The organism is Nocardia sp. NPDC060259 (assembly GCF_042728775.1).
GTDB lineage: Bacteria > Actinomycetota > Actinomycetes > Mycobacteriales > Mycobacteriaceae > Nocardia.
In genome coordinates this window covers 1-96,358 of record NZ_JBHXAY010000014.1, presented here as the reverse complement: position 1 = coordinate 96,358, position 96,358 = coordinate 1, and the positions used below count along the sequence as shown (strand labels likewise).

The window sequence follows — 96,358 nt, the reverse complement described above, 5'->3', positions numbered from 1 at the left end:
CAACTGCCGCTGATCGGCGGGACACAAGGGGCCGCGACCTCGAGCGCGCCAGCGCTCCAAGAACAGAGCTAGACTCGGCCGCGTGCGTCCCGCCGTCGACACGGTCGGCGCCGTCGGGGTGGGAACCGATCCGGCTCGAGCGCCTGCGCCGACGCCGTCAATTCCGCCGACGGTTCCGGTCCGGCCCCTGCGTTTCCGCGAATTGCTCGACGAGCCGTTCGCCCTGATCCAGGCCCATATCCGGGCGTTCGCGGCGCTCGGTGGCGCCGCGCTGGTGCTGACGCTGCTCGGGGTGCTCGGTGTCACCGGATTGGTCTCGCACCTGACCGACGGCTCCGACGACGGCACCGCGTGGGCCGCGATCCTGGCGACCGCGGCCGGGGTGTGGCTGCTGCGGCTCGTGCTGCGCGGCACGACCGTCGCCATCGCGCTCGCCGACTTCGGCGGAGTCCGCTGCGGCGCGCGCGCCGGGTTGCGGGCTGCCGGGCGACGGGCGGGACCGCTGGTTCTCGCGCAGATCATGTTCACGCTCACCGGAATCGGGGTGCTGCTGATCGGCAGCCTGCTGATCCTGACCTATCCCCTGGCGTTGATCTGGCTGTCCTACGTGCGAGCGCGCCGGTTCGTCGTCGAACCGGTGATACTCGGTGAACAGGCGGGATTCCGTGTCGCCGTTGCCCGCTCGAAGGAACTGGTGCAGGGCGCGGACTGGTCAGTCGCGGGCCTGTGGCTCACGCAGCGGCTCATCTTCACAGTACTCGCGGTGCCCGCGTTCGGTATTCCTTTCTTCCTGTCCGACTTCTCCGGCACGCACCGCTGGGCTTTCATCACGCTGCTGGTCGGCGGGCTGCTGCTGGTGGTGACGGTCAGCGAGATCATCGAGGCGGCCAGCCGGGCAGTCTGCTACATCGACCGCCGCTGCGCCCGCGAGGGCATGGACATCCGGATACCAGGTGAGACCCGGTGACCGACAACAACTTCCCCCGCCCCGAACGCGATGCCGGACCGCCACCGCCCCGCGTCAACGCACCGCACGCCGACGCTCCACCGCAACCCCACCTCGAAGCGCCGCACACCGACAACCCACTGCGGCCACAGCTCGAAGTGCCGCACACCAACGACCCGCTGCGGCCACACCTCGAAGCGCCCCAAACCAGCGCCCCACCACAACCGCGCCTAGGCGCCGCCGCCGACCATCGCGCCGCCGCAGAGCAGGCCGCGGGCCGCCGCGACTACGACCGCGCACTGCGCGAACGCTTCCGCGCCGTCCTGCGCGCCCTCGAACAGGGCGGCACCCTCCCGGTCCGCCGATCCCGCACCGCGCAGGAGACCGCCGACGACGCGACCACGGCCCTGCCGCTGGAACAGTCCACCGAATTGCACCCGGCGGCACGCAGTTTCGACGAGGTTGTCTACGGCGGCCGCGCCGCGACCGAGGACGAATACCGCAGGCTCGAATACGCCGACCGGTACTCGCAGTCGGCGCCCCCACCGGTCGACGAGCCGGTCGAACTCGAGATCGTCGAACGGGAACCCAAGCGCCGCAGGCAACTTCCGCCGCTGCCAGGGCTGCTCCGCAATCCCCGCTTCTGGGCGGCGCTGGCCGCCGGACTGGTACTGGCCCTGCTCCTGTACGCCACCTTGCAGTCGTGCGGTGCGCCCGACGCGCCAGACCCGCCCGCACCGCCGGACCCGCCCGATCGACCAGAGGACGACTTCGACCCCGATTTCGGCGAGGGCAAGGACTCGATCTTCACCCGGCTCCCCGGCTGGCTGGCCTTCGGCGGCCTGCAGTTCCTGATCGCCTTCGTCGCGCTGATGTGGTGGCGCGGGCGCAGACGCGGCGCGCTCGTCGGCGAACCGCGACCGGTCGAAGTCGCCGCGAACGAACTGCTCGCGGGCCAGGCGGGTCTGTACCGTCGCTCCGGCGACGTCGCCCACGTCGCGCAGACCCTGCGCACGGCGACCCTGCGCCGGATCCGCCCGCGCCTCGGCGCGCGCGAACTCACCGACGATCAGCTCGTCGAAACCGCCGCCACCCGCCTCGGCGTGCCCGCCCAGCAGATCGGCACGGTCCTGTTCGGCCCGGTGCCGGACGAGACGACCCTGTATTACGTCGCCGCACACCTCGAATGGATCGAGACGGAACTCTGATGAACGACAACACTGTCCTGCAGAAAACGCCGAGCGCCGCGGAGGCCGGTGCGGCACTGGCCGCCCTGCGCACCGAGATCGGCAAGGCCGTGGTCGGCAACGACCAGGCCGTGCTGTATCTGGTGCTCGCGCTGCTGTGCCGCGGCCACGTGCTGCTCGAGGGCGTGCCGGGCGTGGCGAAGACGCTGCTGGTCCGCGCGCTGGCCACCTCGCTGGCGCTCGACCACGCCCGGGTGCAGTTCACGCCCGATCTGATGCCCGGCGACATCACCGGTTCGCAGATCTACGACCCGCATTCGGCCGAGTTCACCTTCCGGCACGGGCCGGTGTTCACCAACCTGCTGCTGGCCGACGAGATCAACCGCACCCCGCCCAAGACGCAGTCCTCGCTGCTGGAGTCGATGGAGGAGCGCCAGGTCTCGGTGGACGGTCAGCCCAAGCCGCTGCCCGATCCGTTCGTCGTCGTCGCCACCCAGAATCCGATCGAGCAGGAGGGCACCTACCCGCTGCCCGAGGCCCAGCTCGACCGGTTCCTGTTCAAGGTCGACATCCGGCTGCCCGAGCGCGACGACGAGTTCCGCATCCTGCAACGGCACGCGAACGGTTTCGATCCGCGTGATCTCGGCGCCGCCGGGCTGCGTCCGGTGGCCGGTCCCGAGCACATCGCCGCCGCCCGCGCCGCGATCGCGCAGGTGACGATGAGTCCCGAGGTCCTCGCCTACATCGTCGACCTGTGCCGCGCCACGCGCAGCTCGCCCGCCGTCGCGCACGGCGCGTCGACCCGTGGCGCGACCGCGCTGCTGGCGGCCGCGCGCGCCTTCGCCTGGCTGAACGGGCGCGCCTACGTGACGCCCGACGACGTGAAGACCGTGGCCGTGGCCGTGCTGCGGCACCGGCTGCAACTGCGGCCGGAGGCCGAGCTGGACGGGGTGAGCACCGAGGGTGTGCTCTCGTCGTTGCTGGTCTCGGTGCCGGTTCCGGTGTAGCGGCGTGGTCGTCACAGGCCGGTTCGCGCTGTTCGCCACGATCGCGGCGGCGCTGGTGATGTTTCTCGCGCCGTCATGGGTCGGCGTGCTCGGCGCGTGTGTCGCGCTGCTGGCGGTCGGGCTGTTCGATGTCGCGCTCACCGCGCGCGCAGACTCGCTCACCCTGACCCGCGACCCGCTGACCATCGTGCGGCTGGGCCGGAGCACCGAGATCGAACTCGTGGTGACCAACACCGGCACGGCGATGGTGCGCGGGATGCTGTGGGACGCCTGGCCCGACAGCGCACGCGCCGATCACCGCACGCATCATCTCGCGCTGGCGCCACGCACCCGGATCCGGTTGCGCACCAGCCTCACCCCCACCTATCGCGGCGACCGGGTCGCGGGCCCGGTGACGGTGCGGCTGCTCGGGCCGCTGGGGCTGGCCGGTCGCCAGACCCGCGTCGACGTTCCGGCCAGGGTGCGCGCGCTGCCCGCGTTCCGCAGCGAACGGCTGCTGCGGTCGAAGGTGAAGCGGCTGCATCATCTCGAGGGCCGCAATGTCGCGAACACCCGCGGGCAGGGCACCGAGTTCGATTCGTTCCGCGAGTACGTGGCGGGCGACGACGTCCGCAGCATCGACTGGCGGGCCACCGCCCGTGCCGCCGACGTCCTCGTGCGCACCTGGCGGCCGGAACGCAACCGGCACGTGCTGATGGTGCTCGACACCGGGCGGGCCAGCGCGGGACGGGTCGGCGAAGGCACCCGGCTGGATTCCTCGATCGAAGCGGCCCTGCTGCTCGGTGGGCTGGCCGCGGCCGCGGGCGACACCGTCGACCTGCTGGCCTACGACCGCCGCGTGCGCGCCGAGGCGACCGGCGCGAGCGGACATCAGCTCCCTCTCAAACTTATGCACACCCTCGCCGGCGTGACGCCACAGCTTGTGGATACCGACACGACTGGGCTGGTCCGGACCGTGATCTCCCGGGTGCGCAGGCGTGCGCTCATCGTCTGGTTCACCAGCCTGGACGGGCCGACGGTCACCGAGCATCTGCTCCCCGCGTTGCCGACGCTCACCCGGCGGCACCGGGTGTTGATCGTCTCGGTCACCGACCCGGATATCGCCGCGGCCGCCCGTGACCGGTCTACCGCCGACGCGGTCTACACCGCGGCGGCGGCCGAGACCGTGCTGGCCGAGCGCGCTCTGGTGCAGGAATCACTGCGTCGCCGTGGGGTGCAGGTGGTCGCCGCCGCGCCGGACCAGCTGCCGGAGGCTCTGGCCGACGAGTACCTGGAATTGAAGCAGTCGGGTTCCCTGTGAGTGATGGACAGCCGAAGTTGTCCACCGTCACTCACAGTCCATCCACCGCCTCACCAACATGTTGTGCACAGGGCGAGTTCATCCACAGGGCTCAGCCGCGCGAAAGCTGCTGTCGCCGAGCCAGAACCGCACCGAGGACGTGGTACGGCGGGTACTCCGTCGGCGCCGGGCGGCCCACAGCGGCACACACCGCCGCAACGAGCTGGGTACCGAGGTGGTGCTGCGCGGCCGGTGTCAACGTGCGCAACCTGGTCAGATACTGACGCACCGCCCCGGCCAGCTCGTCGGACATCCCGCTCGGATCGAGCTGGGCGGCCCAGCCGGTCAGCCACGGTGGCGCGACGGCCAGCGCGGGCATCGGCAGGCTCTGCCGGGTGTGCACAACCACGGTCCCGGCGAGCACGTCACCCACCCGCTTGCCGTCGCGTGAGCACAGCGAGCTGATCACCGCGACCGCGCCGAACGCGCCGAGCATCCAGAAATCCACAATCGCGCCTGCCAGCCCGCGGGTGAGCGCGTGCCGGAAGTCGATCGGCCCGGCATCCGCGCGCACGACGCGCAGCCCGAACGCCAGCTTCCCCAGCGAGCGCCCGCGCGAGACGGTTTCGCTGGTCACCGGGTACGCGACAAGCACGGTCACCAGCGTGACCACGGAGGTGACACTCCACCACGCCGAATCGGCCTCGGCCGCGAGCAACAGCATCAGCCCGCCGTAGGCGAGGGTGGCCGCCAGCCCCAGCTGGATGAGCAGGTCGAGCAGAAAGGCGCCCGCACGGCTGGGGATGCGCGCGATCGGGAGTTCGAGCGCCACCGCTTCGCCGGTGGTGAATTCGGCCATGTGGCTAGCATTCCCGATATGGACACCGATGCCTACAGCTGGGCGCATCAACGGTCGTGGTATCGGTTGGATCAGCTGGTCCGCCAGCGCAAACTCTCCGGGGCCGAGGCCGACGAACTGGTCCGGCTGTACCGGGCCGCGTCGCAGCAGCTGGCGAAGCTGCAAGGCCACCACCCCGATCCGGAGCTGGTGTCCGGGCTCAGTGCCCTGCTGGCCAGGGCACGGGGACGGGTGCTGGCCGCGCGCTCGCAGCCGTGGCGCGAAGCAGGCCGGTTCTTCACCCGGCACTTCCCCGCGGCGGTGTATCGCGCCTGGCCGTGGTGGGTCGCGGTGACCGCGATCTTCCTCGCCGTGTCCACCGTGATCGCCGTCCTTGTGGACAACTCGGCGGCGACGCGAAAAGCATTGGGGATACCCGAGGGTGACACCTCGATCATCACCGGACCGGGTGGCGCGTTCGAGACCTACTACTCGGAGCATCCCAACGACGCCTTCGCCGCCCAGGTGTGGACACACAACTCGTGGGTCTCGGCGATCGCACTGTTCACCGGTGTGCTGATCCTGCCCGCTGTGTATGCGCTGTTCATGAACGCGCTGAATCTGGGGATAACCGGTGGATTGATGTCCGACGCGGGACGGCTGGAGTCGTTCTTCGGATTCATCCTGCCGCACGGCACGCTGGAGCTGACGGCGCTGTTCGTCGCGGGCGGGGTTGGACTGAAACTGGGCTGGACGCTGGTGGACCCGGGTCGGCGCAGCAGGGCGGCCGCGGTCGCCCGCCAGGGCAGGGTGACCGCGACGGTGGCGCTCGGCCTGGTCGTTGTTCTGCTGGTGTGCGGTCTGATCGAAGGCTTCGTGACCCCGAGTCCGTTACCGGCCCCGGTGCGCATCGCTGTCGGGTTCGCCGCCGAGACGTTGTTCCTCTTCTATGTTTTCGGCCTCGGCCGCCGGGTGGCCGAGGAGCAGGACGCCACGGCCGCCACGCCCGCGGCCCTGCCGGACCCGGCGGATCGCTGGCTGCCTTCCGCGCAAAAGTCGCTGGACCGGGCCTGAACTCGCAGATGCAAGTGCATTTGCGCAGCAGGCAACTCCGAGCACACCCTCGCCGAGACAGCTCCGGACAATCGGCAGCTACGCGAGGTAACGAGAAGGTTTCGAACTCCCCCATTTGAGTTCCGCTGGCCGCAGCGAGTCGGGCTCGAGCTGCGGCCAGCGTTACCGTCAACTGTACACAATCGTTATGCCCATGCAACCCCCAACGCGCAGGTCCGGCGTACTGATTGCGAACCGGCAAACATCTGTCGATCCACCGATTTTCACCGCCACAGCTAACTTCCGGCGGCTCGCGCGACGGGTCCTCGCCGACACCGGAAATTCACCTGCGGCAAACCTTCGACAACGAGTCACCCGGGCGCCGGCGAGCTCGCGCGGGAATGTTCCCGCTGATTGCCCGAAGGTGAACGGGACCCCGCACATAGCCGGTCACCTGGGGATTCGGCAACAGAATTTCGGTTTGCCGGACTCTAAACGCCTTAAAAGAGACTTCAAGTTTGTTTACAACGCTGCAAACAAGATCAGCACCTAGCAATCGGGCCGTAGCACCTGTCACGAGGCCTTCATTGGGCCGAATTACTGGTTGCGAACCGTCCGCCGAACGGCTCGAAATCGGCAGCGGAACGCCCGGAATACAGCCCGTACCGCGCGGTGTGATCTTCGCCTCACCAGCGACTTTCGAGCGCCTGCGACGGGTAAGTCAGCCGATATGGATGACCCAGGTCACAGTGCCTTGCGCCGATCGGGGACCGCCTACGATTGCCGTATGCCCGGGGTCAAGGATCGCCTGCTCACGACCATCGCCGATCAGCTCGGTAATCCGCACGGAATGCTCGGCAAGGCAGTGGCTTTCGTTCTCAATCGCGGTAACAGGCGTGCCATCGCCGCGGCGGTCGACGCGGCGGCGCCGAGCGCGGGCGCGACGGTCGCCGACATCGGCTTCGGTGGCGGTGTCGGGTTGACGCTGCTGCTCGACCGAGTCGGTCCCGCCGGCCTGGTGCACGGCGTCGAACCATCGCCCGACATGCTCGCGCGCGCTCGCTCCGGTTTCGCCATGGAGGTCGCGGCCGGTCGCGTCGTCCTTGCCGACGGCACCCTGACCGCGCTCCCGCTCCCCGACGCGAGCCTGGACGCGGCGATCACCGTCAACACCATCTACTTCCTCGACGACCTGCCCGCCGCCTGCGCCGAGCTGGCTCGCGTCCTGCGCCAGGGCGGCACCGCGGTGATCGGCATCGGCGACCCCGAGGCGATGGCGAAGATGCCGTTCACTCCTTATGGCTTCACCTTGCGTCCGGCCGAGGACGTGATCGCGGCCCTGTCCGGCGCCGGCCTGACCGTCGAGCAGCGCACGCTGGCGAACCCGCCGATCCCGCACCACCTGCTGATCGCCCGTAAGAGCTGACCCAGAAACGACTAGAGGCTCGATCCGGATGGATCGAGCCTCTAGCCTTTGTGGGCGAAGGGGGACTTGAACCCCCACGTCCTTACGGACACTGGCACCTGAAGCCAGCGCGTCTGCCATTCCGCCACTCGCCCGAGCGACTGGAAAAATCTAACATGCCCCGCGGCCGAAAATAAAATCGGGTCTCTGACCTGCGGTGATGCGAGCGTATTCGGCTCGGGAACCGGGGCGCTTCGCCGGGAGTTACAGGGTTGGAGGATCGTGGATATCATGCAAGGAACGTGGTCGGGTCCGGACACGCCGTAACCAGCGTGTCGACCTGGTCGGACACGCGCACCGAAGGGAGGGCTGTGATGGGCATCGTGTCGAGATTCGAGCGACGCCTGCAGGGCGCTGTCGGTGACGTGTTCGCGAGGGTGTTCGGCGGCAGTGTCGTTCCCCAGGAGGTGGAGGCCGCGCTGCAGCGCGAAGCCGCAGATCAGGTGCAAGATCTCGGCGGCGGGCACAAGCTCGCGCCGAACAGTTACGTGATCACGATCAACGAATCCGATCACGGAAAGCTCGACGCCGATCACGACCTCACGACGAAGGCGTTCGCCAAACATCTGCAGGATTACATCCGCGAGCAGGGCTGGCAGACCTACGGCGAAGTACACGTGGCGTTCGAGGCATCACCTACGCTGCACACCGGAATGTTCAGAGCGAGCGGCCGCGTCGACCCCGACGCCGGACGCGGGACCGCCCCACCTCGCCCCGAACCGCCACAACGACCCGCACACCCGCAACCAGGAGCTGGCCCCATGACGCACAACTCAGGCTACGAGCCAAGCCGAGAGCCCGCGGAGTCCGATCCACGCAACCGCGGGTACGCACCGCCGCCCGCCGGACGTGGTGCCGCTCCCGGCGCCTACCCCGACGAGTACGGCCAGCAGGGCGGCTACGGCGCCCAGCCCGGCTACGGCGATGCCGCGTACGGCCAGCAGGGTGGCGAATACCAGAACGGGTACGACCAGCAGGGCGGCGCGCAGCCCGGCTACGGCCAGCAGGGCGGCTACGGCGCCCAGCCCGGCTACGGCGAGCAGGGTTACGACCAGCAGGGTGGCTACGGACAGCAGGCCTACAGCCAGCAGGGTGGCTACGGCGGCCAGCAGGGCTACGCCGAACCCGGCTACGACCAGCAGGGCGGCTACGGCCAGCAGGGTTACGCCGAGCAGCAGCAGGGTTACGGCCAGCAGGCTGGTTACGGACAGCAGGGCTACGCCGAACCCGGCTACGACCAGCAGAGCGGCTACGGCCAGAGCGGCTACGCCGACCAGGGTTACGGCCAGCAGGCCGGTTACGGACAGCAGGGCTACGCCGAACCGGGCTACGGCCAGGAGGAGCAGGCGGGCTACGGCCAGCAGGGTGGCTACGGTGCCCAGCAGGGCTACGGTCAGGCCGCGGCCGCCGGTGCCGGGTACGGCGCCGCGCAGTCCAGCTACTCGGCCACGCTGCAGCTCGACGACGGCAGCGGCCGCACCTACCAGCTCCGCGAAGGCAGCAACATCATCGGCCGCGGCCAGGACGCGCACTTCCGGCTGCCCGACACCGGTGTGTCGCGCCGCCACATCGAGGTGCGCTGGGACGGTCAGACCGCGATGCTCTCCGACCTGGGCTCCACCAACGGAACCCTGGTCAACGGCTCGCCCGTGCAGGATTGGCAGCTCGCCGACGGCGACGTCATCCGGGCCGGACATTCCGAGATCCTGATCCGGATCGTCTGATCCCGTAAGCTGCGCGGTGCACGTCACGAGTCGACGCTGTCGGCCCTATGATGCTGCCATCACACGCACGGCCCCGACCTCGGGGCCCGCAAGCCAGCACGCTGGTGGGGGTAATTCGCCCCGCACCTGCCGTACCGACGTACCCGGGCGAACAGGAGGTGGAACGCCGTGCAGGGATTGATCCTGCAATTGACCCGCGCGGGGTTCCTGCTGCTGCTCTGGTTGTTCGTCTGGGCCGTCCTGCGGACCTTGCGCAGCGATATCTACGCGGCATCCGGCATCCGGATACAGCCCAGGGCCGCACGCGGTTCCGCGGTGCTGCCTTCCTTCAGCCGAGGCCAGAAGGGCGCCAAGTATCTAGTGGTGACTCATGGTTCACTCGCCGGCACTCGAATCACCCTCGGCACGCAGCCGGTCCTCATCGGCCGCGCCGACGATTCGACGCTGGTACTCACCGACGACTATGCCTCGACCAGGCACGCGCGACTCTCTCAGCGTGGTGACGACTGGTACGTGGAGGACCTCGGCTCCACCAACGGCACTTATCTAGACCGCGCGAAAGTCACCACCGCCGTCCGCGTTCCGCTCGGTACTCCTGTCCGGGTCGGCAAAACTGTGATCGAGCTGCGATCGTGACACTTGTTCTGCGCTACACCGCGCGAAGCGACCGGGGCCTCGTCCGAGGCAACAACGAGGATTCGGTCTACGCGGGCGCGCGCCTGCTGGCCCTCGCCGACGGCATGGGTGGCCACGCCGCCGGAGAAGTCGCCTCCCAGTTGATGATCGCCGCGCTGGCGCATCTGGACGATGACGAGCCGGGCCAGGACATCCTCGGCAAGCTCGACCGGGCGACCCGCTCCGGCAACGCCGCCATCGCCGATCACGTCGAGGCCGAACCCGAACTCGACGGCATGGGCACCACGCTCACCGCCATCCTGTTCGCCGGCGGCAAGCTCGGCATGGTGCACATCGGCGACTCGCGCGCCTACCTGCTGCGCGACGGCGAACTCGCCCAGATCACCCGCGACGACACGTTCGTGCAGTCGCTGGTCGACGAGGGCCGGATCACGCCGGAGCAGGCGCACACCCATCCGCAGCGGTCGCTGATCATGCGCGCCCTCACCGGCAACGAGATCGAGCCGACGCTGATCATGCGCGAAGCACGCGCCGGTGACCGGTATCTGCTGTGCTCCGACGGCCTTTCGGACGTGGTGAGCGACGAGACCATCGGCAACACCATGCGCGAGGGCAACACCGACGAGTGCGCCGACCGCCTCATCGAGCTGGCGCTGCGCAGCGGCGGGCCCGACAACGTCACCGTCGTCGTCGCCGACGTGATCGATCTCGACTACGGCCAGAGCCACCCGATCGTCGCGGGCGCCGCCTCCACCGAGGAGGAGGAAGATTCCCCGCCGCCGAACACCGCGGCCGGCCGGGCCGCCGCGATGCGCCCGCCGCGCGCGCAACCGCGCCGGGCCGCCGCCGCACCGCCGCCGCCGGAGCCCAAGTCGCACAAGCTGCGCTGGCTGCTGCTCTCGCTGGCGCTGATCGCCGCGGTCGTGGTCGGACTCGTGGTCGGCTACAAGATGATTCGCAGCAACTACTACGTGGGCGCCGACAACGACGGGGTGGTCGTGATGCGCGGGCTGCCCGGTTCGATCCTCGGCTACTCGATCCACGATGTCGAGCTCACCGGCTGCGTCAACAGCAAGGGCGAGCTGACGCTGATCGAGGCGGACAAGACGGCGCCGGCCGGCTGCAAGAAGCTGATGGTCAGCGATCTCAAGCAGACCGGCCGCGACCAGGTCCAGAAGGGCCTGCCGCCGGACTCGCTGGACAAGGCGCGCGACAGCATGAAGATGCTGGCGCGCAACGAACTGCTGCCGCCCTGCCCGAAGAAGGAATCGGTGCCGCAGCCGGGCGTGCTGCCTACCGAGCAGCCGCCTGCGATCCCCGGTGGCGCACCGACCCCCGGCCCTGATCAGCCCGCGACGCCGACCCCGACCACCCTGGCCCCGACGACAACCGTCCCCACGACAACTCCGCAGATCTCAGGGGAGAACTGCCGGGTGACGGACTGATGTCCGCACCGGCACCGCCGTCGGCTGGGGCTTTCCCCAGCCCCCCTGGCGGATTCGCGCCAGCACCACCCCCGTCGACGCGACGCAACCAGGAGTTGCTGTTGCTGGCGGGGGCGGCGGGGATCACGACGGTGGCGCTGTTCATCGTGGAGGCGAGCCAGGAACAATCGGTCACCTGGGACATCGTCAAGTACGGGCTGGCGTTCCTCGCGCTGTTCGGGATCGCGCACCTGGCCGTGCGGCGGTTCGCGCCGTTCGCCGACCCACTGCTGCTGCCGATCATCGCGCTGCTCAACGGTTTGGGCCTGGTGCTGATCCACCGGCTCGACCTCGCGGACGCGCAGAAGGCCGTGTACGACTCGAGCCCGATCCCCTCCCCCGACGCCAACCAGCAGATCATGTGGACCGGCCTGGGCATCGTGGTGTTCATCACCCTGCTCATCGTCTTGCGGGACTACCGCACGCTCGCGCGCTACACCTACACCCTAGGCCTGGTCGGCCTGGTCGCGCTGGCGATTCCGGCACTGCTGCCCAGCCGGTTCTCCGAAGTCAACGGCGCCAAGATCTGGATCCGGCTGCCCGGATTCAGCGTGCAGCCGGGCGAATTCGCCAAGATCCTGCTGATCGTCTTCTTCGCGGGCGTGCTCGTTGCCAAGCGTGATCTGTTCACCGCGGCGGGCAAGCACTTCCTCGGCATGGAGTTCCCGCGGCCGCGTGACATGGGCCCGATCCTGATCGTGTGGGTCGTCTGCATCGGCGTGCTGGTCCTCGAAAAGGACCTCGGCACTTCGCTGCTCATCTTCGGCACCGTGCTGGTGATGATCTACATCGCCACCGAGCGGGTGGGCTGGCTGGTCATCGGCGGCGGGCTGCTCGCGCTCGGATTCGTCTTCGCCTACCAGCTTTTCGGGCACGTGCGCGTGCGCGTGGACACCTGGCTGCATCCGTTCGACGACTACCACAACACCGGGTACCAGATCTCGCAGTCGCTGTTCGGTTTCGCGACCGGCGGCCTGGCCGGCACCGGGCTGGGCAGCGGACGCCCGCAACAGGTGCCCTTCGCCAAGACCGACTTCATCGTCACCACCATCGGTGAGGAGCTCGGCCTGATCGGGCTCACCGCGGTGCTGATGCTGTTCCTGATCTTCATCGTGCGTGGGCTGCGGACCGCGCTTGCCGTGCGCGACAGCTTCGGCAAGCTGCTCGCGGCAGGCCTGTCGTTCACCATCGCGATCCAGATCTTCGTCGTCGTCGGCGGCGTCACCAAACTGATCCCGCTCACCGGCCTGACCACGCCGTTCATCTCCTACGGCGGTTCGTCGCTGCTGGCGAACTACGCGCTGCTCGGGCTGCTGATCAAGATCTCCGATGCCGCCCGCGCGCCCGCACCGGCGCGCAAGCGCGGCCCGGCGCCGATCGCCGAAGCGCCGACCGAGATGTTCCGCAGGTCGGAAGGCAGGGCGAGCGAATGAACACTCCGCTACGTCGCGTCGCCGTCGCCGTGATGGTGATGGTGGTCGCGTTGCTCGTGAACGCGACCTACCTGCAGGTGGTCAAGGCCGACGATCTGCGCAGCGATCCGCGCAATGTGCGCGTGCTGCTCGACGAGTACGCACGCCAGCGCGGTCAGATCTCCGCGGGCGGCACCGTGCTCGCGAGCTCGGTCGCCACCGACGACCGGTACAAGTACCTGCGCCAATACCCGAGCACCCCGCCCGCGTTCGCGCCGGTCACCGGCTTCTACTCGATGCAGTACGGCAAGACCGGCCTCGAGCTGGCCGCGGACCCGCTGCTCTCGGGCAACGACTCGAGCCTGTTCGGCCGCAGGCTCATCGACATGTTCGCGGGCCGTGACCCGCGCGGCGCCAACGTGCTCACCACGATCAACCCGCTGATGCAGCAGGTCGCCTACGAGCAGATGACCGCCAAGGGCTACACCGGCGCCGTCGTCGCGATCGAGCCGAGCACCGGCAAGATCCTGACGATGGTCTCGACCCCCAGCTACGACCCCAACGAGCTGTCGGGCCACGACGGCGCCGCGGGCCGGGCCGCGTGGGAACGGCTCAGCACCGATCAGAGCCAGCCGATGCTCAACCGCGCCGTCTCGCAGACCTACCCGCCCGGGTCGACCTTCAAGACCATCGTGACCGCGGCCGCGCTCTCCAACGGCGTCGCCGGTCCCGACGACCAGTTCACCGCGGCGCCCAACATCACCCTGCCCGGCACCAGCACCACGCTGGAGAACTACAACGGCAGCACCTGTGGTGACGGGCCGACCGCCAGCCTCTACGAGGCGTTCCGGCGCTCCTGCAACACCGCGTTCGTCGAACTCGGTGTGAAGGTCGGCGCGAGCGCGCTCAAGGACGAGGCCGCCGCGTTCGGCATCGGCCCGCACCGCGGTGTACCGATTCCGGTCGCCGAGTCGACCGTCGGCCCGATTCCCGACAACGCCGCCCTCGGCCAGTCGAGCATCGGCCAGCGCGATGTCGCGGTCACCCCGCTCGACGTCGCGGTGGTCGCCGCGACCATCGCCAACGGTGGGACCAGGATGCAGCCGTACCTGGTAGACCAGACCCAGGCGCCGGACCTGTCCGAGCTCAGCAAGACCAAGGCGGTCTCGGTCGGACAAGCCGTGAGCCCCCAGGTAGCGTCGACCCTGACGAATCTGATGGTCGCCTCGGAGGCCAATACCGCCGGCGGTGGCCGGTCGCCGTACCAGATCGCCTCCAAGACCGGCACGGCCGAACATGGCAGCAATCCGCGTAACACCCCGCCGCATGCGTGGTATATGGCGTTCGCGCCCGCGCAGAACCCGAAGATCGCCATCGCGGTGATCGTCGAGAACGGCGGCGACCGGGCGCTGGCGGCCACCGGTGGTTCGGTGGCCGCTCCGATCGCCAGGTCGGTGCTGGATGCCGGCCTGGCAGGGGGCTGAACGAAATGAGTGTGCGAGTGACAACACGGGGGCCCCGATGCTGAACAACGGCGCCATGATCGCCGACCGCTACCGCCTGCAGCGGCTCATCGCCACCGGCGGTATGGGCCAGGTGTGGGAAGCGATGGACACCCGTCTCGACCGGCGGGTCGCGGTCAAGGTCCTCAAGACCGAGTTCTCCGCCGACCCGACGTTCCGTCAGCGGTTCCGGACCGAGGCGCGCACCACCGCGCAGCTCAACCACCCCGGGATCGCGGGCATCTACGACTACGGCGAGACCACCGACCCGTCCGGCGGCGAGACCGCCTACCTGGTGATGGAGCTCGTGCAGGGCGAACCGCTCAACGCGGTGCTGAACCGGATGGGCAGGCTCTCGGTCGTCCAGGGTCTGGACATGCTCGAGCAGACCGGCCGCGCACTCGAGGTCGCGCACGCCGCCGGCGTCGTGCACCGTGACGTGAAGCCGGGAAACATCCTGGTGACTCCGACCGGCCAGGTGAAGATCACCGACTTCGGCATCGCCAAGGCGGTCGACGCCTCGCCGGTGACCAAGACCGGCATGGTGATGGGCACCGCCCAGTACATCGCGCCCGAGCAGGCCGTCGGCGAGGACGCCACCGCGGCCAGCGACGTGTACTCCCTCGGCATCGTCGGCTACGAGGCGCTGGCAGGAGTGCGCCCGTTCACCGGTGACGGCGCCATCACCGTCGCGATGAAGCACGTGCGCGACGCGCCGCCGCCGATGCCCGCCGATCTGCCGGCCAATGTGCACGAGCTGATCGCGATCACGATGGCCAAGGATCCGAGCCAGCGCTACAGCAGCGGCGGCGAGTTCGCCGACGCGGTCGCGGCGGTTCGGGCCGGTCACATGCCACCCCCGCCCGCGGGTGTCGGCCCGTCGATGACCGGGGCGACCCGTGTCCTGCCGCCCGGCCCGACCACGGTGATCCCGGCCGCCGCGGACTACGACGGCGCGACCATGCGCTTCGGCCACCAGGCGCCGCAGCCGATCACGCCCGGCGGCGGTTACACCGGCCCGGCGACGCAGGCCGCGGCTGCGGCCGCCGTCACGCCCGAGACCAGGAACAACAACCAGAAGTGGCTGATCGCGCTCGGCATCGGCGCGCTGGTGCTCGGTGGCGGTGTGCTGTGGCTGCTGTTCGGCGGTGAGCCGAATCGCGGCACCGGCACGACGACCACCACGGTGCAGACCACCAAACCGCTGCCCACGCCGGTGACCACCACCAAGCAGCTGCCGCCGGTGATCGAGCCGCCCAGCGAGGCGCCGACGACCACGCAGCCGCCGCGCCCGACGACCACCACCGAGGAGCCGCAGCCCACCACGACGGAACCGCCGGTCACGACGACGCAGCCGCCGACCAAGACGACCAAGCCCGAGCCGACCACCACGGCCAAGACCACCAAGCCGACCACCACCAAGCCGGCGGAGGGTACGACGACGGTCAACGGACGTCCGCGGCTGCCCACGCTCGACCTGCCGTTCCCCGACGCGCCGAACGCGCTCGGCCCGAAGATCACCGTCGACAACACTCCGTCACAAGGACAACCATGACCACCCCGAAGAATCTCTCCTCGCGGTACGAGCTGGGCGAGATCATCGGGTTCGGCGGCATGTCGGAGGTGCACAGGGCACGCGACGTGCGGCTCTCGCGCGACGTCGCGATCAAGGTGCTGCGGGCCGATCTGGCCCGCGATCCCACGTTCTACCTGCGGTTCAAGCGGGAGGCGCAGAACGCGGCCGCGCTGAACCATCCGGCCATCGTCGCGGTGTACGACACCGGCGAGGCCACCGTCGACGGCGGGCCGCTGCCCTACATCGTCATGGAGTACGTCGAGGGCGACACCCTGCGTGACATCGTCCGCGGCAAGGGCCCGCTGGCGCCGCGCAAGGCGATGGAAGTCGTGGCCGACGTGTGCGCCGCGCTCGATTTCAGTCACAAGGCCGGGATCGTGCACCGCGACATGAAGCCGGCCAACATCATGATCAACCGCGCCGGTGCGGTGAAGGTGATGGACTTCGGTATCGCCCGCGCGATCGCCGACAGCTCCAACCCGATGACCCAGACCGCCGCGGTGATCGGCACCGCCCAGTACCTCTCGCCGGAACAGGCGCGCGGCGAGACCGTCGACGCCCGATCCGATGTGTACTCGGTCGGCTGTGTGCTGTTCGAGATCCTCACCGGGCAGCCGCCGTTCACCGGCGATTCGCCGGTCGCGGTCGCGTATCAGCACGTCAAGGAGGATCCGCCGCTGCCGTCGTCGGTCAATCCCGGCGTGCCGCGCGAACTGGATTCGGTGATCCTCAAGGCGATGGCCAAGAACCCGGCCAACCGGTACCAGACGGCCGCGGAGATGCGCGCCGACCTGATCCGGGTGCTCGGCGGGCAGAAGCCGATCGCGCCGATGGTGATGAACGACGAAGATCGCACCACCATCATGGATTACGACGACGAGCCTTCCCCGCGGACGTTCCGTGATCGCCGCGACGACACCTCCGAGCAGGCCGCGCTCGCGCCGCCCGCCGAGGGCCGTAATCGCACCGGTCTGATCGCGCTCGGTGTCGCCGCCGCGCTCGCGGTGGCCTTCGGATTGTTCTGGGTGCTGGTCGGGCCGGGTAGCAAGCCCGGCCAGGTCGCCGTGCCCGATGTGTCGGGTCAGCCCTCCCAGCAGGCGCAGACCGCGTTGCAGAACGCCGGGTTCAAGGTCGCCGTGCTGCAGAAGCCGGACGGCAAGGTGACGCCGGGCAATGTCATCGCGACCCAGCCGCTCGGCGGTTCCCGGATCGACGAGGGCAGCACCGTCACCCTGCAGGTCTCGACCGGTCCCTCGCAGGTCCAGGTGCCGCGGCTGGCCGGTCTCACGCAGGCCGAGGCCGAGCAGAAGCTGAATTCGATCGGGCTGCAGCTGAACCCGAACGTGGCGCGCAAGGCGTCGAGCACCGCCGAGACCGACAAGGTGATCTCGCAGGAGCCGAGCGCGGGGGTGCGGGTCGACATCGATCAGCCGATCGTCGTCACCATCGGTTCGGGACCGGAGCAGATCAGGGTGCCGACGGTGGTCGGCCAGGACATCGCTGTCGCCCAGCCGAATCTGGTCGACAGCGCGGGGTTCAAGGTCGAGATCCAGGAGGTGAAGTCGACCGCGCCGAGGGGGCAGGTGCTCTCCACCAACCCGGCCGGCGGCAGCACCGCGGAGAAGGGCTCGACCATCACCGTGCAGGTCTCGGCCGGTGACCGGATCATCGTCCCCGATCTGAGCGGGCTCACCCCGACCCAGGCGCAGGAACAGCTGCGCGCGGTCGGCTGGACGGGTCAGCTCAGCCAGACCACGGTGATCACGCTCGACGGCAGTGCGTCGGGCAAGGTCGTCGGGCAGAGTCCGGCGGCGGGGTCCTCGGTCACCATGACCAGCAATGTCGTGCTGCAGGTAGGTGCTTCACCGATTCCGCGCTGAGGTCTCGATTGCGTGGAGAACCTACCCGCCGCGGCGCGGCGGGCGCAGAATGAGGCTGCTTCATCCCAACCAGCAACGCTGAACGAGGAGGTAGCCCTATGACCACGGCCAGGGACATCATGAAGCCCGGTGCGCAGTGGATCACCCGCGGCGACACCGTATCGACCGCCGCGACGGCGATGGCCGATCTCGGCGTCGGATCGCTCGTCGTCGCCGATGACGACGAACGCATGTGCGGCATCATCACCGACCGCGACATCGTCGTGAAGTGCATCGCGCTCGGTTTGTCCCCCGAAACGACGACCGCGGCCGAACTGTGCGAGTCGACTCCGCGCTGGGTCAGCGCGGACGCGGATGTGGAAGACGTGCTCGACCAGATGGAGAGTCATCGGGTCAAGCGGATGCCGGTGATCGAGAACAAGCGGCTGGTCGGCATGATCAGCGAGGCCGATCTGGCCAGGCACCTCGACGACAATCAGCTCGGCGAGTTCGTGACCGCCATCTACGGGCGGCCCTGAGCCTCAGCTCAGATCGAGGTGCGTGTTCATCGACATGGCCTCCTCGGCCAGGTCGGTGAGCTCCACTACGCGCACACCGTGCTTGCGGAGTTTGTCCACACCCTCGCACGCGGCGACGAACAGGCTCGGCTCGCGCCAGGCGATGACGACGGTCGGGATACCGGCGGCCAGGATCCGGTCGGTACACGGCGGTCGGCTCGCCGTGGCGCGGGTCGAGCACGGTTCGAGCGTGCTGTAGATCGTCGCCCTGGTCAGCCGTGGGTCGCCGGGGTCGAGCTTGTTCAGCGCCGATTCCTCCGCGTGCACCTTCTCGTCGGTCTCGCGCGACCAGCCGGTCGCGATCTCCACCCCGTCGGCGACGATCACCGCGCCCACCGAGTAGGCCGTTGTGCTGGGCGGACAGTTCCTGGCCAGGTCGATCGCCCTGTGCATGAATCGGTGGTCGGTGCTCTCGGCACTGTCTGCGCTCATCGAATTCCCCTGCTGGTCGGGAGTTATCCACAACTGTCGCATGATGTGGAGTCGGTCATGTTCAGGTGTGCAGCGATTCGTTCGACAAACTGTGGACAGTGATATTTCCGCAGGTCGGTCCCATGATTTCGAACACAGGACCGGTTAGCGAACTCACTCGTCCGCGTCGCCGACCAGGTACTTCAGCACAGCGACATCCCCAAGTTGTTCCACACCCGCCAAGCGCAGCCGGCGTTGTGCACCGCCGGGGAACTCGGCGGGGCCGACGAACCGCGGCGCTGCGGGGTCGCCGACCAGGATCGGCGCGATCGCGAGCCGGATCTCGTCGACCAGGTCGGCGGCGAGGAACCCGGTGTGCATCCCGGTGCCGCCCTCGACCATCAGCCTGTGGATACCGCGCTCGCCGAGATCGTCGAGCAGCGCGGACAGCGCGAGTTCGGGGCCGAGCGCGACGACTTCGGCCAGTCGAGCCAGCCGGTCACCCAGCGTCGCCGCGCCCGCGTCGGAGGTATAGACGAGTTTGTCGCCGCCTGAATGCCAGAAGCGCAGCTCGGGATCGAGCTCACCGGAGGCGGTGACGGTGATCTTGACCGGATACTCCGGCTTACCCGCCGACACCCGGTCGGCCCTGCGTTCGGCGCTGTTGACCAGCAGCCGGGGATTGTCGGCGCGCAGCGTCTGCGCGCCGATCAGGATCGCGTCGGACTCGGCCCGCACCTGGTCGACCCGGTCGAAATCCGCGCTGTTGGACAGCAGCAGCCGCTGGGCGCTCGTGTCGTCGATATAGCCGTCCAGGCTGGCAGCCACCGACAGCAGTACATATGGCCTCACTGGGTCACCAGCGCGGCGACCTCCGCTTCGAGCGCCGACACCAGTGCCTCGGCGGGGCGCTGCCCACACACCTCGAGCCAGTTGGCCAGCATCCGGTGCCCGCCCTGGGTGAGCACCGACTCGGGATGGAACTGCACGCCGTGGATCGGCAGCGTGCGGTGGCGCATGGCCATCACGATCCCGCTTTCGGTGTGGCCGACGACCTCCAGCTCGTCCGGGATCGTCTCGGGCAGGACGGTCAGCGAGTGGTAGCGAGTGGCGGTGAACGGGTCGGGCAGGCCGGCCAACACGCCCGAGCCGAGGTGGAACACCTGGCTGGTCTTGCCGTGCAGCAGCTCCGGCGCCCGGTCGACCGTGCCGCCGAAGGCCTCGCCGATGGCCTGGTGCCCGAGGCACACGCCGAGCAACGGCACCTGATGCTTGGCCGCCGCGTGCACCAGCGGGATGCTGGCGCCCGCCCGGTCGGGGCTGCCCGGCCCCGGGCTGACGAGCACGCCGTCGAAGGTCCCGCCCTCGTCGCCGCGGGTGAGCAGGGTGTCCAGGTCGGCGAGGCGCTGGTCGTCGTTGCGCCAGACCACGGCCTCGGCACCAAGCTGGCCGAGGTACTGCACCAGGTTGAACACGAAGCTGTCGTAGTTGTCGACGACCAGAACACGCATGCGTCGAGAGTACGTGGCGACCCCGTAGGTCGTCGCATCCAATACCTGGTGGGATAGCCTAGTAGTTACCTGTATTCCGAATTCGAGGACGTCATGCCCAAGTCCAAGGTCCGTAAGAAGGCCGACTACACCCCGAGCCCTGCCAGCCGCACCCCGGTGAAGGTGAAGGCGGGCCCGTCGCCGGCTTGGTACGTCGCGATCATGCTTGGTTTCATGCTGGCAGGCCTCGTCTGGCTGCTGGTGTACTACCTGGCCGCCGAGCAGATCGGCTGGATGAACGATCTCAACGCGTGGAACTTCCTGATCGGGTTCGGCCTGATGGTCATCGGCCTGATCATGACCATGCGATGGCGCTGACCAGCAGGTACGCGCCGGATTACACCGGTGTTATTCATGCACACCTGTGGATGAAGCTGTGGACAACTCGAGGAGCAATGGGGGACGAGGCCGCGTGAACGCTGTGGATTCCGCAGGCGGCACCTCGTGGACAACTCCCACCGCTGGTCTGGTCGCCGTCTCCGGCGGTGGCCTGATCCTGGTCGTGGCCGCCGTGCTCGCCCAGGACGGACCGAGCAGGCTGCTCGTCGGCCTGGCCGCGGTCGCCGTCCTGGGGATGGCCGTGCTCGGTTTCCGGCAGCGCCCCCGGTTGACCATGGTGTCCGGCCCCGCGCCGCGCCTGGTGGTCGGCACGCTCACCGGGCCGAAGGAGTACCCGCTCGACCGCATCGACCGGATCCGGATGGTCTCCTACCGCCGCCTCGGCCGGAAGTCGGCGATGCTCGAGATCGACGTCCAGCACGAGGGCTCGGAGCGGCTGCTGATCTTCGGCCGCTGGGATCTCGGCACCAATCCGCACGATGTCTACGACGCGCTGGTCGTCAACGGCTTCGCCGCGGTGGCCGACTGAGCCCGCAACGTTTCACGTGAAGCAAAGAACTCCCCGTCGCGCAGTGCGCGGCGGGGAGTTCTGCTGTGTACTGCTCGATCAGCCGATGCTGATCGAGGAGATCACGACCGGCTCCTCCGGGCGATCGTTGCGATCGGTCTTCACCGCGGCGATCGCGTCGACGACTTTGCGCGAATCGGGATCGACCACCTCACCGAAGATGGTGTGCTTGCGATTCAGGTGCGGCTGCGCGCTGACGGTGATGAAGAACTGCGAACCGTTGGTGCTCGGCCCCGCATTGGCCATGGCCAGCAGGTAGCCGCGGTCGAAGCGCAATTCGGGGTGGAACTCGTCGCCGAATTCGTAGCCGGGCCCACCGCGGCCGGTGCCGGTCGGGTCGCCGCCCTGGATCATGAACCCCGGCATCACCCGGTGGAAGACGGCGCCGTCGTAGAACGGGCCAGCCTCGGTACCACCGGCGTTCTCGGTGGTGTAGGGCGCGCTGCCGTCGGCGAGACCGACGAAATTGCGCACCGTCTTCGGAGCGTGGTTACCGAAAAGCGCGATCTTGATATCGCCGTGGTTCGTGTGCAGCGTCGCCACGGCCGTCTGATGGGGTGAGGTCACGCGAATATGGTGCCACGGGCCCAGTGTGACGCCGGGAACCTGATGGGAGCGTCTCGTAGAGTGGTCGTATGAAGCTTCGTAACCCGCTCATCGCGTCCCTCGCGATCGCCGGGGCAGGCGCCCTGGCCCTGCTGGCCCGCAGCAAGCGTCCGCAACTTCCCGAGCCCGCTGCCGAACCGCCGCGCCTCGGCTACTCCCGCAACGGTGCCGCGCCGGCCCCCGTCTCGGAGACCGGCGCGCACTGAACCGTCAGCGGCTGACGGACTTCTTGTACTGCACCTGAGCCAGCGGCACGAACACGATCAGGATCACCACGATCCACATCAGCGTCGTGGCCACCGGGTGCTGCATCGGCCAGGCATCCGAGGGCGGACCCAACGGGTTGGTGTTGCCGAACAGGTCGCGCACGGCCTGGGTGAGCGCGGAGACCGGGTTCCATTCGGCGAAGACGCGCAGCGGCCCCGGCAGGCTTTCCAGCGGCACGAACGCGTTCGAGATGAACGTCAGCGGGAAGATCACCATGAAGCTGGCGTTGTTGAACACCTCGGGCGCGCGCACAAGCAGTCCGACGACCGCCATGATCCACGACAGCGCGTAGGCGAACAGCAGCATCAGCGCGTAGGCGAGCACCGCGTCCAGGAACGACCCGCGGATCCGCCAGCCGACGATCAGGCCGGTCAGCGACATGACGACCAGGCTGACGATATTGATCACCACGTCGCTGATCGTGCGGCCGACCAGCACCGCCGACGGCGCCATCGGCAGTGACCGGAACCGGTCGATGATGCCCTTCTGCATGTCCTCGGCCAGGCCCGCGCCCGTGAAGGTGGCGCCGAAGACCACGGTCTGCGCGAAGATGCCCGCGATCAGGAATTCGCGATAGCCGCCCGCGACGCCCTCGATCTGGATCGCCGAGCCGAAGATGTAGGCGAACAGCAGCACGAACATGATCGGCGACAGCGTCGTGAAGACCAGCACGTCGGGCACGCGCTTGATCTTGATGACATTGCGCTTGGCGATGGTGACGCTGTCGCTGACGACCATCGAGAGCCGTTCACCGAGCCCGGGGCCCCGCACGTCCACCGCCTTGTTCAGCGTGGTGCTCATCGGTTCAGTCCTTCCTCGGCTCCGACGGTCTGCGCCGCGGCATCGCCGTTGACCAGTTCCTCTGCCTCGTGCCCGGTGAGGGTGAGGAAGACGTCGTCGAGCGACGGTCTGCGCAGCGCGACGTCGTTGATCTGCACCTTCTGCTCGGTGAGCCTGCCGATCGCGGTGACCAGGTCCTGCGAGCCGTTGGCCACCGGGACGGTGACCCGGCGCAGGCCCGGTTCGAGGTGGATCTCGCCGTCGGCCAGCCCGGCCAGCGCCTGCTGGGCAGGCCCGAGCTGATCGGCGGTGGCGACGGTGAGTTCGATGCGGTCGCCGCCGACGATGGCCTTGAGTTCGTCGGCGGTGCCGCGGGCGATCACCTTGCCGTGGTCGATGACGGCGATCGAGTCGGCCAGCCGATCGGCCTCGTCCATGTATTGGGTGGTGAGCAGCAGCGTGGTGCCGCCCGCCACGAGCTCCTCGATGACGTCCCACAGGTCGAGCCGGGCACGCGGGTCCAGACCGGTGGTCGGCTCGTCGAGGAACAGCACCGGCGGGTTGGCCACCAGCGCGCCCGCCAGGTCGAGGCGCCTGCGCATACCGCCGGAATAGCCCTTCACCGGCCGGTCGGCGGCGTCGGAGAGGCGGAAACGGTCGAGCAGTTCGCGCGCGCGTTCCTTACTGCGCTGCGTGCCGAGGTGATAGAGCCTGCCCACCATTTCGAGATTCTCGAATCCGGTGAGGTATTCGTCGACGGCTGCGTACTGCCCGGATGCGCCGATCCGGGAACGCAGGGCCTGGGGATTGCGGAGCACGTCGATCCCCGCGACGGTGGCACTGCCCTCGTCGGGGATGAGCAAAGTGGTGAGAACGCGGACAGTCGTGGTCTTTCCCGCGCCATTGGGGCCGAGAAGTGCGGTGACGGTACCTTCCGGAACGGCCAGATCCAGCCCGTCCAGGGCGACGAGCTGCCCGTACCGTTTGACCAGACCCTCGGCGACGATTGCGTCGGGCATGATTCTCCTGATGTCGTGGTTCAACGCTGTTGCCCCAGTATTGCGGTACCCACCGACAAGTCGCATCCCCTTTTGCCCGCCGTCGGGTACCCCGATGTACAGATTTGTTCGACATGCCGAGCTGTTGCGACACGCGACGAATCGGACGGATTTTCCGGCCGTGCCGTGAAAGGCAAGCCCCCGGTATCCGGGGCACGGACACAGGTACGACGAGAACCTGTTCACCGGCATTTTTTCGTAAAACGTTGCGTACCAGCCTTTTCCACGCGACGTAAGACAACTGTCGGGTGCTCGACCAGCGGAACCGCCGCCCCCAGCGCCTGATGCGGACACCCACTCCGCCCATGGTCGCCGAAAATTTTCGGAAACTGGTTCGTTGCGCGTACACGAATTCCGCCCGCATCGCGTAGGATCGTTCACGTCGGCCCCTCCCCCCCGGGCCGACCCTACGCGGGCCTCGGCTAACTCCCCCCCTTCGCCGAGGCCCGCTCCCCATTTTCCGGCAAGGTGCAGCTCGAGCTACCGGTGCGTACACCCGGTAGCAGATCGTCACAGTCCAGCCACGTTCCCGCGATCAACCCGCAACCAGGTCTATCGTCTGCCCATGGTGCCTGCCAAGGGTGCGATCGCGGCGCTCGTCGTTTCGATGGCTGTCGTTGTCGGCTGCAGCGGAGAAGCCGGCGACGAGCACACCGTCGCGACCACCACCGAGCAGCTGCCACCGAACCAGGTCGCCGCGGTCGCGCTCCCCGACGACGCGGTCGACAAGGCGGTGGCGAAGCTCGACGAGCTGGCCACCTCGCTCATGGACAGCAGCCGCATCCCCGGCATGGCCGTCGCCGTCGTGCACGGTGGGAAGACCGTGTATGCCAAGGGCTTCGGCGTCCGCGAGGCAGGCGGCCAGGACAAGGTCGACGCCGACACCGTCTTCCAGCTGGCCTCGGTGTCGAAATCGGTGGCGGCCACCGTCGTCGCCCACCAGGTCGGCAAGGGCACGGTCGAGTGGGAAACACCCGTGGTGTCGAAGCTGTCGTCGTTCGCGCTGGCCGACCCGGCCACCACCGCCCAGCTCACCATCGGCGACCTGTTCGCGCACCGCAGCGGCCTGCCCGACCACGCGGGTGACCGGCTGGAGGACCTCGGCTACGACCAGGCCGCGATCCTCGACAAGCTCCGCCTCGAGCCGCTCGACCCGTTCCGGATCACCTACCACTACACCAACTTCGGTCTCACGGCAGGCGCCGAGGCCGTCGCCGCCGCGGCGGGCACCGCCTGGGACCGGCTCAGCGCCGACACCCTGTACACCCCGCTCGGCATGTCCGCCACCAGTTCCCGCTTCGTCGACTTCCAGTCGCGCCCGAACCGCGCCGTCGGCCACGTGAACGTCGACGGCAACTGGGTCGCCGGACAGGTCCGCAACCCCGACCCGCAGTCCCCCGCGGGCGGTGTCAGCTCCTCGGTGAACGACATGGCCCGCTGGCTGGCGATGGTGCTCGGCAACGGCGCGTCCAACGGCACGACCATCGCCGAGCCGGACGCGCTGCTGCCCGCGATCAGCCCGCAGGTGATCTCCTCCCCCGCGTCATCGCCGGAAGCACGGGCTGGCTTCTACGGGTTCGGCTTCAACTCTTCGACGTCGTCCGCAGGCCGCACGGCCTACAGCCACTCCGGTGCGTTCGCGCTCGGCGCCGCGACCAACTTCCTGGCGATCCCGTCCGCCGACGTCGCGATCGTCGCGCTCACCAATGCCGCGCCGATCGGCGTGCCGGAGGCGCTGACCGCCGAGTTCGGCGATCTCGTTCAGTTCGGCGAGATCCGCGAGGACTGGCGCGGCATCTACCAGGCCGCGATCGCTCCCATCAACGATCCGGTCGGCGACCTGTCCGGCAAGTCCGCGCCGGCGAATCCGGCCGCGGCCAAGCCGCTACCGAGCTACGCGGGCACCTACGCCAACGAGTACTGGGGCCCGGCCACGATCGCCGAGGACGACGGCGCCCTGGTCCTCACCCTCGGCCCGGCCCAGCGCCGATACCCGCTGCGGCACTGGGACGGCGACACCTTCGCCTTCGAGCTGAGCGGCGAGAACGCACCGCCCGGCAGCGTCTCCTCGGCGATCTTCGACAACGGCACGCTCACCCTCGACTACTTCGACGAGAACGGCCTCGGGAAATTCACCCGGTGACCTCGACCGCGCGCCACGCCGCGGCGAGCCGCAGCGCCCTGACCTTGCCTGCGACCCCGAGCAGGGGTTCGTCGCGCTCCCACCGGCTCCTGGTCTCGGGGTCGACCAGCTCCCACAGCGGCGCGAGCTCGGCACGCAGACGCGTCAGCCGCTCGAAGACGCCACCCAGCGCGATGTGCACGCCTGCCGAACCCGGGTCCTCGGTACTCACGCCACGCACGGCCGCAAACAGGGCCAGCAGCTGTTCTACGGCCTCGGCGGGCCATGGTGCTTGCCGGGCAACCCGGACGAGCTGTCCGAGCACAGCGGCGACCACATGCAGATCTTCGACGGTGCGGAACGGCTTGAGGTAGTCGGCGTAGCCGTCACCGGGCAGCAGCTCGCCGGGCGCGGCGTCGAAAGTGACGGTGGCGTGCGGGATCTCCGGGGCGAACGGCAGCGCGGGCAGCGGCGTCACCACGGTGCCGGGTCCGGCCTGCACGAGCACCGCCCGCAACTCGGCGCGGCCGTCGGCCTGCTCGCCCGAACGGGCGATCACCAGGAAGCTGGTGGCGAACTCGCCGAGCGTGGCGAAGGATTTCGTGCCGGTGACAGCGCCGTCGGCGGTCACGGTGGTAGTCATCGACGACGGCTTGGCGCCGTTCGCCTCGGTCGCGCACATGGAGGTCAGCCCCGCGAAACCGAGCGTGGGAACCAGCGCGTGCAGCGCTTCCTGATAGCCGCCGAGAAAGGCCGTACCTGTTCCGGCACTGTCGAATCCGGCGACGGCCGCGCGATCGATCGAACTCGCGAAGGCGGCGCTGCGGGCGCGATGCTGTGCCGCGATCGCGGCGATATCGGTCGAGGTCGACTCGACGGGAGCTGCGGTGAGCAGAAAATCGAAAACCGAGGAATTCACAGAAGTGGAGCCTAGGGGAATCGAACCCCTAACCCCTGCCTTGCAAAGGCAGTGCTCTGCCAATTGAGCTAAGGCCCCTTGCTGGCTTGGTGAAACCAGTTGGCAACCCGAATCAGCGGGTGGTGACCTCGCGCCAGAGGTCTGCGTCATCGCGCTTGCGGAATTTGGTGATACCGATGAGAACCGCGATCACGACACCGACCGTGAGGACAATCTTCATGATTCCCACCCTACTGTGATGTACGGGAGTGGGCCTAGGAGGACTTGAACCTCCGACCTCTTCGTTATCAGCGAAGCGCTCTAACCGCCTGAGCTATAGGCCCGTACTCGTTTTCGGCCCCCTGCCGGAGCAGTGAACCGCAACGAGGAACGAGGTTACCCTACCCGGCCGCTGTTAGCCAAAACGGCCGGTCAGGCCCCTTTTTGCGGGGCTGACCGGCCGTCGGGGCAGGACCGATTTCTAGTCCGGATCGGCCAGGGTCACCTGGATGCCACCGACCAGATCGCAGCACTGGTTGTAGATGAACACACCGACCGTCGCCAGCGCGGTGAACAGCACCACGTTGATCAGGCCGATGACGCCGGCGTAGCCGAATACCGTGCCCGCGTCGATCAGGTTCGTCGAGCCGCCCTCCTGGTTGAACATCTCGCCCAGCGAGCTGTCCAGGTTGTCCCACACGCCCATGCCGGCGAGCACGATGTAGAGCAGGCCGACGGCCAGCATCCACACGAAGAACAGCGCGATGCTGATCACCAGGGTGATCTTCAACGTCGACCACGGATCGATCCGGCGGATCTGCACCGTCGCGCGTAGCGGCTCACCCGACGCGGCCGCGGCGATGGCCACCGGCACCGCCGGCGAGACCGACGCGGGAGCGGCGGCCCTGGCACCCGGACCAGGCTGCGGCGGAATATGAGCCATCGGCAAGCCGGGCGGAGCAGGCGGCGCGTCGGGCGTCGGATGCCGCACCTCGGACAGATCGGGCATGTCCTTGACCAGTTCCGGACGGGCGATGCTGCGGGTCGGCCCGTCGATGCCGACGGACTTCACCATCGCCGCTTCCTTGCGGGCCGCCTTGGCCGCCAGGTCGGCCGTGGTGCGGGCGTTGGACGAGCCACTGCCCTTCAGCCCACCCGCCGGCGCGGGCGCCCCGGTCGACGGACGGCCCTGGCTCGGCGCCTCGCCCGGCCGGTACAGGTTCGACTGCGGCTCGCGCTGCGGCAGCTGCGCCCACCCGTCCTGGTAGGGCGACGATTTGCCCTTCCCGTTGCCCGCGGGAGGCCCGTTACCAGCGGGCGGCGTGGGTTCGGTACCCATCCGCACGGTCGACTGGTCGAACGATTCGCCCCCCGCGGCACCGGATTCCGGCGCCGCGCCCTCGGCCGGACCGCCCTGGCGAGGGATCGGCCGCGGCTGGATCGGAGACGAGGCAATCCGCTCGGTGACGCCGTTGGTCTGGTTCCGATCGTCATTCGACTGATTCGGTGTGGTCAATGGAATCCTCAGATCCGTTCGTTGCCGCCGCTGATTGGGTTATTGCTCCGAAGCCGCGTCGCCGGTGAGCTGATCGGGATCGGGCTCGTCGGCGTTGCGCGCGATCGCTAGCAAGGTATCGCCATCCGCGAGGTTCATCAATCGCACGCCCTTTGTCTGGCGTCCGGCTTTACGAACTTGCTTGGCTGCGGTGCGGATGACGCCACCACTGGAAGTGATCGCGTACAACTCGTCCTCGTCGTCGACGATGAGCGCACCGACCAGGCTGCCACGCTTCGGGTCGTACTGAATTGTCAATACGCCTTTTCCGCCACGACCCTGCGCGGTGTACTCCTCGATCGCGGTGCGCTTGGCGTAGCCGCCCGCGGTCGCCACCAGCAGATAGGTGTCCTCGCGAACCACGTTGAGCGAGAGCAGTTCGTCGTCGGCGTTGAAGCGCATGCCCTGCACACCGGAGGTGGCGCGGCCCATCGGGCGCAGCGCCTCGTCGGTCGCGGAGAACCGGATCGACTGGCCGTGCGCCGAGACGAGCAGCAGATCGTCGTCGGAGGAGCACAGCACCGCGCCGACCAGTTCGTCGTCGTCGCGCAGGTTCACCGCGACGATGCCGCCGGAGCGGTTGGAGTCGAAATCGGTGAGCTTGGACTTCTTCACCAGGCCCGCGCGTGTCGCGAGGACCAGGTACGGCGCGTCCTCGTAGGTCTTGAGCTGGATGATCTGGGCGATCTTCTCGTCCGGCTGGAACGCGAGCAGGTTGGCCACGTGCTGGCCGCGCGCGGTCCGGTTGGCCTCGGGCAGCTCGTAGGCCTTGGCCCGGTAGACCCGGCCCTTGTTGGTGAAGAACAGCAGCCAGTCGTGGGTCGACGACACGAAGAAGTGCTTGACGATGTCGTCCTGCTTGAGGCCCGCGCCCTGCACGCCCTTGCCGCCGCGCTTCTGCGACCGGTACAGATCGGTCTTGGTGCGCTTGGCGTAGCCGGTCTCGGTGATCGTGACGACCACGTCCTCGCGGGCGATCAGGTCCTCGTCGGCGACGTCACCGTCGCTGGCGATGATCCTGGTCCTGCGGTCGTCGCCGTACTTCTCGACGATCTCGGCCAGCTCGTCGCGCACGATCGCGCGCTGGCGCTCCGGCTTCTCCAGGATGTCCTTGTAGTCGGCGATCTCGAGCTCGATCTTGGCCAGATCGTCGATGATGCGCTGACGCTCCAGTGCCGAGAGGCGGCGCAGCTGCATGTCCAGGATCGCGGTCGACTGGATCTCGTCGATGTCGAGCAGCTGCATCAGGCCGGTGCGCGCGGTGTCGGTGTTGGCCGAGCGGCGGATCAGCGCGATGACCTCGTCGAGCAGGTCGAGCGCCTTGACCAGGCCGCGCAGGATGTGGGCCCGCTCCTCGGCCTTGCGCAGCAGGTAGCGGGTGCGCCGGACGATGACTTCCAGCTGGTGGTCGACGTAGTACCGGATCATCTGATCCAGGCGCAGCGTGCGCGGCACGCCGTCGACGATCGAGAGCATGTTCGCGCCGAAGCTGGTCTGCAGCTGGGTGTGCTTGTACAGGTTGTTCAGCACGACCTTGGCGACCGCGTCGCGCTTGACCGTCACCACGATGCGCATGCCGACACGGTCGGAGGACTCGTCGTGGATATCGGAGATACCCGCGATCTTGCCGTCCTTGACCTGCTCGGCGATCGAGTTGATGAAGTTGTCGGTGTTGACCTGGTACGGCAGCTCGGTGATGACGATCTGGGTCTGACCGCGGCTGCCCTCCTCGATCTCCACCACACCGCGCATGCGGATCGAACCGCGGCCGGTGGTGTAGGCGTCGTGGATGCCCTGGCTGCCGACGATCAGGCCGTGGGTCGGGAAGTCCGGGCCCTTGACCCGTTCCATGCACGCGGCGAGGGTGGTTTCCTCGTCGGCGTCGTAGTTCTCCAGCGCCCAGTAGATGGCCTCGGCCAGCTCGTTGAGGTTGTGCGGCGGGATGTTGGTCGCCATGCCGACCGCGATGCCGTTGCTGCCGTTCATCAGCAGGGCGGGCACGCGGGCGGGCAGCACAGTCGGCTCCTGCGAGCGACCGTCGTAGTTGGGGACGAAATCGACGGTCTCGCTGTCGATGTCGCGCAGCATCTCCATCGCCAGCGGCGTCAGGCGGCACTCGGTGTATCGCATTGCGGCCGCGCCGTCGTTGCCGCGGGAGCCGAAGTTGCCCTGGCCGTCGACGAGCGGATAGCGCAGCGACCAGGGCTGGGCCATGCGCACGAGGGTGTCGTAGATCGACGCGTCGCCGTGCGGGTGGTAGTTACCCATGGTCTCGGCGACCGGACGGGCCGACTTCACGTAACCGCGGTCGGGGCGGTAGCCGTTGTCGTACATCGCGTAGAGCACGCGCCGGTGCACCGGCTTGAGGCCGTCGCGCACATCGGGCAGCGCGCGGCCGACGATCACGCTCATCGCGTAATCGATGTAGCTGCTCTGCATTTCGTTCTGGATGTCGACCGGTTCGATCCGGTCGCCCGCACCACCGGAGGGCGGCAGCGTGGTCTCAGTCATCAAATCTCCTTCGAGGGCCTGACATGCTTCACGGGCGCGCGCTTACGGCGCTGCACCGGTTACACGTCGAGGAAGCGGACGTCCTTGGCATTGCGGGTGATGAAGCTGCGACGTGCCTCCACGTCTTCGCCCATGAGCACGGAGAACAGCTCGTCGGCCGCGGCCGCGTCGTCGAGCGTCACCTGACGAAGCACCCGCACCGAGGGATCCATGGTGGTTTCCCACAGCTCCTTGGCGTTCATCTCGCCCAGACCCTTGTAGCGCTGGACGCCGTCGTCCTTGTTGATCTTCTTGCCCGCGGCCAGGCCTGCCTCGATCAGCGCGTCGCGCTCGCGGTCGGAGTAGGCGAACTCGGGATCCGAACGCATCCACTTGAGCTTGTACAGCGGCGGCTGGGCCAGGTACACGTGACCGTGCTCGACCAGCGGGCGCATGAACCGGAACAGCAGCGTGAGCAGCAGCGTCGCGATGTGCTGGCCGTCGACGTCGGCGTCGGCCATCAGGACGATCTTGTGGTAGCGCAGCTTCGCGATGTCGAACTCGTCGTGGATACCGGTGCCGAACGCGGTGATGATCGACTGGACCTCGTTGTTCTTGAGGACGCGGTCGATGCGGGCCTTCTCGACGTTGATGATCTTGCCGCGCAGCGGCAGGATCGCCTGGTACATCGAGTCGCGGCCGGACTTGGCCGAGCCGCCTGCGGAGTCACCCTCGACGATGTAGATCTCGCACTTGCCCGGATCCTTGGAGCGGCAGTCGGCCAGCTTGCCTGGCAGCCCGCCCAGATCGGTGGCCGACTTGCGGCGCACCAGCTCACGCGCCTTACGGGCGGCCATGCGTGCCTGCGCCGAGGACACCGCCTTCTGCACGATGGTCTTCGCGTCGGCCGGGTTGGCCTCGAACCAGTGCTGCAGGTGTTCGTTGCAGGCGCGCTGCACGAACGACTTGACCTCGGTGTTGCCCAGCTTGGTCTTGGTCTGGCCCTCGAACTGCGGCTCGCCGACCTTGACGCTCACGATGGCGGCCAGGCCCTCGCGGATGTCGTCGCCGGTGAGGTTGCCGTCCTTCTCCTTGAGGAGCTTCTTCTCCTTGGCGTACTTGTTGACCACCGTGGTCAGCGCCGCGCGGAAGCCCTCTTCATGGGTGCCGCCCTCATGGGTGTTGATCGTGTTGGCGAAGGTGTGGACCGACTCGGAGTAGCCCGAGTTCCACTGCATCGCGACCTCGAGCTCGTGGCCGGTGCCCTTGCCGGTGAAGCCGACGACCGAGTTGTGGATGGCCGACTTGGTGCGGTTGATGTGGCGGACGAAGTCCACCAGGCCGCCCGGATAGTGGTAGGTGCGGGTCTTGACCTTGTGCTCGACCGGCGCCTGGACACCGTCCTCGACGTGCTTGGGCGCCTCGGCGGTATCGCTGACGATCTCGTCGATGACGTCGGAGTCGGTGACCCGCTGGTCGGTCAGCGTGATGGTCAGGCCCTTGTTGAGGAAGGCCATCTCCTGCAGGCGGCGCGCCACCGTCTCGAAGTTGTAGGTGGTGGTTTCGAAGATCTCCGGGTCGGCCCAGAACCGGATCGTCGTGCCGGTGCGCTGAGTCGGCTCGCCCTGGATCAGCTTGCCCGGCTTCGCGTCCTTGTACACCTGGGTCCAGTGGTAGCCGTCGTTGTCGATCTCGGCTTCCAGCTTGCTCGACAGCGCGTTGACCACCGAGATACCGACGCCGTGCAGACCACCGGAGACAGCGTAGGAGTCGGAGTCGAACTTGCCGCCCGCGTGCAGCTGCGTCATGACGACCTCGACGGTCGGGATGCCCTGCGCGTGCATGCCGGTGGGGATGCCACGACCGTCGTCGACGACCTCGACACCGCCGTCCTCCAGCAGCGTGACGTCGACCCGGGTCGCGTAGCCGGCCATCGCCTCGTCGACCGAGTTGTCCACAACCTCCCAGATCAGGTGGTGCAGACCGCGTTCACCGGTGGAACCGATGTACATGCCAGGGCGCTTGCGCACCGCTTCCAGGCCCTCGAGGACCGTGATGGAGGAGGCACCGTAGCCCTGCTTGTTGCCCGATGCGTTGGAGTCGTTGGCAGCCACTTGTCGGTAGCTCTCCTTACTTGCTGATCCCTGTCGCAGCGATCGGGCAGCACGCGGACTGCACAGCACGCGTCGAGGGTTCGCCGCTGGTTACGTCACCATCCTACTGGTAAGCCCAACTTACAGTGCACCTACGACACCCCTGACGCCGCCGTGAATGCGAGAAATCGGCCTACCGCGACAAGCGTCCGCCTTCCGGAGATTTCCGCCCGCCAGAACTGGCGTGAGACTTGCGTTCGGCGGTTCCACGTGAAACGCGGTCGACGGCTTTCGCCTCCGGTTCGAGTTATCCACAGGTTTTGTCCACATGTACAAAACTCCGTGGCCTGAGAGCGGCGCCGCCGCAAGGCAACTCACCCTGGTCACCGTCCGGCTACCCGTAGGTATCGCGCGGACCGCGTCCTTTGACGTGCCGCTCGCCCTTGCGCCAGCTCGGCGCGGCGGGGCCGGTGATCCGCAACTGAGTGACGACGCCCTGGCCGACCGCGGCATTGATCTTGGCGAGGATCTGCCCCTGGAGCATGCGCAGCTGGGTCGCCCACGCGGTGGACTCGGCCGCGATCTTGAGCACACCGCCCTCCAGCGTCACCGGCGTTGCGTGCGAGGCGATGTCCTCACCGACCACGCTCGCCCAGCGACCGAACACCATGCCCTCGGCAACCTTGCCCGACCAGCCACGACTCTTCGCGATCGAGCCGGTCAGAGCCGACAACAGCTGGGGATCACGGGGATCGGGACCCGCACCGGACCAGCCCGTGCGCCTGCGTCCACCCGCGCGCAACTTGCGCACCGGTGACGCCCGGCCCTGGCCGACCGACTTACCGCTGGCCTTGGCCGCGGCCCGTGCCTCCTCCAGTGCGCGCCGGGCGAGGTCGATCCCGCGCAGCTGCTGTTCCGGCTCTTCGGTCACCTCGGTTCCGCCTTCCGGTGTCGATACTGGCCGAGTGCGGAGGAGAGTCTACGCCGGGGCGCCGACAGTCCCGCCGAGACCGATCCGGCATATGTCCAGCATGTTGCCGGTTTTCCACAGGCGCTGTTGATAACTATCGCTATCTGTGCATATCTTCGGATTGTTCGGCCGGTTCGGTGACGATCATCGAGGTACGCCGGTCGGCTTCGCCGGTTGTTTGCACACGCAGCGGTTCGGCGGCGAGTTCGGCGGGCACGTCCTCGGCCACCGCGGCGGTGATGAGCACCTGCTCCGCCCCGGCGGCGACCTCGGCCAGCGCGGTACGCCTGCGCCGATCCAGCTCGGCGAACACGTCGTCGAGCAGCAGCACCGGCTCGGTGCCCGCACTGCGCAGCAGCTCGAACGAGGCCAGCCGCAGTGCCAGCGCGAACGACCAGGACTCGCCGTGACTGGCGAATCCCTTGGCGGGTGCGCTGCCGAGCAGCAGGTCGAGGTCGTCGCGGTGCGGGCCGACCAGGCACACCCCGCGCTCCAACTCCCTGTTCCTGGCTGTGGACAACTCACGCAACACGATCTCGTGCAGCTGCTCGGCATCGTCGGCCGCGGGCTCCCTGGCCGGGTCGAGCAGCTCCGGCGGCAGGTACCCCGACCGGTAAGCGATTGCCGCAGGACGTGATTCGGGCGCGATCGACCGATAAGCCTGTGCGAGATACGGATACAGGTCGTGGACCAGCCGTAATCGCTGCGCGAGCAGCACCGACGCGTGCTCGGCCAGATGCCCGTCCCACACGTCGAGTGTGCTCAGATCGGCACGCGAACGCACATGGCGCCCAGCGGTTTTCAACAGGGCAGAGCGTTGCCGCAGCACCTTGTCGTAGTCGGCGCGCACGCCGGCGAGCCTGGGCAGCCGGGCTGTGCACAACTCGTCGAGGAACCGTCTGCGCTCCCCCGGGTCGCCGCGCACCAGCGCCAGATCCTCCGGCGCGAACAGCACGGTCTGCAGAATCCCCAGGATCTCCCGCGACCGGCGCACCGGTGAACGGTTGATCTGGGCACGATTGGCGCTGCCCTGTTTGAGCTCGACGTCGACGCGCAGTTCGCGGCCCAGATTGACCACGGTCGCGCCGATCCTGGCCTGCGTCGCGCCCATCCGGATCAGCGGCGCGTCGGCGGAGACCCGGTGCGAGCCGAGGGTCGCCAGATAGCCGATCGCCTCGAGCAGGTTGGTCTTGCCGTTGCCATTGGCCCCCAACAGCACCGTGCGCCCTGGGGACAACTCGAGCTCGGCGTGTTCCCACGACCGGAAATCACGGACCGACAGCGCACGAATGAACATGCCGGATTACGCGTGCGGGGTTCAGCCGGGCAGCCGGACCGGCATCAACAGGTAGATGTACTGGCTCTCCAGCGCCGCGAACGCACCGGACTCCAGCACCTTGGGCTCCTCGTCGGAGGCGGGCAGCAGGACGGCGGGACGGCTGGGCGTGGTGAAGCCGAAGGTGACCCGGTCGGTGTGCAGCGCCGAAAGGCCTTCGGTCAGGTAGCCGGGGTTGAACGCGATGGTCAGCGGCTCACCGCGGAAATCGGCTTCCAGCCACTCCTCGGCGCGGCCCGCGTCGTCCCCACCCGCGGACAGCAGCACGCCGTCGGTGGAGAACTCCAGGCGCACCTGGGCGCCGCGCTCGGCCACCAGGGCGACACGCTTGATCGCCTCGGACAGCGCGGCGACGGGCAGCGTGGCGATGGAGGTGTGCTCCTTGGGGAGCAACTGGCGGAACTTGGGGAATTCGGCGTCGAGCAGGCGGGTGGTGGTGCGGCGGCCCGCGTTGACGATGCCGAGCAGGCCGTCGGCCCCGCCCCCGGTGCCGAGCGAGAGCTGCACCGGCGCGTCGGTGGCGCCGAGGGTCTTGGCGGCTTCGGACAGCGTGCGCGCGGGGATGAGCACCGCGGTCTCGATGTCGGAGCGGGTGGGCTGCCACTGCAGGTGACGCACGGCGAGGCGGAAGCGGTCGGTGGCGGCGAGCACCACGTCGTTGCCCTCGATCTCGACGCGGATGCCGGTGAGCATGGGGAGCGTGTCGTCGCGGCCCGCGGCGACGGCGACCTGGCCGACCGCCTCGGCGAACACGTCGACACCGAGCTCACCGGTCTGCTGCGGCACCTCGGGAAGCTGGGGATAGTCCTCGACCGGCATGGTGGGCAGGGAGAACTTGGCGCTACCGCAGGCGATGAGGACGCGGGTGCCGTCGACGGAGACATCGACCGGCTTGTTCGACAGCGCCTTGGTGATGTCGGCGAGCAGCCGGCCCGAGACCAGCACCTGGCCGGGACCGGCGACCTCGGCGGCCACCCGCATCTGCGCGGAGACCTCGTAGTCGAACCCGGAGACCGTCAGGCCGTTCTCGTCGGCCACCAGCAGCACACCGCCCAGGACAGGCACAGGAGGACGGGACGGCAGACTGCGCGCCACCCAGGCCACCGACTCGGCGAAATCCTCTCGGGCGACCCGAAACTTCATGCTCGCAAGCTCCATCGCCCGATTTGTCCTCTCCGAGTTTCGAATCCGTGTGCGGGTGTGTTCAGCGGAGTTGAGGTGCTGCGTCGGCCGCGCACTGAGTCTCGCACAACAAGCCGACAACCAAACGGTACCCGGGCATCGCGGGAAGTCCGCATCGACCCTCCCTGCCGATCGAGCGCTGCCGGCCCATCCCCTCTTCTCCTTGCCGCTTGTGAGTGGAGCACCGACCGAGCCGAGCCTGTCCGACCGACTTTCCACACACCTTGTTTTGAAGAGATCTCTTCAAGAAATAGAACTGAAGTAGTAGTAGGCACTGTGGAATCTGTGGACTTCGACCGAATCCGCAGGTCAGCGCGCACGTCGGCGTGGGGATGGCCGTGGGGTGACTCGAGGATGAACCGGGAGCGTCTGTGGACGCCCGAAGTTGTCCCAATTCCATCCTCGAGTAGTCCTCGAGTTGTTCCACCGGATTCACCCTGTTGTTCACACGCGGGGGCAGGGTGGTGGCAACTAGGTGGATTCCTCGAGGACTCCACAGGGATTCCTCGAGGAATCCACAGGGCAAAAAAGAACACCGCCCCAGGTCAGGGCGGTGTTCGAGGGTGTGGATGAAATCAGCGGGAGCGCTGTTTGATCCGGGCTGTGAGTTCTTGCACCTGGTCGTAGACGCGGCGCCGCTCGGTCATCTCCTTGCGCACCTTCTTCTCCGCGTACATCACCGTGGTGTGGTCGCGACCGAACGCCTGCCCGATCTTGGGCAGCGACAGATCGGTCAGCTCACGGCACAGGTACATGGCGATCTGGCGGGCCTGCGCGAGCGGCCTGGCCTTGCCCGGCCCGGTCAGTTCCTCGAGCGTCGTATTGAAGTACTCGGCGGTGACGGCCATGATCGTCGCCGCGTTGATCTCGAGCGCCGCGGTGTCGGGCATCAGATCCCGCAGCACCACCTCGGCCAGCGACAGATCCAGCGGCTGACCGTTGAGCGAGGCGAAGGCCGTCACCCGGATGAGCGCTCCCTCGAGCTCACGGATATTGCGCTCCACCCGGCTGGCGATCAGCTCGAGCACGTCGTGCGGCACATCGAGCCGGTCCATCCGCGCCTTCTTGCGGAGGATCGCGATGCGGGTCTCCAGTTCGGGCGGCTGTACATCGGTGATCAGGCCCCACTCGAAGCGGGTGCGCAGCCGCTCCTCCAGCGTCGCCAGCTGCTTGGGCGGGCGGTCGGAGGAGACGACGATCTGCTTGTTCGCGTTGTGCAGGGTGTTGAAGGTGTGGAAGAACTCCTCCTGGATGCCTTCCTTGCCCTCGATGAACTGGATGTCGTCGACCAGCAGGATGTCGGTCTCGCGGTAGCGCCGCTTGAACGCGACCTTGCGGTCGTCGCGCAGGCTGTTGATGAAGTCGTTGGTGAATTCCTCGGTGGACACGTACTTCACCCGCATGCCGGGGAACAGCCGTTGCGCGTAGTGCCCGGCCGCGTGCAGCAGGTGCGTCTTGCCCAAACCCGAAGCGCCCCAGACGAACAGCGGGTTGTAGGCGCGGGCAGGCGCCTCCGCGATGGCGACCGCCGCGGCGTGCGCGAACCGGTTGGACGCGCCGATGACGAACGTCTCGAAGGTGTACTTGGCGTTCAAGCTCGCCGAGGACGACGGCTGCGGCGGCGCCTCGGGCGACTTGTTGAAATACGTCGGCCAGTTGTTGCGGGCGTCGACCACCGGCTCGTCGTCGGCGGGCTCGGCACCCGGCGTCCCCGGCCGCAGCGGTTCCGGCGCCGCCTCGATGGTGGGTTCCTCGGCCCGCGCGGCGATCGGCTCGTCCTGCTGCGGCCCCCGGCCCCGGCTCGGCGCGCGCTGCGGCGGCGGATCAGGGGTGAACAGCGACTCCTGACCCGGCGGGATGTGCTCGCGTCGGGGCGAACCGGAGGGCTCCCGGCGGGCGGGTGGGGCGGCATCGGCCGGGCGCTGGTCAGGGCGCGCGCCACGGAACTCGCCACGACCGCCGAACTCGCCGCCGTTGAAGTCGGGTACCGGGTACGCCGCCGTCGGCTCGAAGTCGGTGCCGGGGAACTCGGCTCGGTCGGGCTGGAACTCCGGTGCCTGCCCGTACTCCGATGCCTGTGCGTACTCGGGCTGCTGCTGATACTCCGGCGGCTGCTGCTGATACTCGGGCTGCTGGTATTCCGGTTCGGCTTGCCGGTATTCCGGTTCGGGCTGGTACTCCCGATGACCGGCGTAGTCGGGGCGCTCGCCGTACTCGCCCGCCTGCACGGGGTACTCGCGGCCGCCGTAGCTGTTGCCGTAGTCACCGGCGGGCGGATATTCCTGCCCGCCCTGGTACTCGTTGCCGTACTCGCCATTGCCCGCGGGGTACTCGCCCGCGCCGTAGCGGGGGCGGCCGTACTCACCGCGCGCGACGTAGTCGGGAACACTGAAATCGGGACCGGGATAGCCGGTCGGCGGGCGCACCTGCTCGCGCGGGCGCTCCGGTCGGCTCGTCATCCTGGCGTGCCGCGGCGAACTGCCCGCCCGCTCCCCCGCGGCCGGGCTCGGCGCGGCGATGCGCACGCCCAATCCTTCGACCTGCGGCCCGAGCCGGCGACCCAGCGAGCGCAGGATGGGTTCGCGCAGATCACGCTCGATCGCCTCCTGCGCGAGCGACGACGGAACCGACAGCAACGCGAAGCCCTGGGCGACGGTGAGCGGTTTGACCAGCTTCAGCCAGGCCTGCTGCGCGCGGCTGACCGCGGGAATGGCGCCGTCGGCCGAGCCGGTGGTGAGCTCGGCAACCACCTCTGGCCATACTGTGGCCAGCACATTCTGCTCGTCGTCCATGCAGCGTCCTCCCCGGACCGGTTGTTGGGGCCCACGGCCGGGAGCACGCGAGCAAAACCACCTGTGAACAGGTGGAATCCAGTAATCCTGCGTACAACCGAAGCCGGTTCGAACGCCGTGCGGTCCCAGAATCTCCGAGTGCGGCGCGGGCACCGTCGGCCCTACGAATATGCCACTCCGGCCGTCTTTCCACACAATTATCCACAGATGTGGACAAACCTGGGGATAGAGGGAATCTGCCAGCGTGTGGCAGTGAACGGGGCTGGACCTGCGGTTCTTCAGCAATCCCCCGGCTACAGAGGTTAGCCGTCCCCGCCGCAGAAGGCCAGAGGTGTGGAGGAACTCACGAAAACTGCCCCGATGCGTCAGTGCGTCCCGGGCGTGTCGGCCCAGGTCGGCCCGCTCCCTGGCGGCTATCCGGGGTCCGGTAATCTGGACATCGTGCCTAGCGCACGTGCCTGGGGGCCGAGTTTGACCCTGCGTAGCGGTATCAGTACCCTCGTACAGTCACCCCTTGGCGCGGTGGCGGCTGTGTGCTGCACGTCGATCGCCAAGGCTTTCTGCGTGTAGACCGCGGTCCGCTGCGCAGACATCCGAATCATTGAACAGAACTTCGGGCGCCGAACGGTGCCCACCAACTCGAGGAGTGTTGACCGTGGCCAAGGGCAAGCGGACGTTCCAGCCGAACAACCGTCGTCGGGCGCGCGTGCACGGCTTCCGCCTCCGGATGCGTACCCGTGCGGGTCGCGCCATCGTTTCGGCGCGTCGCCGTAAGGGCCGTTCCGAACTGACTGCCTGATCGCGCGTAGTCGGACGCTCGGGTGTTGCCTGAGCCGTATCGGTTGCACCACCGTGCCGAATTCTCCCGCACGGTGCGCCGCGGTCAGCGAATCGGGAGGCGAGATCTCGTCGTACACGCGCTTACGCACACGTACGACGATGTCGCCGATGTCGATTCCCTGATCCGGGTAGGCGGTCCGCGGTTCGGGCTGATTGTGAGCAAGGCGGTGGGAAACGCGGTGGTTCGCCACCGGGTGGCCCGCCGCCTGCGTCATATGTGCGCCCAGGTCGTCGACGAACTGCCCGCCGGTACCGATGTCGTGATCCGGGCGCTGCCCGGCGCGGCTACCGCCGACTCCGCCGAGTTGCTGCGCCAGCTGCGCTCCGGCCTACGCAAGCTCGGTTTGCGTACTGCACCGGAGCCCGCGCTCGGTCGCACCCCGGCCGGTGAGCGGCGATGAGGACTCTCACCCGGCTCCCCGCGAACGCGCTGATCTTCCTGATCGAGCTGTACCGGACCTATGTCTCCCCCACCCGGATGCCGATCTGCCGGTTCACCCCCACCTGCAGTGAGTACGCGGTGACCGCCCTGCGCACCCGCGGGCTGCTCGTCGGGTCGGCACTGACGGCCGTGCGCCTCGCCAAATGCGCACCCTGGCACCCTGGAGGGTGGGATCCCGTGCCAGAGCGCGGGTCGAATGCCTGCACAAAGTCATCGCCCGCGCTGATCGGCGATACGAACGACGGGAGTACCTAGAGCCGTGCTCGACATCATCTATTGGCCGGTATCCGCAATTCTGTGGTTCTGGCACAAGGCCTTCGGCTTTGTGTTCGGAGCTGACAGCGGGCTCGCCTGGAGCCTCGCGATCGTCTTCCTGGTCTTCACGCTGCGGCTCGTGCTGTACAAGCCCTTCGTCAAGCAGGTGCGTACCACCAAGCAGATGCAGGAACTGCAGCCCCAGATCAAGGAGCTGCAGAAGAAGTACAAGAACGACCGCGAGACCATGGCGCGGGAGATGCAGAAGCTGCAGAAGGAACACGGCTTCAACCCGCTGATGGGATGCCTGCCGGTCCTGGTGCAGGTGCCGGTGTTCCTCGGTCTCTTCCACGTGCTGCGCTCGTTCAACCGCACCGGTCACGGCTTCGGTCAGCTGGGTATGTCCGCGTACGACAACGCGCACACGCCGAACTACATCTTCAGCGCGACCGACGTGCAGTCGTTCCTGAGCGCCCGCATCTTCGGTGCGCCGATCGCTGCCTTCATCACCGCGCCGCAGAGCGAGCTGGAAGCCTTCGCCGAGTGGGGCGGCACACCGACCAGACTGAGCATCGCGCTCGTCGCGATTCCGCTGATGGTGATCGCCGGTGTGGCGACCCACTTCAACGCCCGCGCTTCGGTGCAGCGGCAGACGCCGGAAGCCGCCGCGAACCCGCAGGCCGCCATCATGAACAAGCTGTCGCTGTGGGTCTTCCCGCTCGGCGTGATGGTCGGTGGCCCCTTCCTGATGATCGGCATCCTGATCTACTGGGTGGCCAACAACATCTGGACCTACGGTCAGCAGCACCTGGTGTTCGGCCGCATGGAGAAGGAAGAGGAAGAGAAGAAGGCGAAGAAGCTGGAGCTGCGCGCGCAGAACGCGCCGAAGCCCGGCGCCAAGCCGGTCGACGTCCGCAAGAAACAGGACGCCCCGGCCGAGGACACACAGTCGACCAACGGCACCGCCGCGTCCAACGGCACCGCCAAGCAGACCGCCAAGCAGGGTGGCGGTAAGCGCAGGCCCGGTGGGCAGCAGCGGCCGGGTAACCGTGGCCGAGCGAACCAGAAGCGTAAGCGCTGAGTGGCGATCAGATAGAGGAATCCAATGACTGTTGAGACCGAGACCGACGGAGGGGACGCCACTGTGGCGACGACTGTTGACGTCGTGAACGACGCCGAAGAAGCGTTGATCGAAGAGGGCGAGATCGCGGGCGACTACCTCGAGCAGCTGCTGGACGTGCTCGACTTCGACGGCGATATCGACCTCGATGTCGAGGGCGACCGCGCCGTCGTGAGCATCGACGGTGGCCGCGATCTGACCAAGCTCGTCGGACGCAACGGTGAAGTCCTCGACGCGCTGCAGGAGCTGACCCGGCTGGCCGTGCAGCAGGCGACCGGCGTACGCAGCCGCCTGATGCTGGATGTGGCCGGCTGGCGCGCGCAGCGTCGCGCCGATCTGAGCGAGCTCGGCGTCGCCGCCGCAAAGCGGGTGCTCGAGTCGGGCAAGCCCGAGGCGCTGTCCGCGATGACTCCGTTCGAGCGCAAGATCGTGCACGACGCCGTCGCCGATATCGAGGGCGTGGCCAGCGAGAGTGAAGGTGTCGAGCCGAATCGCCATGTGGTGGTAGTGCCCGAGTAGGCTGACACCGCCGCGACCATGAAAGGGCCTCCGGTCTCGGACCGGGGGCCTTATTCATGTCCTCTTGCGATCGACCACCACTCGGAAGGATGTTTCACGTGGAACGAGAACTGGGTGCGCTGTCCGCCGAGCTGGAACCGCCTGCCGCCGCCGCGCGGGTGTTCGGCGACCGCCTGGACCTCGCCCGCCGCTACTGCGCGGCGCTGGCCACCGCCGGCGTGGAACGCGGCCTCATCGGCCCGCGTGAAGTCCCCCGCCTCTGGGAGCGTCACATCCTCAACTGCGCCGTGGTCGGCGAGTTGATCGAGGAGGGCGCGGCCGTGGTCGACATCGGCAGTGGCGCCGGACTCCCCGGCATTCCGCTGGCCATCGCACGGCCGGATCTCCGCATCACTCTCGTGGAACCGCTGTTGCGTCGCACAATCTTTCTGAGCGAGTTCATCGACGAGATCGGACTGAAGAACGTCACCGTCGTTCGTGGCCGCGCCGAGCAGTCCGGTGTCATCAAGGAGGCAGGCGGCGCGGATGTCGTCACCTCGCGGGCGGTCGCCCCGCTCGCCAAGCTCGCGCACTGGTCGCTCCCCCTGCTCCGCGACCACGGCCGGATGCTCGCACTCAAGGGAACGAGTGCCGCCGAGGAACTCGAACGTGATGGCGCCGAACTGATTCGCGACGGAGCCACCGATCTCCGGGTAGTCGGCTGCGGCGCCGGGATCGTCGAGGTCCCGACTCTCGTGATCAGCGCCGAACTGCTCCCCCGCGCCGAGCGTCCGACCCGTCGCGCGGGCCGGAAGGCAGTCAGCGCGGAGAAGAAGCGCCGTGGTAGCGGCAATCCTCTTTCGTAACGTGACGAAAGAGGCCGAGGGTATTTACCTACGGCCGAATCCGACCGAATTCCGATAGTTCCGGAGGGGTGCTGCAATCCGCTCCTCCTGGCATGTTTCACGTGGAACGCGAGCGAGGCGAGGTTCCACGATTTCACCTGCTCGGGTTGTCCAGTTGTGCTGACGGTTTCGCACGCACATGCCGGTGCATCCCTGGTGTCGCCGCGATGGCTCACGGTGACCGGAGCGGATGCTGGTCGGAGAGTTCGGCTTCGCCGACCGACGCCGGTTCCGGCGGATGGTGTCATGGGTTGAGGGCCGGGTCGGAAGGCTTGATCGCCCGTCCGATTTCGCCGCGAACGCTCCCCGGTGTTTCCCGTGAAACATCGCTCCTGGCACCGATTTGCGCGACTTTGGGTGTGTCCTTACCGGCGTGCCGCGATTCAGCTTTCCTAACTGTCGCGGGGCTGGCAAGCTGTTCACAGTCGGGCGTGCGCGCCGGGAGCCACCGCGGATGTGGCCGGACGCCCCCGAACTTGTTTGTGATGACACGGCGCCGACGCTCGGTCGGGAGTACGTGATCGAAGTTTCTCGGGTTAGGAGCAGTCTATGTCGAGCGGTCCGGCGAATGTTTCACGGGAAACAGCGTCGCGGGTCCCGGGGATGCTGGATTCCAGCAACTTCGACGCGGAGACGTTCGGGAACACTCCTTTCGGGAATATCTCCCCGGCCGAGACCCCGATCGCGGCGGAAGCGCAACGCGCCAGCCAGATTCTGCATCCAGGAAAGGTCACTGTGCCGAAACCCCGCGAGCAACGGATCATCACCATCGCCAATCAGAAGGGCGGCGTCGGTAAAACGACGACGACGGTCAATCTCGCTGCGGCACTAGCGCACCAGGGCATGACGGTGCTTGTCGTCGATCTCGATCCGCAGGGCAATGCGAGTACGGCGCTGGGCGTCGCGCATCACTCCGGGGTCCCCTCCAGCTACGAGCTGTTGATCGGCGAAGTCGCCGTCAAGGACGCGATTCAGCAGAGCCCGCACAGCGAACGGCTGCTGTGTGTTCCGGCGACGATCGACCTCGCCGGCGCCGAGATCGAACTGGTCTCGATGGTCGCCCGCGAGGGACGCCTGAAGACCGCGATCCACGAGGCGGCCATCGCCGGCTACGACATCGATTACGTGCTGATCGACTGCCCGCCCTCCCTCGGTCTGCTCACCGTCAACGCGCTCGTGGCGGCCAAGGAAGTGCTGATCCCGATCCAGTGCGAGTACTACGCATTGGAGGGCGTCGGCCAGCTGCTCCGCAATATCGGGCTGGTGCAGGCGCACCTCAATCCCGAACTCCACGTTTCGACCGTGCTGCTGACGATGTACGACGGCCGCACCAAACTGGCCGACCAGGTGGCCGAGGAAGTGCGCAACCACTTCGGCGACGTCGTCCTCAAGTCGATGATCCCGCGCAGCGTGAAGGTCTCGGAGGCACCGGGCTACGGCATGACCGTGCTCGATTATGATCCAGGCTCCCGCGGCGCGATGAGCTACCTGGACGCGGGGCGCGAGCTCGCCGCCCGCGCCCAGCTCCGCCAGGACGCGTCGTAGTGAGTTGGAACGAGGAAGGGATCGGTAGCCGATGAGTCAGGCGAAAAAGGGCGGTCTCGGGCGCGGCTTGGCCGCACTGATCCCGACGGGTCCGGCAGCGACGGCGCCGGGTCTCAGCAGTGCCGCGGCGAGCGTGATCGGGATCAACCCGATCGGCCCGCAGCCGGCCGAGGCGTTCCTGCATCGCGTTCCGGATGCCGAACCCGAACCCGAGGAAGACCTCGTCTCCCCCGGCGGCGCGGTCTACCGCGAGGTGCCCGCCGAGCAGATCGAGCCGAACCCGAAGCAGCCGCGCCAGGTTTTCGAGGAAGAGGCGCTGGCGGAGCTGGTGCACTCGATCCGCGAGTTCGGTCTGATGCAGCCGATCGTGGTGCGTCGCGTCGAACCGGGCGTCGACAAGTTCCAGTTGGTCATGGGCGAGCGCCGCTGGCGCGCATGCCAGGAAGCCGGACTGGCGACCATCCCCGCGATCATCCGCGACACCGACGACGGCGCGATGCTGCGCGACGCGCTGTTGGAGAACATCCACCGCGTGCAGTTGAACCCGCTCGAAGAGGCGGCCGCCTATCAGCAGCTGCTCGAGGAATTCGACGTCACCCACGAGGAATTGGCCACGCGGATCGGTCGCTCCCGGCCGGTGGTGACGAATATGATCCGACTGCTGAAGCTGCCGATTCCGGTGCAGCGTCGGGTGGCCGCCGGGGTGCTCTCGGCCGGCCACGCCAGGGCGCTGCTCGGTTTGGATGCCGGTGCCGATGCGCAGGAAGTGCTGGCGGCGCGAATCGTCGCCGAGGGACTGTCGGTCCGGGCCACCGAGGAAGCGGTGACGCTCGCGAACCGCAATCCGTCGGAGGTCGCTCCCCCGGCGCCGAAACGTAAGCCGATCCACATGCCGGGTCTGCAGGAAGTGGCCGAACGGTTGTCGGGTTCCTACGACACCCGGGTCACGGTCAGCCTCGGAAAGCGTAAAGGCAAGATCGTTGTCGAGTTCGGTTCCGTCGAAGATCTCGAGCGCATTGTGGCGCTGATGGAACAATCCGGCCCTGAAACGTCACTGTGACGGGGCACTCCCAGTCTTTCTACATAATTGAAAGAGGCGGCATTACTGTGGATAGTGATGTGGCGTGAGCGTGGATGAATCGGACAGCTGGAGGCTGAGCAGAGCGGTGTCGACCAGCGTCACGGCCTTGACTCTCGATCGACTCGATCAGCTCCCGGCGCACACCCGGCGGTGTGTGTTCTGGGAGCTCGATCCTGCCGTTGCTGCCGACTCCCACGCCTTCAGCGATCCGGTCTTCGAGAAGGAAGCCTGGCTCTCGACCGTGATGCTCGAATGGGGCTCGTGCGGTCAGCTGGCGCATGTCGACAACAACATCGCCGGCTGCGCGCTGTACTCGCCCCCGAGCGCCGTGCCGCGGTCGACCCTGTTCCCCACCTCCCCCGTGAGCCCGGACGCGGTCCTGCTGACCACGCTGCAGGCCGAATTCCCCTACGAGGAGGCCGATGTAGCCCATCGGCTGATTCAGGCCGTTGTGGCCGATCTGGTGCGTCGCGGCGTGCGCGCGATCGAGGCGTTCGGCATTCGCAACGGTCCGGCGAGCAGCTCGCTGGCCGATCGCGGTCTCGGATCCTCGATGCGGTTGATGGAACGGATCGCGGCACCGCTACGGGATCCGGCCGCCGCGACCCACTGCACTCCCGAAACCTGCATGATCGACGCCGATTTCCTCACCGAGGTCGGTTTCGAAGTGGTGGCCCCGCATCACCGCTTCCCCCGGCTGCGCCTGGAACTGGATTCCGACCACGGCTGGAAGGAAGACGTCGAGCGCGCCCTCGACCAGTTGCTTGCCGCAGCGTCGATGGCACCGCCGACCCGCGTCGGCGTGCTCTGAGGAACGCAACACACGACAATGGCCCCGCGGAAACCGCGGGGCCATTGTTCGTTTCGGGGGTCTGCTAGACGCGCGGCACGGTCACGTTGCCGGACTCGGCAGCGGCCAGTTCCTCGGCGAGCAACTCGGCGAAGGTGTACGTGCCGGTGGGCTGGTCGTCCTGGCCGAGCAGATACAGCCGCTTGACCGAGATGAGGATGGCTTCGGCGATCACGTCGCGCATGCGCGGGTTGGTGAGCACCGAGGCGTCGTATTCGTTGGTGAGGTAGCCGAGATCGACCTGGACCGTCGGCATCTTGGTGAGCCGCAGCAGATCCCAGGTGCGCTGATGAGTCCGGCAGTCCTGCACCGAGGTACGGGCGACCACCTCGCGCTGGATGAAGCCGGCCAGCACCTGCCCGATCATCGAGACCGAGCCGTGCGAGTTGCCGAAGTAGAAGCCGGCGACGCCCTTGGCGGACGGGTTGTCGCTGGTGGCGCAGCGCAGCGAGATCATCAGGTCGGCGTCGAAGGCGTTGGAGGTGTCCGCGCGTTCGGCATCGGTGGGGTTGGCGCCCCACGGCCGGGACAGGAACGTTTCCATGCCGGTGGCGGCCATCCGGCCCTCGAGCCGGGAAGCCAGATCCCAGAGGATCTCCGACTCGTAGACGTCACCGAACTCGGTGGGCACCGCGAAACCCTTGTCGGCGCCGCCGAATCCGGGATCGATGACGATCCGCTTGCCGGTGAGCTGCGGACCCGCCCGGTGCACCACCTCTTCCTCTGCGATGCGGTGCGGGTTGCCGCCGGTGACGCGCGCGCCGAGCAGATCCAGCGAACGCAAGGTGTCGGGACCGCAGATGCCGTCGGCGGACAGGCCGATCTCGCGCTGGAAGGCGCTGAGCCCGTCGTGGGTGTGCGGGCCGAAGTAGCCGTCGACCCGGTGCACGTAGAAGCCGAGGTCCTGCAGCTTGCGCTGCAGGGTGGCCACGTCGTCACCGTAGAGCGGCGCGGACAGCTGGTAGATCAGCGTGCGGGCACCCAGGCGGTAGGAGGCTTCCTTCAGCGCGCGATAGGTCGCCGGACCGACGACCCCGTCGACGAGCAGACCGCGCTGTTGCTGGAACGCGCGTACCGCCGAGTCGAGCGGGCGGTCGAACTCCGCGTCGGTGTCCTTCCAGTAGTCGCCGTGCTGGGGATGCAGGAAGCCGAGGCTTGCGAGGGTGCTCCGAACCTCTGCGACGGCTGGTCCTGAATCGCCGTGACGAAGTCGGTGCATGCGTGAGAGCCCTTTCTTCGACCGGAGCGTCGCCTCGATTGTCTCAGACCCGGGGCGCTTTGCGGGAATCCCCGGGTCCAGGCATCCTACGGCGCGTCGGCCGGTCGGACGTGCTTTTGTCAGATCAAGCCGTCGAGTTCACGCAGCAGCGCGGCCTTGCCCTTGGCGCCGACGATCTGCTTCACGGGCTTGCCGCCCTGGAACAGGATCATCGTCGGCAGGGACAGGATCTGGTAATCGCGGGCGGTGCCGGGGTTGGCCTCGGTGTCGAGCTTGGCGATCGTCAGCTTGTCGGCGTGGGTGCCCGCGATCTCCTCCAGCACGGGGGCGACCATCTTGCACGGACCGCACCAGTCTGCCCAGAAGTCGACCAGCACCGGCTTCTCGCTGAGCAGGACGTCATCGGCGAAGGACTTGTCGGTGACGGTGATGGTGTTGGCGCTCTCGGCCATGGGTGTACTCCTTGCTGGGGTGGAACTCGACGTGCTCGAAATCAGTTGGTGGACACTGCTGCCGGGCCGTCGGCGTTGTCGAGGGTGTTCGCGGTGATGTCGCCCTGCTCGGCGAGCCAGCGCTCGGCGTCGATCGCGGCGCGGCAGCCGGTGCCCGCGGCGGTGATCGCCTGCCGGTAGGTGTGATCGACCAGGTCGCCCGCGGCGAACACGCCTGCCACGTCGGTGGCGGTGCCCGGCTCGGTCACCTGCACATAGCCCTCGCTGTCGAGCGCGACCTGGCCCTTGACCAGTTCGCTGCGCGGGTCGTGGCCGATGGCGACGAACAGGCCGGTCGCGGCGAGCTCGGACTCCTCGCCGGTGCGGGTGTCGCGCAGGGTGAGGCTGGACACGCTGTTCTCGCCGTTGACCTTCACCACTTCGGCGTTGAGCCGGAACTTGATCTTCTCGTTGGCCTTGGCGCGCTCGAGCATGATCCGCGAGGCGCGGAACTCCTCGCGACGGTGCACGACGGTGACGCTGGCCGCGAACTTGGTGAGGAAGGTCGCTTCCTCCATGGCCGAGTCGCCGCCGCCGACCACCACGATGTCCTGGCCCTTGAAGAAGAAGCCGTCGCAGGTGGCGCACGCGCTCACGCCGCGGCCGAGCAGCTCCTGCTCACCCGGCACGTGCAGGTAGCGGGCGGCCGAGCCCATGGCCAGGACGATGGCGTAGGCCTCGAAGGTCTCGTCGCCGACGGTCACCTTCTTGATCGGGCCGGACAGGTCGATCGCGTCGACGTCCTCGGTGCGCAGGTCGGCACCGAAACGCTTGGCCTGCTCGCGCATCTGCTCCATCAGGTCGGGACCCATGATGCCTTCGCGGAAGCCGGGGAAGTTCTCCACCTCGGTGGTGGTCATCAGGGCGCCACCGAACTGGGTGCCCTCGAAGACGAGGGGCTGTAGTTCCGCGCGAGCGGCGTAGACGGCTGCCGTATAGCCGGCGGGTCCTGAGCCGACGATGATCAGGTCGCGAACTGGCGTGCTCATGGGGCCCTTCCGAAAGACAAGCTGGGGACGTGTCGGTCAACAACAGCCTAAACGGTGTTGTTCCCGGTGCTACGGCGCTGTCCGCCGAAGCTGCCGCGTCAGCCGATATCGCGTAGCGCTAGCTGTTCGGGGGCGCCGACGGTGCAGCCCACGCCGACGACCAGCGCGGTGATGGTCGGCGGCTCCGGCCCGACGACGAGCACCAGGACCGCGTCGGAGCCGCGGAAGGTGATACTCGACGCACCGAGGACAGCGCGGTCGATGCCGTTGGCCTGGACGCAGCGGGTCAGTGCCGCGTCGTCGGCCAGCGGACCGCGGACCTCGCGCTTGCCCAGTGCGCTGAGCGCGGCCGCGGTGGTGAGTTCGTCGCCCGGGGTGGCCGGTTCGGTGAACTGCGCCGCGGTCGGCGTGCCGTCGGTGGTGTCGAGCGTGCTGACGACCGCGCCCGCGCCGGCCAGGACGGCCACCGTGGCGGCGGCCGCGGCCAGCAGGCCCATCCGGCGACGGGATCGGTACCGCGCCAGGGAAACCGGCGGTTCGGCCGGTAGCTCCGCGGACAGCGGCGTGACTCGTTCGGTAGGACCGTCGCCCGCGTCCAGTTCGGCGACGAAACGGAACATGCGGTCGGCCACGTCGTCGGGCATGCGGTGCATGACCCGCTCGTCGTCGCCGAGCCTGCGGAGGTGAGAGTTCACCTCGTCGAGCTGATTCAGGTAACGCAGCGCGTCTGGGTCGGTGCTGACGGTCGGCCACAGTTGCTCGCGCAGTTCCGGCGCGAGGTTGTCGGCATGGAGATCGGCCAGCAGTTCCGACGGGAACGGAGGCTGCGGCACGGATCGAGACACCCTCGCACCTCCCCTGTTCTGTCGATATCGGATCGCAGGACTTACATCGCTGACTTGTTCGTCACTGTTAATGACGCATCCGGGCTAGATCCGGTTCCCTGGATCCCGGAAAAATTCCAAACGTTCTTGCAAACGTACGCGCGCTCGGGAGCAACGGCTCTTGATAGTGCCCTCCGCCACGCCGAGCAAGGCGGCCGTTTCGGACACGCTGCGCCCCTCCATTTCGACCATGACCAGGGCAAGCCGCTGGTCCTCCGGCAGTGTGAACAGGGCCTCCTCGACCACGGTCGACAGTTCGAACTCGGCGAACTCGTCGCGCGAGTCGACCGCCTCGGGCATGACGTCGGGAGTGATCGATATCGCGCGGCGGGTCTTGTTGCGGCGGATCCGGTCCAGGCAGGCGTTGACGACGATGGCGTGCAGCCAGCTGCGCACCTCGGCCTCGGCCCGGAACGACTTCGCGGTGCGGTGCGCGGACAGCAGGGCGTCCTGCAGCGAGTCGGCGGCGTCCTCGCGGCTGTAGGAGGTGCGCAGGGCGGTCTGCCACAGATGGTCCTTGTGCCTGCGCAGTAGTTCGGCGAACGCGTGCGGCTCGCCACGGACATGCGCGGCCAGCAGTTGCTTGTCGCTGCCGTTCTCCAGGAGGAACGAGCGGTCGCGGTATGCGGCGACCTGCCGCGTTCTCCCCCCGCGGACCTGCTCGTTGACTTCCGGCGACACCTTACCCCTTGGACAGCGCTCATTACGGCGACTTCACGTCGGCGAACGAGGCCGATCCATCACCTGACTACTACGCGGCGTCCAGGACCGACGTCGACAGACCCTGGGTAGCTCCCAGCCGAGAGCGCGGGGCGATCATACCGTCGATAACAATTGCGCACCAACCGGACCGCGGTTCGATGACGGTCGGCATCCGGCCCGGAAGTAGGCGGCCACCTGCGCTGATTGCGGTGGGAGAAGGAGAGTCGCCGACTAGGGCGCCGCGTCGAAACGGACGTCGGCGATCTCGGTCTGGAACTGACCGCCCGAGTTCGCCAGTCCGGTGATCCAGACGAGCACGAAACGCGCGGCCTGGTCGGTCTGCACGGCGATGTCGGTGACCCCGTCACCGAGCTTGGCCGACCCGATCAGCTGGGTCTGGTCGAGCGTGGGTGCCTCGGTGGGCGAGGTGCGGATCTCGACGGTGCTGCCCGCGCTGGGCGAGGTGATCGAGACATTGGTCAGCTTGGCGGGCGTCGGCAGCGTCGCCAGCAGGCCGACGCCCTTCTTGAGGGCGGGGAACTGCTGGAAGTACTGATCGGTGTGCCACACCGTCGCGGTGTTCTGGTCGAGCACCGCGCCCGCCGTGGCCGCACCGTCCGGGGTGCCCTCCGGGGAGAACACCGCTGCCCCGGTGACCGGCACCGGGAAGCTGGTCGGCGGCGCGGCCGGGGTCTGGCCCGCTGGTGGCGCGGCGGCAGGCGGCGCGACACTCGACGTGAGCCCGATGTTGATCTGCTCGTCCAGCGGCTTGTCCGAGGCGCCGGGCGCGAAGATGCTGACCATCCACCAGATCAAGATGCCGACGACCAGCGCGGCGAGCACGCCGAGGCCGACCATGATCCACATCATCCGCTTGGAGCGGTCCCGCTCGGCGGCGAGCAGCTCCGGATCGGCGAGCGAATCCGGTCCACTCGCCACGGCCCGCTGACCCAGCCGCAGGACCGGGATGAAGTCGGTCTTCTGGTCGACGACCGAGGCCTGCTCGAGCACGTGCTGCACGGTGGCGGCGGTGCGCACACCCTTGTTCGACTCGAGCGAGCGGACCGCGACAGCCGAGATCTCGAACGGGACCTCCGGCCGGATCTGCCGCGGTTCCACCGGCGTGCCGTCCGGCCCGAAGTCGGCGAGGTGCAGGCCGCCGATGGTGGCCGCGGTCCCGGTGACACCGCCGACCCGGATCGGCCAGCGGGCGGTGATCAGGGCGTAGAGCATCGCGCCGAGGCCGCGCACGTCGGCCTGGGCGTCCGAATCACCGAGGGTGCCGGGGAAGGCGAGCACGGCGTCACCGGAGGCGCTGATCCGGATCCGGTCGGGGTGGTCGATCGAGAGCGAGCCACCGCCGCGGTGGGCCAGTTCGGCCGCCGAGGCGAGCGCCCTGATGGCCCTGGCCGCGCCGATCGGCGACGGCACCGTCTCGGCCATCTCGCGGAGCGAACGACCCGGCGTCCACTCGGCGACGACGATGCCGCCGGAGCTGCCGCGGACCACGTCGAGGACCCTGGCCAGGCCGGGCGAGTTGATCCGGCCGAGGCGCAGCGTGCGCGACAGGATCGCCTGCGGGCCGTCGTGGCCGGAGTTCTCCCCCGACTTCTGATCGGCGTCGACGAAGGTCAGCGCGACCTCGCGGTCGAGCTTGATGTCGAGCGCCTGCCAGAACCTCAGCCCGCGCGCACCGCCGTGATCGGCCAGCAACCGGTACCGGCCACCAGCGACGGACGCGCCGGGCATCAGCTTCGGGCCACGCTGCGCACGGTTCGCCGACGGCTGGACCTGCGGCGGGATCGGCAACATGCCGGTGTCGTAGGTCGGATCGTGTGGCATTTCCCGTGGCTCGTCCGCCGGATGTCGCTCGTTGTCTGCCGGGCCGCTCTGTGGCGATTCGGCCTCGTCGGGCGTGTCGGCGTGCTCGGATCCTGTCGCGCGGGTCGCGGCAGGATCGACATCGGTGGACATTCCTCCTGCTTTGCGCGCCGCAGAATCAGCGGCCGGGACGCCGCCCACCGCGTCATCGCTCACCCTCGGTCCTCCTTCGCCCTGATCTCGCGGATCCTTCCGCGTGTTCACGACATCACTACCCATGTCGGTCTGCCGAACAGCGTACGGGAACTGTGCTTGGCCGGTGAGGTCAACAGCGCCCGGCCGGATCACCGGCAGGATCATCGTCTGGGTGTCCATCGACGGCCCATACGACGGGAACCCGTAGGTGTCGGGTCTGCGCAGTACCGTGGTCGCGTAGATGTCGTCGGCGGGGCTCTCGTCGAGGCCGAGATCCGGCGCGGGCGGGGTGATGCCCAGCTTGCGCGACACCGCGACCGTGATCGCCACGACCTCGGGAATTCCGGCCAGGCGCATCAGACCGAACGCCACCGAGAACATCACCAGCGCGCCGACGATGACGCGCAGCAGCGACGCCGGACCGCCCGTGAGCTGATCCATCCTGGTGATCGTGTCGACGATGAGCATCACCGCACCGCCCGCCACCGAGGCGAGCAGCACGCGGGTGACGGTGCGGCCGACATTGGACATGCGCAGATCGCCGAGACTGCGGTGCAGCAGGATGCCGCCGATCACCGCGCCCGCGGTGAAACCGAGGCCGGTCGCGACGCCGAGGATGATCACCACGTCGTCGCTGTCGCGGGCCAGCACCGGCGCCAGCGCGGAGCACAGGATCTTGATGGTGGTGATGCCGAGGATGATCCAGGTCGGGGTCCACGCCTGTTCCCTGGCGTAGAACACCCGCAGATGGATCAGCACCAGCGAGTACGGGATGAGCGAGAACGCCGACCAGCTGACCGCACTGCCGAGGCGTTCGGCATCGCCGGCGAACTGGGCGTATCCGTAGAGCGCCTGGCCGATCTCCGGACCGGCCAGGGTCAGGAAGGTGACGACCGGGATCAGCGCGATCATGGTGAGCCGGGTGGCCACGGACAGGTCGTCGACCACGGCCGGGGTGTCGTCGGCGGCGGCGTTGCGGCTGAGCCTCGGCATGATCGCGGTGAGCAGCGTGACACCGAGGACGCCGTAGGGCAGCTGCAGCAGCGCCCAGGCATTGGCGAAGATCGCGGGACCGGCCTCGTCGGCGGCGGAGGCGATGTTGTTCGCGACGACCAGGCCGATCTGGCTGATCAGCACGTACAGGATGATCGCTGCGCCCATCTTGCCGAACTGCTTGAGGCGCGCGTCGACGCCCCACAGCGGGCGCAGATCGATGCCGTGCCGCCGGATCGCGGGCAGCAGACTCAGCGCCTGCGTGGCCACACCCGCGGTGACGCCGATGCCGAGAACCAGCAGTTTCGGGTCGCTTATCCGCACCGGATCCAGCGTGATCTCGCCCGGCGTCAGCGCGTAGGCGGCCAGTACCACCAGCACGACGATGTTGTTCAGGACCGGGGCCCACGCGCCTGGTTTGAACGCCTGCCTGGTGTTGAGGATGGCGGTGAACAGCGCCGACATGCCGTAGAACAGGATCGCGGGCGCCAGCAGGTAGGTCAGCGCCGTGGTCAGGTGGGTGTTCACCTTGCCGCCGGAGTCGACGAGCACATGGCCGGCCAGGATCGGGGTCGCGGCCAGCGTCAGTACCGTCGCGACGAACAGCACCGTGAAGGCCGCCGTCACCAACCGGCGCACGAACGCGGCGCCGTTGTCGGCGTCCTCGTGTTCGGCGCGGACCAGCGTCGGCACGACGATCGCCGTCAGCACGGCGCCGAGCACCAGCTCGGCGATCATGTTCGGGATCAGGTTCGCCGAGATGAAAGCACTGGCGATGGCGGGACCGAGGACCGTCAGCAGCAGCAGCTGCTTGGCGAACCCGGTGATGCGGCTGATCAGCGTCGCGACGGCGATCGAACCGGAGTCCTTGAGCAGTTTCGCGTTGGCGCTCTGCGGGGTGTCGGGCTTGTCGGCCGTCACCCGCTTGGGGCGCGCGATCCTCTGGGTCTTGGCGGCGGCCTGGTCGTCGACGGCGGTGCGCCGACCACTCGCCGAGCCACGCGCGGCCTCCGCGTGCGCGCCGACCGGCGTGCCCGGCATCCCGGGATAGGAGGGGCGTTGCGGGGCGTCGCGGCGCTCCGGGCGTCGCCCAGCGGACTGACCGCCGCCAGGCTGGTTGGGCTGTTCCCCGAACCGCTGTTCCGGACGGCCCTGCCGGGGGATGGCACCGGACTGCGGACCGCGCGGGGGAAAGTCGCCGGCGCGCGTACCGGAACCGGGCGCGGGGCGCGCACCTTCCTGCGGCCGCTGGGGACGTACCCCGGCATCGATATCAGGACGCGCCTGCCGTGGAATCGCACCGGAAGCCGACCCGTGCGGCGGCGCGGGCCGCTGCTGCTGGGGGAACTCACCTGACCGCGGGGCCGTCCCGGGTCGCTGCGAGAACTCCCCCGGGCGCACGCCGGGGTTCGGTGCCTGGTCGGGCGGGAACTCCCCCGGGCGTGCGCCCGAACCCGGACGGGGTGGCTGACCAGGACGTGCACCCTGGGCGGGGTGCGGAGGCTGGGGCTGACGCGACGGCGGAAAGTCCCCCTGGCGCGCGCCGGGACCTGGACGCGGCGGTTGCGGCTGACCCGGACGCTGTGCCTGCGGGAACTCGCCCGAACGACCGGCGGCACCGGGTTGCTGCGGCGGAACGCCGGAACGGCCGATCTGGCCGGGCCGCTGCTGCTGCGGGAACTCGCCGGAACGATCAGCCGGGCCGGGTTGCTGTGGCGGAACGCCGGAACGGCCGATCTGGCCGGGCCGCTGCTGCTGTGGAAATTCACCGGACTGACCCGGCATCTGCACGCGCGGCAGTTCACCGGATCGACCGGCTTGGGGCGGTGGCTGACGATTGTCGCCGTGCGGACCGCGTGGCTGATCCGGCGCACGGTATCCCGCGGGCGGCGCGCCGCGATGATCGGGCGATACGGGCCGAAACCCGGCCGGCTGTTCGCCGGGACGGAACTCGGAAGGCTGATATCCAGGCTGACCCGGCGGCATGCCGGGCCGGGGTCCGGCGCCTGGCTGAGGTCCAGGCTGCCGACGCACGCCCTGCTGGTCGAAGCCGGGTTCGCCGGCCCGGTATGGCGGCTGCGGTCGACGCCCGGGCTCACCAGGACGCGGCGCGGCGACGTTTCCCTCGTGCTCCCCGGCCGTCATCCCACGCTCCCACGGCGCGGCGGGCGTCTGGCGCTGTGCCGGTCCGTCGCGACGATCCTCGTGGTCGTGCCGATGAGCGGAATCATCGTCGCCCATCATGCCTCCTGTACCCGGCGTAACCCGCGAATCCCGCCGGTCCGATGAGCGTTTCGCTCACCCGTGCCACTCTCGTCCTTGTCTGCCATGTTCCCCCGCCCGCGTGTCAGGCGCGGGCGATCAGTGCCGTTCGAACCCCTCGTCGGCGGGATCGGGCTGCCCGCGGAACCGGCGCCACAACCGGCGCCCGGCCAACAGCAACAGCAGTATTCCGGCACATGCCGTAATTATGGCCAAGGCCTGTCCGTAGGCGTTCGACCGCACCGAGACCGAGGTCGGCTCGCCTAGCGCGACGCCGTCGGGCGTGGTAAGGGAAATCGGAATCACCAGCTTACGGCTGTCGCTCACCTCGGTCGGAATCTGGAACGAGCGGGTGCCGGACGGCGGAAGCAGCTGTTCGCCGATATCGGTGATGTTCGTCTCGGCGGGCGCCTCGATCCGGAATTGCACCCGGATGGCGACCGGCAGTTCATTGCGGGCAACCAGCAGCAGCGGGCTCTGTTCCGAGGCCAGCGTGTACACCCCGCCCGGCGGCAGCACCGATACCGAAGCGAACATGTCGTCGAGTTCGCGGGTGGCCTGATCGATGCGGCGCTGGGCGTGCAGATCGGCCTGGGTGTCGTCGTCGGTCCTGCGGTCGGACAGGCTCAGCGCGCGCAGCAGGTCTTCCCTGGCCGGGGTCATGAAGGCGTGCGGGGTGAGTTCGGATTCCGGCAGCTCGACCAGCGCTCGCATCAGCTCGGTGATTCGCGCGCCCTGGGCGTGGATCGGCGGCACGAACCGCTCCGGCGCCGCGTCCTGGGCGGCGCGCGGCAGGTATTCGAGCGTGAACGGGCGCGGGTCGGGCGCCTGGGCGACGAGGTCGGCGAAACTGCGCGGGCTCGCGAGATTGTTGCGGGTCAGCAGTTCGACCTGCTTGAGCAGCGCGATGCCCTCTTCCCGATTGGCGCCCCACTGCTGCGGCGGCATGAGCAGCTGCGAGCGCGGCCGGTCAGCGGCCGGGTTCAGCGCCGTCCAGGCCATCGCGCCGAGCGCGTCCTGCAACCGGGCCGCGCGCGAGTCGTTGGTGACGTCGAAACGCACCTTCGACGGCGTGAACGACGGGGTCGGCGGGTTCGAGCCGACGGCGGCCAGCGCGGTCGCCGACCAGATGTCGAAAGTCGTCACCCGCAGCGCGGGGTCGGTCGTCGCGGGCGCGGCCGCAGGCGGGGCGATGCTCACCCCGGGTACCCGGACGACGTCCGGCGCCGCCTGTTCCCCACCGACGACGACGCCCGGTTCGAGCGTCACCGGCGCGGAGGTGAGGGCGTTCTCGGTATCGCTGGGAGCATCGTCGCTGGTCACGGCCGTGCTCGCCAGTACAGCCGTCCCGTACCCGTGACCGCGCAGCAGCTGCCCGGCCGGATCGTCGATGCTGCCGGAATCGGGCAGGCTGATCCCGCGCAGCGACTGGGTGCCGAGGATCGCGTCCACCACGTCGGCCGGTGCCAGCAGCGCCCGCGCGGACAGCCCTGGATCGTTCACCGCGGCCAGCGCCGACACGTCGACCTGCGCGAACGGCAACGCCACCGTGCACATCGACCCGGCCAGCGCGCGCAACCGGTCGAGCCAGGCCTGCGCGCTCGCCGCCCCGGTCCCCTCCCTGGTCGCGCCTTCGGGATCGGACGGGCTGGCCAGCACCCGGTAGCCGCGCGTCATCGTCTGCACGGTCGACACCAGGTCGGGGTCGATCGCGATGCACACCGAACTCGCCACGCCGCGCTCGCGACCGGGCCCCGGGGCGACCGATTCCAGCGCGGCCACCAGCTGTTCGAGCCGTCCGCCCTTGCCGACCGATACGGCCAGCTCGTCGTCGAGCAGTTCGGCCTGCCCGTTGGCCGACCCCGGCCTGCCCGCGACCATGCGCGGGCGGTCGGCGAGCGGCCAGATCAGCGTGGTCGCCACCGGCGTCGCGTCGGCGGGCGCCGGCACCGGTGCGGCGCCGCCTTCCTCACTGCCGGTGCCGGGCAGCCCGAGCACCGGCAACAGGAAGCGGGCGTCGTCGAGCCTGGCCTGGGTGCCGTAGGCCGGTTCCCCGTTGACGTTGAGCAGGAGCGGATACACCCCGGGATCGGTCAGCCCGAGCGAGGCGCCCTCGCCGCCCGGCCGCAGCGCGATGCGCACCGAGAACTGTTTGCGCTGACCGGGACTCAACCGCTCGGCCACATCCTGGAACGGCCCGGTGACCTCGTAGTTCACCTGATCGAGCCGCAGCGAACTGCGCAGCCCGCTCGGCGAGTCCACCGGCGCGGCACGCTGGATCCGCACGGCCACATCGTCGACGACCCGGTCGCCGATATTGGTGACGGTGCCCGACACCGTCAGCATCGGGTCGCTGCTCGTCGTGACCGTGCCCGGCGCGATGGCGTCCAGGGTCAGCTTGAGGAATTTCGGTGCCGACGCGCCCGACCCGTTCGGTTGCGCGTGCCCGACCGCCGGCAGGAGCGTCACCGAACCCAAGATGGTCAGGACCGCCGTGATCAGCCGGAACAGTCCACCCGTCATCGCTTGCCGGTCTCCATCCGGTCGATCATTCGATTCGCCACTTCGGCCAGCCGCCGTTCGTCGGCATAGGCCAATCGGGAATCCAACTCGCTCAACGGAACCCACGCAACCTGGGTGACTTCCACGTCGGCGTCGGACAGTTCACCGCCGAGTGAGCGCAGCAGGAAATGGTGCACAGTCTTGTGTACCCGCCTGCCCTCGGTCACGAACCAGTAATCGATGCTGCCCAGCTCGGCGACCACTTCGCCGCTGATGCCGGTCTCCTCGGCGACCTCGCGAATCGCGGTCTGCTCGGAGGTCTCCCCCGCTTCGATATGCCCTTTGGGCAGCGACCAGAGCAGTCGTCCCCGGCGATCGGTACGCCCGATCAGCGCGGCGGAGCGGTGCTCACTCGGACCGTCGAGGCCGTCGACGACGAGACCGCCCGCCGAGGTCTCGCGCACGGTCCGCATCCGCGGCTTACCGGCATTGCTCGCCGAACCCCGCCGCCGCGGCTGGCGGCGTCGACTGTTCGCGCGATCGGCCGGAGGAGACACCCCGCCAGCTTATAGGTCGAGTGCAACCCACTGATCACGCGAGAACATGGGTAACTCCCCTGCCACCTCCCAGCCGCAACAAACCTGACGCGATCCCGATCGCCAACGGTCGATTTCCCGGACGGCCCGCTGAATTCTCGGAGAGGCGGGACTGTGGGCTGATACCTGCTGGATGGGTGGGCGGGTGGCCCAGTAGGCTGGTCGTTCGTGGTGTCCCCGAACGTTGTCCCTGATGCTGTGGCGGATCGTCGAGCTCGGCTGCTGGCCGCGGCGGCGGTGACGCTGGGGCAGTTGTCGGATGTGCTGACACCGTTGGGTGAGATGTTCGCCGAGCGCGGGCATTCCCTTTATCTTGTCGGCGGCAGTGTGCGCGACGCGGTGCTTGGCAGGCTTGGCACCGATCTGGATTTCACCACCGATGCCAGGCCGGACGTGGTGCAGGAGATGATGCGCGGCTGGGCTGACCATCTCTGGGACACCGGTGGCCTTGCCTTCGGCACCGTGAGCGCGGCCAAGGACGATCAGCAGCTCGAGATCACCACCTTCCGCGCCGACACCTACGACCGGGTCTCGCGCAATCCCGAGGTCACCTTCGGTGACACGCTCGAGGGCGACCTGGTCCGCCGCGATTTCACGGTCAACGCGATGGCGGTGAAGATCGCCGCCGACGGCTCGCTCGAGTTCGTCGATCCGCTCGACGGTCTCGACGCCCTGCTCGACGGTGTCCTCGATACCCCTGCCGCGCCGCAGGATTCGTTCGACGACGACCCGCTGCGGATGCTGCGCGCTGCCCGCTTCGTCGCCCAGCTCGGTTTCGACGTGGCGCCGCGGGTGCGGGCAGCGATCGAGGAGATGGCCGAGCAGATCGACCGGATCACCGCAGAGCGGGTGCGCACCGAACTCGACAAGCTGATCGGCGCCGATCACCCGATCGACGGCATCAACCTCATGTGCGACACCGGCCTGGCGCAGCGGGTACTGCCGGAGGTGCCCGCGATGAAGCTCGAGATCGACGAGCACCACCAGCACAAGGACGTCTACCAGCATTCGCTGACCGTGCTCTCCCAGGCGATCGACCAGGAGGAGGGCGACCCTGACCTGGTGCTGCGCTGGGCGGCGCTGCTGCACGACATCGGCAAGCCCGACACCAAGCGCAACGAGCCCGGCGGCGGCGTGAGCTTCCACCACCACGAGGTGGTCGGCGCGAAGATGGTGCGCAAGCGCATGCGCGCGTTGAAGTATCCGAAGGCGTTCACCGAAGAGGTCGCGCGCCTGGTGTTCCTGCACCTGCGCTTCCACGGCTACGGCAAGGGCCAGTGGACCGATTCGGCGGTGCGCCGCTATGTCACCGACGCCGACGACCTGCTCGACCGCCTGCACAAGCTGGTCCGCGCCGACTGCACGACCCGCAACAAGCGCCGCGCCGCCGCCTTGCGCGCCACCTACGACGAGCTGGAGGAGCGCATCGCCGCGCTGCGCGCGCAGGAGGATCTGGCCCGGGTACGGCCCGATCTGGACGGCAATTCGATCATGGAGCTGCTCGGCCTCGCGCCGGGCCCGCAGGTCGGCAAGGCGTGGAAATACCTCAAGGACCTGCGCCTCGACCGCGGCCCGATGACCCGCGAGGAAGCCGAGGCTGCGCTGCTCGAGTGGTGGGCCGCCGAGAACGCCTGATCAGAAGACGATCAGCGTGGTGCCCGCGACGATGGCCGAGCGGATCTGCGCCAGGTCGAACGAGCCGGTCGTCTCGGGCAGTTCGATCCGGAAGCGCACCTTGTCACCGCGGCGGTGGGCGTAGGTGATGCTCGCCCGGTTGGGCAGGTCGTCGAGCAGCAGCGCGGGTGCGGGTACCGCGCGCTTGGGCAGCCGGATGCCGTGCCAGCTGGCCCTGCGGATGTCGATGCTGAGCAGGTTGTCGTAGACCTGCGCCTCGACCAGCGCCCGCATCTTGCGGGTGCGATGCGTCGCGAGGATGCGGCCGCGCTCGTCGAGACGCACCCGCCAGTCCAGGTTCTGCGCGTCCACCCATTCCACGAGCGCCCCGATGCCGATGGTGCCCTCGATGTCGAGCTGCTGCACGCGGATCTTGGTCGGCACGCCGGGGATGAGCCGGACGCCGTGCGCGATGACGGTGACGTTGTCGAACGGATGCGAGTCCCAGACCAGGTCCGACAGCACCGTCTTGCTCTGGAAGTGGGCGCCGCGCCTGCGCACCTTGAACACGTCGAGGGTGGCGGTGAGGTCGTGACCGAGCAGGGTGGCGCTGACTTCCTGCCCGCCGAACCGGCTGAGGATTCCCTCGCTGAGCACGGTCATCAGCACATCGGGCATGAGCGCGGTGACGGTGCCGGAGCCAAGGTCGGCGACGGGGTCGGCCCAGGACGTGGTGAAGCCGAGCCACTGGTCGATCCACGACGGGTCGAGCAGGCGTCTGCCCAGGTCGACAGCGCCCGACAGTGACCAGGACTTCGGATCGAAATACGTGGCCATGATGGTCCGAGCGTACTGGGCCGCCGCCCCGGCGGCCATGCTCAACGGCGTGTTGTGCGCGCGGCTCGGCCGGATGGTGCGGGTATCCGCGCCCCGGTGGTGACGGCGCGAACGGAGTCGTTCATGCTCGAATCACCACCTGGGAGTGCCGCGCGAACACCGGAGGGCATCGCATGCCGCTGGACCTGAACAGTGATCTGGGCGAAGGCTTCGGCCCGTGGCGCATGGGTGACGATGCCGCGATGCTCGACATCGTCACCAGCGCCAACATCGCCTGCGGTTTCCACGCAGGCGACCCGTCCATCATGCGCCGGACCTGCGAACTCGCGGTCGCCAAGGGCGTGCGGATCGGCGCCCACGTCGGCTACCGCGACCTGGTTGGCTTCGGCCGCCGCGATATCGCCATCGCCCCGGCCGACCTGCGCGACGAGATGCTGTACCAGATCGGGGCCCTCGCGGCGTTCGCGCGCGCGGCGGGCGATCGGGTGCGCTACGTCAAGCCCCACGGCGCGCTCTACCACGCGGCCGCCCGCGATCGCCTGCTCGCCGACGCCGTGCTGGCCGCGGTGGCCGAGGCCGAACCTGGACTGGCCCTGCTCGGACCGGCCGGAACGGAGCTCGAGCGAGCCGCGGGCAGACTGGGCGTCCGGTTTGTCGGCGAGGGCTTCGCCGATCGCGCCTATACCGCGACGGGCGCCCTCGCCCCGCGCGGAGTTGCCGGCGCGGTGCTGCCGCCCGACACGGCCGTCGCCCAGGCTGTTTCCCTTGCGGTGTCAGGCACCGCGCGTACCGTAGACGGTCCCGGTACGGTCGCCGTGACCGTGGCCAGTGTGTGCGTCCACGGCGATTCCCCTGCCGCCGTGGAGATGGCCCGCCGAGTTCGGCAGGCGCTCGACGAGGCAGGCGTACCGGTGGAGCCGTTCGGCTGAGGGTGGGAGGCAGGATGGACGAGGCAGGACCGAGGGACACGGACAACGATTGGAACTCGCGGATCCGGCCCGCGGGTGACCGCGCCATGCTCATCACGCTCGACGATCCGCGGCCGGTGCAACGGCTCGCCTCGGCCCTGCGCGTGCACGCGATCGCCGGCGTGCAGGACGTGCTGCCCGCGGCGGAAACCGTTCTGGTGACCATGCATTCGGTGAGCTACGGCGTCCAGGTCCGCCGCGAGCTCGTCGCGCTGCTCGACCGGCTGGATCAGGAACCCCCGCAAGCGGATTCGCCGGATGTTTCCCGTGGAACACTGCCCGACAGCGAGATTCCCGACGATGTGGTGGAGATTCCGGTCCGCTACGACGGCGCGGATCTGCCCGCGGTCGCCAGGCTGCTCGGCCTGTCGGTGCCGGAGGTGATCGCCGCGCACACCGGCACCGTCTGGCGGTGCGCGTTCGTCGGTTTCGCACCCGGTTTCGGCTATCTGACCTCCCCCGACGGCAGGCTGACGGTGCCACGTCGGGCCCAGGCCCGCACCGCAATCCCGCCCGGCGCGGTGGCGCTGGCGGGCGGCTACTCCGCGGTGTATCCGCGGGGCACGCCGGGCGGCTGGCAGCTGATCGGCACGACCGATCTGCGGATGTGGGTGGTCGACCGTGATCCACCAGCGCTGGTGCGGGCGGGGACGGCGGTACGGTTCGTCGACACCGCGACCACGGAATAACACCAGGGCTGCTCAACGATGCGCCGCCTCGACAGCGAATCGGGGAGTGATCGCATGCTGATCTTCATCGAGCGGGTGGGACCGCTCGCGACGGTCCAGGACCTGGGGCGGCCCGGGTGGTTCGATTCCGGGGTGGGACAGGCGGGGGCGGCCGACCGCGCCTCGCTCCGGCTGGCGAACCGGCTGGTCGGCAATCCGGAGGATTACGCCGCCATCGAGGTGCTGCTCGGCGGGCTGGCCCTGCGCGCCGACGCTCACCTCACGGTCGCGGTCACCGGCGCCGCCGCGCCCGCGACCGTCGACGGCACGCCGGTCGGACACGCCAGCGTGCTCGAACTCGCGCAGGGCAAGGTGCTGCGACTCGGTCTGGCCCTGTCGGGTCTGCGCAGCTATGTGGCGGTCCGCGGCGGCATCGACGTGCCCAAGGTCCTCGGTTCGCGCAGCCGCGACACCATGTCCGGCATCGGTCCCGAGCCATTACAGCCGGGCACGCAGCTCCCGGTCGGGCCCACGCCACGCACCATGCCGACCGTCGAGTTCGCGCCGCTGCCGGTGCCACCGGAGGTGCTGACCATCCGGGCAAGACCAGGCCCCCGGGACGACTGGTTCACCGACCCCGACGAGCTGTTCCACGGTTCCTGGGTGGTCTCCGCCGACACCGATCGGATCGGCGCCCGCCTCGATCGCGCCGAGGGCCAACCGCTGGTCCGGTCGGTCAACCACGAACTGCCTGCGGAAGGGGTGGCGCTCGGCTCGGTCCAGGTTCCCCCGAGCGGCCAGCCGGTCGTCTTCCTCGCCGATCACCCGATCACCGGCGGCTATCCGGTGATCGCCGTCGTGCTCGACGCGGATGTGGACCGGGTGGCCCAGGCCAGGCCGGGCGAGCGACTGCGGTTCGTGCCCGCGCGCTGATCAGCCGGGCGGATTCAGCCGGGCGTGCATCAGGTACACGTTGTAGCTTTGCCACGCCGACATCGTGAAGTACAGGTCGCGCGCGGTCGACCAGGGGTGGATGAAGCCGCCGTAGGCCATCGGATAGTCCTGCGTGGAAACCAGCGGCACCGCCGAGGTCCACCGCCCCTGCGGTTCCGACGCGGTGCGGAGCACGATCTGGCTGGCGGGCGCGTCCAGGTAGATCATCTGCCACTGTCGGCTCTCCGCGTCGAAGCGCACCGACAGTTCGCTGGCCGAGCCCGCGACGAGCGGTGTCGCCGAATTCTCCGCGGCGGGCGCCCAATCGCCGTCCACCCAGTACTGGTAGGCCGTCTTGTTGAGCACGTCGCTCTTGCGCACCCTGGCCAGGCCGATCACGCCGATCCGCCCGTTGGGCGTGCCGAACATGTAGACGTACTCCCCGTGCGGCACCATCGCCGCCACCTGGAACCGGCCGACCCCGAACATGTTCTCCCAGCGGGCATGCTGATCCTTGGTCCAGGTCTGCCCGCCGTCGTCGGAGTACGCCAGCCCGCCGTAGTTGGTCAGCCACATGCCGGGGACCCGCGACCAGTGGTTGACCGACATGTAGCTCAGGAACTGCCTGCGCCCGATCGCGAACCCCGAGGTGGGGATGGTGGTGGTCTCCCAGTTCTTGATCTTGCGGCTGCCGAGCAGTTCGGCGGCGTGGCAGGGACTGTCCTGCACCATCGAATCGATGACGAGTCCGTCGTCGAGGTTCGTGTCGGTGCTGTAGGCGAGCACGTTTGACCGCCAGTCGGCGGTGTCGGAGCCGGCGCCACCGTATTCCCAGCCCTCGCCGAAGGTGTCGCCGAAGACCATGGCCACCTTGCCGGGTTCGGTCTCCCAGAACAGGCCGAGGTCGGTGCCGTCGACCTGCCAGCGCATGTCGGTCCGGTTGTTCGAGCCGTGCCCGGTGACCTGCTCGACGAGCCGCACCGACTCCACCACCGGCGCCGCGACCGCTGGCCGCAGCGGACCCGGTTCCACCGGACGCACCACATGTGGCGGCGCTTCCTGGGCAGGTTCGCCCTCGCCACCGGGTACCGGGTACGGGATAGTCTCCCGCTCGGGCTTGAGCCGGATGCGCGGCAGCCCCGAGCCTGAACCCGAACCCGTCCCTGAACCCGAGCCAGAGCCCGAACTCGGTGACGTGGCGTCCGACTCCTCGATTCCGTCCTCGGGTTCGGGCGTGTCCCTGACCTCGGGGCACGGATTGAGGCACGGATCCGAGGGCAACGGCACCTGCGCGACGCGGGTGTTGTCGTGCGGCGGATCGGGCAGCGGCACGGGGGTCAGCTCCGGTATCACGACGGGGATATCGATGCTCGGCGGAACCATCGGCCCGAGCGGCGCGGGCGGCGCGTCCGGATCTGGCAGCCGGTCGAGTGGGTCGAATCCTGTTTCACCGCAGATGTTTACGGGCGGCGGCATCCAGGGGAACGGCGCGGCGTAGGCGGGGACGGCGAGCGTCACCGCCAGCAGGGCGCCGAGTGCGGTCGATCCGTGCGATGCGCGCATGTGCTCCCTCGAATGGATATCCGAACGAACAAACAAATACCACCGACTCGACCATGAACTTACCGGAACCGAACGGGGTTTCCGTGCGTCCAATCCCTATGTGAGCGAAATCGAGTACGTCCTCGGAACCGGTGACGGCATCGTGCACGACTGGTCGGGGCAGGCCGAACTGGCCGACACCGGCATCGCCGACACGCTATGGCTCGACTTCGACAGCGACACGAGCAACGACGCGGCCTCCTGGGACCGCGACGGCGCCGACGCTCTCGATTCGGCCTTGCTGCCGGACATCCCGCTGTTCTCCGTCGACCACCGGGCGGTGCTCGCGCAGGAAACCGCGGGTCCGCTCAGCAGGCCGCCCTGGCTCGACGGGAATTGAGCGCGATCGCCACGATGCCGAGCGCGTACACGGCCGCGCCTGCCAGCACCACCCCGATCGAGCGGCCGTCGGCGGGGATGACCAGCGCGGTCGCGGCGATAGCCAGCACGAAGGTCATGTTGAAAACCGTGTCCTGCAGGGCGAACACCTGGCCGCGCTGGTCGTCGTCGATGTCGATCTGCATGCTCGCGTCGCCGGTCAGTTTGATCGTCTGGCCCGCGAGGCCGAGCCCGAACGCGCCCGCGAGCAGCAGCCGATGGGCGTTGTCGACGGCCGAACCGGTCGCCAGCGCGATCGGGGTGACCAGCGTCAACTGCACGGCGACCGCGGTCGTCAGCCCGAGCAGCACGGTGCGTGGCCTGCCGAGGCGCGGAATGAGCACCGGCGCCAGGATCGCGGCGAGCAGCATGCCCGCCGCGGCGAAACCGATCGCGACACCGAATCCGACCAGGCCACCGCTCATCTCGGTGTCGCCGGTGTGCTGGCGCAGTACCAGCACCATGATCAGGGTGTTCATGCCGAAGACGATCCGGTGCGCGCCGATGCCGATCATCGCCGTCGTCACCTGCACCGATCGCCACACCGTGACCGCGCCGGTGCGCAAGCCGGTCGCGATGGCGTGCACCGTGCTCTCCGAAGTGGCCGAACCACTTTCGGGCCCGAGCACCCGGCGCCGGAAGCCGAAGGCGAGGATCGCGCCGACGATCGAACCGATGCCGCTGAGCGCCACCGCCACCGCCGAGGCGGCATCGCCCGCCCCGATCAGGGCGATCACCGCCACCGCCGCCGCGGCGCCGATGCCGGCGCACACCGACGCCACCGTCGCGAGCACCGAGTTCATCGGCACCAGCCATCGCTGTTCGAGCACCCGCGGCAGCGCCGCCGAGACACCGGCCAGCACGAACCGGCTGATTCCCACGGTCGCGAGCGCGAGCAGCAACAGCGGCGTCTCCCCGATCCCCATCGCGAGCCCGATCGCGGCGAGGCCGATCAGCACCGCCCTGGCCACGCTGGCGGTCAGCAGGACGTTGCGCCGATCCCACCGGTCAAGCAGCGCGCCCGCGTAGGGCCCGAGCACCGAATAGGGCAGCAGCAGGACCGCGAAGCCGGCGGCGATCGCCAGCGGGTCGGTCTCGCGTTCCGGGTTGAACAGGATGGCGCCCGACAGCGCGGCCTGGAACATCCCGTCACCGAACTGGGCCGCAAGGCGCAGCAGCGCGAGCCGCGGCATCTGCGGATTCCGCCGCAGCACCCCGCGGCTGTCACGGCGCAAGTTTCGCATCGAGATCGGCCGCTCACCTGCCGGATTCGAGCCGTCATGGCGATCAGTCGACACCTCGTGAGGATAGTGGTGCCAGAATTGAGTCGGCGGTACGGGTGCGAGCAGGAGGAACGTCATGTCCACATCGACGACACCGCGGATCGAACTCCATCGCGGCGGAGACCGGATGAAGACGCGGATCTCCTGGCTCGATTCCAAACACTCGTTCTCCTTCGGCGAGCACTACGACCCCGACAACACCCATCACGGCCTGCTGCTGGTGAACAACGAGGACGTGGTGCTGCCAGGCGAGGGCTTCGACACGCATCCGCACCGGGACATGGAGATCGTCACCTGGGTGCTCGGCGGCAGCCTGGTGCACCAGGACTCACTCGGCCACAACGGCATCATCTACCCCGGCCTCGCGCAGCGGATGAGCGCGGGCACCGGGATCATGCACTCGGAGAAGAACGACTCGTGGCGCCTGGACGGCAAGGTGCCCGAGCACGACGAACCGGTGCATTTCGTCCAGATGTGGGTGGTGCCGGACGAGCCGGGCGTCGACCCGGGCTATCAGCAGCTCGAGATCGACGACGAGCTGGCGCGCGGCGGCCTGGTGACGGTCGCCTCCGGCCTGCCCCGCTATCGCGATCGCACCGCGATCGCGATCAATTCCTCGCACGCCGCCATGCACGTCGCGCGGATGCAGGCCGACAGTCCGGGTGTCACCCTGCCCGATGCCCCGTACCTGCATGTCTTCGTAGCGCGCGGCGAGGTCGACGTGGAGGGAATCGGCACCATGTACCAGGGTGACGCGGTCCGGTTGACCCGTTCCGGCGGCCAGCTGGTGCGCCCGCACGGCGACGCCGAGTTGCTGGTGTGGGAGATGCACGCCCGCCTGGGCGGGCAGTGACCTCAGGCCGAGCCGGACTCCTGCGCCAGGACCACCGACCGCGCGTTGGTGCGGGTGGCGGCGACGATCTGGGCGAAGTCGGGCCGGTAGTCGCCGTCGGGCTCCTGCACCCAGGTGCGGTAGCCGCTGCGCTCGTCGGCGGGCGATGGCAGCACGATCTCGCTGCCGGGCAGGGCCACCGAGGCGCACACCCGGAACAGCTCGGCGAACAGCACGGTGTCGAGATAGGAATTGTCGGTGGGGCCGGTCAGGAAGGTCCAGCGGCCGGAGCGGGGATGGGCGATGATCGGCCCGCAGCGCTGGCCGCGCCCGATCAGCAGGCCGCGCACCCGCTCCCCCAGCGTCGACGGCATGACCACCGCGCCGACCGCCCCGATTTCCAGCATGATCCGGCCCATCGAGGAGTCGACCACGCCGTAGAGCCCGTTGTGCTTGCGATAGTGGCGACAGCGCGCCAGCGCATCCTGGGTGGCCGAGTACTCCTCGGCCGCGGTATACCCGCCTTTTTCATCAGTGCGCGACGTGCTCATCACGACCTCGTCTCTGTCGACGGTGACTCGATGTAGCTGTGGATTCGCTCGAACGGGGAGGAACTCTGCATCACGAACCGGGTGAAGCGGGAAACTTTTTCATAACGGCCTCTACCAGGGGAAAAATGCCGTTCGCAACAGCCTAGTGCCGCACAACCGCGCTGACAATAGTCAGTAGCTGGCGTGTCGATCAGCGTACGATATTCGCCCATGCCACCCGTTTCGCCGACCGCGGCGCGCTGGGAACTGGTGCTGCGCCTGCGCGAACTGCGCGAGCAGCGCGGCTTCGACTCGGCAGGCTTCGCCCGTCGGGTCGGGTTCACCCCTGCCAACTGGTCCCACGTCGAGAAGGGCAGGCGGGTGCTCACCCGCACCACCATCGAACCGGTCCTCGACGTGCTCGACGTGGCCGACGAGGAGCGCGGGGAACTGCTCGCCCTGCTCGAGGCGAGCAAGCGGCGCGGCTGGTGGTCGACCTCGTCGGCGCTGATCGGTCCCGAGCTGCAGCGGCTCTACGGCATGGAGGCCGGCGCGCTGAGCATCCGCAGCTACGACAGCCTGATCGTGCCCGGCCTGCTCCAGACCGAGGCGTACGCGCGCGCCCTGATCAGCGCCGATGTGATGATCCGGCCGGTGCAGGTCGACCAGTTGGTCGCGATCAGGATGCGCCGTCAGCAGCGCCTGCGCGGGCCCGAGCCGCTCGAGCTCACCGCGGTGCTCGGTGAGGCGACGCTGCGTCAGCAGACCGGTGGACCCGAGGTGCTGCGCGGGCAGCTGCGTCAGCTCGCCGACCTGATGCGCGAACTGGACACCGTCGACGTGCGCGTCATCCCGTTCAGCGCGCCAGAGGGTGCCGTTCTCGGTGGCTCCAGCTTCCATCTGCTCGACTTCGCAAGCGATCAGCTACCTACCTTCGCGTGGGCCGAGAGCGCTGTCTTCGGCGGCCCCGTCGACGATGCCGAACAGGTCCGCGATCTCGGCTTCGCCTACCTGCGCGCCAGGGAGCAATCCCTCTCGCGCACCGAATCTCTGGCCCTGATCAGCGACTATGCGAGCGTGTAAGATTCGGGCTATGTCCACCACCGCTCGTCGCCGCCCGGCCGATCACGGCTGGTTCACCTCGTCGCGCTCCAATAACGGCAACCAATGTGTCGAGGTCCGTTTCGATGGTGACACGGTTCAGATACGTGACAGCAAATTCCGTCGCAATCCGATGAACGTCGGTCTCGACGAGCCGATCATCACCGTCGACGCCGAGCTGTGGACCGCGTTCCTGCACTGCCTGCTGAGCACGCGTCGTCATCCCGACCTGGTCGCCCACGTCTCCGTCGACGGTTCGGCCACCCTCCGCCACGACGACATCCTGCTTCATTTCACCGCCGGTGAGTGGGAGGCCTTCGTCGCCGGTGCCCGCGACGACGAGTTCGTCTGCGTCTAGCCCGCCCGCCGCGAGCAGCCACATGTGTCGGCCGTTGTCGGCATACTGGAGCCCGTGACTTCCGACCTGAGCAGTCCTTCCGGTATCGATCTGTCCTTCCGCGACCAGGAGGTGCGGGTGCAGGACGATCTGTTCGCGCACGTCAACGGGCAGTGGCTGGCCGGGTACGAGATTCCGGCCGACCGCGCGGTGGACGGCGCGTTCCGGACGTTGTACGACCAGGCCGAGCTCGATGTGCAGGCGATCATCCAGGACAGCGCGGCGGGCGCGTCCGATGACGCCGATGCCCGCAAGATCGGTGACCTGTACTCGAGCTTCATGGACACCGACGTCGTGGCCGCGGCCGGGTTCACGCCGGTCGCGGGCGAGCTGCGCGCGATCGCCGAGGTCGACGGCCCGAGCGCGTTCGCCGCGCTGCTCGGCCGCTTGCAGCGCACCGGAGTGCGCGGCGCGCTCGGCTACTACGTCGACACCGACGACAAGGACTCCACCCGCTACCTGGTGCACGCCACCCAGTCGGGGATCGGCCTGCCGGACGAGTCGTACTACCGCTCGGACGAATTCGCCGAGATCCGCGAGGCCTACCAGGCCCATCTCGCGAAGATGTTCACCATCGCCGCCGCCGACCCGGCGCTGGCGGGTCTGCTGCCCGCCGACCCGGCCGACGCCGCGCGCCGCGTGTTCGAGCTGGAACGCACCCTCGCCGCAGGGCATTGGGACGTGGTGCGGCGTCGCGACGCCGAGAAGAGCTACAACCTCACCACTTTCGCCGATCTCGTGGCCGAGAACCCCGAATTCGATTGGGCCGCCTGGGTCGACGCCGTCGCCTCCGGGCTCGATCGCGGCGGCGAGGAGCTGTTCGCCGAGCTCGTTGTCCGCCAGCCCGACTATGTGCGTGCCTTCGCGCAGGCGTGGGCCGCTGTGCCGCAGGCTGATTGGCGGGACTGGGCGGTCGCGCAGGTGCTGCGCGCCAGGGCGCCGTACCTGACCGACGAGATCGTCGCCGAGAACTTCGACTTCTACGGCCGCACCCTGACCGGCGCGCAGGAGAACCGCGAGCGCTGGAAGCGTGGCGTGTCGCTGGTGCAGGAGCTGCTCGGCGAGGCGGTCGGCAAACTCTATGTGGCCAGGCACTTTCCGCCGCAGGCCAAGGCACGCATGGTCGAGCTGGTGGCCAACCTGCAGGAGGCCTACCGCCGCAACATCACCGACCTCGAGTGGATGGGTCCCGACACCCGTGCCGCGGCGCTGACCAAGCTGGAGAAGTTCACCCCCAAGATCGGCTACCCCGACACCTGGCGCGACTACTCCGCGGTCGAGGTCGACCCGGCCGGCCTGGTCGGCAACTACCGGAGCGGCTACGCCGCCGACCACGACCGTGACCTGGGCAAACTGGGCGGCGAGGTCGACCGCGGCGAATGGTTCATGACCCCGCAGACGGTGAACGCCTACTACAACCCCGGCATGAACGAGATCGTCTTCCCCGCCGCGATCCTGCAGCCGCCGTTCTTCGACATGAATGCCGACGACGCGGCCAACTACGGCGGCATCGGCGCGGTGATCGGCCACGAGATCGGCCACGGTTTCGACGATCAGGGCGCCAAGTACGACGGCGACGGCAATATGAAGGACTGGTGGACCGACGCCGACCGCGCCGAGTTCGCCAAGCGCACCAGGGCACTGATCGACCAGTACGACGTGCTCTCCCCCGCCGACCTGGCCGACGAGCACACCGTCAACGGCGAGTTCACCATCGGCGAGAACATCGGTGACCTCGGCGGTCTGTCGATCGCGCTGGCCGCGTACAAGATCTCGCTCGACGGCGCCGCACCGCCGGTCATCGACGGCCTCACCGGCCTGCAGCGCGTCTTCTACGGCTGGGCACAGGTGTGGCGCACCAAGGCCCGCCCCGAGGAGGCGATCCGCCGCCTCGCCGTCGATCCGCACTCCCCGCCGGAGTTCCGCTGCAACGCGGTCGTGCGCAATATCGACAGCTTCTACGAGGCCTTCGACGTGACGGCCGACGACCAGCTCTACCTGGCTCCCGGTGAGCGCGTGACGATCTGGTGATGTCGCCCGGCCCTACCGGCGATGTCGGTAGGGCGCCGAGCTGTAACTCGACGGAGGGATTCGCGCTGTGCGCTACCAGCAAGTCGCCGACGACGTCTTCACGATCCGCGGCACCGACGTCAACATGGTCCTGCTGCGCGACGGCCGCGACCTCACCCTGATCGACGCGGGCTGGTACGGCGACGCCCGCACCATCGAGCAGACGATCCGCGCCCTCGGCCACCGCCCCGAGGACATCGTCGCCATCCTGCTCACCCACGCCCACCTGGATCACGTCGGTGCCATGAACCACCTGCACCACCACTACGCGATCCCGGCCTACACCAGCCCCACCGAGGTGGCCCACGCCCGCGGCGAATGCCACGAGTCCGCCACGCCACTCGACGTCATCAAACGCCTCACCGACCGCGACACCCTCGCCTGGGCAGCCCGCATCACCGCCGCGGGCGGCCTCCGCAAGAACACGGTCCCCCACATCCAGCCCTTCCCCACCGAAGGCCGACTGGACTTCCCCGGCAACCCCATCCCCATCCTCTGCCCCGGCCACACCTCCGGCCACTCCGCCTTCCACCTCCCCGCCGCAGGCGCCATAGCCACCGGCGACACCCTCGTCACCGCCCACCCCACCTCGAAAATCGAAGGCCCCCAACCACTCCCTAATTTCTTCAACCACGACACCGCAGCCACCATCGCCAGCTACGCGGCACTGGAATCGGTCCCAGCCGACATCGTGCTCCCCGGCCACGGCCCGATATGGCGCGACGGCGTGGCCGCTGCGGTGGCGCTGGCGAGGGAGAACGCCGTCCACCAACGGGCTTGATCAGGAGCCAGCGCGACGCACCAGCGAAAGCCGCGTCAGTAGATTCCGCGCGGAGGCTATACGTTGTCGCAGGATACACGTCTACGGGAATTACTGATCGCGTTTAGTGCGGTTAAAGTATAATAAGAGGATGGATACTGTACTTTTCGAGCGTTCTTGTCCATGAAATGGCCAAAGCACCGCATCGAGGAGCGGGCGTGGGCACCACGTCATCGGCAGGGTTCCCGTGACGACAGGACGCTCGAACGGATTACCGTGGCGATTCCTCCGCGAATCGCCGACCTCGATTACGACCCGACGGGCAAGGTAGCCCGAGCCCACGAGGACGCGGTGATCGCGGTGGCGCGACTCGAAGCGGGCCACGGCCAGTACCTCGCACCTCTGGGTGACTTTCTGCTGCGCAGCGAATCCGTCGCATCGTCGAAGATCGAACACATCGACGCGGGGTGGCGTGCGTTCGGCAAGGCCATCGGTGGCGCCAAGGCCAGCGACGAGGCCCGCTCGCAGCTCGCCGCGGTGCAGGCTCTGACTGCACTGGTCGATGCGGCGGGCCGAGGCCCGACCACGGTCGATGATCTGCTGGCTGCCCATCGCCTGCTCATGGCTCCGGACTACTACGCGGCCAGGGATTCCGGCCGCTTCCGCGATGCCCAGAACTGGATCGGCGGCAGCGACTACACCCCGATCGACGCGCTGTATGTACCTCCACCACCCGAACTCGTTTCCGAACTCATGGATGATCTGCTCGCCTTCGCGAGCCGCCGAGACCTGCCGGTTCTCGCTCAGGCCGCGATCGCGCACGCCCAGTTCGAGTCGATCCACCCCTTCGTCGACGGCAACGGCCGCATCGGCCGCGCTCTCATCAGTGCGATCCTCCGGCACCGTGGTCTGACCAGCCGGGTCACCATACCGATGGCGTCGGTCATGGTGGCAAACACGGCCAGGTACTTCGCCGAGCTGACGGGCTATCGAGCTGGTCGAGCAGACGATTTCGTGGAGTACGTGGCGCTTGCCGCAGTGCATTCCAGTGCGGCCGCCGTCGATTCGGCCCTCGCGCTGGCAGCACTGCCAGAACGCTGGCGCGAGAACGCCCGTCCGAGGTCGGGCTCCTCAGACGAAACCTTGCTGGCGAACCTGCTGGACAACCCGATCCTCAACATCGATACCGCCCACCGCCTCACCGGCACCACCGAGGCGAGTACTTATCGAGCTCTCGACCGCCTCACCACAGCCGGTGTCCTCGACGTGTTGTCGGAGTCCAAGCGCAACCGAGTCTGGGCCGCCATCGACATCCTGGCCGAACTCGACGCCCTCAGCGCGGCAATCGGCAAACGCAGCGCTGACGCGATTACCTGAAAGCGCAGCTCAGCGCACTCGCGCGTCGGTTTCGGCGTCGAAGAAGAAGATCTCGTCGGCCTTCGGGCGCAGGTGCAGGGTTTCGCCGAGGGTGGTGTGGAAGCGGCGGTCGACGCGGACGACGATCTTGCCTGAGCGGGTTTTCCAGTCGGTGCCAGCGCCGTGGGTGTAGACGAAGGATTCGGCGCCGAGTTCTTCGAGGAGTTCGGCGACGACGGTGATGCCTTCGGGGTCGGTGGTGACCTCCCATGACTCCGGGCGGATGCCGAGGATTACGCGTGGGCTGGACAGCGTGCGCGGCACCGGGATTCGCAGCCCGTCGAGCACCGCGGCACCGTCGAGCACGGGTGCTTCGAGCAGGTTCATGCCGGGTGAGCCGATGAAGCCGGCGACGAAGGTGTTCACCGGGTCGTCGTAGAGCTCGCGAGGTGACGCGATCTGCTGGAGGGTGCCGTCGCGCAGCACCGCTACTCGGTGGCCCATCGTCATGGCCTCCACCTGGTCGTGGGTGACATAGACGGTGGTGGTGCCGAGTCGCTGTTGTAGGGCCGCGATCTGGGAGCGGGTGCTGACGCGGAGTTTCGCGTCCAGGTTGGACAGTGGTTCGTCCATGCAGAACACCTGGGGGCGGCGCACGATCGCGCGGCCCATGGCGACGCGCTGGCGCTGGCCGCCGGAGAGCTTGGCCGGTTTGCGGTCGAGCAGCGGCTCGAGCTCCAGCATCGCGGCGGCCTCCAGAACCCGAACCCGGGTGTCCGCCTTGCTCATTCCCGCGTTGCGCAGGGCGAAGCCCATGTTCTCGGCGACGGTCATGTTCGGATAGAGCGCGTAGCTCTGGAACACCATCGCCACGTCGCGGGCGCGCGGCGGCAACCCGGTGACGTCGCGTTCGCCGATCCGGATGGTGCCCTCCGCCACCGATTCCAGGCCGGCCAGCATGCGCAGGCTGGTCGACTTGCCGCAGCCGGACGGACCGACCAGCACGAGGAACTCGCCATCGGCGATATCGAGATCGAGTGCGTCGACAGCGGGGGTGTCGGCGCCGGGATAGCGGTGCGTGACACCGTCGAACTGCACTGTCGCCATGGCGAGTTCCTCTCCGCTACTTGGGCAGCTTGGGCGTGATCTGCCGGTCGATGATCGCCTGCACATCGGCGGCGACCTTCGCCAGAACCGTTGCCGGATCGGCGTTCTGGAGGCCGATCTGCTCGTAGCCGGTGCCGATGATCTGGTCGGCGCCGGGCACGAACACCCGCGCGTAGTCCTGCGACTTGGTCACCGACAGCTGGTCGATGGCGACCTTCGAGTTCGGGTTCTTCGCCAGGAAGTCGACCTCGGACGGATCGCTGACCGCCGACTTGCGCACCGGCATGTACCCGGTGTTCTGCGAGAAGTACGCGGTGTTGGCCGCATTGGTGACGAACTCGATGAACTTGAGCGCGTTGGTCTTTCGACCGTCGGAGATCCGCGACGGGATGGCCAGACCGGCGCCGCCGGTGGTGACGCCGGGACCGTTCGGGTGCGGCAGGAACGCCGTGCCGAGCTCGAACTTGCCGTCGGCGTTCTTCTTGATGCCCTTGAGGTCACCGGTGGAGGCGATCGTGGAGGCGGCGACGCCGGTGCCGAAGTCGACCGCGATCTGCGGGCGGATCGCCGCGTACTTCTTGACGTTGATCGAATCGCGCAGGTAGGTGGCAGCGGCGATCGAACCGGGGTCGGTGAACTTCAGCTTCCACTGGTCGGAGTACGCGCCGCCGAAGGTCCAGTTCGGGCCCTGGAAGGTCCAGCCCAGGTAGTTCTTGGCGTCACCCCAGGCGTGCGCGAACTTGTCGGCGCCGACGACCGACTGCAGCTTCGGGCCCCATTCGTCGAATTCCTGCCAGGAGTTCGGGCCGCGGTCGGGCAGCCCGGCCTTCGCCCACACGTCCTTGTTGTAGTAGAACAGCGGGGTCGAGCGGGCATACGGCAGCGCGTAATGCTTGCCATCGAACAGGTAGTCGGCCGCGAGCGAGTCGACGTAGTCGTCCAGCCGCACGCCCGCCGCGCCGAAGTGGCCGTCGAGCGGCTCGATCGCGCTGGTCAGCGCGTAGTTGAACCACCAGACATCCGACAGCACAACGACATCGGGCAGGTCGCCGCCGGTGAGCGCGGCGTTGAACTTCTGCGCCACCTCCTCGTAGTTCTTGCCCGCGTCGACCAGGTTGACCTTCAGGTCCGGGTACTCGGCCTGGAACCGGTTGATCAGCTCCAGCTCGAGGTCCTTGGAGGTGCCGGGGTGATTGGACCAGAAGGTGATGGTGTCGGTGTCGCCGCCGGCACCGGATCCGCCGCCGGTGCCCGCACACGCGGTGAGCGCAAGACCCGCGGCGGCCGCGCCGGTCAAGCCGAGGAAGCCGCGGCGGCTGAGCTCGGGGAATCGTGAAGTGGACACGTGGATCTCCTGTTCGAGAATCAACCCTTGACCGCACCGGAGGTGAGGCCCTTGATCATGTGACGTTGCAGGGCGAGGAACACGATGAGGATCGGCAGCATCGTGAGCACGGTGCCCGCCATCACCGGCCCCCAGTTGGTGACCGAGGGATTCTCGGTGTTCTGCAGCAGCGTGAGCCCGACCGGCAGCGTGGCGACCTCGGCGGAATCGGCCATCAGGAACGGCCACAGGTACTCGTTCCACTCGTTGACCAGCGTGACCACCGCGAACGCGACCATCGTCGGCCCCGACATCGGCAGCACCACCTTGGTCAGCAGCCGCCACCAGTTCGCGCCGTCCATCCGCGCCGCCTCGATGACCTCACCGGGCAGCGACAGGAAGTGGTTGCGCATCAGGAAGGTGCCGAAGGCGACGCCGCAGAGCGGAATGATGATGCCCTGGAAGGTATTCCGCCAGCCCAGCTGCGCGATCAGCGCGTAGTTGGAGATGACGGTGATCTGATTGGGCACCATCAGCGCCGCGATGATCACCAGGAACACGATGTTCTTGCCCGGAAAGCGCAGGAACACCAGGCCGTACGCGCTGAACACCCCGAGCGCGAACTTCACCGCCGACACCACGCCGGTGACGATCAGCGAATTGCGCAGGAAGGTCCAGAACGGCACCGTGGTGGTGGCCTGGCCGTAGTTCTCCGGATGCCAGCTGTGCGGCCAGTACACCGCGGGCTGGGTGTAGATGTCGGCGCGATCCTTGAACGAGGTGATCAGGATCCAGAACAGCGGCACGCCGACCAGGATCAGCACGCACACCATCGCGGCATAGCCGAGCGCGGTGACGGCGCGTTCCCGCCTGCGGTACGAGAGTGTCTGCGGGCCTATGTGTTTCATCGATCGCCCCGATCCATCACGCGCACCTGGATCAGCGTGACCACCAGCAGCACCACGAACATGATCGTGGCGACGGTCGCGCCGTAGCCCGCCCGGAAATTGCGGAACGACTCCTCGTACACCTGGAACACCATGGTCGTCGTGCCGTTGCCGAGCGGGCCGCCGCGGGTCATCACATTGATGATGTCGAAGACTTGCAGCGAGTTGAGCAGCACGGTGATCGACAGGAAGAATGTTGTCGGACGCAATTGCGGCAGAAGTACTTTCGTGAAAGTCGTCCACCGGCTCGCGCCGTCCATTTCGGCGGCTTCCATCAACTCGGCGCGCACGCCCTGCAGCGCGGCCAGATAGATGACGAAGGTATAGCCGAGGTTTTTCCAGATGTACGTGATCGTCACCATGAACAGGGCCCAGTGCGGGTCCTGATAGAAATCCGGAACGCGCTCGACGCCGACCCGGTGCAGCACGTCTTGTACCAGACCGAAACTCGGATCGAAGATGAATTGGAAAGCGACGCCGATCGCCGCGCCCGAGATCACGAACGGCGCGAATATCGCGGATCGAACAACATTGCGCCCGAACAGTTTTCGATCCAGCAGCAGGGCCAGCGCGAGACCGAGCGCCATACTCACCACGACCGCGGCGACGGTGAAGATCACCGTGTTGCCGACGACCTTCCAGGAATCGTCGCGCTGCCACCATTCGAGGTAGTTGTCGAAACCGATCGGTGTGGCAACGGGATCCGCGATGTTCCAGTCGGTGAACGAGAGCCGGATGTTGTCGGCCAGTGGCCGGTAAACGAACAGCGTCAGCAGTACCAGGTTGGGGACGACCAGCACGCCGAACAGCGCATAGTCTTGCCACGGGCGGTTTTTCAGCCCGCGGCCGCGTGGCGCGGGGAGGACCCGCTCTGGACTGCTTCGCACCGCGGCAGTTTTACGGCGCATGGCGAACTGTCGGTTAACCTTGGCCGCCGATCCTCTGAACATCGGGCGCACAAGGGCGAGTACAGCAAAAAGCCGAACAACACGACCGCCATTGATCGTATTGTTCGGCTTTTGTTCAGTGAATCAGTTCCAGTCGCCCAGTCCGTCACCGGCACTGAGCGTTCCGCCCTTGGTGTTGGTGACGATCACCGCGTCGCCGCGGCGGGAGTTCTCCAGGAACCACCTGGCGTTCTCGGTGCTCACGTTCAGGCAGCCGTGGCTGGCGTTGGAGTAGCCCTGCTGGCCCACCGACCACGGAGCGGCATGCACGAAGATGCCGCTGTTGGAGATGCGGGTCGCGTATTCGACCTCGAGCTTGTAGCCCTCGGGGTCGGTGACCGGCACGCCGTAGGTCGAGGAGTCCATCGTCATCTTCTCGAACCGCTCACCCACGATGTAGGTGCCGTTGGGGGTCTCGTAGCCCGGCTTGCCCAGCGAGGTCGGCATCTCGCGGACGACCTCACCGTTCACCGTCACGGTGATCATCTTGGTGTTGTCGTCGACGCTGGCGATGAACGCGTCGCCGATGCGGAACGCGCTGGTGGTGCCACCGGCCGCGACGGTCACGTCGGTGTTGGCAGGCCAGAAGTCGGTCGGCTTCCAGCGCACCTGCTTGGCGCCGGTCCAGTAGAAGTGGCCGGGGGCGGGCTGGCTCGAGGTGACCTTGATGGCCCGCTCGGCGGCCGCGCGGTCCTCGACCGGGTCCTTGAAGGTGATGATGATCGGCTGCGCGACGCCGACGGTCTCGCCGTCGGCGATATTGATGGTCGGCGGTGCGAACGGCGCCTGGGCGGCGGGCGCGTCCACCGCGGGCTGGCTGGAACCGGAGCCAGGGAGGGTCGGCTCGGCCTGCACGGGGACGGCGATCAGCGCACCGGTCGCCGCGAACGCCGCCGTCAGCAGCAGGCCCCGGCGAAGCCGGCGCGCTTGCCGCGTATTTGCCTCGTAGTGCATGGTTACTCGTCCATTCCAAGATCTTCGTGATCGTCGCGGAGTCCGCGACAGGTCTCCACGGGGTAACGACGCCGGAGACCCTGACCGTCCATTCCTACCCGCCCCAGGTGACAACGTGCCAGCCGCTTCGAGCGGCGATAACAGTCCGGCAACGGTGTGTCCCAGGTCACATAACGCGTTGTTATCCATCGGTCTTCGTCAAACGCCGCGCTCACACCGGCGAGTCGGAAACGGTGATGCCGAGCGGGGTCGAAACACACGCGTGTGAGCCTCAAACGCGGGGTGACCGAAATCACGCCATCCGTGTGAAGTGGATCGCTCGATCGGGTGCGACGGCGATGTTGCGCGGCACGGTCCGTGGGCGCCTGCCCAGGGCAAGACCGGCGTCGAGCGACAACCGGACCTCGGTCAACAGGGTTGCCAGCACGATGCGCAGCTCGTATTCGGCCAGCGTGACGCCGATACAGCGCCGAGGCCCGCCGCCGAACGGCGCGAACTCGAACGGCGAGACCTTGCGGTCGATGAAGCGATCGGGATGGAACAGCCGCGGAGCGGGCCAGCTCGACGGCTGACTGTGCAGCACGCCGACGGCGAGGCCGATCGTCTGCCCGGCGGCCACGTCGACCCCGCGCCACCGCCACGGCTCGGTGAGCATGCGCAGCACTATGGGCACCGGGGGATGCAGGCGCAGGGTCTCCTGGCAGACGGCGCCGAGCAGCGGCAGCGCGGCCTGCTCGGCGGGGTCGTCACCCGCGGTCGCCAGTTCGGCGGTGACCCGCGCCAGCAGGCCCGGCTCGCGATGCAGGTGATAGAGCGCCCAGGTCAGCGTCGTCGCGGCGGTCTCGTGACCCGCGACGAGCAGGGCGCGCAGGTGCTCGCACAGTTCGGTGTCGGTAAGGACGGTGCCGTCGTCGTAGCGGATCGTCAGCAGCAGATCGAGCAGGTCGTCTGTCTCGGAGCCGCCCGCGCGCCGCCGTCGGGTGATCTCGGCCAGGAGCAGCCGGTCCAGCCGCGTCCGGGCCGCGACGAAACGCTGCCACGGGCCGAAACCGCCCATGCGACGGCGTAATACGGGCGCGACCAGCAACGGCGTGGTGAACGTTGCGAGGAAATCGGCGACGGCACCGGCGTATTCGGATTCACCGTCGAACTTCGTGCCGAACACGGCCGCCAGGATGACCCGCAGCGTGATGCTGTGTGCCGCGGCGAGCCCGTCGATCCGGCTGCCGATCTGCCAGGAACCCGCAGGCCCGCCATCGATTTCGCACAGCGTCGCGTCCCTGATCACCGGCGCCAGTGCGCGCACGCGTTGGGCGTGCAGTGCGGGTGCGAGCAGTGCGCGGTCGGTGCGATGGCGCTCACCGGAACTCAGGATCAGCGAGGCCGCGCCGACCATCGGTTCGATCGGATTGGGCAATGGCGGACCGACGAGCGCCACCGGCGCGCGGAACAGCTCACGCGCGCCCTCGGCGGTCCCGGTGAACAGCACGGGCGGGAAGCCGGGGAAACCGACCGCGAACGGATCGCTGTGCCGGGCGCGTCGCCGCAGGTAGCCCTCGAAATCCCAGCCCGCGGCCAGCCCGTGCAGCAGCGACAGGCGTGGCGTCGCCGGTGCCGGGCTCAACGCTGTCATGTCGGGTACTACGGCGCGCGCCGGTGGCCGGTTCGAAACGGCTACTCCTGCTCGGCGCGGACTTTGCGGACCGTGCCCTGGGCGATCGCCGACAGTTTGGCCAGCCGCGCGTCACCGAGCGCGGTGACGGCATTGCCCAGCCGGTTCGTCACGAACGCGATCGACATCCGCAGATCGGGGTCGGCGTACGCGCCGGAACCGCCGATTCCGTAGTGGCCGAACGCCCGTCGCGGCTGCTGCTTGGTCATCAGCACCGGCCGGTGATAGCCGAGGGTGAAGCGCAGCGGCAGGCCGAGGACGTAATCGCGGCTGTCGGTCTGCTGGGTCCGGTTGGCGTTCTCGATCGTCTCCGGTCGCAGGAACGGCACCGGCGGGTCGCCCCCAGGCGTCGAGTTCTCGGCATCGCCGGAGTAGACGACTCCGCCGTTGGCGAGCGCGCCGTACATCCTGGCCAGCGCTCGCGCGGAGAAGACACCGTTCCAGCCTGGCATCACCGCGTCGTGCACGCGCGGGTCGCGGACCAGCTCGTCGAAACTCTCCGGCATTCCGGCCTCGGCCAGTCCGCGCGCGGGCCGCACCCACGACAGCACCGAAGACGCGGTGTTCCAGCGGATTCCCGGCGGCGCCAGGTGCGGAAAGATCTTGGCGATCCGGTGCCGCTGCGCGGCGGGCACTTGGAACCAGAACTCGTCGGTGCCGAGCGGCTCGGCCACTTCGCGCCGCAGCACCTCGGTGAACGGTTCCCCGGTGACCCGCTGCACGATCTCGGCGACCAGCCAGCCGAAGGTGATCGCGTGATAGCCCGAGGTGCGGATCCGGCGCGGATCGGCGGGACTCTCGGCGAGCGCGGTGACCACGGCGCCGTAGTCGAGAATCCCCTCGCGGCCCGGCACCAGCCCGCGCACCCGGTGCAGGCCCGCGCGGTGCGAGAGCACATCGCGCACGGTGATGTCGTGCTTGCCGTGCGCGGCGAACTCCGGCCAGTATCGCGCGACCGGCGCCTCGTAGTCGATGAGCCCACGCTCGGCCAGCCGGTGCACGACCGTCGTCGCGACGCCCTTGCCGGTGGAGAAGGTGAGCGCGATGTTCTCACCGTTCCAGCGCTGATCCTTGGCGGCCCAGCCTGCCCAGACGTCGACGACCGGCCTGCCGTCCAGATAGATCGCCAGCGCGCCGCCGCCGCGGTTGGGCTGCGGGAACAATCCGAAGAAATGGTCGGCCAGCCGGATGAACCGCGGATCGACCAGCATCTGCCGCGGCGCCGCGATCGGCGTACCGCCGGGATGTGTCAGGGGCCCGAAATCTCCCGCCGCTGCTGCCACCATCGGGTTCACCTCCTGATGCAGGTTCGGCCGGGGGGCCGGAATCCCAAGGGTAGCCCAGCGCCCCACCCATCGGGACGGAGTCGACGCCGGTGGCTCCGGTGGTGTATTCACAGAAGGTGTTTGCAGACCTGTCCGTAGGCCGGCTCGTCGGCGCCGTCGCCATCGCGGTGACCGCGTTCGTCTCGACCGGATGCGGTGGCACCATCGACGGCCACGCACAGCCGGCGATCGACGTCGTCCCCGCCACCGGCACCGCGCCAACCACCAAGCCGGGCAAGCCCACGTCGGGTAAACCGACGACGAGCAAACCGTCGCCCACCTCGGGCCGTGGTGGCACCGACTTCCAGGCCAGTGTCGGCGATTGCGTCGCGCTCGGCGGCACCGTGAACGACGCCACCATCACCAAGGCGTCCTGCGGCAGCCGCTCGTCGAACTACAAGGTCATCGGCAAGGCCGAGAACAGCAGCGGGTGTGTCAGCGACCGCGACAACTTCTACGCCGAGACCCTCAACGGCATCGAGACCGGCGCGCTGTGCCTCGACATCGACTGGGTGGTCGGTGGCTGCATGGACGTCGGCGGCGACGAACCCAAGCGCATCGACTGCGGCGAAACCGGTTCCGAGCCGGTCAAGGTCGTCACGATCAAGAACAACACCGACAGCGTCGACGACTGCCCCGACAGCGCCGACTCGGGCTTCAAATACCCCGAGCGCCGCGTCGTGGTCTGCGTGGAGAGTCTGTAGCCCGGCGGAACACCTCGGCGCCAGCTAGTTTGGAGAGGTGGCTCCGACCAGAACGGTTCGGCTCAACTCCGCAACGGGGCGGTGGATCCTGCTGGCCACCATCCTCGGCTCCTCGATGGCGTCGCTGGACGCCACCGTCGTCTCGGTCGCGCTGCCGCGCATCGGCGAATCGCTGCACACCGATGTCGCCGGTCTGCAGTGGACGGTCAACGGCTACACCCTCACCCTCGCCTCGTTCATCCTGCTCGGCGGCTCGCTCGGGGACCGGCTCGGCCGCAGACGCGTCTTCGTCTGGGGGATCGCCGGATTCGCGATCACCTCGCTGCTGTGCGCGGTCTCGATGAACATCGAGATGCTGGTCGTCGCCCGGTTGCTGCAGGGGGTGGCGGGTGCGCTGCTCACGCCGGGCAGCCTCGCGCTGATCTCGGCGTCCATCGACGAGCGCGATCAGGGCAGTGCGATCGGGTTGTGGTCGGGGTTCGGTGGGGTGGCAGGCGCGTTCGGGCCGCTGCTCGGTGGCGGGCTCATCGATCTCGTCGGGTGGCGCGCGATCTTCCTGCTCAATGTGCCGTTGGCGCTGGTCGTGGCGATCGTCGCGCTCCGGTCGGTGCCGGAGAGCCGTGATCCGGACGCGCCGACGCGCATCGATGTGCCCGGCGCGGTGATCGTGGCCGTCGCGCTCGGCGCGCTCACGCTCGGCTTGATCGACGGCTATCCCGCCCTGGTAATCGTCGGCGTCGTTGCGCTGGCCGGTTTCGTCGTCGTCGAGCTGCGCAGCCCGAATCCGCTGGTACCGCCGTCGCTGTTCGCTTCGCGGGTGTTCACCGTGGCGAACCTGGTGACCCTGTTCGTCTACGCCGCGCTCGGCGGGGTCTTCTTCCTGCTGGTGCTGCAGTTGCAGCTGGTCGCCGGGTACTCGCCGATGGCCTCGGGCGCCGCGAGTCTGCCGGTGACGCTGCTGATGCTCGTGCTGTCGGCGCCCGCGGGACGGTGGGCGCAACGGCACGGGCCACGGATTCCGATGACGGCCGGTCCGCTGCTGGCCGCTGCCGGTGTCTTCGCGCTGCAACGCGTCGGGCCCGGCGCCGACTACCTCACCGATGTGCTGCCCGGCGTGCTGGTCTTCGGGCTCGGGCTGTCGGTCCTGGTCGCGCCGCTGACCGGCGCGGTGCTGGCCGCCGTGCCCGTCGCCGACGCGGGCATCGCCTCCGGCGTGAACAACGCCGTCGCCAGGACCGCCCAGCTGCTCGCCGTCGCCGCGCTGCCCGGGCTGGCAGGGTTGTCGGGCGCCTTCGGCGACCCCGTCGCCTTCGCCGCGGGCTTCGACACCGCGATGCGCTGGTGCGCGGTGCTGCTGCTGATCGGCGCGGTCATCGCGGGCGTACTGCTGCGCGTGCCCCGCCGGACGCCCGAGCCCGAGCGGGTCGACTGCCTGCCGCACTGCGCGGGCGCCGACGGACCCGCGCTCGCGCCGAATCGGCATTGACAACCACGTTGGCGGCCCGCCTCGTCCGAGGGCCGAGACGGAACGGCGAAGCCGCAGTCACTGCCCTCGGACGCGAGGCACAAGGGGGCCGCGAACCCGCGGCGCCGGCCGCCGGCTACACCGGGTGGAAGCCTGCTCCGACGCCGCCGCGGGCATTGATGTCGTTCATGATCGAGCTCATGTTCGTGCCGACCTCGGGTCCGAAGCAGGCGACGGCCAGGTAGGCGTTCACCATGCCGACCAGGGTCGAGCCGACGACGACCGGTGCGCCGGAATCGCCTTCGACGACACACATCTGGGTCCAGGTCTCGGTATTGGTCTGGAAGACGTCACCCCAGGTGATACCGCAGGTGTTGCCGGTGGTCCGGCCTTCCTTACAGACGATCGTCGGGAACTGGGCAGGCCCGCCGACACCGGTGATGGTGACGTTGCCGATCCGGTTGACCGGGATGACCCGCCCCGGCGTGAACTCGATGACCGCGTAGTCGAGCTGGTTGTTGCTGTAGGCGAACCGGCCGATCTCTCCGAATCCGCGGTCGGACTCGGCGGCGACGGAGGCGCCCGCGTCGCCGCAGTGGCCCGCGGTCAGGCCGACGAGCCTGCCCGCGCCGTCGTGACCGACGGTGGTGAGGGTGCATTCGAACATGCTGTCGATGACGATCCCGGAGCCGCCACCGAGCACCGGCGGGCCGGATTGTGCCTGCGAAGCGCCAGCGCCGGTGCCGAGCAGTGCGGCACCGAGGGCGACGGCGAAGGCGGCGTTGGCCACCTTGGCGAGTGTGGTGAACATGTCCCTCCAGACGTCGGAAGTCCGCACGATATCAATACATTCTGCCTATCGTGCCTGGAAACTGTCCCGGGCGCGCCATGCCGCCAGCCCCCTCTTTGTCATAGCGGTTATCTATGAAAATAGTGATCAATTGACCAGTTTTGAGTTGTTCCTGTGATCTGTTCACGTATTCGAACGGGGGGTTCGTTATGAATGACAGTTTTCCGCAATATTTATTTGGCGCGACCGCTGGTACTGGGAATCCGCACCGAAAACGCCATCGCGCCTAATCGCGCTGACGCCCACAATTACGGGCGGTATGGTCCGACATGGCAGGACTCATAGCTGTTCCCGACAGTGACCTCTGTCTATGACAGCGCTCACATGTCGGTGGTGTGTTCTGCGCTACTCCGTAGTAAGGTGCGTCAAGCAAACAAGTCGTCGGGGTGTAGATGACCTGGCGTCGAGAGGGGTATTAGCAGTGCAGTCGACCGAGAGTCCGCCCGCCCGTTCACGAGTCAGCGAAGCTGTCGACCGGACCAAGGGCCTTTGGGACGACCATCCGAAGAAGTCCCTCGAAACCTTCGGTCGACAGATCACGATGGGTATCGAAGCGGTCACCGAGCTGATCGTCGCGATCTTCCGCAGGCGCTTCCCCTTCGACGAATTCGTCCGTCAGTGCGCGTTCATGGCAGGCGTCGCCGCCGCGCCGACGCTGCTGGTCGCCATCCCGATCGCCGTGATCGTCTCCATCCAGGTCGGCGCGGTCGCGGGCCAGGTCGGTGCGACCTCGTTCATCGGCGCCGCCAACGGCCTCGGCATCATCCAGCAGGGTGCACCGCTGGTCACCTCGATCATGATCGCCGGTGCGGTCGGCTCGGCGGTCTGCGCCGACCTCGGCTCGCGCACCATCCGTGAAGAGATCGACGCGATGAAGGTCATGGGCGTCGACCCGCTGCGCAGGCTGGTTGCCCCCCGGCTCGGCGCCGCGATGCTCGTCAGCTTCCTGCTGTGCGGTTTCGTCGTCTTCGTCGGCTTCATCACCGGCTACATGTTCAACATCTTCGCCCAGGCGGGTACCCCCGGTTCCTACATGAGCACCTTCGCCTCGTTCGCGGTCACCCGCGACCTCGCGGTGGCCCTGCTCAAGTCGGTGATCTTCGGTCTGCTCGCTTCGATCATCGCCTGTGACTGTGGTCTGAACGCCCGCGGCGGCCCCGGTGGTGTCGCCAACGCGGTGAACTCGGCGGTGGTCAGCTCCATGGTGATGCTGCTCGGTGTCAACGTGGCGATCACGCAGATCTACGCCGCAGTCTTTCCCCCACAGGTGGTCTGAGCCATGTCATCTTCAACATACGTACCCCCGCTGCTGCGGCCGCTACGCCAACTCCAGGCCGCGGGCAGGGCGCCGATCGACCTGCTCGCCCGCCTCGGTCACCAGGTCTTCTTCTTCCTGCGCTCCGTCGGCTCGATTCCGCTGGCGTTCAAGCAGTACCCGAAGGAGATCTGGCGGCTGCTCTCCGACGTCACGTGGGGCAACGGCAACATCGTCGTCGGTGGTGGCACCATCGGCGTCATCCTGATCATCAGCGCCTTCGGCGGCATGACGGTGGCCATCCAGGGCCACACCTCGCTGAACCTGCTCGGCCTCAGCCCGATCACCGGCGCCATCTCGGCCTTCGCCACCACCCGTGAGCTCGGCCCGCTGCTCGCGGCGCTGGCCTTCGCCGCGCAGGCGGGCTGTCGATTCACCGCCCAGCTCGGCGCCATGCGCATCTCCGAGGAGATCGACGCGCTCGACTCGATCGCCATCCGCCCGCTGCCCTACCTGGTCAGCACCAGGATGATGGCGGCGGTCATCGCGATCGTGCCGCTGTACTGCATCGGCCTGGTGATGGCGTACGTGTCCTGCTCGATCACCGTGCAATTGATCGGCGGAACAGCGGCCGGTACGTACTCGCACTACTTCTACCAATTCCTGGTGCCGACCGACGTGCTGTACTCGCTGCTCAAAGCGGTGGTGTTCGTCATGATCACGACGTTCATCCAGTGCTACTACGGCTTCTTCGCCTCGGGTGGTCCCGAAGGCGTCGGCGTCGCGGCCGGCCGCGCGATCAAGATGTGCATCATCCTGGTCGTGTTCGCCGATCTGTTCATGACATTGGCGATCTGGGGCGTCGACCCCGGAATCAGGATCTCGGGGTAGGCGCGCGATGATCATCGATCCCAGTGGGCGCGGTCCCACGATGAAACAGCTCTACATCGCAGGCGCCTGCGGTCTCGCCGTCTTCGCGGTGATTCTCGGTTTCCTGATGGCCAGGTACCAGGGCTATTTCGTGCCCAAGGTCAATGTGGCCGCCAACCTGTCGACGACCGGTGACGGTCTGCCCTCGGACGCCGACGTGAAGTTCCGCGGGGTGCTCGTCGGCGTCGTCAAGGACGTCGAGATCGTCGACAAGGGCGCGGTGCAGAAGGTGAACATCGAGCTCAAGCCCGAGTTCGCCGGCGACATCCCGGCCAACGTCACCGCCCGTGTCGTGCCGAGCAACCTGTTCGCGGTCACCTCGGTCGAGCTGGTCTTCAACGGCGCGTCCAACCAGTACCTGCACGAGGGCTCGCAGATCCCCGAGGACACCAGCCAGGGCACGATCGCGTTGCAGGACACGCTCACCACGGTGCGCGACATCCTCAACGAGGTCGACCCGGTGCAGCTGGGCCGGGTGCTCGGCACCCTCACCCAGGCGCTCGACGGCAGCGGCCGGGTCCCCGGCTCCACCATCCAGCGTCTCGACCACTGGCTGACCACCGTCGCCGACGCGGGCCCGAACCTGGGCGGAATGCTCGACAACTTCGCTGCCTCGGCGCACGCGCTCAACGCGTCGGCGCCGGAACTGCTCGACGTGCTCGGCAGCTCGGTGCAGACCGCGAACACCATCGCGACCAAGCGCGACCAGCTGATCGCGCTGCTCGCCGGTGCCAGCGCCACCACCGACCAGGTCAACGACCTGTTCGCGGCCAACCCCGATGTCGGCAAGGAGGTCACCACCGGCATGAACGCCACCCTGGGGGCCGTCGCCGACGATCCGGCCTCGATCACCAAGACCTTCGATGTGTTCGGTCCCTCGCTGGCCAAGCTGAACACCACCTTCCACGGTGGCCCCTCGGGCAAACAGATGGTGTGGAACGCGGGTCTGACGTTCACCCCGTACCAGCCGAACACCGTCGCGGACTGCCCGCGCTACGGCGACCTGCTCGGACCGAGCTGCTTCACCGCGCCCGCCGAGGTCAGCCTGCCGCCGCTGCCGGAGAGCGTGCGCCCCCGCGCACTCGACTCGGCCGCCGGACTGCCGCCGCTGGTGTCGATCCCGGGTATGCCCGAGATCCCCGGCCTCACCGCGCCGGGCATCGCACCGATGCAGACGGCCAACGGCACCGAGGTGAAGCCGTTCGCCGGCACGCCGCTCGAGGGCCTGGTTCCGTCGATCCAGATTCCGGGTCTGCCCGGTGTGCTCGGTGGCGCGCCTGCCCCGGCGGCCGCGCCCGCCGCGGCGCCGGAGCAGCCGGCGACCACCGGCAAGCCGATCTCCTACCAGGGCGAAGCGGCGATGACTCAACTGCTGGGGCGTAAGCCGACGGCATCCGAATTCCTGCTGCTCGGTCCGATTTTGAAGGGCGGAACCCTGCAAGTGTCCGAAAACGGGGGTGGCGCATGAGCATCCGCAAGCCACTGATCGGGTTCAGTATCTTCGCGCTCGTTTCTCTGCTGGTCATCGTGGTCGTGTGGAACACGCTCGCCCGCACGGTCGACGGAGACACCCGCAAGTACACCGCGATCTTCACCGATGTCCTCGGCCTGCGGCCCGGCGACGATGTCCGCATGGCGGGCGTGCGCGTCGGCAAGGTCGAAAAGATCGAGCTCGACGGTAAGAACGACGCCAAGGTGTCGTTCATCGTGCAGAGCGACCAGACGGTCTTCGACGACACCAAGGCCCTGGTCAGGTACCAGAACCTGATCGGTCAGCGCTACATCGCGCTGACCCCGGGCAAGGCACCGAGCCCGCAGGCGCTCCAGAGCGGTTCGGTCATCCCGATCGACCGCACCGAGCCCTCGTTCGATATCTCCGCGCTGCTCAACGGTTTCCAGCCGCTGTTCCAGGCGCTGGAGCCCGCCGAGGTCAACGCCTTGTCGGAGTCGCTGATCCAGGCGCTGCAGGGTGACGGGGTCTCGCTGTCGTCCTTCATCGTCCAGGCGGCGCAGCTGGCCTCGGATTTCCAGCGTCGGGACGCGATCCTGTCCGACGTGATCACCAACCTGTCCGGTGTGATGGCCGGGTTGGCCAAGCGAGGGGATGAATTGGAGACCCTGGTTACCCAGACCCGGGCGCTGATCGGCGGGCTCTACGAACAGGGACAGTCGCTGCAGGCCTCCACGGCCACCCTGGCCGACGCGACGACCTCGCTGGTCGGCATGGTCGGCAAGATCCAGCCCCAGCTGGCGGCGGCGCAGAACTCGTCCACCGCGGCGCTGACCCTGCTGCTGGCCAACGGCGCCAAGCTCGACCAGGTCGCGATCGACATGCCGTCGATGCTCGCCGACCTCGGCCGGATGACCTCCGAGGGCACCCACGCCAACGCCTACCTGTGTGGCCTCGACGTGTCGCTCTACGGTGTCCTGTTCCCGCGCGGTCTGTTCAGCCAGATCGGTGGCACCTCCCACTCGGAGGTCTGCAGATGAGCAAGCTGAAGAAGACCTTCCTCGGAAACCGCAATTTCTGGCTCGGTGTCATCGGTTCGCTGGCCATCGTGCTGCTGCTGGTCGGTTCCACCGTCTACCAGTTCATCGGGCTCGGCAGGCAGTCGATCGAGGCGGAGTTCGTGCAGGCCGCCGGCATCAAGACCGGTGACAAGGTCGCGGTCTCGGGTGTACAGGTCGGCACGGTGACCGGTGCGCGCATCGAGGGCGATCACGTGGTGGTCACCCTCGACGTGGACAACTCGCTGAAGTTCGGGCCCGACGCGCACGCCGCGATCAAGATGGCCACGCTGCTCGGCGCTCGCTACGTCGACCTGCAGCCGGGTGACGGGTCGGGCCTGAAGGGCAAGACCATCCCGCGCAGCAACACCGACGTGCCCTACGACATCGCCGATGTCGTGCAGGTCGGTACCCCGAAGTTCGAGGAACTCGACACCAAGAAGCTGGCCGCCTCGCTCAACACGATCAACAGCCAGCTCGGTGAATCGCCGGAGCTCGTGGCGCAGGCGCTCGACAGCGTCGGCGCGCTGGCCAAGGTCGTCGACCGGCGCAAGGTCGAGGTCGACAGCCTGCTCAAGGACCTGAACCGGGTCACCCAGCTGCTGGCCGACAACCGCAACAGCATCCTGCTGGTCATCACCCAGGGCGAGGCCATCGCCAACCGGGTCATGGAACGGCAGAACCTGCTGCGTCAGCTGCTCGACAACATCGCCACGCTGACCCGTCAGCTGGAGGAGATCGGCGCCGAGAACGGTGATCAGTTCGGCGGCACCATCGGTCAGCTCAACACGATGGCCGAGGGGCTGCAGAAGAACAAGGACAATCTCGACAAGCTGCTGCAGATCGGTCAGCCCACGGCGCGCTACTTCAACAACGCGCTCGGCAACGGCAACTACGGCGACGTCTCGCTGCCGTGGGTGTTCCCCGACAACTGGCTGTGCTTCGTTCAGGTGATCCAGGGGTGCGCAGGATGAAACTGACTTCCAAGTTCCGTGGCAAGACGCTGGCCCGATCCCTGATGATCGGCGCCACCGCACTGACCCTGGGCAGCTGCTCGCTACTGCCCGGCCAGGTGAACGACGCGCTCGGCATGTCGACCAAGATCACCGCCGACTTCGAGAACATCGCCGGCATGTACGAGGGCAACGAGATCATGGTCCTCGGCCTCGCGGTGGGCAAGGTCGACAAGATCATCCCCAAGGGCACCTACGTCGAGGTCCACATGACCATCGACGCCGGCGTGAAGATCCCGAAGGACGCGATCGCCGCGATCATCTCGCCCTCGATCGTCACCGACCGCCACATCGAGATCAGCCCGCCCTACACCGGCGGCGAGGCGATGGAGTCCGGTCAGCACCTGACCAAGGCCAACACCAGGACCCCGGTCGAGCTGGACACGATGATCAAGACCATCGACCAGTTCTCCGCGGCGCTCAAGCCCGAACCCGGCCAGGAAGGCCTCGGCCCGCTCTCGGGCCGGGTGCTCTACCCGGTCCTCAACGGCAACGGCCAGAAGATCCGCGAAACCCTCGACGCGCTCTCGAGCGCGCTGAAGATCGGTGTCGACAACAAGGACGCCATCTCCAACATCATCATCAAGCTCAACGAGCTGACGACGATGCTGGCCGACAACGATCAGTCGGTGCGCGATTTCAGCAACCGGGTGACCGCCATGTCGGGTCTGCTGGCCGAGCAGGCTCCCGGCCTGCAGGCCACGCTGGACCAGCTCAACCAGTTCCTGGCCAACACCTCGACGACCTTCGGTGAGCACTCCGACGAGCTGTCCACCTCGCTGACCGGCTTGACCAACGTCACCAACCAGTTGCGCGCGAACTCGGGCGCGATGGTCGAGATCGTCGACATCGTCCCGCTGCTCATGCAGAACATCGACGGCGCGATAAACAAGGAGAAGGGCTTCGTCCGCCTGCACGGGTTGATCGGTACCGCCCTCTCGGGCGAGATCGTCAGCGTGTTCTGTGAGCGGATCCAGATGAAGTCCGATGGCTGCCGTTCCGGAAACATGCAGGATTTCGGCCCTGACTACGGCCTGACTGCCGCACTGCTCGGACTGACGAAATGACCCTACGTATGACGATGAAAGCCCGCCGCGCGCTTGTCGCCGCGGCCGCGACGGCCACGGTGGCGATCACCTCCGGCTGCGGTTTCACCGTGGAGGATCTGCCGCTGCCCAAGCCGGGCGCCGAAGGCGATACCTACACGATTCACGCGGTGTTCGACAACGCGCTGAACCTGCCCGACCAGGCCAAGGTGAAGATCGGTGGTTCCGATGTCGGTGTGGTTTCCGACATCTCGACCAAGAACTTCCAGGCCATCGTCGACATGCAGATCAGCACGGACATCCAGCTGCCCAAGGGCAGCACGGCCGAGCTGCGTCAGGCCACGCCCCTCGGTGACGTCTTCATCGCGCTGTCCAAGCCGAAGGACGACACCAGCGGGGGCGCCGCCCTGCAGGACGGTGACACGCTCACCCGCGAGTTCACCTCGGCGGGAGCCACTGTCGAAGAGCTGCTGATCTCGGTGTCGATGCTGTTCAACGGCGGCGGCGTGGCCAGCCTGAGCAGGCTCGGCACCGAACTCGGCTCGATCCTCAACGGGCAGGGCGGCAATCTGGCGCACCTGATCACCGAGATGACCGGTGTCATCGGCGAATTGAACAACAACAGCGCCAGGGTCGACACGGTGCTCACCGAGTTCAACACCCTCGCCAACACCATCGAGAACAACAAGACCCAGCTGGGTCAGGTGGCCGACACCCTGCCGCAGGCCATCGGCGCCATCGCCGAGAACAACAGGGCGATCGGCGATCTGCTCACCAAGGTGGCCACGGCCAGCGCCGCTCTCGGCGACTACTCCAACACCACCGGTGATCAGCTCTCCGAGCTGCTCACCAATCTGGACAACCTGATGAACGCGCTGGCCGCGACGGGTGACGACTTCGGTTACGTCATGGATCAGCTGCACGCGATCCGCCCCGGCGCGAACCAGACGTTCAAGGGCAAGTCGCTCGCGCCGTACGCGACGCTGACCAACCTCGACATCGGGTTGCTGACCGATCCGGCGAACAGCAAGTTCCCGGATCTCAAGGACGTGAACGATTTCGTCGGCACCTTCATCCAGGTGCTGCAGATCGTTCAGGGCCGAGTGGGAGGCCACCGATGAGCAAGGCGAAGAAGTTCTTCGGTAGCAAGATCGTGCTGGCGAACGCGGCCCTGGTGGTCGTGCTGATCGTCGGCGCGACCTACCTGCTGGTCAACGTCATGCGGGTGAACCCGCTGCGGTCCGAGTACGACGTGACGGTCAACCTGGACCGCTCCGGCGGTCTGCAGCCGGGCAACGACGTGACCCTGCGTGGGCACCGGATCGGCAGGGTCAGCACCGTCGAGCTGATCGACCAGGGTCAGGCGATCGCGGTCAGGGCGCAGATCGACACGAGCTACAAGATCCCGGTCGACACCATGATCCAGGTGGCGGCGCTGTCGGCGGCGGGCGAGCAGTACATCGACTTCCGTCCGAAGACCGATGTCGGCCCGTTCCTCGCCGACGGCGCGGTGATCAAGTTCAACCCCGAGCAGATCAAGACGCCGACCCCGGTGTGGGCCGTGCTCGACGACACCAGCGCGCTGATCTCGCAGGTGGACCCGCAGCAGTTCAAGACGATCCTGAACGAGCTCGATATCGCGCTCGGCGGCGGTCCCGATCAGCTGCGTGGTCTCATCAACGGGGTCAGCCTGGTGGTGGCCGGTCTGGACAACCTGCTGCCGCAGACGGTGAACCTGATCGCGAATCTGCGGGTGATCGCCGAGACCACCTCGCACGCCCAGCCCGATCTGCAGACGCTGACCAGCAACTCGGGCACGCTGCTCGCGCAGTTCAACAACGCCAATGCGGAGCTGCAGGGCGTCCTGGACAACGCGCCTGCCCAGTTCGAGGCGCTCGGTGCTGTCCTGGACAAGACGGCCGATCCGATCAGCAGCCTGGCGGCCAACTTCGTGTCCATCACCAGGGCGGCGCAGCTGCGTCAGCCCGCGCTGCGGCTGCTGTTCCCGTCGCTCGCGCTGGGTCTGGATTCGATCTCCGCTCCGGCGCACGACGGCGAGTTCCACACCATCATCGATATCTGGCCGCGTCCGACGTGCTACTACGCGACCGAATACCGGCGCAACGAGGAAGTCCAGGACGGGTCGATCCCGAAGTGGAACTACTGCGTCAACCCGCCCGCAGATCAGCAGATCCGCGGTTCGGCAAACGCGCCGCGACCGAACGTGCCGAACAACGGCGCGCAGATGCCGCCGGGTGTCGATCCGAACGAACGGACACCCATCCCGGCGAACTGAGTGGATGCCCGGCCCGGAGCGCACGCACCGGACCGGGCATACTCGCTTGGAGGAGAGCGTGTGGTCCGGCTCACGGGCCCACGAAGGATATCGGTGCCATTTGTGCGCCGGGAAAGAGCAGGATTGATTCGATGACCAGCGACGACGCCGAGAGCAAGAAGGACGCTGCCGCGGCGGACAAGCCCGATCTGGCGAAGGCCGACGCGACCGTCAAGGGCGCAGCGGCCACTCCCGAGCAGGACGCGGCCACTGTCAAGGCAGAGACCGTGACCGAGGCGGCGGCTCCCGCGCCCGCTTCGACCGGGAAATCGAGCTCCACGGGCTGGATCGCGGCTGGTGTGGCCGGTGTGGTTGCGCTCGGCGCGGCCACCGCGGCTGTGGTGTTCTTCCTGCAGAGCAATGACAAGGCCGACAAGCTCGACGCCATCGCCGAGTCGACGAAGGCGGCCTGCGACTACGGCAACATTCTGGCCAACTACGACTACTCGAAGGACCTCGACGGCTACATCTCCTCGATGAAGGCGGGTGCCACCGGCGACTACCTGAAGGAATTCAGCGACGCCAGCGAGGCACTCAAGGGCGCGATGGTCCAGGCCCAGGTGAAGTCCCGCGGTGAGGACGTGCAGTGCGCCTACATCTCGGGCACCACCGAGGACGTCAAGGCCATGGTCACCATGACCCAGTACCGGACCAACTTCACCCAGACCGAACCGGACCGGATGATGTTCGCCGTCGAGATGACCCTCGAGAAGTCCGACGACGGCAAGTGGCTGGTCAGCAAGCTGGATTCGCCGCTGCTCAAGGGCGGTAGCGGGGCCTCCGGTGGCGCTGCCCCTGGTGGTCAGCCTGCGCCGACGACGCAGGCGCCCGCGCCCGCGCCTGCGCCCGGTAACTGATCTGTCGATGCGAACGCCTCCGGCGGCAGAGCGACTC

Annotated in this window: 86 protein-coding genes and 3 tRNA genes; 50 read left to right on the top strand and 39 right to left on the bottom strand. The window is 68.1% G+C overall.

The genetic code is table 11. From position 1 onward, the window contains the following. The first annotated feature begins 82 nt into the window (after nt 1-82). From ACFWF2_RS08930 to ACFWF2_RS08915, 4 genes are read left to right on the top strand one after another with little or no spacing between them, the layout of a single operon-like run. On the top strand, nt 83-967 hold the full coding sequence (locus ACFWF2_RS08930; protein ID WP_379306131.1) for a hypothetical protein: 885 nt from the start codon (nt 83-85) through the stop codon (nt 965-967). Continuing rightward, nucleotides 964-2,154, top strand: coding sequence for a DUF4129 domain-containing protein (locus tag ACFWF2_RS08925; RefSeq protein WP_379306129.1), 1,191 nt, complete (start codon nt 964-966; stop codon nt 2,152-2,154). The genes ACFWF2_RS08930 and ACFWF2_RS08925 overlap by 4 nt, the downstream gene beginning before the upstream one ends. Then, nucleotides 2,154-3,140 (top strand): AAA family ATPase, encoded by a 987-nt coding sequence (locus ACFWF2_RS08920; protein ID WP_379306127.1) that lies wholly within the window; start codon nt 2,154-2,156, stop codon nt 3,138-3,140. The genes ACFWF2_RS08925 and ACFWF2_RS08920 overlap by 1 nt, the downstream gene beginning before the upstream one ends. A 4-nt stretch (nt 3,141-3,144) precedes the next feature. Next, the gene (locus tag ACFWF2_RS08915; RefSeq protein ID WP_379306125.1) at nt 3,145-4,440 is read left to right on the top strand and encodes a DUF58 domain-containing protein; all 1,296 of its coding nucleotides are present in this window, start codon (nt 3,145-3,147) and stop codon (nt 4,438-4,440) included. Between the two features lie 91 nt (nt 4,441-4,531). On the opposite strand, the gene ACFWF2_RS08910 is transcribed toward ACFWF2_RS08915, so the two are convergent. After that, a complete protein-coding gene (locus ACFWF2_RS08910) occupies nt 4,532-5,278 on the bottom strand; it encodes an RDD family protein (RefSeq protein ID WP_379306123.1) in 747 nt (248 codons plus the stop codon). Nucleotides 5,279-5,296: 18 nt separating this feature from the next. Here ACFWF2_RS08910 and ACFWF2_RS08905 point away from each other — a divergent pair, with 18 nt between their 5' ends. Further along, nucleotides 5,297-6,331: a stage II sporulation protein M gene (locus ACFWF2_RS08905; protein ID WP_379306121.1), complete on the top strand. Its 1,035-nt coding sequence runs from the start codon at nt 5,297-5,299 to the stop codon at nt 6,329-6,331. Nucleotides 6,332-7,097: 766 nt separating this feature from the next. Further along, nucleotides 7,098-7,736, top strand: coding sequence for a methyltransferase domain-containing protein (locus ACFWF2_RS08900; RefSeq protein WP_379306119.1), 639 nt, complete (start codon nt 7,098-7,100; stop codon nt 7,734-7,736). A gap of 51 nt (nt 7,737-7,787) precedes the next feature. On the opposite strand, the gene ACFWF2_RS08895 is transcribed toward ACFWF2_RS08900, so the two are convergent. Continuing rightward, nucleotides 7,788-7,870: transfer RNA gene (locus tag ACFWF2_RS08895), tRNA-Leu, on the bottom strand. A 219-nt stretch (nt 7,871-8,089) separates the two neighbouring features. Here ACFWF2_RS08895 and ACFWF2_RS08890 point away from each other — a divergent pair. The 8 genes from ACFWF2_RS08890 to ACFWF2_RS08855 all read left to right on the top strand — a co-directional run bounded on the left by ACFWF2_RS08890 (nt 8,090) and on the right by ACFWF2_RS08855 (nt 18,507). Next, on the top strand, nt 8,090-9,499 hold the full coding sequence (locus tag ACFWF2_RS08890; RefSeq protein WP_379306117.1) for a DUF3662 and FHA domain-containing protein: 1,410 nt from the start codon (nt 8,090-8,092) through the stop codon (nt 9,497-9,499). Between the two features lie 168 nt (nt 9,500-9,667). Beyond that, nucleotides 9,668-10,135, top strand: coding sequence for an FHA domain-containing protein (locus tag ACFWF2_RS08885; RefSeq protein ID WP_189031822.1), 468 nt, complete (start codon nt 9,668-9,670; stop codon nt 10,133-10,135). Then, on the top strand, nt 10,132-11,580 hold the full coding sequence (locus ACFWF2_RS08880) for a PP2C family protein-serine/threonine phosphatase (protein WP_379306114.1): 1,449 nt from the start codon (nt 10,132-10,134) through the stop codon (nt 11,578-11,580). The genes ACFWF2_RS08885 and ACFWF2_RS08880 overlap by 4 nt, the downstream gene beginning before the upstream one ends. Then, nucleotides 11,580-13,052 carry an FtsW/RodA/SpoVE family cell cycle protein gene (locus ACFWF2_RS08875; protein ID WP_379306112.1) on the top strand — a complete coding sequence of 491 codons (1,473 nt, stop codon included), beginning with the start codon at nt 11,580-11,582 and terminating at the stop codon, nt 13,050-13,052. Before ACFWF2_RS08880 ends, ACFWF2_RS08875 begins: the two co-directional genes overlap by 1 nt. Next, on the top strand, nt 13,049-14,515 hold the full coding sequence (locus tag ACFWF2_RS08870; RefSeq protein ID WP_379306110.1) for a peptidoglycan D,D-transpeptidase FtsI family protein: 1,467 nt from the start codon (nt 13,049-13,051) through the stop codon (nt 14,513-14,515). The genes ACFWF2_RS08875 and ACFWF2_RS08870 overlap by 4 nt, the downstream gene beginning before the upstream one ends. A 37-nt stretch (nt 14,516-14,552) precedes the next feature. Beyond that, nucleotides 14,553-16,088 (top strand): protein kinase, encoded by a 1,536-nt coding sequence (locus ACFWF2_RS08865; RefSeq protein WP_379306108.1) that lies wholly within the window; start codon nt 14,553-14,555, stop codon nt 16,086-16,088. Next, entirely contained in the window at nt 16,085-17,989 is a 1,905-nt protein-coding gene (gene pknB / locus ACFWF2_RS08860) for a Stk1 family PASTA domain-containing Ser/Thr kinase (protein ID WP_379306106.1), read from the top strand. Before ACFWF2_RS08865 ends, pknB begins: the two co-directional genes overlap by 4 nt. A 98-nt stretch (nt 17,990-18,087) precedes the next feature. After that, nucleotides 18,088-18,507 (top strand): CBS domain-containing protein, encoded by a 420-nt coding sequence (locus ACFWF2_RS08855; protein WP_379080992.1) that lies wholly within the window; start codon nt 18,088-18,090, stop codon nt 18,505-18,507. 3 nt (nt 18,508-18,510) lie between these two features. On the opposite strand, the gene ACFWF2_RS08850 is transcribed toward ACFWF2_RS08855, so the two are convergent. The 3 genes from ACFWF2_RS08850 to ACFWF2_RS08840 form a co-directional block, all read right to left on the bottom strand. Next, the gene (locus tag ACFWF2_RS08850; protein WP_379306103.1) at nt 18,511-18,978 is read right to left on the bottom strand and encodes a deaminase; all 468 of its coding nucleotides are present in this window, start codon (nt 18,976-18,978) and stop codon (nt 18,511-18,513) included. A 153-nt stretch (nt 18,979-19,131) separates the two neighbouring features. Then, nucleotides 19,132-19,809, bottom strand: a complete 678-nt coding sequence (locus ACFWF2_RS08845; RefSeq protein WP_379306101.1) for a RibD family protein — start codon at nt 19,807-19,809, stop codon at nt 19,132-19,134. Beyond that, nucleotides 19,806-20,468, bottom strand: coding sequence for an aminodeoxychorismate/anthranilate synthase component II (locus tag ACFWF2_RS08840; RefSeq protein ID WP_378849978.1), 663 nt, complete (start codon nt 20,466-20,468; stop codon nt 19,806-19,808). The genes ACFWF2_RS08845 and ACFWF2_RS08840 overlap by 4 nt, the downstream gene beginning before the upstream one ends. A gap of 93 nt (nt 20,469-20,561) precedes the next feature. Here ACFWF2_RS08840 and crgA point away from each other — a divergent pair, with 93 nt between their 5' ends. Then, entirely contained in the window at nt 20,562-20,825 is a 264-nt protein-coding gene (gene crgA, locus ACFWF2_RS08835) for a cell division protein CrgA (protein WP_189031801.1), read from the top strand. Nucleotides 20,826-20,928: 103 nt separating this feature from the next. After that, nucleotides 20,929-21,375: a PH domain-containing protein gene (locus tag ACFWF2_RS08830; protein ID WP_379306146.1), complete on the top strand. Its 447-nt coding sequence runs from the start codon at nt 20,929-20,931 to the stop codon at nt 21,373-21,375. Between the two features lie 78 nt (nt 21,376-21,453). On the opposite strand, the gene ACFWF2_RS08825 is transcribed toward ACFWF2_RS08830, so the two are convergent. After that, nucleotides 21,454-21,981 (bottom strand): peptidylprolyl isomerase, encoded by a 528-nt coding sequence (locus ACFWF2_RS08825; RefSeq protein WP_379306098.1) that lies wholly within the window; start codon nt 21,979-21,981, stop codon nt 21,454-21,456. A 68-nt stretch (nt 21,982-22,049) separates the two neighbouring features. On the opposite strand from ACFWF2_RS08825, the gene ACFWF2_RS08820 reads away from it, so the two are divergent. After that, a complete protein-coding gene (locus ACFWF2_RS08820; RefSeq protein WP_189031790.1) occupies nt 22,050-22,226 on the top strand; it encodes a hypothetical protein in 177 nt (58 codons plus the stop codon). 4 nt (nt 22,227-22,230) lie between these two features. On the opposite strand, the gene ACFWF2_RS08815 is transcribed toward ACFWF2_RS08820, so the two are convergent. Continuing rightward, a complete protein-coding gene (locus tag ACFWF2_RS08815) occupies nt 22,231-23,025 on the bottom strand; it encodes an ABC transporter permease (RefSeq protein WP_379306144.1) in 795 nt (264 codons plus the stop codon). A 59-nt stretch (nt 23,026-23,084) separates the two neighbouring features. Further along, complete coding sequence (locus tag ACFWF2_RS08810; protein WP_379306096.1) at nt 23,085-24,086, bottom strand: ATP-binding cassette domain-containing protein; 1,002 nt, start codon at nt 24,084-24,086, stop codon at nt 23,085-23,087. Between the two features lie 604 nt (nt 24,087-24,690). Between ACFWF2_RS08810 and ACFWF2_RS08805 the strand changes: the two genes are divergently transcribed. Beyond that, complete coding sequence (locus ACFWF2_RS08805; protein ID WP_379306094.1) at nt 24,691-26,268, top strand: serine hydrolase; 1,578 nt, start codon at nt 24,691-24,693, stop codon at nt 26,266-26,268. Here the strand turns inward: ACFWF2_RS08805 and ACFWF2_RS08800 are convergent. The 11 genes from ACFWF2_RS08800 to dnaA all read right to left on the bottom strand — a co-directional run bounded on the left by ACFWF2_RS08800 (nt 26,258) and on the right by dnaA (nt 39,563). Next, nucleotides 26,258-27,166: an acyl-CoA dehydrogenase gene (locus ACFWF2_RS08800; RefSeq protein WP_379306092.1), complete on the bottom strand. Its 909-nt coding sequence runs from the start codon at nt 27,164-27,166 to the stop codon at nt 26,258-26,260. The two genes, ACFWF2_RS08805 and ACFWF2_RS08800, sit on opposite strands and share 11 nt — an antisense overlap. 5 nt (nt 27,167-27,171) lie before the next feature. Then, a tRNA-Ala gene (locus ACFWF2_RS08795) sits at nt 27,172-27,244 on the bottom strand. 34 nt (nt 27,245-27,278) lie between these two features. Beyond that, complete coding sequence (locus tag ACFWF2_RS08790) at nt 27,279-27,386, bottom strand: DLW-39 family protein (RefSeq protein WP_211359241.1); 108 nt, start codon at nt 27,384-27,386, stop codon at nt 27,279-27,281. 29 nt (nt 27,387-27,415) lie between these two features. Continuing rightward, nucleotides 27,416-27,489 (bottom strand) — tRNA-Ile (locus ACFWF2_RS08785). 137 nt (nt 27,490-27,626) lie between these two features. Beyond that, on the bottom strand, nt 27,627-28,661 hold the full coding sequence (locus ACFWF2_RS08780; RefSeq protein WP_379306090.1) for a DUF3566 domain-containing protein: 1,035 nt from the start codon (nt 28,659-28,661) through the stop codon (nt 27,627-27,629). Nucleotides 28,662-28,700: 39 nt separating this feature from the next. Continuing rightward, nucleotides 28,701-31,211 (bottom strand): DNA gyrase subunit A, encoded by a 2,511-nt coding sequence (gene gyrA / locus ACFWF2_RS08775; protein ID WP_379306088.1) that lies wholly within the window; start codon nt 31,209-31,211, stop codon nt 28,701-28,703. Between the two features lie 59 nt (nt 31,212-31,270). Continuing rightward, the gene (gene gyrB, locus ACFWF2_RS08770) at nt 31,271-33,304 is read right to left on the bottom strand and encodes a DNA topoisomerase (ATP-hydrolyzing) subunit B (RefSeq protein ID WP_379306086.1); all 2,034 of its coding nucleotides are present in this window, start codon (nt 33,302-33,304) and stop codon (nt 31,271-31,273) included. A gap of 373 nt (nt 33,305-33,677) precedes the next feature. Then, nucleotides 33,678-34,214 (bottom strand): DUF721 family protein, encoded by a 537-nt coding sequence (locus tag ACFWF2_RS08765; RefSeq protein WP_379306084.1) that lies wholly within the window; start codon nt 34,212-34,214, stop codon nt 33,678-33,680. A gap of 139 nt (nt 34,215-34,353) precedes the next feature. Next, nucleotides 34,354-35,550, bottom strand: a complete 1,197-nt coding sequence (gene recF, locus ACFWF2_RS08760; RefSeq protein ID WP_379306082.1) for a DNA replication/repair protein RecF — start codon at nt 35,548-35,550, stop codon at nt 34,354-34,356. A gap of 21 nt (nt 35,551-35,571) precedes the next feature. Further along, nucleotides 35,572-36,747, bottom strand: a complete 1,176-nt coding sequence (gene dnaN, locus ACFWF2_RS08755) for a DNA polymerase III subunit beta (protein WP_379306080.1) — start codon at nt 36,745-36,747, stop codon at nt 35,572-35,574. Between the two features lie 599 nt (nt 36,748-37,346). Continuing rightward, nucleotides 37,347-39,563: a chromosomal replication initiator protein DnaA gene (dnaA, locus tag ACFWF2_RS08750; RefSeq protein WP_379306078.1), complete on the bottom strand. Its 2,217-nt coding sequence runs from the start codon at nt 39,561-39,563 to the stop codon at nt 37,347-37,349. Nucleotides 39,564-40,218: 655 nt separating this feature from the next. Between dnaA and rpmH the strand changes: the two genes are divergently transcribed. The 9 genes from rpmH (at nt 40,219) to ACFWF2_RS08705 (ending at nt 47,060) form a co-directional block, all read left to right on the top strand. Next, the gene (rpmH, locus tag ACFWF2_RS08745) at nt 40,219-40,362 is read left to right on the top strand and encodes a 50S ribosomal protein L34 (protein ID WP_071932098.1); all 144 of its coding nucleotides are present in this window, start codon (nt 40,219-40,221) and stop codon (nt 40,360-40,362) included. A 22-nt stretch (nt 40,363-40,384) separates the two neighbouring features. After that, the gene (gene rnpA / locus ACFWF2_RS08740; protein WP_189031760.1) at nt 40,385-40,804 is read left to right on the top strand and encodes a ribonuclease P protein component; all 420 of its coding nucleotides are present in this window, start codon (nt 40,385-40,387) and stop codon (nt 40,802-40,804) included. Continuing rightward, the gene (yidD, locus tag ACFWF2_RS08735) at nt 40,801-41,100 is read left to right on the top strand and encodes a membrane protein insertion efficiency factor YidD (RefSeq protein ID WP_189031758.1); all 300 of its coding nucleotides are present in this window, start codon (nt 40,801-40,803) and stop codon (nt 41,098-41,100) included. The genes rnpA and yidD overlap by 4 nt, the downstream gene beginning before the upstream one ends. 4 nt (nt 41,101-41,104) lie before the next feature. Continuing rightward, nucleotides 41,105-42,181 (top strand): membrane protein insertase YidC, encoded by a 1,077-nt coding sequence (gene yidC, locus ACFWF2_RS08730; protein WP_379306075.1) that lies wholly within the window; start codon nt 41,105-41,107, stop codon nt 42,179-42,181. A gap of 24 nt (nt 42,182-42,205) precedes the next feature. After that, nucleotides 42,206-42,739, top strand: coding sequence for a protein jag (locus tag ACFWF2_RS08725; protein ID WP_189031754.1), 534 nt, complete (start codon nt 42,206-42,208; stop codon nt 42,737-42,739). Between the two features lie 89 nt (nt 42,740-42,828). Further along, the gene (gene rsmG, locus ACFWF2_RS08720; protein WP_379306073.1) at nt 42,829-43,584 is read left to right on the top strand and encodes a 16S rRNA (guanine(527)-N(7))-methyltransferase RsmG; all 756 of its coding nucleotides are present in this window, start codon (nt 42,829-42,831) and stop codon (nt 43,582-43,584) included. A gap of 642 nt (nt 43,585-44,226) precedes the next feature. Then, on the top strand, nt 44,227-45,168 hold the full coding sequence (locus tag ACFWF2_RS08715; RefSeq protein WP_229740037.1) for a ParA family protein: 942 nt from the start codon (nt 44,227-44,229) through the stop codon (nt 45,166-45,168). 31 nt (nt 45,169-45,199) lie between these two features. Further along, a complete protein-coding gene (locus ACFWF2_RS08710) occupies nt 45,200-46,228 on the top strand; it encodes a ParB/RepB/Spo0J family partition protein (RefSeq protein WP_379306070.1) in 1,029 nt (342 codons plus the stop codon). Nucleotides 46,229-46,334: 106 nt separating this feature from the next. Then, entirely contained in the window at nt 46,335-47,060 is a 726-nt protein-coding gene (locus tag ACFWF2_RS08705) for a GNAT family N-acetyltransferase (RefSeq protein WP_379306142.1), read from the top strand. Nucleotides 47,061-47,124: 64 nt separating this feature from the next. Here the strand turns inward: ACFWF2_RS08705 and ACFWF2_RS08700 are convergent, their stop codons facing one another. From ACFWF2_RS08700 to ACFWF2_RS08675, 6 genes are all read right to left on the bottom strand, one after another. Then, nucleotides 47,125-48,318: a peptidoglycan-binding protein gene (locus tag ACFWF2_RS08700; protein WP_379306068.1), complete on the bottom strand. Its 1,194-nt coding sequence runs from the start codon at nt 48,316-48,318 to the stop codon at nt 47,125-47,127. Between the two features lie 119 nt (nt 48,319-48,437). Next, nucleotides 48,438-48,770, bottom strand: coding sequence for a thioredoxin (trxA, locus tag ACFWF2_RS08695; RefSeq protein ID WP_379306066.1), 333 nt, complete (start codon nt 48,768-48,770; stop codon nt 48,438-48,440). A 41-nt stretch (nt 48,771-48,811) separates the two neighbouring features. Continuing rightward, entirely contained in the window at nt 48,812-49,798 is a 987-nt protein-coding gene (trxB, locus tag ACFWF2_RS08690) for a thioredoxin-disulfide reductase (protein WP_379306064.1), read from the bottom strand. Between the two features lie 98 nt (nt 49,799-49,896). Continuing rightward, nucleotides 49,897-50,631: a hypothetical protein gene (locus ACFWF2_RS08685; RefSeq protein ID WP_379306062.1), complete on the bottom strand. Its 735-nt coding sequence runs from the start codon at nt 50,629-50,631 to the stop codon at nt 49,897-49,899. A gap of 96 nt (nt 50,632-50,727) precedes the next feature. Then, the gene (gene sigM, locus ACFWF2_RS08680; RefSeq protein WP_379306141.1) at nt 50,728-51,285 is read right to left on the bottom strand and encodes an RNA polymerase sigma factor SigM; all 558 of its coding nucleotides are present in this window, start codon (nt 51,283-51,285) and stop codon (nt 50,728-50,730) included. A gap of 330 nt (nt 51,286-51,615) precedes the next feature. Next, a complete protein-coding gene (locus ACFWF2_RS08675) occupies nt 51,616-55,434 on the bottom strand; it encodes a murein biosynthesis integral membrane protein MurJ (protein WP_379306061.1) in 3,819 nt (1,272 codons plus the stop codon). A gap of 453 nt (nt 55,435-55,887) precedes the next feature. Here ACFWF2_RS08675 and ACFWF2_RS08670 point away from each other — a divergent pair, with 453 nt between their 5' ends. Next, nucleotides 55,888-56,682 (top strand): hypothetical protein, encoded by a 795-nt coding sequence (locus tag ACFWF2_RS08670; RefSeq protein ID WP_379306059.1) that lies wholly within the window; start codon nt 55,888-55,890, stop codon nt 56,680-56,682. Between the two features lie 72 nt (nt 56,683-56,754). Here the strand turns inward: ACFWF2_RS08670 and ACFWF2_RS08665 are convergent, their stop codons facing one another. Together ACFWF2_RS08665 and ACFWF2_RS08660 are read right to left on the bottom strand one after the other, a co-directional pair. Then, complete coding sequence (locus ACFWF2_RS08665; RefSeq protein ID WP_379306057.1) at nt 56,755-59,178, bottom strand: DUF6049 family protein; 2,424 nt, start codon at nt 59,176-59,178, stop codon at nt 56,755-56,757. Next, nucleotides 59,175-59,630, bottom strand: a complete 456-nt coding sequence (locus tag ACFWF2_RS08660) for an NUDIX hydrolase (RefSeq protein WP_379306139.1) — start codon at nt 59,628-59,630, stop codon at nt 59,175-59,177. Before ACFWF2_RS08660 ends, ACFWF2_RS08665 begins: the two co-directional genes overlap by 4 nt. A gap of 321 nt (nt 59,631-59,951) precedes the next feature. On the opposite strand from ACFWF2_RS08660, the gene ACFWF2_RS08655 reads away from it, so the two are divergent. Further along, nucleotides 59,952-61,388 (top strand): CCA tRNA nucleotidyltransferase, encoded by a 1,437-nt coding sequence (locus tag ACFWF2_RS08655; protein ID WP_379306055.1) that lies wholly within the window; start codon nt 59,952-59,954, stop codon nt 61,386-61,388. On the opposite strand, the gene ACFWF2_RS08650 is transcribed toward ACFWF2_RS08655, so the two are convergent. Continuing rightward, nucleotides 61,389-62,204: a hypothetical protein gene (locus ACFWF2_RS08650; protein ID WP_379306053.1), complete on the bottom strand. Its 816-nt coding sequence runs from the start codon at nt 62,202-62,204 to the stop codon at nt 61,389-61,391. It abuts the gene before it with no gap. A gap of 173 nt (nt 62,205-62,377) precedes the next feature. On the opposite strand from ACFWF2_RS08650, the gene ACFWF2_RS08645 reads away from it, so the two are divergent. From ACFWF2_RS08645 to ACFWF2_RS08635, 3 genes are read left to right on the top strand one after another with little or no spacing between them, the layout of a single operon-like run. Further along, nucleotides 62,378-63,133: a LamB/YcsF family protein gene (locus ACFWF2_RS08645; protein ID WP_379306051.1), complete on the top strand. Its 756-nt coding sequence runs from the start codon at nt 62,378-62,380 to the stop codon at nt 63,131-63,133. Nucleotides 63,134-63,147: 14 nt separating this feature from the next. Then, a complete protein-coding gene (locus tag ACFWF2_RS08640; RefSeq protein WP_379306049.1) occupies nt 63,148-63,861 on the top strand; it encodes an allophanate hydrolase subunit 1 in 714 nt (237 codons plus the stop codon). Between the two features lie 54 nt (nt 63,862-63,915). Beyond that, on the top strand, nt 63,916-64,773 hold the full coding sequence (locus ACFWF2_RS08635; RefSeq protein ID WP_379306047.1) for a biotin-dependent carboxyltransferase family protein: 858 nt from the start codon (nt 63,916-63,918) through the stop codon (nt 64,771-64,773). Here the strand turns inward: ACFWF2_RS08635 and ACFWF2_RS08630 are convergent, their stop codons facing one another. Continuing rightward, entirely contained in the window at nt 64,774-66,336 is a 1,563-nt protein-coding gene (locus tag ACFWF2_RS08630; protein ID WP_379306045.1) for a DUF4185 domain-containing protein, read from the bottom strand. 100 nt (nt 66,337-66,436) lie between these two features. On the opposite strand from ACFWF2_RS08630, the gene ACFWF2_RS08625 reads away from it, so the two are divergent. After that, on the top strand, nt 66,437-66,715 hold the full coding sequence (locus tag ACFWF2_RS08625; protein ID WP_379306043.1) for a hypothetical protein: 279 nt from the start codon (nt 66,437-66,439) through the stop codon (nt 66,713-66,715). Here ACFWF2_RS08625 and ACFWF2_RS08620 read toward each other — a convergent pair. After that, nucleotides 66,684-67,997: an MFS transporter gene (locus tag ACFWF2_RS08620; RefSeq protein WP_379306137.1), complete on the bottom strand. Its 1,314-nt coding sequence runs from the start codon at nt 67,995-67,997 to the stop codon at nt 66,684-66,686. The genes ACFWF2_RS08625 and ACFWF2_RS08620 overlap by 32 nt on opposite strands. A 115-nt stretch (nt 67,998-68,112) precedes the next feature. Here ACFWF2_RS08620 and ACFWF2_RS08615 point away from each other — a divergent pair, with 115 nt between their 5' ends. Then, nucleotides 68,113-68,889 carry a pirin family protein gene (locus tag ACFWF2_RS08615; protein WP_379306041.1) on the top strand — a complete coding sequence of 259 codons (777 nt, stop codon included), beginning with the start codon at nt 68,113-68,115 and terminating at the stop codon, nt 68,887-68,889. A gap of 2 nt (nt 68,890-68,891) precedes the next feature. On the opposite strand, the gene ACFWF2_RS08610 is transcribed toward ACFWF2_RS08615, so the two are convergent. Continuing rightward, a complete protein-coding gene (locus ACFWF2_RS08610) occupies nt 68,892-69,419 on the bottom strand; it encodes a hypothetical protein (protein WP_379306039.1) in 528 nt (175 codons plus the stop codon). A gap of 210 nt (nt 69,420-69,629) precedes the next feature. On the opposite strand from ACFWF2_RS08610, the gene ACFWF2_RS08605 reads away from it, so the two are divergent. From ACFWF2_RS08605 to ACFWF2_RS08585, 5 genes are all read left to right on the top strand, one after another. After that, a complete protein-coding gene (locus ACFWF2_RS08605) occupies nt 69,630-70,481 on the top strand; it encodes a helix-turn-helix domain-containing protein (protein WP_379306037.1) in 852 nt (283 codons plus the stop codon). Between the two features lie 10 nt (nt 70,482-70,491). After that, nucleotides 70,492-70,857: a DUF397 domain-containing protein gene (locus ACFWF2_RS08600; RefSeq protein ID WP_379306035.1), complete on the top strand. Its 366-nt coding sequence runs from the start codon at nt 70,492-70,494 to the stop codon at nt 70,855-70,857. A 54-nt stretch (nt 70,858-70,911) separates the two neighbouring features. Continuing rightward, entirely contained in the window at nt 70,912-72,927 is a 2,016-nt protein-coding gene (locus ACFWF2_RS08595; RefSeq protein WP_379306033.1) for a M13 family metallopeptidase, read from the top strand. Nucleotides 72,928-72,994: 67 nt separating this feature from the next. Beyond that, nucleotides 72,995-73,747, top strand: coding sequence for an MBL fold metallo-hydrolase (locus tag ACFWF2_RS08590; protein ID WP_379306031.1), 753 nt, complete (start codon nt 72,995-72,997; stop codon nt 73,745-73,747). Nucleotides 73,748-73,909: 162 nt separating this feature from the next. Then, on the top strand, nt 73,910-75,103 hold the full coding sequence (locus ACFWF2_RS08585; protein WP_379306029.1) for a Fic family protein: 1,194 nt from the start codon (nt 73,910-73,912) through the stop codon (nt 75,101-75,103). A 9-nt stretch (nt 75,104-75,112) separates the two neighbouring features. On the opposite strand, the gene ACFWF2_RS08580 is transcribed toward ACFWF2_RS08585, so the two are convergent. The 7 genes from ACFWF2_RS08580 to ACFWF2_RS08550 form a co-directional block, all read right to left on the bottom strand. Next, complete coding sequence (locus tag ACFWF2_RS08580; protein WP_379306027.1) at nt 75,113-76,189, bottom strand: ABC transporter ATP-binding protein; 1,077 nt, start codon at nt 76,187-76,189, stop codon at nt 75,113-75,115. 16 nt (nt 76,190-76,205) lie between these two features. Then, entirely contained in the window at nt 76,206-77,534 is a 1,329-nt protein-coding gene (locus ACFWF2_RS08575) for an ABC transporter substrate-binding protein (protein ID WP_379306025.1), read from the bottom strand. 20 nt (nt 77,535-77,554) lie between these two features. Further along, nucleotides 77,555-78,421 carry a carbohydrate ABC transporter permease gene (locus tag ACFWF2_RS08570; protein WP_379306023.1) on the bottom strand — a complete coding sequence of 289 codons (867 nt, stop codon included), beginning with the start codon at nt 78,419-78,421 and terminating at the stop codon, nt 77,555-77,557. Next, nucleotides 78,418-79,368, bottom strand: a complete 951-nt coding sequence (locus ACFWF2_RS08565) for a carbohydrate ABC transporter permease (protein WP_379306135.1) — start codon at nt 79,366-79,368, stop codon at nt 78,418-78,420. The genes ACFWF2_RS08570 and ACFWF2_RS08565 overlap by 4 nt, the downstream gene beginning before the upstream one ends. 123 nt (nt 79,369-79,491) lie before the next feature. After that, entirely contained in the window at nt 79,492-80,361 is an 870-nt protein-coding gene (locus ACFWF2_RS08560; RefSeq protein ID WP_379306021.1) for a L,D-transpeptidase, read from the bottom strand. 292 nt (nt 80,362-80,653) lie between these two features. Continuing rightward, nucleotides 80,654-81,994 (bottom strand): cytochrome P450, encoded by a 1,341-nt coding sequence (locus ACFWF2_RS08555; RefSeq protein ID WP_379306019.1) that lies wholly within the window; start codon nt 81,992-81,994, stop codon nt 80,654-80,656. A gap of 41 nt (nt 81,995-82,035) precedes the next feature. Further along, nucleotides 82,036-83,244 carry a serine hydrolase domain-containing protein gene (locus tag ACFWF2_RS08550; RefSeq protein ID WP_379306133.1) on the bottom strand — a complete coding sequence of 403 codons (1,209 nt, stop codon included), beginning with the start codon at nt 83,242-83,244 and terminating at the stop codon, nt 82,036-82,038. A 191-nt stretch (nt 83,245-83,435) separates the two neighbouring features. On the opposite strand from ACFWF2_RS08550, the gene ACFWF2_RS08545 reads away from it, so the two are divergent. Then, complete coding sequence (locus tag ACFWF2_RS08545; protein ID WP_379306017.1) at nt 83,436-84,062, top strand: hypothetical protein; 627 nt, start codon at nt 83,436-83,438, stop codon at nt 84,060-84,062. Between the two features lie 37 nt (nt 84,063-84,099). Further along, nucleotides 84,100-85,548: an MFS transporter gene (locus ACFWF2_RS08540; protein ID WP_379306015.1), complete on the top strand. Its 1,449-nt coding sequence runs from the start codon at nt 84,100-84,102 to the stop codon at nt 85,546-85,548. Nucleotides 85,549-85,663: 115 nt separating this feature from the next. Here ACFWF2_RS08540 and ACFWF2_RS08535 read toward each other — a convergent pair whose 3' ends face one another. Next, nucleotides 85,664-86,338: a S1 family peptidase gene (locus tag ACFWF2_RS08535; protein ID WP_379306013.1), complete on the bottom strand. Its 675-nt coding sequence runs from the start codon at nt 86,336-86,338 to the stop codon at nt 85,664-85,666. A 460-nt stretch (nt 86,339-86,798) separates the two neighbouring features. Here ACFWF2_RS08535 and ACFWF2_RS08530 point away from each other — a divergent pair, with 460 nt between their 5' ends. The 9 genes from ACFWF2_RS08530 to ACFWF2_RS08490 all read left to right on the top strand — a co-directional run bounded on the left by ACFWF2_RS08530 (nt 86,799) and on the right by ACFWF2_RS08490 (nt 96,321). Further along, nucleotides 86,799-87,653 (top strand): MlaE family ABC transporter permease, encoded by an 855-nt coding sequence (locus tag ACFWF2_RS08530; RefSeq protein ID WP_379035543.1) that lies wholly within the window; start codon nt 86,799-86,801, stop codon nt 87,651-87,653. A gap of 3 nt (nt 87,654-87,656) precedes the next feature. Then, on the top strand, nt 87,657-88,523 hold the full coding sequence (locus ACFWF2_RS08525; protein WP_379306011.1) for an MlaE family ABC transporter permease: 867 nt from the start codon (nt 87,657-87,659) through the stop codon (nt 88,521-88,523). A 7-nt stretch (nt 88,524-88,530) separates the two neighbouring features. Further along, nucleotides 88,531-90,030: an MlaD family protein gene (locus ACFWF2_RS08520; RefSeq protein ID WP_379306009.1), complete on the top strand. Its 1,500-nt coding sequence runs from the start codon at nt 88,531-88,533 to the stop codon at nt 90,028-90,030. Then, complete coding sequence (locus ACFWF2_RS08515; protein ID WP_379306007.1) at nt 90,027-91,052, top strand: MCE family protein; 1,026 nt, start codon at nt 90,027-90,029, stop codon at nt 91,050-91,052. Before ACFWF2_RS08520 ends, ACFWF2_RS08515 begins: the two co-directional genes overlap by 4 nt. Further along, entirely contained in the window at nt 91,049-92,044 is a 996-nt protein-coding gene (locus ACFWF2_RS08510; protein ID WP_379306005.1) for an MCE family protein, read from the top strand. The genes ACFWF2_RS08515 and ACFWF2_RS08510 overlap by 4 nt, the downstream gene beginning before the upstream one ends. Continuing rightward, on the top strand, nt 92,041-93,150 hold the full coding sequence (locus ACFWF2_RS08505) for an MCE family protein (RefSeq protein WP_379306003.1): 1,110 nt from the start codon (nt 92,041-92,043) through the stop codon (nt 93,148-93,150). Before ACFWF2_RS08510 ends, ACFWF2_RS08505 begins: the two co-directional genes overlap by 4 nt. Before the next feature lie 8 nt (nt 93,151-93,158). After that, the gene (locus ACFWF2_RS08500) at nt 93,159-94,250 is read left to right on the top strand and encodes an MCE family protein (protein WP_379306001.1); all 1,092 of its coding nucleotides are present in this window, start codon (nt 93,159-93,161) and stop codon (nt 94,248-94,250) included. Next, nucleotides 94,247-95,425, top strand: coding sequence for an MlaD family protein (locus ACFWF2_RS08495; protein ID WP_379305999.1), 1,179 nt, complete (start codon nt 94,247-94,249; stop codon nt 95,423-95,425). Before ACFWF2_RS08500 ends, ACFWF2_RS08495 begins: the two co-directional genes overlap by 4 nt. 131 nt (nt 95,426-95,556) lie before the next feature. Next, on the top strand, nt 95,557-96,321 hold the full coding sequence (locus ACFWF2_RS08490) for a hypothetical protein (RefSeq protein ID WP_379305997.1): 765 nt from the start codon (nt 95,557-95,559) through the stop codon (nt 96,319-96,321). The last annotated feature ends 37 nt before the right edge of the window (nt 96,322-96,358 follow it).

Excerpts from the sequence above, each read along its gene's own strand:
- yidD (WP_189031758.1), top strand. The coding sequence starts at position 40,801 with ATGAGGACTCTCACCCGGCTCCCCGCGAACGCGCTGATCTTCCTGATC.
- ACFWF2_RS08650 (WP_379306053.1), bottom strand. The coding sequence starts at position 62,204 with ATGGCCACGTATTTCGATCCGAAGTCCTGGTCACTGTCGGGCGCTGTC.
- ACFWF2_RS08910 (WP_379306123.1), bottom strand. The coding sequence starts at position 5,278 with ATGGCCGAATTCACCACCGGCGAAGCGGTGGCGCTCGAACTCCCGATC.
- ACFWF2_RS08550 (WP_379306133.1), bottom strand. The coding sequence starts at position 83,244 with ATGCTGGTCGATCCGCGGTTCATCCGGCTGGCCGACCATTTCTTCGGA.
- ACFWF2_RS08520 (WP_379306009.1), top strand. The coding sequence starts at position 88,531 with ATGATCATCGATCCCAGTGGGCGCGGTCCCACGATGAAACAGCTCTAC.
- ACFWF2_RS08870 (WP_379306110.1), top strand. The coding sequence starts at position 13,049 with ATGAACACTCCGCTACGTCGCGTCGCCGTCGCCGTGATGGTGATGGTG.
- ACFWF2_RS08905 (WP_379306121.1), top strand. The coding sequence starts at position 5,297 with ATGGACACCGATGCCTACAGCTGGGCGCATCAACGGTCGTGGTATCGG.
- trxB (WP_379306064.1), bottom strand. The coding sequence starts at position 49,798 with ATGAGCACGCCAGTTCGCGACCTGATCATCGTCGGCTCAGGACCCGCC.
- ACFWF2_RS08900 (WP_379306119.1), top strand. The coding sequence starts at position 7,098 with ATGCCCGGGGTCAAGGATCGCCTGCTCACGACCATCGCCGATCAGCTC.
- ACFWF2_RS08640 (WP_379306049.1), top strand. The coding sequence starts at position 63,148 with ATGGACGAGGCAGGACCGAGGGACACGGACAACGATTGGAACTCGCGG.
- gyrA (WP_379306088.1), bottom strand. The coding sequence starts at position 31,211 with ATGACTGAGACCACGCTGCCGCCCTCCGGTGGTGCGGGCGACCGGATC.
- ACFWF2_RS08710 (WP_379306070.1), top strand. The coding sequence starts at position 45,200 with ATGAGTCAGGCGAAAAAGGGCGGTCTCGGGCGCGGCTTGGCCGCACTG.
- dnaN (WP_379306080.1), bottom strand. The coding sequence starts at position 36,747 with ATGGAGCTTGCGAGCATGAAGTTTCGGGTCGCCCGAGAGGATTTCGCC.
- ACFWF2_RS08820 (WP_189031790.1), top strand. The coding sequence starts at position 22,050 with ATGAAGCTTCGTAACCCGCTCATCGCGTCCCTCGCGATCGCCGGGGCA.
- ACFWF2_RS08610 (WP_379306039.1), bottom strand. The coding sequence starts at position 69,419 with ATGAGCACGTCGCGCACTGATGAAAAAGGCGGGTATACCGCGGCCGAG.
- ACFWF2_RS08660 (WP_379306139.1), bottom strand. The coding sequence starts at position 59,630 with ATGCGGACCGTGCGCGAGACCTCGGCGGGCGGTCTCGTCGTCGACGGC.
- ACFWF2_RS08515 (WP_379306007.1), top strand. The coding sequence starts at position 90,027 with ATGAGCATCCGCAAGCCACTGATCGGGTTCAGTATCTTCGCGCTCGTT.
- ACFWF2_RS08500 (WP_379306001.1), top strand. The coding sequence starts at position 93,159 with ATGACGATGAAAGCCCGCCGCGCGCTTGTCGCCGCGGCCGCGACGGCC.
- ACFWF2_RS08505 (WP_379306003.1), top strand. The coding sequence starts at position 92,041 with ATGAAACTGACTTCCAAGTTCCGTGGCAAGACGCTGGCCCGATCCCTG.
- ACFWF2_RS08525 (WP_379306011.1), top strand. The coding sequence starts at position 87,657 with ATGTCATCTTCAACATACGTACCCCCGCTGCTGCGGCCGCTACGCCAA.
- rsmG (WP_379306073.1), top strand. The coding sequence starts at position 42,829 with ATGTTTCACGTGGAACGAGAACTGGGTGCGCTGTCCGCCGAGCTGGAA.
- ACFWF2_RS08615 (WP_379306041.1), top strand. The coding sequence starts at position 68,113 with ATGTCCACATCGACGACACCGCGGATCGAACTCCATCGCGGCGGAGAC.
- ACFWF2_RS08815 (WP_379306144.1), bottom strand. The coding sequence starts at position 23,025 with ATGGTCGTCAGCGACAGCGTCACCATCGCCAAGCGCAATGTCATCAAG.
- ACFWF2_RS08715 (WP_229740037.1), top strand. The coding sequence starts at position 44,227 with ATGCTGGATTCCAGCAACTTCGACGCGGAGACGTTCGGGAACACTCCT.
- ACFWF2_RS08675 (WP_379306061.1), bottom strand. The coding sequence starts at position 55,434 with ATGCCGGGCACGCCGGTCGGCGCGCACGCGGAGGCCGCGCGTGGCTCG.
- ACFWF2_RS08620 (WP_379306137.1), bottom strand. The coding sequence starts at position 67,997 with ATGCGAAACTTGCGCCGTGACAGCCGCGGGGTGCTGCGGCGGAATCCG.
- ACFWF2_RS08600 (WP_379306035.1), top strand. The coding sequence starts at position 70,492 with ATGTCCACCACCGCTCGTCGCCGCCCGGCCGATCACGGCTGGTTCACC.
- ACFWF2_RS08635 (WP_379306047.1), top strand. The coding sequence starts at position 63,916 with ATGCTGATCTTCATCGAGCGGGTGGGACCGCTCGCGACGGTCCAGGAC.
- ACFWF2_RS08645 (WP_379306051.1), top strand. The coding sequence starts at position 62,378 with ATGCCGCTGGACCTGAACAGTGATCTGGGCGAAGGCTTCGGCCCGTGG.
- dnaA (WP_379306078.1), bottom strand. The coding sequence starts at position 39,563 with ATGGACGACGAGCAGAATGTGCTGGCCACAGTATGGCCAGAGGTGGTT.
- ACFWF2_RS08495 (WP_379305999.1), top strand. The coding sequence starts at position 94,247 with ATGAGCAAGGCGAAGAAGTTCTTCGGTAGCAAGATCGTGCTGGCGAAC.
- ACFWF2_RS08855 (WP_379080992.1), top strand. The coding sequence starts at position 18,088 with ATGACCACGGCCAGGGACATCATGAAGCCCGGTGCGCAGTGGATCACC.
- ACFWF2_RS08700 (WP_379306068.1), bottom strand. The coding sequence starts at position 48,318 with ATGCACCGACTTCGTCACGGCGATTCAGGACCAGCCGTCGCAGAGGTT.
- ACFWF2_RS08630 (WP_379306045.1), bottom strand. The coding sequence starts at position 66,336 with ATGCGCGCATCGCACGGATCGACCGCACTCGGCGCCCTGCTGGCGGTG.
- recF (WP_379306082.1), bottom strand. The coding sequence starts at position 35,550 with ATGTTCATTCGTGCGCTGTCGGTCCGTGATTTCCGGTCGTGGGAACAC.
- ACFWF2_RS08570 (WP_379306023.1), bottom strand. The coding sequence starts at position 78,421 with ATGAAACACATAGGCCCGCAGACACTCTCGTACCGCAGGCGGGAACGC.
- ACFWF2_RS08865 (WP_379306108.1), top strand. The coding sequence starts at position 14,553 with ATGCTGAACAACGGCGCCATGATCGCCGACCGCTACCGCCTGCAGCGG.
- ACFWF2_RS08565 (WP_379306135.1), bottom strand. The coding sequence starts at position 79,368 with ATGCGCCGTAAAACTGCCGCGGTGCGAAGCAGTCCAGAGCGGGTCCTC.
- ACFWF2_RS08805 (WP_379306094.1), top strand. The coding sequence starts at position 24,691 with ATGGTGCCTGCCAAGGGTGCGATCGCGGCGCTCGTCGTTTCGATGGCT.
- ACFWF2_RS08580 (WP_379306027.1), bottom strand. The coding sequence starts at position 76,189 with ATGGCGACAGTGCAGTTCGACGGTGTCACGCACCGCTATCCCGGCGCC.
- ACFWF2_RS08665 (WP_379306057.1), bottom strand. The coding sequence starts at position 59,178 with ATGACGGGTGGACTGTTCCGGCTGATCACGGCGGTCCTGACCATCTTG.
- ACFWF2_RS08875 (WP_379306112.1), top strand. The coding sequence starts at position 11,580 with ATGTCCGCACCGGCACCGCCGTCGGCTGGGGCTTTCCCCAGCCCCCCT.
- trxA (WP_379306066.1), bottom strand. The coding sequence starts at position 48,770 with ATGGCCGAGAGCGCCAACACCATCACCGTCACCGACAAGTCCTTCGCC.
- ACFWF2_RS08810 (WP_379306096.1), bottom strand. The coding sequence starts at position 24,086 with ATGCCCGACGCAATCGTCGCCGAGGGTCTGGTCAAACGGTACGGGCAG.
- ACFWF2_RS08890 (WP_379306117.1), top strand. The coding sequence starts at position 8,090 with ATGGGCATCGTGTCGAGATTCGAGCGACGCCTGCAGGGCGCTGTCGGT.
- ACFWF2_RS08560 (WP_379306021.1), bottom strand. The coding sequence starts at position 80,361 with ATGCACTACGAGGCAAATACGCGGCAAGCGCGCCGGCTTCGCCGGGGC.
- ACFWF2_RS08725 (WP_189031754.1), top strand. The coding sequence starts at position 42,206 with ATGACTGTTGAGACCGAGACCGACGGAGGGGACGCCACTGTGGCGACG.
- ACFWF2_RS08535 (WP_379306013.1), bottom strand. The coding sequence starts at position 86,338 with ATGTTCACCACACTCGCCAAGGTGGCCAACGCCGCCTTCGCCGTCGCC.
- ACFWF2_RS08555 (WP_379306019.1), bottom strand. The coding sequence starts at position 81,994 with ATGACAGCGTTGAGCCCGGCACCGGCGACGCCACGCCTGTCGCTGCTG.
- ACFWF2_RS08510 (WP_379306005.1), top strand. The coding sequence starts at position 91,049 with ATGAGCAAGCTGAAGAAGACCTTCCTCGGAAACCGCAATTTCTGGCTC.
- ACFWF2_RS08490 (WP_379305997.1), top strand. The coding sequence starts at position 95,557 with ATGACCAGCGACGACGCCGAGAGCAAGAAGGACGCTGCCGCGGCGGAC.
- ACFWF2_RS08920 (WP_379306127.1), top strand. The coding sequence starts at position 2,154 with ATGAACGACAACACTGTCCTGCAGAAAACGCCGAGCGCCGCGGAGGCC.
- ACFWF2_RS08605 (WP_379306037.1), top strand. The coding sequence starts at position 69,630 with ATGCCACCCGTTTCGCCGACCGCGGCGCGCTGGGAACTGGTGCTGCGC.
- pknB (WP_379306106.1), top strand. The coding sequence starts at position 16,085 with ATGACCACCCCGAAGAATCTCTCCTCGCGGTACGAGCTGGGCGAGATC.
- crgA (WP_189031801.1), top strand. The coding sequence starts at position 20,562 with ATGCCCAAGTCCAAGGTCCGTAAGAAGGCCGACTACACCCCGAGCCCT.
- ACFWF2_RS08840 (WP_378849978.1), bottom strand. The coding sequence starts at position 20,468 with ATGCGTGTTCTGGTCGTCGACAACTACGACAGCTTCGTGTTCAACCTG.
- ACFWF2_RS08585 (WP_379306029.1), top strand. The coding sequence starts at position 73,910 with ATGAAATGGCCAAAGCACCGCATCGAGGAGCGGGCGTGGGCACCACGT.
- ACFWF2_RS08790 (WP_211359241.1), bottom strand. The coding sequence starts at position 27,386 with ATGAAGATTGTCCTCACGGTCGGTGTCGTGATCGCGGTTCTCATCGGT.
- ACFWF2_RS08850 (WP_379306103.1), bottom strand. The coding sequence starts at position 18,978 with ATGAGCGCAGACAGTGCCGAGAGCACCGACCACCGATTCATGCACAGG.